The 100,840-nt window shown below is 43.1% G+C and carries 82 protein-coding genes and 1 riboswitch; of the genes, 65 read left to right on the top strand and 17 right to left on the bottom strand.

What is annotated here, in order from left to right; genetic code table 11:
* Positions 1-82 precede the first annotated feature (82 nt).
* From ehuD to D4T97_RS18745, 9 genes are all read left to right on the top strand, one after another.
* Positions 83-781 (top strand): ectoine/hydroxyectoine ABC transporter permease subunit EhuD, encoded by a 699-nt coding sequence (gene ehuD, locus D4T97_RS18785; protein ID WP_126052303.1) that lies wholly within the window; start codon positions 83-85, stop codon positions 779-781.
* Positions 781-1,614: an ectoine/hydroxyectoine ABC transporter ATP-binding protein EhuA gene (gene ehuA / locus D4T97_RS18780; protein ID WP_328588785.1), complete on the top strand. Its 834-nt coding sequence runs from the start codon at positions 781-783 to the stop codon at positions 1,612-1,614. Before ehuD ends, ehuA begins: the two co-directional genes overlap by 1 nt.
* 23 nt (positions 1,615-1,637) lie before the next feature.
* Complete coding sequence (locus D4T97_RS18775) at positions 1,638-2,831, top strand: M24 family metallopeptidase (protein WP_126052302.1); 1,194 nt, start codon at positions 1,638-1,640, stop codon at positions 2,829-2,831.
* Between the two features lie 447 nt (positions 2,832-3,278).
* Positions 3,279-4,472: a M24 family metallopeptidase gene (locus D4T97_RS18770; protein WP_126052301.1), complete on the top strand. Its 1,194-nt coding sequence runs from the start codon at positions 3,279-3,281 to the stop codon at positions 4,470-4,472.
* A gap of 11 nt (positions 4,473-4,483) precedes the next feature.
* Entirely contained in the window at positions 4,484-5,491 is a 1,008-nt protein-coding gene (locus D4T97_RS18765; protein ID WP_126052300.1) for a cyclodeaminase, read from the top strand.
* 22 nt (positions 5,492-5,513) lie between these two features.
* Positions 5,514-6,719: a M20 metallopeptidase family protein gene (locus tag D4T97_RS18760; protein ID WP_126052299.1), complete on the top strand. Its 1,206-nt coding sequence runs from the start codon at positions 5,514-5,516 to the stop codon at positions 6,717-6,719.
* A 36-nt stretch (positions 6,720-6,755) separates the two neighbouring features.
* The gene (locus D4T97_RS18755) at positions 6,756-8,216 is read left to right on the top strand and encodes an aldehyde dehydrogenase family protein (RefSeq protein WP_235872313.1); all 1,461 of its coding nucleotides are present in this window, start codon (positions 6,756-6,758) and stop codon (positions 8,214-8,216) included.
* A 29-nt stretch (positions 8,217-8,245) separates the two neighbouring features.
* Complete coding sequence (locus D4T97_RS18750) at positions 8,246-9,796, top strand: BCCT family transporter (RefSeq protein WP_126052298.1); 1,551 nt, start codon at positions 8,246-8,248, stop codon at positions 9,794-9,796.
* 36 nt (positions 9,797-9,832) lie between these two features.
* Positions 9,833-11,170 (top strand): aminotransferase family protein, encoded by a 1,338-nt coding sequence (locus D4T97_RS18745; RefSeq protein ID WP_126052297.1) that lies wholly within the window; start codon positions 9,833-9,835, stop codon positions 11,168-11,170.
* Positions 11,171-11,464: 294 nt separating this feature from the next.
* Here the strand turns inward: D4T97_RS18745 and D4T97_RS18740 are convergent, their stop codons facing one another.
* The 4 genes from D4T97_RS18740 to D4T97_RS18725 all read right to left on the bottom strand — a co-directional run bounded on the left by D4T97_RS18740 (position 11,465) and on the right by D4T97_RS18725 (position 15,694).
* Entirely contained in the window at positions 11,465-11,977 is a 513-nt protein-coding gene (locus tag D4T97_RS18740; protein ID WP_126052296.1) for a DUF3231 family protein, read from the bottom strand.
* A gap of 250 nt (positions 11,978-12,227) precedes the next feature.
* A complete protein-coding gene (locus tag D4T97_RS18735) occupies positions 12,228-12,617 on the bottom strand; it encodes a DUF2243 domain-containing protein (protein WP_235872311.1) in 390 nt (129 codons plus the stop codon).
* A gap of 340 nt (positions 12,618-12,957) precedes the next feature.
* Entirely contained in the window at positions 12,958-14,016 is a 1,059-nt protein-coding gene (locus D4T97_RS18730) for an ABC transporter substrate-binding protein (RefSeq protein ID WP_126052309.1), read from the bottom strand.
* A gap of 25 nt (positions 14,017-14,041) precedes the next feature.
* Positions 14,042-15,694, bottom strand: a complete 1,653-nt coding sequence (locus D4T97_RS18725; RefSeq protein ID WP_126052295.1) for an amidohydrolase — start codon at positions 15,692-15,694, stop codon at positions 14,042-14,044.
* Positions 15,695-15,846: 152 nt separating this feature from the next.
* On the opposite strand from D4T97_RS18725, the gene D4T97_RS18720 reads away from it, so the two are divergent.
* From D4T97_RS18720 to D4T97_RS18645, 16 genes are all read left to right on the top strand, one after another.
* Entirely contained in the window at positions 15,847-17,082 is a 1,236-nt protein-coding gene (locus tag D4T97_RS18720) for a MerR family transcriptional regulator (RefSeq protein ID WP_164525641.1), read from the top strand.
* Positions 17,083-17,266: 184 nt separating this feature from the next.
* Positions 17,267-18,445, top strand: coding sequence for an ROK family transcriptional regulator (locus tag D4T97_RS18715; RefSeq protein WP_126052293.1), 1,179 nt, complete (start codon positions 17,267-17,269; stop codon positions 18,443-18,445).
* Between the two features lie 234 nt (positions 18,446-18,679).
* The gene (locus D4T97_RS18710; protein ID WP_126052292.1) at positions 18,680-19,276 is read left to right on the top strand and encodes a chromate transporter; all 597 of its coding nucleotides are present in this window, start codon (positions 18,680-18,682) and stop codon (positions 19,274-19,276) included.
* A gap of 4 nt (positions 19,277-19,280) precedes the next feature.
* Positions 19,281-19,811, top strand: a complete 531-nt coding sequence (locus tag D4T97_RS18705; RefSeq protein WP_126052291.1) for a chromate transporter — start codon at positions 19,281-19,283, stop codon at positions 19,809-19,811.
* A gap of 81 nt (positions 19,812-19,892) precedes the next feature.
* Positions 19,893-21,923: a transporter substrate-binding domain-containing protein gene (locus D4T97_RS18700; protein ID WP_126052290.1), complete on the top strand. Its 2,031-nt coding sequence runs from the start codon at positions 19,893-19,895 to the stop codon at positions 21,921-21,923.
* Between the two features lies 1 nt (position 21,924).
* Complete coding sequence (locus D4T97_RS18695) at positions 21,925-23,304, top strand: sigma-54-dependent transcriptional regulator (RefSeq protein ID WP_126052289.1); 1,380 nt, start codon at positions 21,925-21,927, stop codon at positions 23,302-23,304.
* 129 nt (positions 23,305-23,433) lie between these two features.
* Entirely contained in the window at positions 23,434-24,420 is a 987-nt protein-coding gene (locus D4T97_RS18690; RefSeq protein ID WP_126052288.1) for a TAXI family TRAP transporter solute-binding subunit, read from the top strand.
* Between the two features lie 128 nt (positions 24,421-24,548).
* Positions 24,549-24,932 (top strand): DUF1850 domain-containing protein, encoded by a 384-nt coding sequence (locus tag D4T97_RS18685; protein WP_164525640.1) that lies wholly within the window; start codon positions 24,549-24,551, stop codon positions 24,930-24,932.
* 6 nt (positions 24,933-24,938) lie between these two features.
* On the top strand, positions 24,939-26,906 hold the full coding sequence (locus tag D4T97_RS18680; protein ID WP_126052286.1) for a TRAP transporter permease: 1,968 nt from the start codon (positions 24,939-24,941) through the stop codon (positions 26,904-26,906).
* A 452-nt stretch (positions 26,907-27,358) separates the two neighbouring features.
* Positions 27,359-28,372 (top strand): TAXI family TRAP transporter solute-binding subunit, encoded by a 1,014-nt coding sequence (locus tag D4T97_RS18675; protein ID WP_126052285.1) that lies wholly within the window; start codon positions 27,359-27,361, stop codon positions 28,370-28,372.
* A gap of 72 nt (positions 28,373-28,444) precedes the next feature.
* Positions 28,445-30,403, top strand: a complete 1,959-nt coding sequence (locus D4T97_RS18670) for a TRAP transporter permease (protein ID WP_126052284.1) — start codon at positions 28,445-28,447, stop codon at positions 30,401-30,403.
* 243 nt (positions 30,404-30,646) lie between these two features.
* Complete coding sequence (locus D4T97_RS18665; protein WP_164525639.1) at positions 30,647-32,701, top strand: sigma 54-interacting transcriptional regulator; 2,055 nt, start codon at positions 30,647-30,649, stop codon at positions 32,699-32,701.
* Positions 32,685-33,575 (top strand): 5-oxoprolinase subunit B family protein, encoded by an 891-nt coding sequence (locus D4T97_RS18660; protein ID WP_126052282.1) that lies wholly within the window; start codon positions 32,685-32,687, stop codon positions 33,573-33,575. The genes D4T97_RS18665 and D4T97_RS18660 overlap by 17 nt, the downstream gene beginning before the upstream one ends.
* Positions 33,572-34,543, top strand: a complete 972-nt coding sequence (locus D4T97_RS18655; protein WP_126052281.1) for a 5-oxoprolinase subunit C family protein — start codon at positions 33,572-33,574, stop codon at positions 34,541-34,543. The genes D4T97_RS18660 and D4T97_RS18655 overlap by 4 nt, the downstream gene beginning before the upstream one ends.
* A 460-nt stretch (positions 34,544-35,003) precedes the next feature.
* Positions 35,004-37,052, top strand: coding sequence for a hydantoinase/oxoprolinase family protein (locus tag D4T97_RS18650; protein ID WP_126052280.1), 2,049 nt, complete (start codon positions 35,004-35,006; stop codon positions 37,050-37,052).
* A gap of 45 nt (positions 37,053-37,097) precedes the next feature.
* Positions 37,098-39,056 carry a hydantoinase B/oxoprolinase family protein gene (locus tag D4T97_RS18645; RefSeq protein ID WP_126052279.1) on the top strand — a complete coding sequence of 653 codons (1,959 nt, stop codon included), beginning with the start codon at positions 37,098-37,100 and terminating at the stop codon, positions 39,054-39,056.
* Between the two features lie 440 nt (positions 39,057-39,496).
* Here the strand turns inward: D4T97_RS18645 and rraA are convergent, their stop codons facing one another.
* Positions 39,497-39,979 (bottom strand): ribonuclease E activity regulator RraA, encoded by a 483-nt coding sequence (rraA, locus tag D4T97_RS18640; RefSeq protein WP_126052278.1) that lies wholly within the window; start codon positions 39,977-39,979, stop codon positions 39,497-39,499.
* A gap of 148 nt (positions 39,980-40,127) precedes the next feature.
* Here rraA and D4T97_RS18635 point away from each other — a divergent pair, with 148 nt between their 5' ends.
* Entirely contained in the window at positions 40,128-41,540 is a 1,413-nt protein-coding gene (locus D4T97_RS18635; protein ID WP_126052277.1) for an amidase, read from the top strand.
* A 40-nt stretch (positions 41,541-41,580) separates the two neighbouring features.
* Here D4T97_RS18635 and D4T97_RS18630 read toward each other — a convergent pair whose 3' ends face one another.
* The 6 genes from D4T97_RS18630 to D4T97_RS18605 all read right to left on the bottom strand — a co-directional run bounded on the left by D4T97_RS18630 (position 41,581) and on the right by D4T97_RS18605 (position 51,119).
* Entirely contained in the window at positions 41,581-42,903 is a 1,323-nt protein-coding gene (locus D4T97_RS18630; protein WP_126052276.1) for an aminotransferase family protein, read from the bottom strand.
* Between the two features lie 219 nt (positions 42,904-43,122).
* Entirely contained in the window at positions 43,123-44,475 is a 1,353-nt protein-coding gene (locus tag D4T97_RS18625) for an APC family permease (RefSeq protein ID WP_126052275.1), read from the bottom strand.
* 348 nt (positions 44,476-44,823) lie between these two features.
* Complete coding sequence (locus D4T97_RS18620) at positions 44,824-46,443, bottom strand: amidohydrolase (protein ID WP_126052274.1); 1,620 nt, start codon at positions 46,441-46,443, stop codon at positions 44,824-44,826.
* A 305-nt stretch (positions 46,444-46,748) separates the two neighbouring features.
* Positions 46,749-48,188, bottom strand: a complete 1,440-nt coding sequence (locus D4T97_RS18615; protein ID WP_126052273.1) for a sodium:solute symporter family protein — start codon at positions 48,186-48,188, stop codon at positions 46,749-46,751.
* 16 nt (positions 48,189-48,204) lie between these two features.
* Positions 48,205-49,848, bottom strand: coding sequence for an amidohydrolase (locus tag D4T97_RS18610; protein ID WP_126052272.1), 1,644 nt, complete (start codon positions 49,846-49,848; stop codon positions 48,205-48,207).
* A 32-nt stretch (positions 49,849-49,880) separates the two neighbouring features.
* Complete coding sequence (locus tag D4T97_RS18605; protein WP_126052271.1) at positions 49,881-51,119, bottom strand: Zn-dependent hydrolase; 1,239 nt, start codon at positions 51,117-51,119, stop codon at positions 49,881-49,883.
* A gap of 312 nt (positions 51,120-51,431) precedes the next feature.
* Here D4T97_RS18605 and D4T97_RS18600 point away from each other — a divergent pair, with 312 nt between their 5' ends.
* Complete coding sequence (locus tag D4T97_RS18600) at positions 51,432-52,838, top strand: sigma-54 interaction domain-containing protein (RefSeq protein WP_126052270.1); 1,407 nt, start codon at positions 51,432-51,434, stop codon at positions 52,836-52,838.
* A gap of 339 nt (positions 52,839-53,177) precedes the next feature.
* Here D4T97_RS18600 and D4T97_RS18595 read toward each other — a convergent pair whose 3' ends face one another.
* The 3 genes from D4T97_RS18595 to D4T97_RS18585 all read right to left on the bottom strand — a co-directional run bounded on the left by D4T97_RS18595 (position 53,178) and on the right by D4T97_RS18585 (position 57,580).
* Complete coding sequence (locus D4T97_RS18595) at positions 53,178-54,008, bottom strand: MerR family transcriptional regulator (RefSeq protein WP_126052269.1); 831 nt, start codon at positions 54,006-54,008, stop codon at positions 53,178-53,180.
* 371 nt (positions 54,009-54,379) lie between these two features.
* Positions 54,380-55,366, bottom strand: coding sequence for a 3,4-dihydroxyphenylacetate 2,3-dioxygenase (gene hpaD / locus D4T97_RS18590; protein ID WP_126052268.1), 987 nt, complete (start codon positions 55,364-55,366; stop codon positions 54,380-54,382).
* Between the two features lie 1,038 nt (positions 55,367-56,404).
* Positions 56,405-57,580: an acyl-CoA dehydrogenase family protein gene (locus D4T97_RS18585; RefSeq protein WP_126052267.1), complete on the bottom strand. Its 1,176-nt coding sequence runs from the start codon at positions 57,578-57,580 to the stop codon at positions 56,405-56,407.
* Between the two features lie 217 nt (positions 57,581-57,797).
* Here D4T97_RS18585 and D4T97_RS18580 point away from each other — a divergent pair, with 217 nt between their 5' ends.
* The 5 genes from D4T97_RS18580 (at position 57,798) to D4T97_RS18560 (ending at position 61,765) form a co-directional block, all read left to right on the top strand.
* Positions 57,798-58,550 carry an amino acid ABC transporter ATP-binding protein gene (locus tag D4T97_RS18580; RefSeq protein WP_126052266.1) on the top strand — a complete coding sequence of 251 codons (753 nt, stop codon included), beginning with the start codon at positions 57,798-57,800 and terminating at the stop codon, positions 58,548-58,550.
* 14 nt (positions 58,551-58,564) lie between these two features.
* Complete coding sequence (locus D4T97_RS18575) at positions 58,565-59,410, top strand: transporter substrate-binding domain-containing protein (protein ID WP_126052265.1); 846 nt, start codon at positions 58,565-58,567, stop codon at positions 59,408-59,410.
* Between the two features lie 66 nt (positions 59,411-59,476).
* Positions 59,477-60,178, top strand: coding sequence for an amino acid ABC transporter permease (locus tag D4T97_RS18570; RefSeq protein ID WP_126052264.1), 702 nt, complete (start codon positions 59,477-59,479; stop codon positions 60,176-60,178).
* 18 nt (positions 60,179-60,196) lie between these two features.
* The gene (locus D4T97_RS18565) at positions 60,197-60,925 is read left to right on the top strand and encodes an amino acid ABC transporter permease (protein ID WP_232019301.1); all 729 of its coding nucleotides are present in this window, start codon (positions 60,197-60,199) and stop codon (positions 60,923-60,925) included.
* Between the two features lie 465 nt (positions 60,926-61,390).
* Positions 61,391-61,765, top strand: a complete 375-nt coding sequence (locus D4T97_RS18560) for a nuclear transport factor 2 family protein (RefSeq protein WP_126052263.1) — start codon at positions 61,391-61,393, stop codon at positions 61,763-61,765.
* 294 nt (positions 61,766-62,059) lie between these two features.
* Here D4T97_RS18560 and argJ read toward each other — a convergent pair whose 3' ends face one another.
* Positions 62,060-63,214 carry a bifunctional glutamate N-acetyltransferase/amino-acid acetyltransferase ArgJ gene (gene argJ / locus D4T97_RS18555; protein ID WP_126052262.1) on the bottom strand — a complete coding sequence of 385 codons (1,155 nt, stop codon included), beginning with the start codon at positions 63,212-63,214 and terminating at the stop codon, positions 62,060-62,062.
* 178 nt (positions 63,215-63,392) lie between these two features.
* On the opposite strand from argJ, the gene D4T97_RS18550 reads away from it, so the two are divergent.
* The 21 genes from D4T97_RS18550 to D4T97_RS18450 all read left to right on the top strand — a co-directional run bounded on the left by D4T97_RS18550 (position 63,393) and on the right by D4T97_RS18450 (position 85,176).
* Positions 63,393-63,848, top strand: a complete 456-nt coding sequence (locus D4T97_RS18550; protein WP_126052307.1) for an N-acetyltransferase — start codon at positions 63,393-63,395, stop codon at positions 63,846-63,848.
* A 665-nt stretch (positions 63,849-64,513) separates the two neighbouring features.
* Positions 64,514-65,971, top strand: coding sequence for an aldehyde dehydrogenase family protein (locus tag D4T97_RS18545; protein WP_126052261.1), 1,458 nt, complete (start codon positions 64,514-64,516; stop codon positions 65,969-65,971).
* Positions 65,972-66,215: 244 nt separating this feature from the next.
* Positions 66,216-67,598 (top strand): APC family permease, encoded by a 1,383-nt coding sequence (locus D4T97_RS18540; RefSeq protein ID WP_126052260.1) that lies wholly within the window; start codon positions 66,216-66,218, stop codon positions 67,596-67,598.
* A 134-nt stretch (positions 67,599-67,732) separates the two neighbouring features.
* The gene (locus D4T97_RS18535; protein WP_126052259.1) at positions 67,733-68,398 is read left to right on the top strand and encodes a GntR family transcriptional regulator; all 666 of its coding nucleotides are present in this window, start codon (positions 67,733-67,735) and stop codon (positions 68,396-68,398) included.
* A 17-nt stretch (positions 68,399-68,415) separates the two neighbouring features.
* Positions 68,416-69,633 carry an L-2-hydroxyglutarate oxidase gene (gene lhgO, locus D4T97_RS18530; protein ID WP_126052258.1) on the top strand — a complete coding sequence of 406 codons (1,218 nt, stop codon included), beginning with the start codon at positions 68,416-68,418 and terminating at the stop codon, positions 69,631-69,633.
* Between the two features lie 23 nt (positions 69,634-69,656).
* The gene (locus D4T97_RS18525) at positions 69,657-69,986 is read left to right on the top strand and encodes a DUF3870 domain-containing protein (protein ID WP_120073161.1); all 330 of its coding nucleotides are present in this window, start codon (positions 69,657-69,659) and stop codon (positions 69,984-69,986) included.
* 949 nt (positions 69,987-70,935) lie between these two features.
* Complete coding sequence (gene cpaB, locus D4T97_RS18520; RefSeq protein WP_126052257.1) at positions 70,936-71,712, top strand: Flp pilus assembly protein CpaB; 777 nt, start codon at positions 70,936-70,938, stop codon at positions 71,710-71,712.
* A gap of 90 nt (positions 71,713-71,802) precedes the next feature.
* Positions 71,803-72,942, top strand: coding sequence for an AAA family ATPase (locus D4T97_RS18515; protein WP_126052256.1), 1,140 nt, complete (start codon positions 71,803-71,805; stop codon positions 72,940-72,942).
* A gap of 69 nt (positions 72,943-73,011) precedes the next feature.
* The gene (locus tag D4T97_RS18510; protein ID WP_408021628.1) at positions 73,012-74,391 is read left to right on the top strand and encodes a CpaF family protein; all 1,380 of its coding nucleotides are present in this window, start codon (positions 73,012-73,014) and stop codon (positions 74,389-74,391) included.
* Positions 74,363-75,292 (top strand): type II secretion system F family protein, encoded by a 930-nt coding sequence (locus tag D4T97_RS18505; protein ID WP_235872309.1) that lies wholly within the window; start codon positions 74,363-74,365, stop codon positions 75,290-75,292. The genes D4T97_RS18510 and D4T97_RS18505 overlap by 29 nt, the downstream gene beginning before the upstream one ends.
* A gap of 3 nt (positions 75,293-75,295) precedes the next feature.
* Complete coding sequence (locus tag D4T97_RS18500; protein ID WP_126052255.1) at positions 75,296-76,234, top strand: type II secretion system F family protein; 939 nt, start codon at positions 75,296-75,298, stop codon at positions 76,232-76,234.
* A gap of 27 nt (positions 76,235-76,261) precedes the next feature.
* The gene (locus D4T97_RS18495) at positions 76,262-76,462 is read left to right on the top strand and encodes a hypothetical protein (protein WP_126052254.1); all 201 of its coding nucleotides are present in this window, start codon (positions 76,262-76,264) and stop codon (positions 76,460-76,462) included.
* A 27-nt stretch (positions 76,463-76,489) separates the two neighbouring features.
* Entirely contained in the window at positions 76,490-77,893 is a 1,404-nt protein-coding gene (locus tag D4T97_RS18490) for a VWA domain-containing protein (RefSeq protein ID WP_126052253.1), read from the top strand.
* 120 nt (positions 77,894-78,013) lie between these two features.
* Complete coding sequence (locus tag D4T97_RS18485; protein ID WP_126052252.1) at positions 78,014-79,411, top strand: pentapeptide repeat-containing protein; 1,398 nt, start codon at positions 78,014-78,016, stop codon at positions 79,409-79,411.
* Between the two features lie 90 nt (positions 79,412-79,501).
* On the top strand, positions 79,502-80,299 hold the full coding sequence (locus tag D4T97_RS18480) for a hypothetical protein (protein WP_126052251.1): 798 nt from the start codon (positions 79,502-79,504) through the stop codon (positions 80,297-80,299).
* Between the two features lie 266 nt (positions 80,300-80,565).
* Positions 80,566-81,279, top strand: a complete 714-nt coding sequence (locus D4T97_RS18475; protein WP_126052250.1) for a hypothetical protein — start codon at positions 80,566-80,568, stop codon at positions 81,277-81,279.
* A 14-nt stretch (positions 81,280-81,293) separates the two neighbouring features.
* Positions 81,294-81,683, top strand: coding sequence for a TadE family protein (locus D4T97_RS18470; RefSeq protein ID WP_206435591.1), 390 nt, complete (start codon positions 81,294-81,296; stop codon positions 81,681-81,683).
* On the top strand, positions 81,680-82,384 hold the full coding sequence (locus D4T97_RS18465; protein ID WP_126052248.1) for a Tad domain-containing protein: 705 nt from the start codon (positions 81,680-81,682) through the stop codon (positions 82,382-82,384). The genes D4T97_RS18470 and D4T97_RS18465 overlap by 4 nt, the downstream gene beginning before the upstream one ends.
* A 27-nt stretch (positions 82,385-82,411) precedes the next feature.
* Positions 82,412-82,606 (top strand): hypothetical protein, encoded by a 195-nt coding sequence (locus tag D4T97_RS18460; protein WP_126052247.1) that lies wholly within the window; start codon positions 82,412-82,414, stop codon positions 82,604-82,606.
* A 320-nt stretch (positions 82,607-82,926) separates the two neighbouring features.
* Positions 82,927-83,859, top strand: a complete 933-nt coding sequence (gene glaH, locus D4T97_RS18455) for a glutarate dioxygenase GlaH (protein WP_126052246.1) — start codon at positions 82,927-82,929, stop codon at positions 83,857-83,859.
* Positions 83,860-84,003: 144 nt separating this feature from the next.
* Complete coding sequence (locus tag D4T97_RS18450) at positions 84,004-85,176, top strand: M20 metallopeptidase family protein (RefSeq protein WP_126052245.1); 1,173 nt, start codon at positions 84,004-84,006, stop codon at positions 85,174-85,176.
* A gap of 200 nt (positions 85,177-85,376) precedes the next feature.
* Here the strand turns inward: D4T97_RS18450 and D4T97_RS18445 are convergent, their stop codons facing one another.
* On the bottom strand, positions 85,377-86,585 hold the full coding sequence (locus tag D4T97_RS18445; RefSeq protein ID WP_126052244.1) for an RtcB family protein: 1,209 nt from the start codon (positions 86,583-86,585) through the stop codon (positions 85,377-85,379).
* A 180-nt stretch (positions 86,586-86,765) separates the two neighbouring features.
* On the opposite strand from D4T97_RS18445, the gene D4T97_RS18440 reads away from it, so the two are divergent.
* Positions 86,766-87,872, top strand: coding sequence for a sensor histidine kinase (locus D4T97_RS18440; RefSeq protein WP_126052243.1), 1,107 nt, complete (start codon positions 86,766-86,768; stop codon positions 87,870-87,872).
* Positions 87,873-87,917: 45 nt separating this feature from the next.
* On the opposite strand, the gene D4T97_RS18435 is transcribed toward D4T97_RS18440, so the two are convergent.
* Positions 87,918-88,193, bottom strand: a complete 276-nt coding sequence (locus D4T97_RS18435; protein ID WP_164525638.1) for an amphi-Trp domain-containing protein — start codon at positions 88,191-88,193, stop codon at positions 87,918-87,920.
* Between the two features lie 117 nt (positions 88,194-88,310).
* Between D4T97_RS18435 and D4T97_RS18430 the strand changes: the two genes are divergently transcribed.
* The 11 genes from D4T97_RS18430 to D4T97_RS18380 all read left to right on the top strand — a co-directional run bounded on the left by D4T97_RS18430 (position 88,311) and on the right by D4T97_RS18380 (position 100,443).
* Positions 88,311-88,664, top strand: coding sequence for a DMT family transporter (locus D4T97_RS18430; RefSeq protein ID WP_126052241.1), 354 nt, complete (start codon positions 88,311-88,313; stop codon positions 88,662-88,664).
* Between the two features lies 1 nt (position 88,665).
* Positions 88,666-88,980, top strand: coding sequence for a DMT family transporter (locus D4T97_RS18425; protein ID WP_126052240.1), 315 nt, complete (start codon positions 88,666-88,668; stop codon positions 88,978-88,980).
* 24 nt (positions 88,981-89,004) lie between these two features.
* On the top strand, positions 89,005-89,679 hold the full coding sequence (locus tag D4T97_RS18420) for a DNA alkylation repair protein (protein WP_126052239.1): 675 nt from the start codon (positions 89,005-89,007) through the stop codon (positions 89,677-89,679).
* A gap of 22 nt (positions 89,680-89,701) precedes the next feature.
* A complete protein-coding gene (locus D4T97_RS18415) occupies positions 89,702-90,250 on the top strand; it encodes a cysteine hydrolase family protein (protein ID WP_126052238.1) in 549 nt (182 codons plus the stop codon).
* A gap of 18 nt (positions 90,251-90,268) precedes the next feature.
* Positions 90,269-91,735, top strand: a complete 1,467-nt coding sequence (locus D4T97_RS18410) for a nicotinate phosphoribosyltransferase (RefSeq protein ID WP_126052237.1) — start codon at positions 90,269-90,271, stop codon at positions 91,733-91,735.
* A 30-nt stretch (positions 91,736-91,765) separates the two neighbouring features.
* Positions 91,766-92,590, top strand: coding sequence for an ammonia-dependent NAD(+) synthetase (nadE, locus tag D4T97_RS18405; protein ID WP_126052236.1), 825 nt, complete (start codon positions 91,766-91,768; stop codon positions 92,588-92,590).
* A 106-nt stretch (positions 92,591-92,696) separates the two neighbouring features.
* Entirely contained in the window at positions 92,697-93,653 is a 957-nt protein-coding gene (locus tag D4T97_RS18400; RefSeq protein ID WP_126052235.1) for an AAA family ATPase, read from the top strand.
* Position 93,654: 1 nt separating this feature from the next.
* Complete coding sequence (locus tag D4T97_RS18395; RefSeq protein ID WP_126052234.1) at positions 93,655-94,863, top strand: DUF58 domain-containing protein; 1,209 nt, start codon at positions 93,655-93,657, stop codon at positions 94,861-94,863.
* On the top strand, positions 94,827-97,040 hold the full coding sequence (locus tag D4T97_RS18390; RefSeq protein WP_206435590.1) for a transglutaminase TgpA family protein: 2,214 nt from the start codon (positions 94,827-94,829) through the stop codon (positions 97,038-97,040). Before D4T97_RS18395 ends, D4T97_RS18390 begins: the two co-directional genes overlap by 37 nt.
* Before the next feature lie 110 nt (positions 97,041-97,150).
* The gene (gene guaA / locus D4T97_RS18385) at positions 97,151-98,707 is read left to right on the top strand and encodes a glutamine-hydrolyzing GMP synthase (RefSeq protein WP_126052304.1); all 1,557 of its coding nucleotides are present in this window, start codon (positions 97,151-97,153) and stop codon (positions 98,705-98,707) included.
* 42 nt (positions 98,708-98,749) lie between these two features.
* Positions 98,750-98,851: riboswitch (purine riboswitch) on the top strand.
* Positions 98,852-99,108: 257 nt separating this feature from the next.
* On the top strand, positions 99,109-100,443 hold the full coding sequence (locus tag D4T97_RS18380; RefSeq protein WP_164525637.1) for an NCS2 family permease: 1,335 nt from the start codon (positions 99,109-99,111) through the stop codon (positions 100,441-100,443).
* Positions 100,444-100,840 lie beyond the last annotated feature (397 nt).

The raw sequence follows: 100,840 nt of genomic DNA, 5'->3' as shown, positions 1-100,840 counted from the left end.
TCCTATACTTTGTCCTGGCGCTTCCGCTCATCTTCGGCGCGCGCTGGCTTGAGAAAAAGGCTGCGAAGGGGGTGGCGGCCAGATGACTTGGGATTGGAATTTTGCCATCGAGATTTTTCCGAGGATTTTCAAGGCGATGTGGATTACGCTCGGTGCCACGGTGTCCGCCTATCTTATCGCTTTGACCCTTGGCCTTGTGTTGACATTGCTTCGGCGAACCAGCTTCAAGCCGCTCAGGTGGCTGACGGTCGGCTTCATTGAGTTTGTGCGGAGCACGCCGCCGCTAGTGCAATTATTCTTCCTTTTTTATGCGTTGCCGCAGATTCCGTATATCGGCTTTACGCTTAGTCCGTTCATGACGGGCGCATTAGGCCTTGGTATCCATTACAGCACCTATGTGTCGGAAATCTATCGGTCGGGGATCGACTCGATACCAAAAAGCCAGTGGGAGGCAGCTACGGCGCTGAACTTCTCCAAGGTGCATACGTGGATGAAGGTCATTTTGCCGCAGGCGATCCCGCCTGTCATCCCGATGCTCGGGAACTATCTGATCGTGCTGTTCAAGGAGACGCCGTTGCTTTCAGCGATCCTCGTGGTGGAGATGCTGCAAACGGCCAAGATCATCGGCTCGGAAACATGGCGTTACCTGGAGCCGATTACCATCGTGGGGCTGCTCTTCCTGCTGCTGAGCTACCCGTCGTCGCTGCTTGTACAGTATGTGGAGAAAAAGGTTAATAGAAGCCGTGGAAGACAACAAACGAATAAAGGAGTGAGCGCGTGATGGCAGCGATGCAGGATGCAATCCGTGAAGAAGTTAGTGATATGCCGGAAGCCGCGCCTGACGGGCCGGTCGTCCGCTACCGGGACATCCGGAAATCGTTTGAGGATTTCGAAGTTTTAAAAGGACTGGACCTTGATGTAAAACAAGGGGAGAAGATCACGATTATCGGGCCGAGCGGCTCGGGGAAGACGACCATCATCAGGATGCTCATGACGCTGGAGGAGCCGACTTCAGGCATTATTGAAGTGGACGGCGAGCCGCTTTGGCATCAGGAGGTCAAGGGGGAGCTTGTCCCTGCCGGCGAGAAGCATCTACGGAAAGTGCGCGGCAAGATCGGAATGGTGTTTCAACAGTACAACCTGTTTCCGCATATGACTATATTAAAGAACGTCACGGAAGCTCCCGTCCATGTGCTGGGGATGCCGAAGAAAGAGGCAAAAGAAAAGGCGCTGGCGATGCTGGAAAAAGTCGGTCTCAAAGACCATGTGCACAAATATCCGATCCAGCTGTCCGGCGGACAGCAGCAGCGGGTGGCAATCGCCCGCGCGCTCGTCATGGAACCGAAGGTGATGCTCTTTGACGAAGTGACATCGGCGCTTGACCCCGAGTTGGTCGGGGAAGTGCTTGGCGTCATCAAGGATATCGCCTATACGACGAACATGACAATGATTTTGGTGACGCATGAGATGGACTTTGCCCGAGAAATTTCCGACCGGGTCGTCTTTATCGACAAAGGGAAGATCGTGGAGCAGGGTCCGCCGGAACAGGTGCTGGAAAATCCGAAAACCGAGAGGCTAAATTCATTTTTAAGGCGTTTTCGAAACGGTTATTAAAATAATAAGTGGTGAAGGAAGGGATGGGTTTGTTATCGTTTAACAAATTAGAGTATAAAGAAAGGCTTGAAAAGACAAAGCAAAGAATGGTGGCAGAAGGCTTAGATGTTTTGCTTGTGACGGATCCGGCAAACATGAGTTATCTTACCGGCTATAATGCTTGGTCCTTTTATGTTCATCAGCTCCTCGTTGTTATTATTGATGAGGAACAGCCTTTTTGGATTGGCAGAGGACAGGATGCAAGCGCAGCTAAACATACTACGTGGCTTGATGACACCCACATCATTCCATATGATGATGACTATGTTCAATCAACTGTGAAGCATCCAATGGATTTCGTCTGCGATATTTTGAAGGAAAAAAAGCAGGATAACCGAACAATCGGAGTGGAAATGGATGCATATTATTTTACAGCAAGAAACTATGCCCAGTTGACGAGCGGACTTCCGGACGCAACTTTTAAAGACGCAACGAATCTCGTGAACTGGGTCCGTATCATCAAATCGGACCAGGAAATTGAATATATTAAGCGAGCGGCTAAAATTGCGGAAAAAGCGATGGGTGCTGCTGTTGATTCGATTAATGAAGGTGTGCGTCAATGCGATGTCGTAGCGGCGATATCCCATGCTCAAATAAGCGGTACAGAAGATTTTGGAGGTGATTATCCTTCGATAGTTCCATTATTGCCGACAGGAGAAAGAACCTCGGCCTGCCATTTGACATGGACGGATGATGTTTTCAAAGACGGAGATCCGGTCATCATAGAATTGGCCGGCTGTTATAAACGCTATCACTCTCCATTGGCTCGAACGGTTGTAGTGGGGAAGCCGACTGACCAGATGCAATATATTGCCGCTGTAGTAATTGAAGGACTGAACGCTGCACTGGAAGTGGCAAGGCCTGGCGTAACATGCGAGGAAATTGAACTGGCATGGCGCAAATCTATAGAAAAAAGCGGAATTAAGAAGGAATCTAGGATTGGATATTCGATTGGACTTAACTATCCGCCGGATTGGGGAGAGCACACTGCGAGTCTCCGACCGAGCGACTACACTATTTTAAAACCGAATATGACGTTTCATCTGATACCCGGAATTTGGCTTGAAAATATCGGTATTGAGATCAGTGAATCATTCCGCGTCACGGAGGATGGATGCGAGGTGCTGGCAGACTTTCCAAGGGAACTCCTGATCCAACCGAATATTAGGCTGGCATAAACGGGAGATGGTGTCACAAGAAAATGAAAAGCAAGTGTTCATATGGAAAACATGTGACACTTGTTTTTTCATGGTTTGGAAACTATAAAATTCTATGTCAACTCGTTTACGATAAGACGCGACCGAAAGACTATCATCTTTCGACTCACCTTTAATTCACTCGTTTCAGTCCAGCACATGCGTCGATGGACAGGCGCTTTCGCTTTTCTAACTGTCTAGCTCCGGGCGGCAGGGGCTCGAGGTCGCTTCGAAAAAACAATGAAGGTAAAGAGCACCTTCACTATTTTTTCTCCAGCGCTTGTCGCCCCTAAGCAGCCGCCCTCCGCTTTTCTTTTCCAATGTGTATAAAAGTGTTTAATTATTTTCATACACATTTGACGATGTTTTTACAATTTTTATTTAATATAATGAATTAAAATTGTAAGCATTTGCAAAGGGGGCTTTTATATGTTGCCATTCAGCTATGAAGAATATCAGCACAGGCTGGAACAGACGAAGAAAAAAATGTTGGAGAAAGGTATCGAAGTACTGCTCATCACGAACCCAGCGAATATGAACTATCTATCCGGGTATAACGGCTGGTCATTTTATGTAGACCAACTGCTTGTAGTCATCATTGACGAAGAACAGCCGATCTGGATTGGCAGGCATATGGATGCCAACGGCGCAAGGGCTACGACTTGGCTGTTTGATGATCACATCATCCCTTATCCGGAATCATACGTGCATTCCGATAAACATCCGATGGAATTCGTGGCAAATATTTTACATGAAATTGGACAATCAAACCGCAGAATCGGCCTTGAAATGGAGTCTTACTATTTTTCGGCCCTTGCTTATGAAAAATTGAAGCAAAGCCTTCCGAATGCGGTGTTTATGGATGCGAGTTTGCTAGTTAACTATGTTCGACTGATCAAGTCGGACCAGGAGATTGAATATATCAGACGGGCTGCAAAAATTGTTGAAAAAGGCATGGATGCAGCAGTGCAGAATATCGCAGCAGGTATCCGCGAGTGCGATGTAGTCGGGGAAATCTATAAAAATCTGGTTTCTGGAACGCCGGAGTTTGGCGGTGATTATCCATCGATTGTCCCAATGCTACCATCCGGAGAAAATACTTCAACTCCGCATCTGACATGGACAGATAGACAGTACAAATATGGTGAAATGGTCATCATCGAACTGGCAGGCTGCCATCAGCGTTATCATTCCCCGCTGGCAAGAACAGTTTCAATCGGTCAACCAAGTGAAGAAGCCTATAACGTTTCACAAATTGTAGTTGAAGGGCTGAACACGGCACTTGAGGCGGTTAAACCGGGTGTTACCTGCGAAGAAGTTGAACTTGCCTGGGATAACGTCATTAAAAAATACGGCATCGAAAAGGAATCCCGCCTTGGTTATTCAATGGGATTGAACTATCCGCCGGATTGGGGCGAGCATACGGCAAGTATCCGACGTGGAGACTTGACTGTACTTGAGCCAAACATGACTTTTCATATGATTCCAGGTCTTTGGTTTGATGACTATGGAATCGAGATCAGCGAGTCGTTCCGGGTGACGGAAAACGGATGCGAGGTACTCGCCGATTATAGAAGAGAGTTAATCATAAAGGAAGATTTGGACTTAACTATTATTAGCTAGGTGGTGGGGAAATGCGTATTTTCACAGAATCAGAAATTAAACAAATGATCCAGTTGGAAGAAAAGATTCTACCTGTCATCGAAGATGCTTTTACGCAGTTGGCCGTAAAGGATGTCATTATGCCCCCGATTATGCGGGTGGATGTAAAAGAGAGTAATGGGGAAGTTGATGTTAAAACCGCGTACATGCCCGAAAAAGATATGTTTGCTCTAAAAGTTTCATCCGGCTTCTTTAATAATTACAAGCTTGGCTTACCAAGTGCCAACGGACTGATGATGCTGATCAGCACAGTAACGGGCGAACCTAAAGCATTGCTGCTGGACAACGGTTACTTGACGGAGGTCCGGACGGCCGCAGCAGGAGCGGTTGCCGCAAAGCATATGGCCAAAAAGGATGTCCAGACCGTTGGGATCATTGGAACAGGGGCGCAAGCGCGCTACCAGTTGAAGGCGCTGAATTTGGTCCGCGACTTTGAAAAAGTGTTGGTTTACGGGCGCTCTTCCGATAACGCCAAACAGCTGCAAGCCGATATGGAGGATATTCTGGATGCAGACATCCAAATTGCTGAAGACGCAGAAACGGTTGTCCGCAACAGTGACATTGTTGTAACGACAACCCCTGCAACTGAGCCTCTGATCAAAGCTGACTGGCTGCACCCTGGACTCCATATAACGGCGATGGGCTCGGATGCGGAGGAAAAGCAGGAGCTTGAGGCCGATGTTTTAAAGAAAGCTGACAGGTTCGTCTGTGATACGAAGGCACAATGTGCAAGGCTTGGCGAGCTTCACCACTCTATCGACCAGGGATTCATTTCAGAAGAAGCCTCCGTCATAGAATTGGGTGAGGTGACTTCAGGAAAAGTAGAAGGAAGGCTGAACGACCAGGAAATTACTGTATGCGATTTGACGGGGACCGGGGTACAGGATACAGCAATCGCCCTTCTGGCATTCAAGCTTTTAACAGAAAAAGAGGGAATCGGTTTACAGATTGATAATAAAAAGTCTCTTCACTTCACTTGAGTATCGGGACGGGGGTTAAGGAATGATTATAGATAAACAGACAATCATTGAAGAAGCCAGAGCGATTGGACATCAATTAAGCGAATGGCGACGTCATTTGCATCAATATCCGGAACTGAGTTTTCAAGAATATGAAACTGGCAAATTTGTCAGCAAAAAACTGGAGGAGTTTGGAAATATCTCCGTTCAGACAAATGTTGCCAAAACCGGTGTAGTCGGTACGCTTTCTTCGGGAAGCGGGCGGACCATCGCCATCCGGGCAGATATGGATGCCTTGCCGATATTAGAGCAGAATGAGCATTCTTACCGCTCGCAAAGGGACGGTGTAATGCATGCTTGCGGCCATGACGCACATACAACAATTTTACTCGGGATCGCCAAAATATTTTCCGATCGGTTTGCTGCCGGGAAATTGTCAGGAACGGTAAAATTTTTATTCCAGCCTGCCGAAGAAGATACCGATGATGAAGGTTTGTCAGGTGCCCCAAGGATGATCCAGGAAGGAATCCTTGATGATGTCGAAACAGTAATCGCTCTTCATGTCTGCCCTTGGCATCCTGTCGGCGTAATCCAAGTCAATGACGGCTACAGCATGGCCAATGTCGATGTTTTTCATGCGAAAGTCATCGGTTCAGGCGGACACGGCGGCTATCCTCATATGACAAAAGATCCGATATGGATGCTCGGCTCTGTTTTACAGGCGTTCTATGGCTTAGTTTCAAGAAGGATATCACCGCTTGATACAGCGGCGGCCAGCATTGGAAAAATCAACACCGGAACGGCCAGTAACATCATTCCGGAGGAAGTGTCCATCACAGGCACTCTTCGAACCTACTCTCCGGAAGCAAGAGAGCAGCTGATCCAGGAAGTTGAAAACGTTTTTAAAATTACAGAATCATTCGGCGGCAGCTATTCCTTCACGGTTGAAAGAGGGGAGCCCGCATTGAAAAATGACCCGGCTGTCAATGCATTACTGGTGCAGACTGCAAAGGACCTGTACCCGGAAATACAAGTGGAATGGGAACCTTTTGGAATGGGAGGAGAAGATTTCGGCTATATGACGCAAAAAGTACCAGGGGCCATGTTTTTCCTAGGCTGTTCACTTGAAGATGGAAAGAACCGGGACCTTCATACAAATATTTTTGATATTGACGAACGCTGCTTGGAAATGGGCGTATCAATATTGGCGGAAACGGCCGCCCGTTTACTTGCAGGAAAAGGTCTATAAGAAATTCAAGGTCATACAATCATCTGGAAAGGCGTGATGGACTTGTCTACAAAAGTAAGGGGAAGAGAAATGTACCTGGCTGGAAAGTGGGTAGGGAGCGACCGAACGACAGATGTTTTCAACCCCCAGGATAATTCGTTGATTACTACAGTTCCTGCAGCCACTGCAGAAGATATGCTGTTTGCGATAGAAGAAGCGAAAAAAGGGGCGAAAATTGCTGCGAACATGCCGGTTCATCTTAGAATGAGCATCATCAATAAAGCGGCAGATTACATCGAAGAAAGAAGTGAAGCCTACGCACTGACCATCTCGCAAGAAGGCAGCAAGACGATAAAGGAAGCAAGGAACGAGGTAAAGCGCTGTATTCAGACGCTGAGATTGAGCGCAGAGGAAGCGAGGCGGATCAATGGAGAAACAATCCCGTTCGACCAATCCGAAAATGGCGAAAACCGGGTCGGTTACTTTTACCGTTTCCCAATCGGAATCATCGGGGCAATTACTCCATTCAACGATCCGCTGAACCTGGTGGCCCATAAAATCGGTCCGGCCATTGCATCAGGGAATGCGATCATTGTCAAGCCGGCGACAGTGACGCCATTAAGCGCCCTACTGCTGGCAAAAGCGTTTGACCATGCGGGACTTCCTGAAAAAATATTGTCTGTCGTGACGGGGAGCGGCAGGGATGTCGGTGACGTCCTTGTAACTCATCCGAATGTCCGGATGATCTCTTTTACAGGGGGGCTTGAGACGGGAGAGAGCATTGCACGTAAAGCCGGATTGAAAAAGCTGAGCATGGAGCTTGGATCTAATTCTCCAGCAATTGTTTTAAAAGATGCCAATATTAAAGAAGCGGTTGATGCATGTGTATCTGGCGCTTATTCCGCAGCAGGGCAAAACTGTATTGGCGTCCAAAGAATCCTTATTGAAGAAGAGGTCTATGCTGACTTTAAATCTTCATTCCTGCAAAAGACGGCTTTATACAAATTTGGGGATAAAAGCTTGGATACAACGGATATGGGGCCTCTCATCAATGAGAAGGAAGCCATCAGGATTGAAACATGGGTGAATGAAGCGGTGGATATGGGGGCAGAGCTTTTAATCGGAGGAAAAAGGGACGGTGCGTTTTATTCTCCGACCGTGTTGGAGAACGTACCGGATAACTGCACAATTGCCCGTGAGGAAATTTTTGGGCCAGTTGTTTTGCTGTATCCCGTCGCCGATTTACAAGCTGCAATTGAAAGATCAAACGATGTCAACTTTGGGCTTCACGCAGGAATTTTTACGAAGGATATTGAAAAAGCATTTTCCGCCATTCATCAGCTGAATGTGGGCGGCATTATGATCAATGACAGCGGGGACTATCGGATAGACGGCATGCCGTTTGGCGGAGTCAAAGGCTCCGGATTGGGCCGGGAGGGCGTCAAATTCGCCATCCAGGATATGACCGAACCCAAGGTGGTCAGTTTCAAACTTCAGAATGTCGGAACCCAGCTATAGATAAAAATCAACTAAGTGGGGGGCAGCTTATGAAGAACAAAACGAACCTGAGTTTTATGAATAGTACCTTTTGGATTTCCGCCATCATTGTTTTGCTAGCCGTGCTTTGGGGTGCAGTGAACCCGGCAGGGCTGTCAAAAGCAGCTAATGCTGCCTATGGCTTTACCACAAATATGTTTGGATGGTTTTACCTATTTGCTGTTTTGTTTATTGTCGTCTTTCTTATCGGCCTTGCAATCAGCAAATATGGGAGCTTAAAGCTCGGGAAAGATGATGAAAAACCAAAGTATTCTTTCTATGCATGGATTGGCATGCTGTTCAGCACCGGATTCGGTGCAGGGCTTGTATTCTGGGGAGTAGCTGAACCGATGAGCCATTTTGTCAACAGTCCTTTGGTTTTGGAAGGAAAGACACCTGAAGCTGCAAGAGTTGCCATGCAGTATTCGTTTTTTAACTGGGGTATACATCAATGGTCCGTGTTCACGATTGTCGGTTTGGTGCTGGCATACTTCCAGTTCAGAAAAGGTGAAAAAGGGGAAATCAGTACAACATTGAATCCACTGATCGGAAAAACCGGAAAACGCGGTATTCGAAAGACTATTAATATACTTGCTGTCATTGCAACAGTGATGGGTGTGGCTACTTCACTAGGCATGGGAATTTTACAAATCAATGGCGGGCTTGACTATTTGTTCTCTATCCCGCAAAATACACCGGTCTTGCTGACCATTACAGGTATATTGCTTGTTATGTACCTTACTTCAGCCGTAACGGGACTGGACAGGGGAATTAAAATTTTAAGCATATTGAATTTAAGCATGGCGTTAGGATTGGTAGTCATTGTCCTGGCACTGGGACCAACCACTTTCATTCTTGAAAGTTTTACAGTTGGAATCGGTGACTATATCCAGAACTTTTTCGGAATGAGCCTGGCATTATCGCCTTATCAAGGAAGTACCTGGACGAAGGAATGGACGGTTGCCTACTGGGCGTGGGTCATTTCCTGGTCTCCTTTTGTAGGCGCATTCATCGCACGGATTTCCAAGGGAAGAACAATCCGGGAATTTATTTTCGGGGTTTTGATCGTCCCGCCGTTAATTGCAACGATGTGGATTGGGGTTTTTGGTGGTACGGCGCTTCATATGGACCTTTTCCAAGGCGGCAATATTTCGGATGCTGTTCAGGCAGACGTGACTAGCGCGTTGTTTGCCACATTCGGAAACTTCCCAATGAGCACATTGCTTTCTGTTATCTTTATTTTGCTTATTGTCACGTTTTTGGTCACTTCGGCAGACTCGGCCACCTTTATCTTAGGCATGATGACATCCAACGGTAATCCGAATCCGTCAACATTGGTAAAAGTGATCTGGGGAGTGCTCATGTCAGCAATTGTTGCAGTGTTAATCATTAGCAGCGGGTTACAAGGGCTGCAGACGGCTTCGCTCGTTACAGCACTCCCATTTACTGTCATATTGCTACTTATTACCTATTCGTTGATCAAAACGATCAAAGAGGATCACAGACCAAATATCAAATCTGAATCAGTGCCTGACTTTTTAAGAAAAAGAAAGGCTCAATAAATTAATTTAATTAATTCATACAGGAGGAATGCAAACATGGCTATGCAAATGAAAAATGATGCTCAAGTAAAATTCGAAGAACTGGCTGCACTTGATAAAAAACACTTTTTACATCCGTCAACTTCGATCAAACAGCATATGGAAAACGGACCTGGATTTATTTTTACAGAGGGTGAAGGGATTTACCTAAAAGATGTCAGAGGTAAAAAGCTGATTGACAGCTTATCTTCCCTTTGGAATGTAAATATCGGTCATGGCAGATCGGAACTGGGCCAAGCGGCGGCAGAGCAAATGTCAAAGCTTGCATTCAGTTCAACATTCGCTGGGAATAGTCACGAACCAGTCATCGAACTGGCACAGAAAGTGGCGGAATGGACACCTGGTGATTTGAACACGACATTCTTCACATCCGGCGGTTCAGAATCAAATGATACGGCTTTTAAAACGGTCCGCCATTACTGGAAAGTGAAAGGCCAACCGAATAAAACAAAAATCATTTCCCGCAGCCTTTCCTATCATGGAGTTGCGATGGGAGCGACAAGTGCTACAGGAATCGAGCCGTTCAGGGAGTTCACGACATCTTTGGCGCAAGGTTTCCTATATGTCGATTCGACCATTGAATCACTGAAGGCATTGATTGAAAAAGAGGGCGCAGAGAATATCGCTGCCTTCATTTCCGAGCCGATCCAAGGATCTGGGGGCGTCAATCTGCCGTCAGAGGGCTATTTCCAGGAAGTCCGCAAAATCTGTGACGAGAACGACATTCTGTTCATCGCCGACGAAGTCATCTGCGGATTTGGAAGAACGGGCAAGAACTTTGGGATGGATCTGTTTGGAGTCGTTCCGGACATCATCTGTATGGCAAAAGGGATTTCCAGCGGCTATGCACCAATTGGCGGAATGGTCATTTCCGATAAAATCAAAAATGAATTGATGGAAAACTACGAAGGCAACTTCTGGCATGGCTACACGTACAGCGGCCATCCGATGTGCTGTGCAGTTGCACTGAAAAACCTGGAAATCATCGAGAATGAGAACATGGTCGACAATGTCCGCAACATGGGCGAAGAGCTTCAAAAAGGTCTCAAATATCTTGAAGAGACGCATGTATACATGGGCAACCGCAGAGGAGTAGGCCTACTTGGTGCCATCGAATTCTTTAAAGATTTGGAGACGAAAGAAAGATATGCAGAACCTGTTTCCGCAAAAGTAGTGACCAAAGCGCTTGACCGCGGGCTCCTGGGCAGAAGCATCGTCTACGGAGGCCAGGATACACTGGCATTCGCGCCGCCATTCTGCATTACAAAAGAAGAAGTCGAAACAATGATTTCGATTATCGATGAATCCATCTCGGAAGTGAAAAAAGATCTGTAAGAAAGGGAAGATCCGCTGCCATTTTGGCGGCGGATCTTCTTTTTGAGGACAAGCATAGGCTATATCGGATAGCGTGGTGTTGGAGAGTTAATCCTCAAAGTGGACAGTAGCTCTCTAAGACCGACAGTAAGCGGAAAAAGCCAAAGCTCAATTTATGAAAACTCATAAACTAAAAATGGAGCTGATATTAAATAAAAAAGCGACGAAACCCATAACCAAAAATAGTGGAGAATAAAAATCAGGCGGGGGATATCAATTTGATATGCTCCGCTTTTTAGACAGCTCCGTCAGACCTTATTCTTGGTTTGTTGTATTTAAATGTAATGGTGGGGGAACTAACCAGCCTTTTTCTTTGTTTAGTTCCAGTACCTTAACACCAAGCGCAGCCTTGCTGATATGGAATTGGCCAAACATTGCACCTATATCTTCACGTATAGATTCTCCCATAATCGTGCTACAAGCCACTAGACCTTTTGCAACATTCATAGCTAGAGCTGCACTAATTTCTGGATCGTTAAAACGTGCTCCTACAGGAATATCTTCTAAATTAGCTACAGGTTTTTCTGGCGAGGATGGCGGAAGGGCTACACCATTGGCCTTTAATAAATCTTCGATTTGCTGATTTTCAGATTTTATAGCTTGAATACTTTCTTGCAATAACCTCTTCAAATCATCGTCACCTGCATGATTGATGAAGGTTTGATATGCTACCAAGCATCCATAGTTAGCAGTAAGGTAAGTCCAGGTTCCAAATACTTCTCCATAATGCATAGGTTCATCTTTTGGGTTTCCACTTAAAATTCCCATAATCGCACCCCTTATCATAATCATTATTTCTTCCTTGAGCAGAAGATGTTACTAAAGATTAAGGTGCGAATATTTACTCGAAATATACAAATGAAATTTTTATTATTTAAAAGCGAGGCTTCTTAAGTGTGTGAAAAGTAAAAAACTAGGATCCTTCTCTCATGTGGTATGCGATTCTTATAGCTGCATGAGATTAATTTAGAATAGTTGATAACAGATATACCAAGGAGTCTCAATGGAGTGATGAATTTTATATACCAAATTTTAACTCTTTGTTTCTAAGTTTTTTGAAAAGTAACCCAATGATAATTAATATAACACCTGAGATATCGAAGAGGATATCAAATAATAACTGATTCGGACCTGGTTTTACATGGTGAATTTGTAATATATGGTGATTTAAAATGCCTTCAATAAAATTAAATAATCCAGCACCAAGAAATATACCACTGAAAAAGGTAAACTTATTATTTTTTGAATCTGATGGATCGCTTTTCCATAATATTATTGCACCTATAAAAATAACGATTGTAACAAACAAATGAAACAATCCATCACTCACTATTTGATTGAAACGGTTCGTTTGCATATAAACACTGTGCCATTGTAATATTTGATGAAAAAAAATACCATCAACCATTCAAATTAGTCCGATACCAAACAAGAAAGCCCCTACAAATGTTGAACGCATAATAAAACTCCTTTGGTTATTAGTTATTTAACTTATTGACAAATATAAAAAGTTTTATAAGTAGGTTTCAGTGCAGGCAGCTATTACCCTACAGCGAATAAAGGAAGACCATTGGACATACATAGAGCACGAAGTTCTGTTCATATTCGGGACGACGGAATTGCCCATAACCTCTTCAAAGTAGCGGGCATTAGCTAATTACTTTGATTTGAGGCCCACAAATGCAAAGTAAGGCGGGGCATATCACATTGATATGCCCCGCCTTATTTATAGAGGGATATTGTCAATATCACTGTTTCACTTCTGTCCAAATCCGGTCATACAAGACAGTCGCCTCGCCAACATCTCTTGCATATTCGGAGCGCTCGAAGAAGTCCTTAGGGATGCTCATCTCCTCTTGAATCTCTTCGGAAAGAAGCTTGACGGCCTCTTGATTTGGATTGCCGTACGGATATGCTTCAGAAATTTCCTTGCTTATTTCAGGCCTCAAAACAAAGTCGATGAATTTTTCCGCGTTTTCTTTATGCGGTGCCCCTTTAGGAATCACAAAATTATCTTGCCATAAAAAGGATGCTTCCTCAGGGAAAATAATCTCGATGTTCGGGTTTTCGCGTTTTGCCAATGCTGCTTCCGCGCTGTACATAATGCCTGCTTTTGCTTCACCAGTGATCAGCAGGCCTTTCGGATTGTCGCCGTCAAAAGCTTTAATGTTAGGCTTTAACTCTTTCAATAAATCTCCGGCTTCTTCTATTTCTTTCTCGTCGGTACTATTAATCGGATAACCTTTAATAGCCAGCATTGCGCCGACCGAGGCACGGTTATCTTCCGGCATGACGAGGCTGTTTTTAAACTCGGGATCGAACAAGTCCTCATAGCCTTTGACGTCTTTTTTGACGTGCTCCTTATTCACTGCAATCACAACCGAACCCCATAAATAAGGAACGGTATACTCATCCTCCGGATCTGCAAATGTTCCTGTAAAATCAGGGTTCAAATTTTTCAAGTTTGGGATATTTTCTTTATTGATTTTTTCAAGCATATCCTCTTTTACTAACATTTCGATAAAAAACAGTGTCGGAACAGCAATGTCATATCCAAGATTTCCGCCACTTAGCTTAGCATACATCTCTTCGTTGGAGGAAAAGGTGGTGTAATTCACTTTGATTCCTGTTTCCTCTTCAAATTTTTGTATTACCGACTCTGGCAGGTACTCAGACCAGTTAAAAACATTCAGTACTTTCTCATCCGATTTTCCTCCCGAGCCGGAAGAGCCGCTGGATCCGCACGCTGATAATAATAATGAAGCAATCATTATTATTGATAAAAGAAAGATCATTGGTTTGCGCATTTTAAAAGTATCTCCTTTCGTTGCATCATGAAGTAACGGCAATAAAATCTTTATCACGATAAGTTTCTTTTCCTTCAAATAAAGTCAGCTGGACCTTGGTCTGACTAATTTCTCCTTCAGGTATTTCAAATAAATTTCGGTCCAAAACGATTAGATCCGCCTTTTTTCCTTGTTCAATGGAACCTGTCAGCTGCTCAAGTTTTAATGAATAAGCGCCGTTTATTGTAAAACTTTCAATCATGTTGGCGAGCGTGGTTCTTTCCGCCGGGTTATTGATCAAATGCTCGTCGGATTTCCCAATTTCAGTTCGAGTTACACCCAACTGAATGCCGTTTAATGGATGAAAGTTCATTGTGACTGGATAGTCGCTCGCGGAGGCAGCAATAATTCCTGCATCAATCAGGCTTTGCATCGGATATTGCCTTGCTGCTCTTTCTTTGCCAAGATAAGGCTCTTCGATGTCGAAATAATAGCTTGGCTCCTTCATGAACCAGTATGGATTAGGGACCGAAACCACGTTCAACTTCTTCATTCTGTCAATGTCTTCCGGATTGACCAGTTGGAGATGGGTAATCGCATGGCGGGAATCAAACGGCTCATCCTGCGATTCCGCATATTCGAGTCCATCCAATGAAATCCTTGTGGATGCATCCCCGATGGAATGGATATGGATCGTAAATCTTTCTTTATGCAATCTAGCTGCAGCTTCCTTGTAAATCTCCGGATCCCAGACCAGCTCCCCGCGGGAATCTATATGTTCATATGGTTCTTCGAGATAGGCGGTGGCGCCTTCTACGACTCCGTCTATAAAAAATTTCGCTGAATTCGTTTGAAAATAACTACCTCTGCTATGTTTCTCTCTTTCTGCCACTAATTCCTCCACTTGCTCGAGACCTTTTTCAGGATCGACATATAGGGAGTTTCTATACCTGATTGTCAGTTTGCCTTCCTTCTCCAATTCGCTGTAAGCCTTAATAACATTTCCGTTTTTCATAAAAGGCTCATGGGCAGATGTGATTCCGCATGCCGCAGCCATTTTTTGATAGGCTAAAATTCCTTTTTTATATTGTTCGACTGTGTAATCGGGAATTTCGATGAGGTTCATTGCACTTTCCCTTAACGTACCGGAAGGTTCTCCCGTAGAAGGATCACGCTCAATCACTCCGCCTTTCGGGTTGACGGTTTCTGCCGTAATCTCCGCTAGTTCCAACGCTTTTGAATTGACCCAGGCGGAATGGTGGTCTTCTGAATATAAGCAAACAGGAACATTTGGCGCAATCTCATCAAGCACTTCTTTTCTCGGACCGATTCCTGTTCCGATGGCATTTCCCCAGCCAACTCCGATAATGATTTCGGCATCGGGCTTATTATCCATATATTTTTTTACCGCGTCTGCCGCCTCTTGCTGGCTTTCACAATTATTCAAATCAACAGTAAAAAGTGCTTCCACACCGCCCATACTTGCATGAGTATGGCTGTCAAAAAATCCGGGGAGCACCATTTTCCCTTGAAGGTCTACGATTTCCGTTTCGTTATTTTCAAATTGTTTAGCATCCTTATTCGATCCGACGAATAGTATTTTGCCGGCGGCAACTGCGACGGCTTCAGCCTGGCTCCTATCTTTATCAACTGTATAGATATTGCCATTATAAAAGATCAGATCAGCATAAACGGCCATCCAAACCCCTCCAAATCAATATTTAAGCGCTTACAAAGATATTAATTCATCGGGTATACACCGCGTCAATGTGCACTTTTAATAGATTTTGATTAAAACGTTGAGCATACCCCATGTTTGGGGTATAAATGAATTATAGGGGGTTTATTGAGATGAAAATTGGGGAATTCGCAAAAAAATTTGATGTAACGATAGATACAGTCCGTCATTATATCGAAATGGGCCTATTGATTCCAACAAAGGAAAGGTCCCACTATCACTTCGATTCAACCTGTACAGATGATATGGGATTGATTGTCAAGTTAAAGCAGCTGCAATTCACCTTGCAGGAAATTCATAAAGTCATATCTTTAAAGCGGATAACCCATTTTGTCGATATTCAAGAAATAGACTACTATTTGAAAGTATTGCTGGAAAAGAAACAGGATCTCCTCAGGGAAAAAGAAAAAATAAACCAATCCCTTCATTTGCTGGATAAGAAAATTGAGTCGATCCATCTGATGAGCGTGACAACCGCGGAATCCGGTGTCCCATTACTATTTTTATCGCTGTTCCACTGTCCGCATTGCCAGGAAGCACTTCATACAACAGACGCTTTCATTAAGGGACAATACGTATTAAAGGGCTCTTTGCGCTGCAGGTGCGGATACGAAGCCGTTATCAAAGATGGCATCATTGTCACCCCGAATGTAAGTGCTTCCCCACAAAATGAGCATTATATATACGATCAGCAAATGATCGAAGAAATTACTCCCAGTTTCATCAGTCTGTTGGAAAAAGGGAATCAATGGGTCTATAAACGGATGCTGGAGAACGACTTTTCCAATAAAGTCATTTTGGAAACGAATGTGGAGACCTATGTTTTTCCGCCCAAGCTTTTATATTCCCTGTCCCCGAATGCACTTTATGTGTTTTGCGGAAATACCGTGGGAATGCTGAGGAAGTTAAAAAGGAAGATTGAACACTTTAATCCAAAATTAAATGTTCTTTATATCGTAAACAGCCAATTGGATCTTCCTTTTAAACATGAAATGATCGATGTCGTGATTGATGTTTTATCTTTCAATGACTTTTCGTTGTTTAATAACAGCCATCCACTTGAAAAATTGTCCCCGTACTTTAAGCGGGATACAAAAATTTTTGGCTACAATGTATTTTACGACGCGAACTCTCGATCTCATAAAAAGCTCCGCGAGCTATATCCAAACGGGCATGCGGAAAACCTGCAATCTTGTTTTCTTAAAAACAATCTCTCTAGCGGCGGATTTACGTTAATCGAAAGCGAAGATATAGGATACACGGAAAACCCGGGGGAATATATCGATTATCATGAAAAAAATGAAAAGCTTCATTGTGTTGCCTATGCAGCCGAAATGAAAAGCAGATAAGCTCCTTCCTTAAAAAGGAGTTTTTTTTCTGGAAAAACCCGGCTAGTTACAATCCCTCTTATAACATACTTAACACCAGACAAGTCCCCGTAGTAAAAAATACTTGAAGATTCGCCCATACTCCGATACATTATAGATAAGACTTAATTCCAAAAAGGAATAAAGGTATTCAGGAGGAGACATATTGCTAAAAGAATTCCTGACCGACGATTCAAGGAAAAATTCACTTTTAAAAGAGACATACAGACAGATCCATAAGCGCAGTTCCATATCTAAAGCGGAATTGATCGAGCTATTGCAGGCCAAACCGACAACCATGACGAGGACGATCGATGAACTTTTGGAAAACGGATGGATAAAAGAAGGAGGAATCGGCCCTTCAAGCGGCGGACGCCCGCCCATATTATATGAGACAGTCAAAGAGTCTGCGTGGATCGTCGGTATTGATATATCTCGGACTGCCGTTAGAGCAGTATTGACAACAGTAGACTTTTCCATTCAGGACCTTTATTTCATTCAGATGACAGACAAACAGACGCCTGACGTTGTTTTTAACGATATCAGTGCTGTGATTGATGCTTGGCTTTCGAAGTATGATATTCCCTTTGAGCGTCTGCTCGGCATCGGCGTCGGGGCAGTTGGGCCAATCCAAAGGGAAGAAGGAAAACTGATTAATCCGGAATCATTTCTTTCTCCCGGATGGGAAAATATCAATATCCGGGAAAGGCTTGCCCGATTCCCTGTTCAGATTTTAGTCGATAATGGAGCAAACAGCGCGACGGTAGCGGAGTTTGTCCAACATGATGAAGCATACCGCAATATTCTGTATTGCGTACATGGGCACGGAATACGGGGCGGAGTCATGAATGGTGGAAATGTGTTTTATTCAGGACAAGGGGATACAAGTGCATTGGGGCATGTCATTGTCCAGGCAAACGGAAAGGTCTGCATCTGCGGGAGGGAAGGATGTTTGACCGCCTATGCTTCTTTCCCTGCAATGTTGGAAGAATACAAGAGGGTTAGCGGGAAAAAAGACGCCTCATTTGAGCATTTTTTGCAATTGCTGATAGAGGATGATCCGCAGGCTGTCCGAGTTGCGGAAAAAGGCGCCTTTTATTTCGGAGTAGGATTGGCAAACATGATCAATTCACTTCGTCCGGAGCTCGTTGTGGTTCATGGCAGCCTCGTCTATGAAACCTCATTCTTTTTTGAAAAAGCCGTATACAGCGCTAAAGCGCATATGTATATGCCGGATGCATATTCCCCTGAATTTAAAATGGGATCTTTAAAAGAAGAAGCGATTGCCCTAGGCGCAGCCATGCAAGTATACCAGTCGTATTTTAACGGAAACTTTATAAATTGAACTAAATATTATACACACTTGGGAGGGCACCGTTGATTTCCGTTCCAGGCGGACAAACAGCAAACACGGGCAACATCGAGGTCTCATCATGCCCGTGTCGGCGGACAAACGGCAAAAGCGGGTAACATGAAGGGGGCATGATCTTGGCCGGACTGCGTCAATGTAAATTATTAATTCAACCTATATATTTAGCCGACTCGTAATAGGCAATAAGCAGAAAGGAGCACCAAAAAAATGAAAGATAAAAATGCTTATCTGCTCCTGCAGCTTTTTTGGACCTTCATGAAAATCAGTCCGGTCACGTTCGGTGGCGGTTTTGTCATGATGCCATTAATGAAAAAAGAAGTAGTTGAAAAGAAAAAGTGGATCAAAGATGAGGAAATCGTTGATTCTTTTGCGCTCGCACAATCGGCTCCTGGTTCGGTGGCTGTCAATTCGGCAGCTTTTGTCGGGTACCGGATTGCGGGAGTGAAGGGTGCGCTTGCGGCGACAGTCGGCATGATGATTCCTACTTTTTTTATTGTTATCATTTTAAGTCTTTTATTTCTTACTGTGAGAAATAATCACTTTGTCGAAGCCGCCTTTAAAGGGATCAGGCCGGCGGTGGTCGCTCTCATTGTTTATGCTGCATTGACCACCGTCCGTTCCTCCATAACTGACAAATCCACTTTAACGGTAATGATATCGGCAGTGATACTGCTGATTTTCTTTCATATGCATCCCATCCTTTTGATTGCTGCAGGGATATTGAGCGGAATCGCTATTACAAAAATAAAGGCATCAAAAGCGGATTCAAGATTGGCGAGAACACAGGCCGAAGAAGGAAGGTAAAACAATGCTTCTTGATATATTTCTTACGTTTATGCTGATTGGTTTTGTTTCTTTTGGTGGGGGCTATGCCATCATCCCTATGATTCAATTGGAGGTCACTCGTCATGGATGGATGACGTCGCAGGAGTTAATCGATGTCATTGCGGTGGCCGGGATGTCGCCGGGCCCGATTGCTACGAATACGGCCGTGTTCATAGGCTTCCATACGGCAGGATTGCCAGGTGCCGTTATAGCTGCTGTGGCAATTACTTTACCGTCCGTTTTAATCGTATTTGTCATCGCTGCTTTTTTCTATAAAATGAATGAAGTTCCCGCGATCCACTCGGCCTTTTACGGGCTTCGCCCCATCGTTACCGCCTTGATCATTTTTGCTGCCTATTCATTTGCACTCTCAAACGGTCTTTTTTCCTTTTCTAAAGAAGCTCTCATTGGAGGACTTTTGTTTTTGTTCTGTTTATTTTCCTTAATGAAATTCAAATGGCACCCGGCCTTAATCATTCTGATTGCCGGCGTGTTAGGGATTGTCTTATATTGACAGATTCTGTATTGCACCTTCCTTATTAGTGAGCTAATCTAGAAACACAGCCTGGATTGCTTTCGCTGGAGGTGTATTTTTTTGTTTAAAAAGATAGTCATTATCTGCCTATTGCTTTTATTTTCAAGCGTCCCGAGGACGGCCCATGGTGAACCTGACGATAATCCATCAGAAGGTTCAGGGTCTTATTTGCCGGATAATCGAGTGTTAAAAGTCGGTTTTGATCCCCAATCGCCGCCTTATCAATTTATACGCGATGACCGCTATGTCGGGTTTAATATCGATTTAATAGAAAAAGTTGCGGAAGATCAGAATTTTTATGTGAAATATGTTCCGCTTTCCATCAATCAAAGCATTGAAGCCCTTAGGGAAGGGGAAATCGATATCATCCTTGGAGTCCCGTTCAGAGCTGAATACAGTGAGGTAGTGGACTTTACTGATCGGTATTTGACTTCTTCAGTGGGGGTTCTGGTCCCTGCGGACAGTCCTATCAAGGAGTTGACAGACCTTCAGGGAAAGAGAGTTGCCATTCAATATGACACGATGGAATACGAGTTTTTGAAAAATATCCGAAATATTCATTACCATTCAGCTCATAATGCCAAAACAGGTCTTGAGGTAGTGTATAAAGGCCGTGCAGATGCTTATGTCGGGAACCAGATTACAGCAAAATATTTATTGAATGAAAAGGGCCTTGATTCAGAGTATCGTTTTTTAGACAGCCATTTATTGCCGCTTGAATATTCTTTTGCGGTCCAAAAAGGAAATTATCTATTGATGCATCATTTGAATGTCGGAATCCGCCATTTGAAGCTGACGGACAGCTATTCCGGAATATACAACAAGTGGTTCGAGAATTTTGAATCCCCTCTAAGCGAGAAATTGAAAAAGATCCGGGAAGCCCTCATATTTATTGTCATCCTAGCGCTTATCATTTTCCTTCTTGGCTTTCGCTGGAACCGTACTCTCCAGAGGGAAGTCAACCGCAAAACGAAAGACTTGCAGACAATGAATCTATCGTTGAAGGAGCAGGTTCAAAAAACAAAAAACAGCGACCAGTTTAAAGAACAGATTTTAGAGTCCAGTGCAAGAGGGGTTGTTACTTGCGATCATAACGGCATAATTACAACAATCAATCGTGTAGCCTTGGATATGATGGGTGAAAAGCGGAAGCCTGAAGGGATAAAAGCAAGTAATTTTCCTTTCTTATGGAACATGCTAGAAGGAAATATTGATGAGACAATTAAATCGGGGAAGAAGATTATCGGAAAGGAGCAGGAATTGACCCTTCCGCAGAGAGGAACCTGCTTTATCCGCTATGATATCCAGCCGTTATATAACTTTGAGAAAAAAACAACAGGCGCTTTGCTAATGTTTGAAGATATAACGACGGAAAAAACAATTAAAGACCAATTGCAGGAGCAGGAAAAAAGTCAGGCCTTGATCCAGCTTGTTGCAGGACTGGCTCATGAAATCAGAAATCCGCTCACATCCATCAAGACGTTTGTCCAGCTGATTCCCATCAAAATGGATAACGAGAGGTTTCGATCTGAGATCTCCACGCTCGTTCCAAAAGAGATTGAAAGATTAAACCAACTTGTGGAAGGTCTGATCAACTATGCAAAGCCCGGCAGCAAAGAGGCAAAGCCGATCAACCTGGAAAAGCTCATTCAATCGACAATCATTTTATTCAAACAGGAAGCCGAAAATAAAAATATCAATATCGATTGGGAATTGGAATCGGAATTATGGATTGAAGCGGATGAAAGTCAAATAAGCCAAGTCTTGATCAATATTTTTCTTAACGCTATTGAGTCAATGGATAACAAAAGAAAAAATATGAATGAGCAGACTGCTTTGACTTTTTCCATACGGGCGTACCAGGCCGGGAATGAAGTGGTTGTAGCCCTTTCAGATGAAGGGGAAGGGATGACGGAGGAAGAGACGAGGAAAATTTTTGAGCCTTTCTATACATCGAAAACGTCAGGCACCGGACTTGGGCTCTCCCTTTCCAAACAGTATATAATGGAGAATAAAGGATCCTTGATGGTAGAAAGTAAGCCGGGTTCCGGAAGTGTATTTGAGCTGAGGTTTCCCAAAAAGGAGAATTAACATGAAGGTTTTGATCATTGATGATGAACAAGCTATTTGTTCTTCCTTGAAATTTGCCCTTGAAGATGAATTTGATGTACAAACAACAACAGATCCCTACAAGGGACTGGCATGTTTGAAGGAACAGGAATTTGATCTCTGCCTGCTTGATTTAAAAATTGGAGCAGTCAATGGCCTTGATATATTGGAAGAAATCAAAGTCATCCAGCCGTCAACCATTGTAGTGATGATGACAGCATATGGTTCCATTTCATCATCGGTAGAAGCGATCAAGAAGGGTGCGTATTCCTATCTGACAAAGCCCCTCCATATGGAGGAATTGTTTTCGACGATGCGGCAGGCTTTGAAATTTCAGCAATTAAATAAAAAGGTGGAGTATTTAAGCCAGGAACTGGAAAAGCGTTATGCCTACGAAGGAATCATTGGAAACAGCCCTGCTATGAAACATGTATTCGAGTTGATAGATAAAGTAAAAGATATTGATTCGAACATACTTGTCACCGGTGAAAGCGGGACAGGCAAGGAACTTGTCGTTAGGGCAATCCATTACTCTGGAAAAAGGAGGAGAGAGCATATTGAAGTGGTCAATTGCTCCGCCATTCCTGAAAACCTCCTTGAAAGTGAACTGTTCGGCCATGAGAAGGGAGCTTTTACAGGGGCCATGTTTAAAAGAGAGGGGAAGTTCCAGTTGGCCCAAAATGGAACGATATTTCTTGATGAAATAGGTGAAATGCCTTTATCCCTCCAAGCCAAACTTCTTCGTGTCATCCAGCAGCGGGAAGTGACACCGCTCGGGGCACAAAAGCCTGTCAAGCTTGACGTGCGAATTATCGCGGCGACGAACAGGGATCTGAAAAAAGCGGTGGAGGAAGGGATTTTCAGAGAAGATTTATACTATCGTCTGAATGTATTAGAAATTACATTACCCCCGCTAAGGGAAAGGCGGCAAGATTTGCCGCTATTAATCAATCACTTTATCGACGAATTCAATAAAGAGCTCAATAAAAGGATCATAGGCTTTTCTGAAGAAGCGTTAAAGTGGCTGTTAAACTATGATTACCCCGGAAATATCCGCGAATTGGCCAATATCGTAGAGTCTGCGATGATTGTGGAAAGAGTAGACCAGCACGGTTTGATGGACCTGCCAAGAAGGTACACAGAAAAGCCAGCACAGCAAGGTGCATCCGTTGATACGATTGAAGCGGCTGCAGAAGTACTGGCAGGTGTTCCCTTAAAGGAAATTGAGGAAAAGGTGATTTTGGCCACACTGAAAAAAAATGGAAACCATCGGAAAAAAACAGCGGAAATGCTTGGTATTAGCGAGCGTGGATTACGGGAAAAACTAAAAAATTATAAAGAAAGCGGCAAAACCTTCCTGTAAGCGGAAAAGTTTGCCGCTTTTACATTTGTACGACATTGGAAGCGCTTGAAACGACAGGGTTTTACAGTTGGCACGGATATTGCAATAAGTGTTATCAGGAGCGAAATTACAATTGGAGGGTCAAAAAAGATGAAAAAATTATCGATATTATTTTTTGCACTAATACTTTTATTAGCAGCATGTGGAGGCGGAGAAAAAGCCTCAGACAGCAAGAGCGACGGGGAAGTGTCATTTGATGATCTGTTCGTGACTATCGCCACAGGTGGAACTTCAGGAGTTTATTATCCATTAGGAGGAGCGCTTGCGACGATTTTGGAAGATAAATTGGGAATCGATGCTTCTGTTCAAGCAACACAGGCATCTGTAGAAAACGTGAATCTTATTTTAAGTGACCGTGCTGAATTGGCTTTGATCACTGGAGATACGGGATTCCAGGCGTACGAAGGCTCCGGTCCCTTTGAAAAAGAAGGAGCGAAAGAAGATTTAAGAGCACTTGCTTCATTCTACCCTAACTACTTGCAAATCATCGCAACAAAAGAGTCCGGCATCAAATCGTTTGCAGATCTGAAAGGGAAAAAAGTGGCCGTTGGTGCTCCGAATTCAGGAACAGAGCTGGCTGCACAAGTTCTTTTGGAAGGACATGGCATGAGTTATAAAGATATCACACCTGACTACCTATCCTTTGCAGAGGCGGCAGAGCAAATGAAAAACGGCATCATTGATGCGGCTATTTTAAGCAGTGGTATTCCGAACTCAGCAATTATGGACTTGGAGACAACACATGGTGTCAACTTCCTTCCAATCGAGGATGATGCTATGAAATATTTGACAGAGAAATATTCTTATCTTAAAGAAGCAACAATTCCTGCAGGTTCATACAGCAACAAAGAGGATGTCGCTGCAATCTCCATTACTAACGCATTGATAGTAAGCAAAGATTTGTCAGATGATGAAGTTTACGCAATCACTAAAGCGATTTTTGAAAATCTCGATACTTTGAAAAATGCTCACAGCGCCGCTGAAGATATTGATGTGAACCATGCTCCTGATGGGCTTGGCATTCCGCTGCACCCGGGAGCTGAAAAGTATTTTAAAGAAGAAGGCGTATTAAAATAAACGACCTAGCACAGCAAAGAAGGAGTTGGCTCCAGCTCCTTCTACTTAAAAAAAGTTTATGGATCTTCGTAATTACATGCTTAATACTAATAGCCGCTTTTGCTTATTATAAACAGCAATCACTCGAATTGGTCTTGCGGGATCAAGAGGATGGAACTGAGTATATAAGAGAAAAAGTTGATCCGGGTGATGAAATCATCGTGCACTGGAGACATTCAGTTGAAAGAACGATATGGGAAGAAAAGCTGAAGGTTGAAAAAGACCAAACCTTCACTTTGACCGAAACCCGCTTTCAATCATTTGGGGCAGGGGTTCCGAATGAGAAGGAAGGGAACGTTTCAATTAAAGATGGATATGTAGTCATGGATAATTTGAATGAAACAAAGCCGGCTTACTATTGGTTTCATTCCCAGCTGGCTGAATTGACGGTTTATAAAAATGGAAAAGAACTTCTGCTGCCTGATGACATTCCTCATCATCATAAAGTGGAGATGATTATAGAGAAGGGGTGACAAAAAATGAAAAAAGAAACAGTTGCACAGGAAACAGCCGAGTTGGAGCAAGGTCATGTGGAGATTTTGGAAAAGTATGATGCAGAGTCACGGTTCCGGATTTTTAAGAACAAATACATGACATTACTTATTTCCATCATTGCTGTAGCGTTTTCTTTATATCATTTATATACGTCTGTTTTCGGGGCTCCTGCCACGATCAAGCACCGGGCTATTCACGTTGCACTTGTACTTGTTTTAATATTCTTACTGTATCCTGCCAGCAAAAAGATGAGCAGAAGCAGGCTGAATTGGTTTGATGCGGTTCTGGCTGTTCTGTCCATAGCTACGGCAGTATATATTTTCGTAGATTATTTGGGAATTATCAACCGTGGCGGAATTCCGAACAGCATGGATATTGCCTTTGGGGTCCTCCTGGTTATTCTTGTGTTGGAAGCCGCAAGAAGGGTTACCGGCTGGGCGCTGCCGACATTGGCTATTTTATTTTTCTTATACGCGCTATATGGCCGCAGTTTCTCCGGTATCTTCCGGCACCGGGGCTATGAGTGGGATATGGTCGTCAACCAGTTATATGTGACGACAGAAGGTATTTTTGGAACTGCTGTCGGGGTTTCAGCAACTTATATATTCCTGTTCATCCTTTTTGGTGCAGTATTGGGAAGATCCGGAATGGGTCAGTTTTTCAATGACTTTGCCCTTGCGGTTGCGGGTCATACAAAAGGCGGACCTGCAAAAGTTGCTGTTATGGCCAGCGGATTGTTGGGGAGCATCAATGGATCTGCCATTGCGAACGTTGTTACAACGGGTGCTTTTACAATTCCGTTGATGAAAAAAATCGGTTATAAAAGAGATTTCGCAGGTGCCGTTGAAGCGACTGCTTCGGTAGGTGGACAAATCCTTCCGCCTGTCATGGGCGCCGCCGCTTTTATCATGGCAGAAATGCTGAGCATTCCGTATTCTCAGGTGGCATTGGCCGCTATTTTGCCTGCCGGATTATATTACTTGGGAATCATTACTCAAATCCATCTTAGAGCTTCAAAAGATGGATTGGAAGGAATCAAAAGGTCTGAATTGCCAAAGGTTTCAGAGGTTATGAAGGAAAGAGGGCATTTATTCTTACCGCTTCTTTTCCTCATTTACATGCTTTTCTTCAGCGGTAAAACAATTATCTTTGCTGCATTCTGGACGATCATTGTAACAGTTCTTGCAGCACAGATTAGAAAAACGACTAGAATGTCCTTTAAAGATATTATGGGAGCATTGGAAGATGGTGCCCGGTCTGCTTTATCTGTTGCCGTTGCGTGTGCCGCGGTTGGAATTATTGTTGGTGTAGCTACGTTGACAGGTTTCGGCTTGAAACTGGCCAGCGGAATTGTTGCCGTTGGCGGTGACAGCCTGTTCTTGACTCTAGTGTTTACAATGATCGCTTGTATCATTTTGGGAATGGGGCTTCCTAGTATTCCGACATATATTATCACAGCGACAATGGCTGCACCTGCACTTGTTCAACAGGGTGTACCGCCATTCGTTGCCCACATGTTTGTATTCTATTTCGGTTTGTTCGCAAACCTTACACCCCCGGTAGCGCTAGCTGCCTTTGCCGCCGCGGGTATATCCGGAGGAAGTCCGATGCGGACCGGGTTTGTGTCAATGAAACTGGCAATCGCCGGTTTTATCGTACCATTTACATTTGTATATAATCATTCACTGCTAATGATTAATACAACATTTATCGAAGGTGCGATTGTTACTGTCACATCCATAACCGGTGTTATTATGCTGGGAGTTGCTGCTGAGGGTTATTTATTTACAAAGATGAACTGGCTATTAAGAATAATGGCGCTTGCCGGCTCCATCTTGATGATTACCCCCAACATGACGCAGGATGTGATCGGGATTGCGCTTGTAGTCATTGTCTTTGCTATTCAAATGATCAGGGTTAAAAAACAGAACGCTATGTCTTTAGCTTCGTAGAATTATACTGCAGGCGATTTGAAAGAGTGGATCTTTTGATCGCCTGTTTTATATTAAAAATGAATCGTTTACCTTCATAATTACAAGTGCTTGCGGTTTCCTATTTTCCAGTTTTGAATGGCAGGGGGTTTTTGGCTGATCAAGTCAAATACCTCCGATGAGCAGAATGTCCTGGTACTCCGGCCCTCACAGGAGCTGTGGATTTACGGATGCCTGCACTTGCCATTCTCAAAACAGGCGACTTCCGCTATTATATCTAAAACTAAACTACTAAAAAACTTTGTATATTCCAACTTTCTGAATATTTTATTGAAGAATATATATAATTTTGATATAATGATAGTTGCTAGCACCTGCCTCATTACAGAATTTTTTTCAGGTTTTGTACATAAGCTTTATGAAAGCGGTATCAATTCTAGAAACAATAAAAAAATATAGAAAGGGGAAAATGGATGTTTACTAAAAAAAGAATTTCGTTTTTTGCAATTTTAATTATGATAGCTGGCCTACTTGCTGCGTGCGGCGGTGGCGGTGGCGGCGGCAAGAAGAAGGTAGCGATTGGACCGCCGGCAAGTGAAACCAACTCCGTTTCGAAATTGATTTTGGAAGCCTATGGCGTTGAAGATGGAGATTTTGAGGCATATCAGGAAGGTTTTGGGGATGCGGCTGACGGGGTTCAGGATGGAAATATTCAAGTGTCCATCGGAATACTAGGTTTGCCGGCCGGAAGCATTGAAAGTTTACAAGCTTCTGCAGGCGATGTAAAAATGCTGGAGCTTTCGGATGACGCAATCAAATATATTGAGGAAAACAGTGGGTATAAACGTTACACGATTCCTAAAGATACGTATGATTTCCTTGATTCTGATATTGAAACTGTAACTGCATACGCTGTTTTAATGGGCAATACAGACACGATTGATGAAGAGCTTGGATATGAGCTTGCCAAGATCATGGTTGAAAATGCAAGCGAAAATACTCACGACCAGGCCAAGCAGATGACGCTTGAAAATGCATTGAATGGAGCTGAAGGGCTTCCAATTCACCCAGGTGCGAAAAAATATTATGAAGAACAGGGATTGACTGTGGACAATCCTGTGGCTGAGCTGAAAGCAGACAAGAAAGACAGAAAGAGCGAGATGATCCTAGGTACAGGAAGCCAGGGAGGAACTTATTATCCGCTTGGTGGAGAAATGGCAAATATTTGGAACAAGCACATTGACGGTGTCAATGTGACGAATACTGAAACAGGCGCCTCCATTGAGAATCTATCAAGCATTCGCGATGGTAATATGGACCTGGGCATGACCGTCCATGTGCCGGCGCTGGCTGCCGTTGACGGCAAAGGGGACTTTGAAGGTGCTAAGGTGGAAAATGCTGCTTTCATCGGACATATTTATCCTGAAGTCATCCAGATCATCACACGTGAAAAAGCAGGAATCAAGAGTTTGGATGATCTGAAATAAAAATGATGAAGAAAGGGATGATTGAATATTGTCATCCCTTTTTCACTTTTTAACTCGAAACGAGGTGTTTATATGAAAGAGAAAGAACATTTGGATGCTCAGGAAATATTGGAGAAATACGACAGGGAAAATCAGTTTAGGACCTCCATTGGAAGATGGGCGTGGGTAGTAACTTTTTTAGGGGTCTCTTTAACGATATTTCACCTGTACACGGGTTATTTTGGAACATTGCCTTCCCAAAAGCAGGGAGCTATCCATTTGGGAACAGCCCTTGGAATCATATATTTACTATTTCCTGCAAAAAAAGGAGCGCATAGGATACAAAAGAAAATCCCCTGGTATGATGTGCTTTTGGCATTCACCGCGATGTATGTCACATACCATAAAATCTTCTTCTTTGATTCGATTTTGAAAAGCAGAATTACGGGCTACAGTACGATGGATATCATCATTGCAATCATCGGGATCCTGCTGGTATTGGAGGCGACGCGCAGAACCGTAGGAGTTCCGATTGTCATCGTCGCGAGCGTAACAATTTTATATGCGATATTCGGAAAACATATCCCGACAACAATATTGTCGCATCCGGGCTTTACAGTGGATCGGATTGCGCCCAATTTGTGGTATCAGGAAAGCGGTGTCTTCGGTACGCCGATTCAAATTTCCGCTAAATTCATTTTTCTCTTTTTATTTTTTGGTGTTATGCTCGTACACACGAAAATCGGACAGTTCTTCAATGATCTGGCTTTTTCCCTGACTGGCCGGTTTACAGGGGGAACAGCAAAGACAGCAGTCGTTGCCAGTGCTTTGCAAGGAATGGTTTCCGGCAGTTCCGTTGGAAACACGGTTGCTTCCGGATCGTTCACGATTCCAATGATGAAAAAATCAGGTTTCACTCCGGAGTTTGCGGGGGCAACAGAAGCTTCGGCTTCAACAGGTGGCCAGATTATGCCGCCGATCATGGGAGCAGCTGCTTTTATCATGATGGAATATCTTGGTGTCCCATATTCTACAATCATGCTAGCAGCCATGATTCCTGCTGTCTTATATTTTTCCGGCATTTTCATTGGAACTCACTTTGAAGCGAAGAGATTAAAGATTTTTGGCTTGCCAAAGTCACAGCTTCCTGTATTTAAAGAATTAATGCTCCGGAACGGCTTTATGCTTTTGCCGGTTGTTGTAATGATCGGTACGATTCTATCGGGTTTCACTCCGCAGCGCGCGGCACTCTTGGGAATTATAGCAGTTTTCATAGTTAGTATGATTAGGAAAGATACGAGACTTTCTATTCGGAAAATATTCGAAGTGCTGGAACAAGGGGCGAGAGTGGCCCTTCCGGTCATTGCGGCAGTGGCTACGGCCGGAATTATTGCCGGCGTCGTCAGCATGACAGGTCTAGGAGCGAAATTTGCATCTGGAATTATCGCTTTATCAAGCGGATACCTGATTTTGGCACTTTTCTTCACAATGGTTGCCTGTATCATTCTTGGAATGGGGCTGCCGACTACTGCAAACTACGTGGTTACCGCAACAGTTGCTGCACCGGCTCTTATCAACGAGTTTGGTCTGGCACCGATAGCAGTCCATATGTTTGTGTTTTACTTCGGAATTGTAGCGGACATCACTCCGCCGGTCTGTTTGGCGGCTTATGCCGGAGCGGGGATAGCCAGAGCGAATCCGTTTAAGACGGGAGTTATTGCGGTGAAGCTTGCAATTGCAGCTTTCATTGTTCCATATATATTCATTTACAATCCGATATTAGTTTTAGTAGATGTAACTCCTTTGGCGCTCATTTCCGCGATTGCTACTTCTTTAATAGGAATGGCAGGGGTCAGCAGCGCAGTAGTAGGATTCTATGCAAGAAGCTCATACATGTGGGAGAGAATTGCCTTATTTGCTGGCGGAATCATGATGATCTTTCCGGAAACAATCAGCGACTTTGTAGGAGCGGCCATTTTGCTTGGAATCTGGTTTGTCCAGAAACAGCGAAAAGATGACAGCGGCCATATAAAAACGCAAGTAACCATGTAATTGTAGTAAAAAATCCCTTGATTCACATTTGGGTGGATCAAGGGATTTTTTTACAATGCATTTTGCATTATTGCAAAATGGTTTTCGATAATGCAAAATAATAGATACCCATCATATGATTGCGTTTGCAGAAAACGCTGTCGATTCGTGGAAAAAAGAATGTTTAATTATGTTGGCATGCATCTTGCAATAATGAAAGATATAAAGCATGCCGTCACTTTGAGAAGAATCGGAGGAACATACATGCACTGGGATTGGAAAGGTGTACTGCAGCCTATCGGGCTATTCGTTAATTCTGATATGACGGTGAAAAATGTTTTTGCACTTCTGAAAGAAAACGAGTCTGAGGTCGGCTTCGTATTAGAAGATGAAGAAATAATCGGATACGTGACGACTACATCTTTATTGGACCAGTTGATGGAGGAAGGAGATCCTAACAGACGTATCCAGCCGGAGAAAGACTTTTTGTTTGTTCGGGAAGAGGATGCAGCCAAACATATTCATAATTGTTCCTTGGTCATCGGAGCTGACATATTCCAACAGCCGACAGGCTACGTGTTCATGGACAGGCTGGACCAATACTTGAGCGAGGTTCAATTAAAAAGCTTCAATGATGCACTGAATAGTGCTGAAATGGGCATCGTTACAATGAATCCATCTTTTCAAGTTATTTTCATGAATGAAAAAGCGGAACAGATCCTGGGGATGAAAAAATCAATCATTCAAGGGCGTGATTACCGGCGGTTAATTCGAATGGACACATCGTTCGATGAGGTTCTAAGGGGACAAAAATGGTTCGGTATTGAAAATACTTTTAACTTTAAAGTCATTTCCGGGCAATTTTCTCCTATTTATGAAAACGGTAAAATAACCGGGATTATCCATAACTTCTATTTGAAAGATCAATTGGAAGAGGCTGTGCATGAAATTGATTTCGTCCGTGAAATGAATGAAGATCTTCAGGCAATTTATTCATTATCTAATGAACAAATCCTGGTTACCGATCACAACGGAACAATTACAAGAGTCGCAGGAGCATACTTCAACAATTTTTGGGGAGACATCGAACATGATGAATTAATCGGGATGAATGCAGCAGATTTGGAAAGCAGCGGTATTTTCCAGCCAAACATCATTGCAGCCTGCATGAAAAAGAACAGCAGGGTCATGTTGACCCAAAAGGGTAAAAATGGGACTGTTCTTTCAACTGCAACTCCTGTTATGGAAGATGGGAAAATCAAGAGGATCATCGTCCTTTCTAAAGACGTATCTACTGATGATAAATCATTTGCAAGGGCTGAAGATGCAACTGAGTTCCATAATGAGACAGTAATTTACCGATCCGCCGAAATGAGCATGCTCATGGACGAGGTGAAGTCTGTTGCACCACTGGATTCTACTGTTCTAGTCACAGGAGAGTCCGGAGTAGGGAAAGAAGTGGTTGCCAGGAGTATCCATCAATTAAGCAGCCGATCTTCTGGCTCATTTGTAGCAATTAATTGCGGAGCTATCCCTGAACATTTAATTGAAAGCGAATTATTCGGGCATGAAAAGGGGGCTTTCACCGGGGCAGATTCCAAAAGAGTTGGACTTTTCGAGCAGGGCCATGAAGGAACCGTATTTTTAGATGAAGTTTCTGAACTGCCCTTTGCAATGCAAGTGAAGCTGCTCCGTGTATTACAGGAAAGAGAAGTGATACGAGTCGGCTCTACCGTTCCGATAAAAATCAATGTCAGGGTCATTGCAGCAACGAATAAAAACTTGCGGCAAATGGTTCAAAAAAACCAATTCCGGGAAGATTTGTTTTATCGATTACATGTAGTCCCAATCCAAATACCGGCTTTGCGCAATAGAAAAGATGATATTTCACCCCTTGCCGTCAGTTTTTTAGAAGAACTGAACGACCGCAACGGCTATGAAAAGAAGATATCCACTAATGCGTTAAATTTGCTGGAAAGCTATCAGTGGCCAGGTAATATTAGAGAGCTGAGAAATGTAATCGAAAGATTGATAGTCATTTCAAGAGAAGATGAAATTTCGGAAAAAGATGTTTATCGAGTTTTATGGGAAACAGATTCGAAAGAACAGGGCTTTTTAACGATCAAAGGGATTATACCTTTGAAAAAGGCAGTCGAGGAGACGGAAAAGCAGCTGATCGAGCTTGCGGTAGAAAAATACGGCACCGCAACGGATGCTGCCAAAGCACTAGAAACAAGCATTTCGACCGTTAGCAGGCGGATGAAAAGATTTAATGATGAACGGATGCCGGGAGGTGCAAGCCATGATCTTCTTCTCTGAGACTAAGTTCGATTTTTGTGGAGATGAGTATATTTTTGCCGAAATTTCCCGGGAAATGAAGATTGAAAGTACATTAAAAGCCTTGTCCATTACGAACGAATTAAGCAAGCGCAACATTCCGGGCATCATTGAGATCTATCCGAATAATGCATCCTATCTTGTTAGATATGATCCAAATGTTATATCCCCACATCATTTATTGGATTATTTGCGTGATGTAGACAGGATGAAAAATACAGAAGAAAGCTTGAATGTAGATGCTAGAATTATCGAAATTCCTGTTTTGTATGATGACGAGGAAACAAGGAAAATATCTCTTCAATATTCCCGCCATCATGGAGAAAGCGAAGAATCAAATTTTGATTATGTCATGAAGCTTCGCGGCTTTAAAAGCAGGGAAGAAGTCATCCGGCGCCACTCTGGCCCACTTTATTTAGTGACAGCAATCGGCTTCAAACCGGGAACAGCTTGGTGCTTCCCCCTGAGAGGTACAAAGAGCGAAATGGTGGAAGTTCCAAAGTATAGAAGTCCAAGAGAATATACTCCGGAAAGAGCAGTTGGGCTCGGGGGTGTGTTTACCGTTGTATATCCTTCCGAATCACCAGGAAGCTATCAATTGATCGGGAGGTCTGCTGTTCCTGTATATGACGTTTATCAAAGGCTTGCTCCATTCAAAGAAAGCTTTGTTCTAGCAAGACCTGGCGACTTGTGGAAATATAGACCGGTTTCAAAAGCGGAATATCAAAATATTCGTGAAGAGGTTCTTAATGGGACATACGAATATAAAATAAAACCCGTCTCCTTTTCGGCCACGAAATATGATGAGCTGGGAGCGGAATATATTGAACAACTAAAAGAGGAGTTTGACCGATGATAGAGCTTATACAACCGGGAATTCGCACAACGATACAGGACATGGGGAGAACGGGATTTTACCACCAAGGGGTTCCACCGGCAGGGGCGGCAGATAAATTTTCCTTCATGTTCGGGAACATGCTACTCGGCAACCCTCGACATGTCGCGGCCCTTGAGATGATGGTCAAAGGAGCAACGGTTGAGTTCCGGAAAAAAACGACTGCTGTCGTCACAGGAGCGCAAGCAAAAGTCTTTTTAAACGGTATAGAGCAGCCGATGTGGACAGTTTTTGAGGTCCAAAAAGGCGATTTGCTTAAGGTTGGCAATATCAAAAAGGGACTGTTCAGCTACCTGTGTGTATCAGGAGGGTTTGATGTTCCGGACGTGCTGGGAAGCAAGTCGACTTGCCTGGCCAGTGTCTTTCCCGGAATTACCGGAAGACTGCTGCTTGCCGGAGATGAGATTCCGCTTTCCGAGCCGTTGCCAGGGGCAGTTCAGCACGTAGGAAAAGAATTGATTCGCGAGGCCATCCCAACGTTTGGTAAAACGGAGACAGCGCATGTTGTACTTGGAATCACATGTGATCTGATCCGTGATGAAGGACTAGTTTCATTTTTGAACAGCCATTGGACAATCCAGCCTCAATCAAATCGAACGGCCTGCAGAATGAAAGGCGGCCATATCAGCTACTCAGACAAAGAGCCGCCGTTAGGCTCGGGAGGGACGCCAGGAAATATCGTCGATATTCCCTATCCGATCGGTGCCGTCATCGTACCGAATGAGGAAGAAGTGATCGTTTTACTGAATGATGGCACAGGTGGAGGCGGCTTTGTAACGATTGGAACAATTATTTGGTCAGATGTAAGCAAACTGTCTCAAATGAGACCAATGTCGAAAGTACGATTTCAGGCAATTACAGTGGACCAGGCTATTTCAATCAGACGAGAGAAAGAAAGGCTGATAGAAAAAGTGGCAGCTAGTATATAGAAAAGCGGAGAGTGCCCGTTTAGCGACGTACAAACTGGAGTACTCCGCAATGAGATAAAGGAAACACGGCGACGAAGGAGCCGATGTTGACTTATCGTAGTGAAGGAGTGCGAAGTTTGCTAGTCGCTGGGCGCTGAAGCTGGACAATATAGAAAAGCGGAGAGTGCCTGCCTATCGGCGACAAGCATAAGACAAGCGCTGACGAAGGCGTAGTTTGCCTTCAGATGCGATTGGCTTATGACCTCGAGCCGATGGCACTCGGAGCTGGACAATATAGAAAAGCGCAAGCGCCTGTTTAGCGCTAGTCGCTGGACAAAGAAAATGCACTTCAAAGAAATATACCCAATATTCACTTATTCAAACCTTTCAAAAATCCTTTAAGGTGGTGATGCGTTCGTAAGGGAAAAGTACACCTTGTTATTACACCATGATTAAAAATGATTAATACGGAGGCGAAAGTATGAGTAAATTGACAAAAACAGGCTACCATGTTGCAGTTGACGTTGGTGGAACATTCACAGATGTGTTTGTTTTTGATGAGAATACAGGTGAAATGTATGTAACGAAGACTTCTTCCACGCCATCAAACCCGGAAAAAGGGATTATAAACGGTATTTTAAAAGCTGAATTGACTGGCGATAAAATAAAAATGTTCTCTCACGGAACAACAGTTGGTACAAATGCATTGATTGAACGCAAACTCCCAAAAGCAGCCCTTGTCACAACGAAAGGATTCCGTGATGTTCCGGAAATCCGCCGCGGCACAAAGCTTGATTTATGGGACGCATATAACGATGTGGCAGAGCCATACATCAAACGGAGAGACCGTTTTGAGCTGGATGAGCGTGTCGGGTTTGACGGAGAAATGCTTAAAGAAGTCAATGAAGACGAAATCCGCGAGCTCGCCAGAATTTTAAAAAGGCGCGAAGTGGAAGCAGTTGCCATCTGTTTTATGAACGCCTATGTAAATGCAGAAAATGAGAAAAAGACAAAAGAGATTTTGCAGGCAGAACTTCCTGATGCATATATTTGTACATCTTCCGATACGCTTCCTGAGATTTTCGAACACGAGCGTATGAGTACAACGATTGTAAACGCTGTACTCGGACCGACAATCAGCAAGTATATCAATACTCTTGAAGAGAATATGAAAGATCTTGGATATGATGGCGATATCATCGTTCTCCACTCTGGGGGCGGGGTCATGACATCACAGACAGTTCCTAAATATGCAGCTCGTCTTGCCAGCTCAGGTATTGCTGCCGGTGCTATCGCGAGCAAGCATATCGCCAATATGTGCGGATTCAAAAATGCGATCGGCCTCGACATGGGCGGTACAAGTACGGACATTTCATTAATGTACGACAACGAGCTGCGGATTACGAAAGACTGGTATATCGAGTACGGGTATCCAATCGGCTTCCCAAGTATTGAGATTTTAACAATCGGTGCCGGGGGAGGAAGCATTTCATGGATTGATGACGGAGGTTCACTGCGCAACGGGCCTCACAGCGCAGGGGCAGATCCGGGACCAGCATGCTATGACCAAGGCGGAATGGAGCCGACAAATACGGACGCCAACCTTGTATTAGGACGTTTGAATACAAAGCTGATTGACGGCCAAATGGAATTGGATAAAGACCTATCTGTAAAAGCGATTGAGGAACGAGTGGCAAAGCCATTGGGATACAATATCTATGGTGCTGCAAACGCAATGATCCAAGTTGCAAATGCAAATATGTGTGATGCGCTTAACTTGATTTCTGTACGCCGCGGTTATGACCCACGTGACTTTGCATTGGTTGCATTCGGCGGCGCAGGTGCACTTCACGGTGCTGATCTAGCAAGAGAAATGGAAATTCCGACTGTCATTGTCCCTGCACATCCTGGTGTTGCTGCAGCGATGGGTTGTCTGCTTGTTGACGTCCGTCACGACATTACAAAAACATACTTTGCAGATGTAGCTGATGTGACAAAAGAGGAACTTGAAGCCGAATTCATTGAAATGGAAAAAGAAGCGACAGAATTGTTAGCAGAAGAAGGTATTGAAGAAGAGCAAATGCACCTTATCCGCTATATTGATATGCGTTACGTAGGACAGTGGAGAACATTGTCTGTCACAATCGACCGTCCAATCATGTCGCTGGATGAAGCGATTGAAAGATTCCATCTTGAGCATGAGCGTGAGTTCGCATTTGCCGACAGGGAAAAAGGAATTGAGATCTACGGTATGCGCGTAGAAGCAATCGGTGCAGTCAACAAGCCGGTTTTTGCCAAAGAAGAACCGCAAGGCAACTTGGAGGATGCTATAAAAGAAACACGCCGTGTGTACTTTGAAGAAGCGGGTGGATTGGTTGATTCAACAATCTACGACCGTACGAAAATTCCTGTACTATCCGAATTCAGCGGACCGGCTATCATCGAACAGCTCGACTCGACAATCGTTATTCCGCCTGACTACTCCGTTAAAATTGATGAATATCGCAATATCATCATGAACCGTAAATAAGAGGTAAGGATTGTTTTTATAAAGCTGCGAAAAAGGGGAGATATGATGTTTAATGTGGATACAAAACTCGATCCGGTTACATTTGAAGTTTTAAAAAATGGATTTGTGAACCTAGTTGACCAAATGTCTGAGCAAGTACTCCGTACATGCTACTCATTTGTTATCTATAACCGTGACTTCAGCTCGGCACTCTGTGATGCCAAAGGAAATACGATCATGCAGGGTACACAGGATATTTCCGTTCACGTCGGAACACTTCATTTGACAGCGAAAGCAGTCATCGAAGATTTCGGTGACGATATTCACCCTGGAGATGTATTTATTGTCAATGACCCATACCGTGGAGGAACTCATTTTAACGACACGCGGATTATCCGCCCAGTATTTTATAATGGGCAATTGATTTCCTTTATGCAGGTAAACGGCCACTGGGCTGACATGGGAGGATCTACTCCTGGTTCCTTTGATGTAAACGCTAAAAGCCACTATGGGGAAGGAATGAGGATTCCTCCGCTTCGCATCTGGAGCAAAGGGGTGTATCTGGAAGATGTGGCGAACTTGCTTGTCTCTAATATGCGTGTTCCAGAAGAAAGATTAGGAGACTTGCGTTCCCAGGCGGAAGCAACAAAAACCGGTGAAAGACAATTGATTGCTTTTATCGAAAAGTATGGTCTTGATACAGTATTGACTGCGTTTGAAGAAGTCCAAAACTACGTGGAACGTCTTACGCGCGCAAGAGTGAAAGAACTTCCTGACGGCGTATGGGAAACGACAGACTACATTGACATGGATCCTGAACTTGGAGATGGGTTGATTCCGATCAATGTGAAAATGACGATTAAAGATGATGAGATTTTCTATGATCTGTCCGGCTCTCATAAATATATCGGCTGCTTCCTTAACTCGGCTTTCGGTTCGTCCTTGTCCGCGGCTTATGCAGGAACAAAAACGTTCTTCCCGGACATTCCGTTGAACTCAGGTTTCTATCGGGCCGTCCATGTAGAACTTCCGGAAGATTCGGTTGTAAACGCTCCATGGCCAGTGGCGGTGACAGGTTTCTGTTCAGGTGCCTATGAAAAAATCATGAACGCCTGCTTTGAACTATGGTCAAACGTCATGCCAGAACGCGCTTTGGCTTGCTCTTTCAACTTGGAGTACCTTCTCATTGGGGGGGACGACAAGCGGGAAGGTTACGACAGCTACTTCATGTGGTACGACTGGATGGCGGGCGGACATGGGGGCCGCAGTACAAAAGACGGAGCCAACGCTACTTCTCCAGTATTTGGAGTTGGTCTCAGCATCCAGCCTTGTGAAGGGCAGGAGCGGTTGTCGCCAGTTGTTACAACAAAGCATGAAATCGTAACTGACTCCGGCGGTCCTGGCCAATTCCGCGGCGGATGTGGAGTTGAGAAGGGCGGAATCCTTACAGAAGCTCATGATGCAGTCATGTCTTACTGCTGTGACAGATCCCGCTCGGTAACATGGGGAATTTTCGGAGGACTCCCTTCGACACCACACGGTGTTGAACTGCAAAAAAGCGGACAAGAATCAGAATTCCTTGGAACTATTTTCTCCAATGTGAAAGTCGGCAAAGGCGACTACTTCACACGTCCATCTGCGGGCGGCGGTGGACTTGGCGATCCGCTTGAAAGGGATCCAAAAGCTGTCTTGGAAGACGTTATTGATGAGTATGTATCAATCGAACGTGCTGAAAAGGACTATGGAGTTGTCATCAAAGAGATTGACCGCGAAATCGATCTTTTTGAAATTGACGAAGAAGCAACTGAGAATGCGCGTGAGTTGATCCGTTTGAACCGTCAAAAATGGATTGAGGAAGATCCTGAAACTGTCATGGAGAAATTCCGTAACGGAGAAGTGGACCTTTTAGACTTGATCCGTCGCTACGGAATTATCATCGATCAACAAACAGGCGAATACCTGCCAAAAACAACAGCACAAAACAGGGAAGCGATGAAAAAACGTTCCTTGGCTTACTGGAAATAAGGTAAGCAAAAACGTTGCAAACAGCGACAAACAAAAGCTGAGAAGCCGTCCGGAGGGGCGGCTTCTTTTTGGGTTTTGGAGCTTGGGCTTTTATGGGGAGCACATGTTGACCGGCTATTGAGTCCGTAGTTTTTCAGTTATCGCCAACCTTTATAAAGGAGGGATTTGGAATCAAAATTTTGGTTCGTAGTGACCGTATTTGAGGTTCCATTCCCTTCATAGTGACCGTAAACGCAATTCCCTCGCTTTTATGGGCGCCATGACTCCTTCATGGTGACTGTTAATGCAGTTTCGTCGCCTTTATGGTCACCATGGACACTTTATAGTAACCATAAATCTTAAATTAACCTTAAACATATAATCGTGACTGTGTAGTATTTTTGGGAATCAAACCGTCTTCATGACTCCAACTCCACATTCATGCTGTAACTTCACCATGCTTATACGAGTCTTTGTTCCGAAACAATCACTCCGTCTTCATCCGCGTATACATAATTTCCCGGCTTCCAGGTAACTCCACCAAAATCAAGAGCACCGTCCCGTTTGCCTTTTCCATCTTTTTTGCTCTTCATTGGATGTGTCCCTATTGCAAAAATGCCCACATCAATTTCCGCAAGGTCAGCTGAATCCCTGACGCATCCATTTATGATAACGCCAGTAAGTCCTCTTGAAGCAGCGATGCCCGCCAAGCGGTCCCCCATTAAAGCGCAGTTCCTTGAGCCTTCACCGTCTAAGACAACGACGGAACCGGCAGGCACTGACTCCAAAGTTTTTAAAAAGAGTACGTTATCGTCCAATACCTTCACGGTTTCTATTTTTCCGGAAAAGCGGGATTTTTTTCCAAAGGAGCGAAAATCGATTGTGCACACCTGTACGTTTTCCGAATGATCATCACATAAATCAGCTGTCTTAAAATTGGTCATTTCTATACCTCCTAATCTACTGAGATCTTCTGTATACTTCTCTACTTTAATGTATAACTCCTTTAAATGAAGGGCTTTAAACGATACAATAGTTTTAAACACATAAAATGTAATCGTATTCAATCGTGGTTTTAAGGAGAGTGAGCTAATGGTTAGAGAGCAGGAACTGTTAAACTTAGATATCACAAGTCTCCACACCGAGTATAAAAAAAGGTCCATTTCACCGGTGGAAGTTGTTGAATGGGTATTTAAAAGAATTGATAAATATGCGCACCTGAACGCTTATATAACGGTTTGCCATCAAGAAGGCATGCGTCAGGCAGAGCAGGCTGAAAAGCTTTTTAGAGAGGGGAATGAGCATCACGGTCTGCTTTTGGGTATACCCCTCGGGCTAAAGGATCTGATTCAAACTAAAGGGATTAGAACGACTTCAGGGTCCGGTGTTTATAATAATTTTATCCCAAAAGAAGATGCCACGGTTGTAAAGATATTAAAGGAAAGTGGTTCCGTCATTGTTGGAAAGCAAAACACTCACGAGCTTGCCTACGGTACCACCGGAGACGATTCATATTTCGGGCCTATGCGGAACCCCTATCAACCTGAGAAAATAGCAGGAGGTTCAAGCGGCGGTTCCGCCTCAGCCACGGCTGTCCAGCTATGTTGGGGTTCTTTGGGGACGGATACAAGCGGATCGATCCGTATTCCTTCTGCACTATGCGGGATTGTGGGAATGAAGCCGACATATGGAAAAATCAGCACAGAGGGCATACAACAACTAAGCAAATCAATGGATCATGTAGGACCAATTACACGAACTGTGATGGATAATGCTATCATATTTGATGCGCTTTGCGGTAATTTGGAATCTGCCAAATCAATATCTCGAAGCTTAAGAGAGTCACCGAAGTCTAACCTGAGGAATAAAAAAATAGGTATCCCAGCATCTTATTTCTACGACGAAGTAGATGCAGAAGTGAAGGAAAAGGTGCTCAGTCTGGCAGAGGATTTGGAAAATCTCGGGGCAACTATTATTGACGTTAATCTGGATATTCCTGAAATGAAGGAAGCAATGGAAATAAGCAGTGCGATCGACCGGAGTGAGGCTTACTTGGTACATCGTGAAATTGTTCATGATCCTGGAAGTTTACTGGGAGAAGTAACAAGAAAACGAATCTTGCAAGGTTCAGAGTACCGCGCTTATGAATTCGTGATTGCGCAAAATCTTAAGGAGAAAATAACCACTGAATACCGTCGTGCATTCGAAAAGGTTGATGCATTGTTGACACCGACTGTCCCTATATTACCCACTAAAATAGGTGAGGAAAATATCTCAATCAAGGGAAACACCCAAAGTGTCCGCAGTGCACTCATGCGATTCACCTTTCTTGCAAACTACATTGGAATTCCCAGCATCACTTTGCCATGTGGAATGTCTAAAAGCGGGCTGCCAATTAGTGCCCAATTGATGGGAGGATGGGGGAAAGAAGCAGTTTTGTACCAAATGGCACTTCATTTAGAGAGTGCGTGTAATGTTAAAAAAAATCTTATTGCTTTTACATAAAAAAACCGCAGAAGTCGAAACTTCTGCGGTTTGATTCTTATTAAAGTGATTTTTGAACTTCCAAAATCGCTTCTTTAAGGATGCTTACAAATTCGTTTACATTATCTTCAGTCATGCAAAGTGGTGGTGAGTAAACGATTGTGTCTTTCTCCCAGTAAACAACGTTACGTAAAATCAATCCGCGCTCTCTTGCTGCCAATACAACTTTAGCAGAAATCTTTTCAGCGAAGCGCTCGCCAGTTTCTTGGTCTTTGACAAGTTCAACCGCACCAAGCAAACCAAGGTGACGGACTTCGCCAACAATGTCAGTTTCTTTTTGAAGCTCAGTTAATTTTTCTGCAAGTAGGTCACCCATTACTTTGGAATTCTCAACCATGTTTTCATTTTCCATGATTTCGATGTTTTTCAAACCTACTGCACAAGCTGTTGGATGTCCGCTGTAAGTAAATCCATGCATCAATACGCCGCTGGAAAGCTCGATCAACTCTTTGTGAAGTTTCTCGCGCAATACAACTGCACCTAATTGTACATATCCGCTGGAAATACCTTTTGCAAGAAGCAATACGTCAGGAACGATGTCATAGTGTTCACAAGCGAACATTTTTCCTGTACGGCCGAATCCGTTAATTACTTCGTCAGCAATGAACAAAATGTCATGCTCGTCACAGATTTTACGGATTTCTTGGAGGTACCCTTCTTTAGGTAGGTTAACTCCGCCCGCTCCTTGAATAGGCTCAGTCAAGAATGCAGCGATAGTGTCCGCGCCTTCTTCTTCGATCAACTTTCTGAAAGCGTCTGGAGAATCAGGGTCTACGTGAACAAATCCTGGTGCTAAAGAAGTTGTGAAGTCATGGAAAGACTCAATTCCAGTAGCACTTGTAGATCCGGAAGCTACCCCGTGATAAGCTCTTTTACGAGCAACAATTTTAGTTTTTTCTGGTTTGCCTTTTACTTTCCAGTAGTGGCGTACAAGTTTGTAGGCAGAATCGTTTGATTCGGAACCACCGGAAGTGAAGAATACACCGTTAAGATCGCCAGGTGTCATTTCAGCAATTTTAGCAGCGAGACGAATGGCAGGTTCGTTACTGAAACCAGTAAAGCTGGAAACGTATGCACATTTTTCAAGCTGTTCTTTTGCTACTTCAGCAAGTTCTTTTCTACCATATCCAATATTTACGTTCCATAGGGAAGCCATACCTTCAAGGTATTTTTTACCGTTAAGATCATAGACATGGACGCCTTCAGCCTTATCAAAAATAATAGCCGGTCCGTTTGCCTGTTGGTCTTGTAAGGAAGATGTTGGGTGAATGTAGTACTTCTTGTCCAATTCAACCAATTCTTGTCTCAATGCTTCATTGCTCATTAGAATCGCTCCTTTGTTGAATAAAATAGCACTATGAAATGCTCTGCACAATTATATATTATATCCCTTTGCTTTTGTAAAAGAAAGGGGAGTGCACTCTTTTTTTGTAGAATATCTTTAAATTCCCTAAAAATATCTTAAAAAACGCTATTTTTTGAATAAGAATGCTAAAATCATCCTGATAGATAACGAAAACTTCCATTATCGTAAAATTTCAATCTAAGCGGTTTCTTCTGCTGTTTCGGCCCCACCCAATTTGAGTTCGGGAGGACGCTTTTTAAATCCTTTGGTCAAGAAGAGTAAATAGACGAGACCAAGGGCAAACCAAATGCTTCCTAATACTTTTGAGTGGATGTCCAAATTAAGGAGCAGCCAAAAATCAAGCAGAGCGCCAATTCCTGGCAATATCAAGTATAGTATGGTTCCTTTAACGGAACGTTCTTTCTTGCGGATGAAATAATAGGCGATGACTGCTATATTAACGCTGATAAAAGCGATGAATGCTCCAAAGTTAATGAATGAAGCAACAAGCGTCAGGCTTAAAACCAATGAAAGAAGTGACAGCGCACTGATTAACAAAATGTTATTGATCGGCGTTTGGTATTTATGATGAAGCTTCCCAAAGAACCTCGGAAGCTGGCCGTCCCGGCCCATCGCAAACAATACGCGAGATGCACTTGCCTGTGATGACATTGCTGAACCGAAAACAGTGACGAAATAAACGGCCAGGAACATGGATGCCAATGTTTTTCCGCCCACAGATGTAATGATTTCGTGAGATGCGGCATCAGCGTTTGTGAACGTTGTATAGTCAGGCCATACATTATGGGCAAAATACGAAACGGACATGAAAATAGCTCCGCCTACAAGAGTGATGATAATAACAGCCCTTGGGATCGTCTTTTTCGGGTTGATCGTTTCCTCTGCGAAGGCTGTGGCGGAATCAAAACCAAGAAACGAAAAGCAGAGCAGAGCCGCGCCCGCAACAATATAAGAGAAAGATTGTTCAGGGTTGTAGAAAGGCTCAAAATTGAAAATTGTACCGGTACCGGCGCCACCCAAAATATCTTTTGCAGACAAGCCGATAAAAATGAGTATGAATAATAAAGAGAAAATACTGATAAAAGCGTTGGCCATCGTAGCCAGTCTGATACCCTTTACATTGACAAAAGTAACCAATAGCAACATTCCGAGCACCCAAACGTAACTTGGGATGGAAGGGAAGGCCGCTGAGAAAAATATCCCAAACAGCAAATAGTTAACCATAGGAATAAAGAGATAATCCATTAATACGGCCCATCCTACCATAAATCCTACATATGGATTGATGGACTTCTGCGTATATGCATAGGCGGAGCCGGCAGAAGGGACTACCTTTGCCATTTGTCCATAACTGTACGCTGTAAAAAGCATGACGATCAGCGCCAGTAAATAAGATCCTGAAACCATCCCGTGTGACAATTCGGCAGCAATTCCATAAGTGCTGAATACGGTTGCAAGAGCCATAAAAGAAAATCCGAAAAGGACAACCGGTATCAGGGTGAGTGAACGTTGCATTTTTTCTTGTTGCATGTATATCATCCTCCTTTTTCAAAAAATAGAGTTGGGCTATGAACGATTTCCTTATTAGTCAAAAGTGGGAAGCCTCGCCTTTTCGGAGGCTTCCGTTCGAGGGTAAGAAAGTATAAGGTCGGACTAAGTTTTCTTTTAGAAAAATATGCGTTGTGTCTAGCTCCGACGGACAGGATGTCCTAGTGCCACCGACGCCACAGGACGTGGCGCTAGGAGGCGGCCAGGCGCTATCGGCTCGAGGTCACAAGTCAAATTGCTGTGGTGGCTGAGGAACTGCCTCCTCGCAATTCGCCTTGTGCTTGTCGCCAATAGGCGGGCGCCTTACGCTTTTCTTAGAAATAATCCCTATTAAACTATTTCAACGGTTTTTTCATAAACAATTTGTCCGTCAACGATTGTAAACTCGACATTAGTGTCTAAGATTTCCTTCTCTGGAACTTCAAATAAGTTTCTATCAAGTATGACGATGTCAGCCAGCTTTCCTTTTTCAAGTGTTCCGATTTCATTTTCGCGGAAGACGCTGTAGGCAGAACCATATGTGTATGCTTTCAGTGCCTGTGCAAGTGAGATTTTCTCCTGTTCATTCCATGTATCTTCCAATGTATAGTCTTTTCGAGTGACGGCGTGATAAAGTCCAAGCATTGGATTTAATGGGATGATTGGATAATCACTGCTGTATGGCATGACAATTCCTTCATTGAATAATGTGGCATTTACATACAGATATGGAAACTTTTCTTCTGCTACCCGTTCGGTATGGCTTTCCCTCGGCATCAGAGCCATATGATAAGGCTGTACGGAAGGCATGACACCCAATTCTTTGAATCTAGGAATATCGTCTGTTGAGATGACCTCAATGTGTTCAAGCGTGTGACGGGAGTCGCGTCTGCCATTTTCTTTCTGGGCATTTTCATACAGGTCAAGTCCAAGCCTTACCGCTCCGTCGCCAATCGTATGGAACTTGATTTGATAACCTTCCTTATCAGCAGCTGTAACCCACTCCTGAAGCTGCTCCTCAGAAAAGCCAATTTCCCCGCGCGTTTCCGGCTTATCTTTATATGGATCGAGCATATATGCTGTATAGCCTGTAACAACTCCATCGATGAACTGTTTTAGGCCGGCCATTTTTAATTTTGGAGAAGAGAAATTCTCCTTAAAATCTTTCGCCGCTTCCAAATCTCCGTTTAGTGGCGGATAAAGGTGAATTCTTGTTGTCAATTGATCATTTTCATCAAATTCTTTGAAAACTGAATACCCTTCCAATCCTTCGTGAGCACGGCTTAAATATAAGTCATTCACCGAAGTGACACCATATTTTGCTGCTTCATCAAGAAACAGCTGAGCCATTTTCATTTTTTGTTCTTCTGAAAAATTGTAGGCATGCTTTCCAACAAGAGACATGGCGGACTCTATGAGAATACCTGTCGGTTCACCGTTGTCATCTTTATAAATGATGCCATAATCCGGATTGGCCGTTTCTTTCGTAATACCCGCAATTTCAATCGCTTTCGAATTTACCCAGCCGTAATGACCCTCTGCCTGAATGAGAAACACAGGCCGGTCAGGAATATAACGGTCGAGGAGATAACGATCAGGGAAATCCTTATCTCCCCAGGCTGTGGAATCCCAGCCAACCCCGATAATCCAAGGGGCATGAGTATGCGCATCTGCATACGCTTTCACTTTTTCAGCTGCATCTTCTGCTGAAACGGTTTCACTCAACGGAACGGAATAATGGTTAAACAGGCTGCCGGCCATGATATGGATGTGAGAATCAAAAAATCCTGGCATGACAAGCTTATCTCCTGCGTCAACAACGCGTGTCACATCACTGATATAATTTTCCAATGCATCAGGCGTGTCGACATCAATAATTTGATTATCTTTAATAGCAACGGAGAGCTTTTCAGGCTGTTCATTTAACCCGGTAAAAACAGCGTTGCCATGTATAATGATATCCGCTTTCATTTTTGTGCCTCCTGTTGTAAGTAGTGCTTCCAATTGTATTGATATATATACTTGCAATAATTGTGCCAAGTGCGTTAATTGCCAAAAAACAAAGAAAGGGTGTCAAAACCCTTTCTTTGTTGAGTGAATTCTATGCAGTTTGAGAGATGAATATTCAATTTTGCATAAAGTTGAACCGAGATGAATTGAACCTATGCGCTTTTGATGCGAATTTGAATCTAAGGCGGACTGATAAACCAGCCTTTTGAGCCAGTTGAATTAAATCCAATTTACCCTATTTTGCAAAGACTCAGCGGTTTGAATGCTTAGGAAGCCTTCTCTGTAAAGTTATTCAAATCATTGGGTTTAGTCATCAGTGAAACAATTATGACTAGCAGGAATGACACCGGGAATCCGACATAAATAGGGTGGATGCCAAACGGATGGCCCAACAGCTGCCAGCCAACAGCGATGATTAAGCCAACCCACATAGCGATTACACCGCCGGCTTTTGTTGATCCCTTCCAGAAAAGTCCGAAGATAACAGGTGCTAATAGGGATGATACCAACATAGCTGTTCCTGTGACCCATAGATTAACCAATTGTGGAATATAAAGAGCTAATAATAAGGAAAATACCGAAACTAGAAAGACTGATAATCTACTAAAGCTCAATAATTTTTTATCTTCCTGTTCTTTAAGGCGCGGTTTAATGATATCGTTCACAATTGATGATGCACCCGCCATCAGGAATGAGTCAGCTGTGGAGATGACAGTCGCCATTAAAGCAACAACCATAACGACGATCATAGGGAAGTTGAACACATGCCCAATAATCGCATAATAGCTTAAGGTAGGATCGATTTCTCCCATCGATAAACCGAATCTGCCGGCAACTCCAATCGTGATAACGAAAAAACCAGTTAAAAAGGCTAAAACAATTGAGATCCAATAACCGCGTGTAGCTGTTTTTAAGTCTTTAGCGGCCCAGTAACGCTGCCAAAGATCCTGTCTTACAAATTGATAGGCTCCAATAGTCAGAAGATAAACAAAAACATCGACAGCTGAGATGTTGAAAAAGCTGAGATTTGCCCCTTCGTTCATAGCAATGGCATTTTCAGAGATTCTGCCCCAGCCGCCGGAAGCAACAATTGCAACTACGAACAAAACAAATATACCGACTGTTTGTATTGTTCCATGAAAGGCATCTTGCCAAATAACAGATTTCATTCCGCCGAAATATGTTTTAAGCGTCAATAGAACCCAGCTGATTAATATACCTGTTGTCATATTTATGCCAATAGTTAAATGCAAGATAGTGGCAATGGCAACAAACTGCATACCTGTAATAGCACTGTAGGCAATCAAAATACTAATGACCGTTGGAAAACGAGCACCTTCTCCAAAACGAAGAGTTGTAAAGTCCGCAATTGTGACCATGTCATATTTTTCGCCATATAGTCTAATGCGCTTGACGAAGAAAAACATCATGATGATACCTGCGAAAAAGATACTGAAATTTAACCATTGTTGCCCCATTCCGAAGCTATAGCCATTTCCCATAAAGCCGAGTAAAGTTGATCCTCCTACAGCCGTCCCGACAAATGTCAGAATTAAAGGGAAAATAGAAACGGATCGCCCTGCGACGTTATAATCGTCGTACGTTTTTATGCTTCGGCGGTTGATATAAAAGGAGACTCCAAATAAAAATAGGAAATAAACAATGACGATGCTGCCTAAAATTGTTTGTTCTTGTGCACTATACATGCTGTTTCCTCCTCGCTCACACTGAGAGTAGTTGAGAGTTTTGATTTATTTTTTCATTTGTTTTCTTATAGACTATTTGTCCTTCAACGATTGTTTGAAGAACTTCAATATCTTTGATGTATTCAGGATCGATAGTGAATGGATCTCGATCCACAACGATGAGATCTGCATACTTTCCAATCGAAAGTGAGCCAATCTTGTCTTCATCAAATCCTGAGACTGCAGCATCGATTGTGTATGCCTTGATGGCATCTTCGACCGAAATGGATTCTTTTGTACCCAGCTGCTGGCCACCGACCGTTTTTCGGGTGACCGCGGTATAAATTCCAAATAACGGATTCCCGTCACATACCGGCAAATCAGAATTTCCTGGAGCGATAATGCCATGCTTTTTAAAAGAAGCGTGTGGGAAGACCCGCTCGGCCCGTTCTTTCCCTAGGTTTGCTAAATAGCTATCACCGATAGAATATATAAATCCAATAGATGAACCTGCAATAATACCGTGATCTGACAATTGTTTCAGCTGTTTTTCGGAAGGTAAAGCACAGTGTTCGATCCTGTGGCGCATTTTTTTATTTTCTTCTTCTGAATTCGTTTTCAAGATGGCTTCAAGGGCCATTTCAATCGCTCGTTCTCCGATTCCGTGAATAGAGACGCGCATTCCATTTTGGGTAGCTTCGGAAACGAGGGCATCCAGTTTCTCTTGCTTCATGTATAAAATGCCCCGGTTATCCTTTTCATTTTCGTATGGTTCACTGACAGCTGCCGTTCGACCGCCAACACTTCCATCCAGCATATATTTTAAACCTTGGATGTTGAGGCGATCATTTCCGAAATGGCTTTCAATTCCAAGCTCCAATGCTTCCTCTTGGACGCCTGTCCATCCCATCTGATCGATTGCCCATAGCCACAGGCGGACTTTCATCCGAAAATCGTTCTCCTTTTGAAGCTGTTGGTAAACGGTCATTTCTTTTTTCGTCACGGCCATATCGTGGATGGTTGTGATTCCCCATTTGAAAAATTGTTGTTGGGCTTGCATCATAGCCTTTTTCAACTGTTCAGTAGTTAATGATGGAACGGCAAATTCCATCATAGCGTTTTCTTGAATAAGGCCGCTGGGCTTACCTGTAGTTGGATCAATGTGGAAGTGTCCACCTTCGGGGTCCTGCGGACTTTCCGGAAGATTGCTTTTTGTAAAGGCCATACGATTAACAACTGCATTGTGTACGCAAGTCCTTTTCAAAAATACAGGGTGATCCGGTGCTGCTTCACTTAGCTCATCAATTGTCGGGAAACGCTTATCTTTTAATTTGCTGTCATCCCAGCCCATGCCGGTAATCCACTGTCCTTTTGGAGTCACTTTTGCTTTCTCTCTGACCGCATTGAGAATGCTTTCAATATCCGGTGTGACTTCCGCTCTTAAGTCCAGTTGAAATAGATTGGCAGCAAAGTGCAAAGGGTGTGCATGGCTTTCGATAAGTCCTGGAAATACTGTTTTTCCTTCCATGTCGATCAATTTCGTCCCGGGGCCTTTTAATTGATCGGCTTCTTCATCAAAACCAATAATCTTACCGTTTTTAATTGCAATCTTAGATGCTTTTGGCTGTTCCTCATCTATTGTATAAATGTTAGCGTTTAAAAGGATCAGATCCGCGAACATATACAATCGCCTCCTCGTGGTGCGTACTAAATTTATGCATTGGCCAATTTGTATACAGTATTTAACAATACGTTTGCGCCTTTTTCAATTGCTTCTTCGCTTGTAAACTCTTCTTGGCAATGGCTTTTGCCATCAACACTTGGAACAAAAATCATTGCGGTAGGTGTTATCTCATTCATATATTTCGAGTCATGCCCAGCGCCGCTTATCATTTTTTTGCTGGTATAACCCAGTTCATCGGAAGTCTCTGAAATCACATCAATTAGTTCTTCCGAGAAACGGCTTGCAGAAGTTTCCCAAATCTTGTTGATTTCTATTGAAACTTTTTCCGCGGCTGCTGTAATACTCATTTTTTCAATGATCGTCTGGCATAATTGCTCCTTTACGGAATCATCGGAATGCCTTACATCTACTGAAAATATCACTTCTCCCGGAACACAATTGATGGAGTTTGGCTTAATCGCCAACCGGCCAATCGTGACAGTTGCTTCTTCGTTTTGGCTAACGACCGTGTCTTGTAATAGTTGAATAATTTTGGATGTTACATATAGCGCATCTTTTCTCATACTCATCGGTGTAGGTCCAGCATGGTCTGATTGACCGGTGATTTTTACTTCCAGCCAGTCCATTCCCTGAATGCCGGTCACCACACCGATATCCAATCCTTTATGCTCCAAGACGGGTCCTTGCTCAATGTGAAGTTCAAGGTAGCAATGACTGTTTTGGATGCGGTTTCCTTCCGAACCATGGTAACCAATCCTTTTTAATTCGTTAAGGAATGTTTTTCCTTCCCTGTCGGTACGAGAGTAAACAAACTCTTTGTCAAAATGCCCCGCGAGCCCCCCGGCACCTAAAATCGGCGGTTCAAACCTTGACCCTTCTTCATTTGTGAAGTTAATAAGTACAATTGGTCTGTCTGTAGTAACACCGCTTTCATTCAGTGCAGTCAATACTTCCAGTCCGGCTAAAACGCCTAGTATACCATCGTAACGTCCGCCCTCAGGCTGGGTGTCGAGATGGGATCCAATTAAAACCGGGGCAGCATCAGGGTTCTTTCCTTCTTTTCTGCCGTAAATATTTCCGAAATCATCGATGCTAACTTGTAGCCCAATATTTTCTAACCATTGAATATACAAATCCCGCATTTCCTTATCCTCATCAGTAAGCGCAAGGCGGCAAATCCCTCCTCGGGAAAGTTTGCCTATATTGGCACTCTCGTTAATCGTTTTCATGAGGCGGCTAGTATTAATCATAAGGCCTTGTTCAAGCATAGCGTGACCCTCCCCCAACTAGTAAGTTCTTATGAAGAACTGCAGTTTTTAACTTTCGTTCTTACGGATTTTATATAGTAGCAATTTATGTGCCAAGTTTTTTCGACTATTTTCACTCGAATATGCGATTTTTGTCCTTTTTTAGCGTGCCTAGTAGTACAAAACATAGCAAAATCGACTCAAATTGGGGAGGTTTGAATTGAAAACGATTCAAAAATACTTAGAAATAGGTGAAAATTTATATTTTGAATCGTAATTAACTCAGATTTCGTGGTATTCTAACAATATAGGTAAAACGAAAGGGGGATTCGATTGGAAAAAATACGAGAAATTTTGGACCATCCATACTTTACTAGAATTCTCAATGCGCTTTCAGATGGTATTCTGATTTCCGATGGAGAAGGGAAAGTTATATGGCTTAATAAAGCCTGTGCAAATTTTTCAAACAGGCCGAAGTCATTTTTTATTGGAAAGGATGTTTACTTACTAGAAGAGCTAGGTGTGTTCAGGCCGTCTGTCACGAAGATGGTTATTGAAAAGCAAGCATCTGTCAGCACAGTACAAACAACAACAGGCAAAGACAGCAGGTTTATCGTTACCGGACATCCGATCAAGGACGAAGAAGGGAAGATAGATTGTATTATCGCGCTAACCAAGGATATTACGGAAATAGTACAAACAACGACAGAGTTGGAAGAAACCCAGTCGCTATTGAAGAGATATAGCCAGGAAATCATGCGCATAAACTATGAGAAACAAATAGATTCGTATTATTTTTCCGGTCAAAGCCCGGCATACCTTTCGTTGCTGCAAACTATTGACAAAATAGCCCTTGCCGACTCGACTGTTCTATTGAGTGGGGAAACAGGCGTCGGCAAAAATGTTTTTGCTCAGCGAATCCACGGATTAAGTGAACGGGGGAGCGGTCCATTTGTAGAAATTAACTGCGGAGCCATACCGGAAACCTTGATTGAATCCGAATTATTCGGTTATGCAAAAGGGGCTTTTACCGGTGCAAATAAAGCAGGAAAAGCCGGGATGATTAAGATGGCTGACGGCGGTACATTATTTCTTGACGAAATTGGGGAGCTGCCTATTCACCTTCAGGCAAAGTTATTGCAATTTTTACAACAGAAGAAGTTTCTTCCAATCGGATCTACAGAGCACCAAACGGCAAATGTAAGAGTCATCGCAGCAACAAATTTGGATTTAATGGAAGAAGTGAAAAAAGGAAACTTCCGTTCAGACTTGTATTACAGGCTGAATGTCCTTCCTATCAGCATACCTTCACTCCGTGAAAGGGAAGAAGACATTGTTGGTTTGATTCAGTTTAACTTGGAAAAATATAATCAGAAGCACAAAAGGCGTTGTCGTCTTTCGTCCGATGCATTGGACTGCCTGCAAAATTATGAATGGCCGGGAAATATAAGGGAGCTTGAGAACTTAATTGAAAGGCTTGTCATTATTGCTCATGAAGATGATATTCAAGTGCAGGATTTGCCGCCCCAAATGCGGGAACGTGAGGATATGGTATTCGACTTGGCGAGCTTTAATAACGGTGAATCACTGACAGAGATTTTGGATTCCGTTGAAAAAAATATCATAACTAAAGCGTATGCCCAGTTTAAAACGACTAGGAAAACAGCCGAGGAACTAGGAATTACCCAATCATTGCTGATGAGGCGGTTGAAAAAATACAATTTAACAAATGAAAAATGAAGGAGAGGCCCCGGGAGCCTCTCTTTTTAATATGGTTTAGCGTATTATAAAACTCTACAACAGTGGATAGTTTTTCCCTGTCTAGCTCTGACGGTCAGGAGGGCCTAGTGCCACCGATACACAGGAAGTGCTAGTGCAAGCGAAGCGACAGGGTGTCGCGCCTTGAGTCTGCCGAAGCCACAGGACAAGGATAGCTTCGGCAGCGTTACATCGCACGAGGGAAAAGCGTCAGCTTTTTCGAGGACGTGGCGCCTTGAGGCTGCCAGCGCTTGTCGTCCCCTAAACCGCCGTCTTCCATATTTCAGTTCGTACATCGCTAAACGAGCGTTTTCGCTTTTTTTATTGTTCAATCCGTACTTGGATTTCAGCCAGAAATTCGTCCTTGTTATTGGAGATGAATTGGTCGATGATTGTACGGATGATAAAGTCGCCTTTGATGGTATAGTTTTTTTCTTCGATGAAATCGCGGAGAATCTGAAAATAAGGAGGCGCATCATGATGACCTCCGCGGAAGAAAATACAGGCATATGTTCCTTCCGGTAGTGTGGAAAAGTCTATTTCTTCTATTAGCTTACTTTTTTCCACCTCTTCCAAAATTAGAAAGATGGAGCTGTACTCCAAAAAACTTTCGCGCTGAAAGTTGTTCTCCGAAATCGTCAGCCCGACTTTTCCAATGAAAATGGATGCCATATGGTGGTACTGTTGTTTCAATTTCCGTAACGAAAGTTCTAGTTCGAAAAAAGAAGAAATAGTTTCTTTAAGCTGGATGATTCTTCTCTCGGGCATGTACTTAATAAAAGGAACGGAAATATCTGTTATCCTTTTTGCTTCTTCGAACTCGTGGATCCTGGTCTCCAATTTCTTTTTCGCCATCTCCAGCTCTTCAATCTTATCCTCCGTGATTTTCTTATGTTCCTCAAGTGTATTAATCAGCTCGTTAATATCGCGGTTGGAAGTTTGCTTTTTAATATCCGCCAAAGGAACACCTAGAACTTTTAAGTAATGGATGATATCCAACAGTTTGAATTGTTCGAAGGAATAATAGCGGTAGCCGTTTTTTGGATTCACTTCTATTGGTTTGAATAAATCTATTTCATCATAGTAGCGCAGTGTTTTGACAGGAATGTTATGAAGTTTGGACATTTGCCCGATTGAAAATTTATTTTTCATTGTATTCACCAACTATATTTTAACAGAACAAAAGCGGAAGTGCCTTTTCATTCGCGTGCAGAGAGGGAAAAAGGACGAAATTGGATTTTTAGGGAAGGATAAATGCTGGCTGCGTCAATGCGCCATAATCCTCGAAGTTTACTATTTGACTCAAAAGCAAATCCTGTTTTTCCTTCGTCCAATGTTATGCAGCCGAAGCTACCTTTTACTATGGATTTGTTAGGCTTAGAACGGAACATCCTTCGCTTCCGCATATAACATCTCTATGTCGGAGCTGAGCTCAGAATTGAATGATAATAAGATAGACATGTAAAAATTCCCATCCACCAAAAAAGAAGCACATCAGACTGCTCTGATGCGCTCCTTGTATATTATACTTTTTGCTTCTTTTGGAACTGGACGATTGGAAGAAGTTCACCTGTATGGATGTCTTCAACAGGAACAGCTTCTTCGACCCAGCTTTTAGGAGGCATGGCGCCCCAGAATGTTGCACGCTGAGGGTCAGCGAGATCCCACTTGATCGGCTCCCAGTCAGGATCGTTTGTAAAATAGTCACCGGTGTATAATTCCATGCGGTTTCCGTCCGGATCCCGCAAGTACACGAAGAACGCGTTGGAAGTCCCGTGTCTTCCAGGGGAGCGCTCGATGTTGGCATAGTATCCGAGGGACGCAAGGTGGTCACAGGCATCAAGGATGGACTTTGCATCATCCATCCAGAAACCTGTATGGTGGAAACGCGGTCCTGTTTCACTGATAAGTGCTAAGTCATGCACACTTGGCTTTCTGTGCATCCAGGCAGCCCACATACTTTCTTCATCCTCGTCCACTTTTACCGTGTATTCGGAAGTTCTAAAGCCTAGGTTGTCACTGTACCATGCATACAAATCATCAATATTTGTAATAAGGCAGTTGGCGTGGTCAATCCTTTTAATTTTTACATTGCCTTGCAAATGATATTTTTGAAGCATTCTGTCCGCTTTTTCCATTTCATAGAAAAATTCTACAGGAATTCCGCCAGGATCCTGGATCCTTAAAGCGCGGCCTTGGCCTTTTTCTTCACCAGCTTCAACCCAGCGTTTACTGACTCCGAGATTAGTGAACAATTCATCCAGCGCATCAAGGTCGCTGTCAGCGCTTACACGATAGGCGATATGCTTCAAGCTTGCCTGCTCGCCTTTCGTCAACACGAGGCAATGGTGGTTGGCATCTTCCAAGGCTCTTAAATATATATGATTGTCGTCCGACTCTGTTTCAATGAAACCTAACCCTTCGCAGTAAAAGTGGCGGGCGCGATCTAAATCTGTAACCGTTACTTCTGCGTGGTGCAAGCGTACAATATCAAACTTTTTCTCTGACATTTAACTCAACCTCCGATCATTTGCTTTCAGTATAAAGTCTCCAGTAGATGGAGAGTCAACGGTGTCTTTTTAATAAAAATACAAAACTATTTGTATTCAAATGAAAAGTTGGACCTCCAGCTCCGAAGGATAGGACGTGCTAGTGCCGTCGGTGCCAGGAANCGAAGGATAGGACGTGCTAGTGCCGTCGGTGCCAGGAAGTGGCGGTCTGAGGCGGCCTTCGTCGCCGTGTTTCCTTTATCTCGTCGGAGTCACTCCAGTCTGTACGTCGCTAACCGTTGCCCTCCGCTTTTCTTAATAATCAGAAAGGAAAACGGTTAATTTTAAAAAATATATTGACAGACTTTTATAGAAGCGGTAATATTGAACACAAGACGTACAAAATTTACTTTCCGGATTAATTACCTTTTTTCGGCTCAGGTAAAATAGTGCGCAACCTTATCACATCGTTAAATAAGAAGACTGCCGAATCTGTCAGCCAGCGGGTTTAACCGCGGGACAAACGCAGAACAAACCAGTCGCTCATCCAGCCTCTTCTATATTGAAGGGTCGATGACGACTGGTTTTTTTTACGCCGGTTTTCTGATTCAACGGACAAATGATTCTTAGGAGGAAAAGAAACATGTGTCTCGCTAAATCAGGCTGTAAATTATGCGGCAACTGCAAAGGCTCTAAAGCGGCAAAAAACGAAAAGAAAAAATAAGGAGCCAAACACGAAGAGAGTAGGGGGACCCCTGCTCTCTTCGTGTTTGTATGGAGGACTGAAAGCGGAATTGAATGCTCGAAGCGTCCCAGTATCGAAGTCAGTAATGCCTAGGTAGCCAATGCCCGTGAAAGTGTCTAATCGCTAAACTCGATCTGTCCAGGCAGCCAGTGACCGGAAAACAGTACGCAGCCGAGACCGAAAATCGAACGTGACCACTGGCTCCTGTAAAAAAACTAACAAAAAATCAGGTGTCATAGAGGCTGGATGAATAAAGATAAACAAGTCAACGAAAGAAAACTCTTAGAAAGTCTTTTATCCGAGTGGCCCATAATTTACTTTACGTTTTCCGCCTTTTTCTTTTCTTGTTCTATAGCAGCCAATGCCAATTTTTGAATCGTCATATCGTCCATCGGAGGGTTATGCAAGCCGGCCCGAACATCACGGTAGTAACGCTGCAATGGATTGGAACGCTGGAGGCTTTTTGCCCCAGCTACTCGCATCGCTTTATCAACGATGGAAAGCGCAGAATTGGTAACAGTATGTTTGACTGCTCCGAGTTCGTTGGCAATCAACGGTCTCCGGTTCACGTCATCATATGCTTCAGCAACATTGTAAAGGAAATGTCTCGCTCTCATCAATTCAAGTTCAATCTCACCCAACAAACGCTGCACATTCGGCAACTCGCTGATTGTCCCTTTGATGCTGTTAGGTGAATGCTCATTGGCAAATTGGATCGCATAGTCTCTTGCGGCTTGTGCAATCCCTAAGTAACATGCTGAAATATGCAATACCCAGCCATTGATCTTATTCCCTCGCGGTCCGTCATTGATCTCGACGAGCATGGATTCATCCGCTATTACATTGTCGAGAATCAAATCATGGCTTTCTGTCCCTCTCATGGAAATGACGTCCCATGTTTCTTCAATGGACAGTCCCACTGTATCCTTATGCAAAAGGAAAAATCCGATTGCTTCTTTTTCTTCAATCCATGCAGAGGTTAGAAAATAGGTCAACGCTGGAGACATTGTTGTAAAATTTTTCCGTCCATTAATCACCCAGCGACCATCTTTTTTTACTGCTGTTGTACCTGGACGTCCGCCCCTTGTCGGACTTCCCGTCTGTGCCTCGCTTACAGCCCGGTTGACGAGTGCTCCATCCAAAACTTCTTTGGCAAAAAAATTTAATCGGTCTTCCGACCAGAGTTTTTTCTCGTAAAGTTCGCCTGTAGTGCCCATATGCCAGCCGATCGAAAGCCCTGTAGCCGCGTCAAAACTGGCTATGGTCTCCTGAAAAAGCACCATGTCATATACTCTTAATCCTTCTCCGCCATATTCCTTCGGCAAAGTTAAGCTGGTATAACCCATCCGGACAAGCTCTTGAATATTTTCCATTGGAAATTTGGCTTGTTCGTCAGTTTCGGCTGATCTGCTTCTAAATTTCGCTTCTTTCTTATATAACTTCTCCAGCCATTGTTTTTGGACATCATTTTTTATAAATAAGTCTTTCATTTCTTCACCTCTGATATTGTATATGCATAAGATGCTTAAAATTAACAATTCCTATTAGTTTTATTGGTTTTAATCATATCGAACTTGATTTTGAGCGTCAAGAGATACTCATATTATACAATAAGAAATTAACAAACGCTCAAAACCAACTTTACAACTATGAATAGTTATGTTAATCTTTGGGTGAATTGTAAAACAAACAAAAGCAGGGATCAATGTGATTAAGTTAAAAAATATCAATAAACAATTTCATAAAAATCATGTATTAAAAGGAATTGATCTCGATGTGGAAAAGGGGGATGTCCTAGTTATAGTCGGACCGAGCGGATCAGGTAAAACCACATTGCTCAGATGCATCAATTATTTGGAACGTCCTGACGATGGTTCCATTACGATTGATGGCTTCACTGTCCAAGGTAAGCACCCATCAAAGCGTGATGTACTAGCCTTGAGAAGAAAAACAGCGATGGTTTTCCAGCATTACAATCTTTTTAAAAACAAAACGGTATTGGAAAACGTCATGGAAGGCCTCGTAGTGGCTCAAAAGATTCCCAAAAAAGAAGCGAAGGAAATTAGTATTTCTTTATTAGAAAAAGTAGGGTTGGCGGAAAAAGTGAATGAATATCCTTCGCAGCTTTCAGGAGGACAGCAGCAGCGCGTTGGAATTGCCCGGGCGTTGGCATTGAATCCGTCCGTCATTTTATTTGATGAGCCGACTTCTGCGCTTGATCCCGAGATGGTTGGCGAAGTGTTGGCCATCATCAAACAGATTGCCAATGAAGGAATTACAATGGTAGTCGTCACTCATGAAATTGACTTTGCGCGCGAAGTGGCAAACCGCGTTGTTTTTATGGACGGGGGGCATATCATCGAGCAGGGTTCACCAGAAGAAGTATTGGTACATCCGCAGCATGAGCGGACGAAGAGATTTTTAAAAAGACTGGTCAAAGAACCGGATTTTGCGATTTAGGGAGGAAATGGGGAATGAAGAAAATATGGGCAGGAGCAGTGGCATTGGTAGGACTTATATTAATTACTTCGGGCTGCTCCCAAAGTTCGGGAAAAGAAGATGATGGTAAACAAGTGGTCAAAGTGGCAATTAGCGACGAAGTCAACCCGCCATTTTTATATGCGGATGAGAATAATGAACCAATTGGTTATGACATGGATTATATGAAGGAAGTTGAAAAAAAGCTGCCTGATTATAAGTTCGAATACATTTGGGGTGAGGAAGAATCCAACCTGGTCGGTGTGGACACAGGGAAGTATGACCTTGCCATCAACTGGTTCTTCAAAAATCCGGAAAGACAGGAGAAATTTCTTTATCCGGAACATGAATTTGGTTACTCTTTAACTTCTCTCGTAACGAAAAAGGATCGAGACGATATTAAAACATTAGATGACATGGTTGGGAAAAAATTTCCACCGGTTTCTCCAAGCGGTGGACTTCGCGCCATTTTGAATGCATACAATGAAAAGCATTCAGATAATCCTCTAACATTGGAAAGCATGGAATCGCCGTCAAATGCGGAAAATTTGAAAATGGTGGACAAAGGTAAAGCCGATGCCATGTTCATTAATGTAACGACATTCAATGAAATCCAAAAGGAATTGGACCTCGATTTGAAGGTCGGAGGAATCGTTTCAAAAGAGCCGATTTGGACAGTTTACAATAAAGATAACGCTGAGCTTGCGAAAGAGATTGATAATGTAACTGCCGAACTGATTGAAGACGGCACATTATCAAAGCTTGCTGAAAAATGGTTTGGGGTAGACTTCTTCCAAGATCTAGAATATATCAATGAAGAAGGCTTTAATTTTGAGAAATAATCCGACTTTCCGTATTGGGCTGCTCTGCGGTTCAATGCGGATTTTCATTATGGTGGTGAATTGAATATGAGTTCCGGGCTTGCGGGCTGGGTTGATTTATTTATTAAAGTGCTTGAAAAGCTTCCACTCACTCTTCTGATGCTGGGGCTGTCATTATTTTTTTCTATCATACTAGGAGTGTTTGTTGCGATTATCCGGATTCAGAAGCAGCCTGTCCTTTATCAAATAGCGACTTTTTATTTATCTTTTACCCGTTGTACGCCGCTCCTTGTCCAGCTGTTCCTCGTATACTTCGGCTTGCCGCAGCTGTTATTGATTTTTCACATAGACATAAATAGCTGGGACCGCCTTGTATTTCTCGTTATTGCCTTTTCATTTCATACGGCGGCTTATTTATCGGAGGTATTCAGGTCTGCATATCTTGCTGTGGGCAGAGATCAGCTGGAGGCAGCGTACAGTGTCGGGATGAGTTATCCGCAGGCATTAATCAGGATCATATTGCCGCAGGCGTTTGTTGTTTCTTTGCCGAATCTGGGCAACAACATTATCGAACTGTTAAAAGATACGTCCTTGGCTTTCACAATCGGCATCATTGACATTATGGGCCAGGTCAGAATCATCCTCGGGAATAATCACGGAATGGGCATGTTCCAAATCTATGTCGTGATTTCCTTAGTATATTGGGGCACCTGTATTTTGATAGAAAGCGTCATCGGCTATTTGGAAAAAATATTTAAAAAGGGCCGTGTCAGCTTATCAAGACAATAAAAGAGGGGAGGGACGACATTGCTTTTGTCTATCATCAATCTGGAATTTGCACTTGAGCAATTTCCGGAAGTTTTAAAAGGTGTACCTGCTACGCTGGCCATTGCAGTGGTTGCCATGATCTTCGGCTTGATTTTCGGTCTATTGATCGCCCTTTGCAGAATTTATAAAATGCCGGTATTAAACCGTTTTTTTATCCTGTATATTTCCTTTATCAGGGGAACCCCTTTGCTCGTGCAGCTGTATGTTTTTTTCTATGGTGTGCCTGTCCTATTGGAATTTTTAAACGAGCAAATGGGAACAAATTTCGATGCTTCCAATATTTCACCTTTGATTTACGCCTTCGTCGCCTACACCTTGAATACATCGGCGTACCAGGCGGAGATTTTTCGTTCTTCCATCAATGCCATCAACGCAGGACAGATGGAGGCGGCACATGCAGTCGGTATGACTACGGCTCAAGGGATGTGGAGAATCATATTGCCGCAGGCATTTGTCGTGGCCCTTCCCAATTTGGGGAATACATTTATCGGGCTCATTAAGGCCACTTCTCTGGCGTTTGCTGTGAAAGTGGTCGAAATCATGGCGATCGCCAAAATCATTGCCAACGACGGATATAGGTTCTTGGAAATGTATTTGGTAGCCTCTCTTATTTATTGGGTAATCTCCTGGGTGTTTGAAGTTCTGTTTGCAGCGGCTGAAAAGAAAATGAGGCGTTATGAAGAGCGGATTGAAGGAGAGGCGGCATAATTAAATAAAAAGAGAGTCCAAATAAAATCGTAAACTTACAAATGAATCATAATGAAGTCATTCAAAGAGGAACGGGTACAACGTTTGATCCTTGTAGAACAATACAATGCGCGAATCATATTAAAAAGTTGAAGAGGTGATACAGTAACTGTATCACCTTTTCTTCAGTCAATGGGTAGGTAGCGATTAATAAAAGTAAAAGTTTATAAAAGGGCCGATTAATGGAGGAGGTTTCCTCAAGGGTAATTGACTGCTTATGTTAATGATAGGAAGACGTTTGTGTTCCCAGTGAAAAAACTATATGGCAACTTAATTTAATTACAAATACCATTTAAGATAGTGATATAAACAAATGGGATAAAATGTTAACTAACAATTAGTTTTGCACAAAATAGAAGCTTGCAGCAAAAAAAGCCAGTTAGATTATTGATATAACAAAACCCTTAATAGAAAGGATGTATTGAAATGAAGAATTCTCTAAAAGAGAATGCGGTGTCATTTTTGCAAATGATTGCGTCGGGTGAAGTGCGCGAAGCATACCGTAGCTACATAGGTCCAGATTTCCGCCATCATAACCCTTTTTTTCGTGGAGATGCTGACTCTCTTATGCTCGCAATGGAAGAGAACGCCAACAAAAATCCTCACAAAATTCTCGTTGTAAAACGTGTCATCGAAGAGGGTAATATCGTTGTGGTTCACTCACATGTAAAGCAAAAGCAAGATGACCTCGGGGGAACTGTAGTCCATATCTTCCGCTTCCATAAAGACCTTATCGTCGAATTCTGGGATGTGGGTCAGCCCATACCGGAGAACTCTCCCAATGAGAATGGTGTGTTCTGATGTAGGGATATTGTCGTTATTCTAACGGGGGCTTTTTTCAATAACGACTTTCAACGATTGTGCGTGTTAATTCAATAAGAATTAATTGATTTTGAATTCGAGAATAATCATATGAGATTTTGCTGCGGTAAAATTTCACTGTTGGAGGAGTAATTGAGGTCCTTCTATTGCAAATAAGGATAGGTTGAGCCTGTTGTATTACGCTCACCTATCCATTTTAAAATAAAAAATTTCACACTAGAGAAAATAATTGCGCGAACGTTCTTTCCGTCGCTATTTCCGACTGTCCCATTATCAGGTGGTATATTCTCCATTTATCTTCACGTAATCGTAAGACAAATCGCATCCCCAGCCGGTTGCTTTTCCTTGCCCGTCTCCAAGTGAGATGGAAATGATAATCTCGTTGCCTTCTAAGTACTTTGTAAGTTCATCCAGATCCGATTCCGCAGGCTCACCTTCATTAAATACGGTAATATCGCCGAATGATACGCAAACTTTCTCAGGTTTGATTGGATAGTCGGCATTGCCGATTGTTGAGATAATTCTGCCCCAGTTGGGATCAGCTCCAAAAATTGCTGTTTTTACCAAAGGTGAGTTAATGATCGATTTCATCATCAATTTTGCTTCGTCATTATTTTGGGCGCCATCCACTTGCACTTCGACAAGCTTTGTTGCTCCTTCGCCGTCTTTTGCGAGATCTTTGGCCAGGCTGATTAGCATATCAGTCAATGCTTCCTCGAATTTCTCAAGATCAACCGGGCCTGCCAAGCCGTTGGCCATTGCAGCAACTGTATCGCTCGTGCTCGTGTCACTGTCGACGGACACCATATTAAAGGAAACATCCACTGCTCTCTTCAGGATGGCTTTCAACGCTGCGGGCTCAATCTCTGCGTCAGTCATGATATAGCTAAGCATCGTAGCCATGTTTGGCTCAATCATACCGGAACCTTTGGCGATAGCGCATAGTTTGATGCCATTAATCTCCGTTGAGCGGAACTTGGCAAATGTATCGGTTGTCATTATGGCTTCCGCTGAATCCTTTAACCCGTCTTTTTTCAATTCATTTTTCAATCCAGGGATGCCTTTCACAATTTTTTGAACCGGAAGAGGCACTCCAATTACTCCGGTTGAAGAAGGAAGGATATCCGCCGATTCGATGCCCAGCTCTTTTGCCACCACTTCAACGATCGTCTGCACATCTTCGATACCCTGCTGTCCTGTGGCGACATTCGCATTTTTGCTGTTCACGACAAATGCTTGGAGAAACCCATTTTTAATATGTTCTTTCCCAACTGTTACAGGCGCTCCACAAAATTGATTTTTTGTGAACATGGCAGCAGCGGCTGCGCGAGTTTCGGAATATATAACAGTAAAATCAGGTGTATTGTCTTTTATCCCAACGTTTTTAGCGCACGACAGAAAGCCTTTCGGAAGCAATATTTGTTCCATTCTAAATTCCCCCATCTTTTTAAAAGTTCATTATTAAATATTATACAGCGGTCTTTGTAAAAAGAAAGGGATGATTGAATAAATATTAAATAAAATGAATAATTATTTAAAATTATATTGACTTTCCATCTCCAGCAAGTAAGATTAACAGTATATATTGAATCAAAAGGTGATGAAAATGATTGAAGTCCGCAAGGCGGTTCTCAAGGACATAGATGAAGTTTACCAGCTTGTTAATCAGTATGCCGATGAGGAACTGCTGTTGCCAAGAACACGGGAATCTCTAGTCATTAATATACAGTCCATATTCGTAGCGGAGGAAAAAGGTGAAGTGCTCGGGGTGGCATGCCTTGCGGTCCTTGGACAGGACATGGCGGAAATTCGATCTCTTGCAGTTAATGAAAAAGCACAGGGGCGGGGAATCGGAAAAATATTGGTGTCAAAGATTATTGAAGAAACAAAGAGGTTGGGAATATCAAAATTGATTTCATTGACTTATCAAGTTGAGTTTTTTGAGAAATGCGGGTTTCAAATCATACAAAAAGAAGAGATGCCGCAAAAGGTCTGGACGGATTGCATCCATTGTCCAAAATTTCCAGCATGTGATGAAGTCGCGATGGCTATTAGCTTTTAGCGGACGAGAGAAAAATTTGTCGAATTCCTGAAAAAATTAGATTGACAGTGTCTTTGCATTGTTGCTATAGTTATTACGTCATAGATAATTCATGACTGAATAATGCTATTTAAGAAAGACTGTCAAATCTAACCAGACTTTGTTGATGAAGCAAAGCATAACGTTGATTTAGAGCCAGTTTACTTACTAAATGACCGTGCAGTTACCAGCGCCAAAAAAGGACATTTATAGGTAATGCTGGCTTTTTTATGCTATGCAACTCTTCATGGGAAGAGGAGAATGGTCAAGTGACAGGGATTATTCATCAGAGGCAAAGTGAAAAATAAAGGTTTGGACAATATACCGAGGATTTATTTCTATTCTGCAAACGGTTCATTTTTAACGAATAGAGGGATTCAAAAGTGTCCGGATGCCTTTTGCTGATGAGAACGAATATGAGACGAATAGTGACGTACGCGGTCTAGGGCCGAGGTGTGCCATCTACTTTGTTATGTAAAAAAGTGAATGAACCTCCGATTGATTGTGCAACAATCAATGAACAGGTTCAGGTCTTTATTCGAATGTCTTGCGCTTCCTGTCTCCTTTGAGAGCGATGAAGAAACGACAAAGGATTAGCTATCTTAGAACGAGTCATAAAAGAAAAAAACAATGATTATCCAGGGAGAGTGAACGTTGTGGCAAATTATTTGAACTTTATCGGGGGAGAATGGGTAAGTGCTTCTTCTGGAGAAACGCATGAGCATTTCAATCCGGCAAAACCGTCTGAGAGCATCGGATTCACTACTGTATCAACTGTAGGAGATGTAGAAAAAGCAGTTGAAGCGGCAAAGTCTGCAGCAGCGGGCTGGAAAGCAATGTCTTCTGTAAATCGCGGTGAAATCCTACGCAAAGCAGCTGATATTTTAGAAGAGCGTGCTGACGATATCGCAAAAACAGCCACTCAGGAAATGGGTAAGCGTTTCATTGAAACAAAGGGTGAAGCACTCAGAGGTGCATCCATCCTGAGGTACTACGCTCAAGAGGGTATGCGCAAAAAAGGTGAAGTTCTTCCTTCAGCAGCTAACGGTACGACTTTACTTGCAGTCCGTGTTCCTGTCGGAGTTGTTGCAGCCATCACTCCTTGGAACTTCCCAATTGCAATTCCAATCTGGAAAATTGCACCGGCTCTTGTATTTGGTAACCCGGTTGTATGGAAGCCAGGCCAAGAAACAGGCATCACTGCTGCAAAAGTAACAAAAGTATTTGAAGATGCGGGACTTCCAGCAGGTGTTCTTAACCTCGTGCTTGGAAGAGGTTCTGTCGTTGGTGATGTTCTTACTACTCACAAAGATGTGGCAGCTGTCACATTTACAGGATCCAACGCAGTAGGCCAAAACATCGCAAAGCTTGCAACTGAGCATGGAAAGAAATTCCAGCTCGAACTTGGTGGTAAAAATCCTGCTGTCGTACTTGAAGATGCAAACCTCGACTTGGCTGCGCGCCTCGTTGTTGAAGGGGCCATGAAACAAACTGGTCAGCGTTGTACAGCAACAAGCCGTGCTTATGTTGAAGCGAGCATTTATGATGAATTTGTAGAAAAAGTAATCGAAAATGCAAAACAAATTACAATCGGCGACGGTTTACAAGATGGAATTACAATGGGGCCAGTTGCATCCAAAAAGCAATTTGATACAGTTACCGGCTATATCCAAAAAGGTAAAGATGAAGGCGCTGAGCTTTTATACGGAGGCAGCACGTTGGATATCGACGGAGGTTATTACATTGAACCTACGATTTTTGGAAATGCTACCCATGAAATGACCATCGTTAATGAAGAAATTTTTGGTCCGGTTGTGGCGCTTATGAAAGTGGCAGATTATAATGAAGCCCTTGAAAAAGCGAATAATACGATTTATGGACTAAGCGCTGCCGTATTCACGGACAGCCTCGAAAAAGCATTCCACTTCATGGAAAACAGCGAAGTTGGAATGGTACAGATCAATGGTGAAACAGGCGGTGCTGAACCGCAGGCTCCATTCGGAGGAACAAAAGCTTCCGGGCAAGGACCGAAGGAACAGGGACAGTCAGCTGCTGAGTTCTTCACGACAAATAAAACGGTTACGATTAATCCATTCACGAAGTAATAAAACAACTATCTGCTGAAAGTGAAAGTCTTTCAGCAGACCCCTTTTAATAGAAAAGCGGAAGTCGCATGCGTAGGGCACAAATTCAGAAGCGATTGGCCTCATCTTTTTTCTGAGTAAAATTTGTCGTTTATTGTCGCTTGAATAGCCTCAAACTCAATAATGAGAAGTGTGAAAGCGCCCGCATGAAAGTGCGACAGCAGCTGGACTTTAAAAGGAAAGTACATTTTAAAGGAGTACAAGTATGCAAAAGGATAGAAATGTCGAAAAGGTATTATCACGTTGGGACGTCCTGTTTTTAGCCTTTGGCGCCATGATTGGATGGGGCTGGGTCGTACTGTCCGGAGAGTGGATTATAGGAGCCGGTACGATCGGAGCGATGATTGCATTTGTCGCTGGAGGAATATTAGTTATATATGTTGGATTGACTTATGCTGAATTGGCATCTTCCATGCCTACAACTGGTGGAGCACTTATATATGTTTTAAGAGGTGTCGGTCCAAAATCTGCTTTTGTTGCTGCATGGATGCTCGCCCTTGGTTATATTTCAGTTGTAGCTTTTGAAGCCGTAGCTCTTCCTACAGTTATTGAATATATCTTCCCTAATTATAAAGTAGGTTATATGTATACAATCAATGATTATGAAGTATACGCTTCATGGGTATTGGTTGGTGTTGGGGCCTCTATTTTTGTAACAATTATTAACTATTTAGGCGTAAAATCTGCAGCCTTCTTGCAAATGGTTTTAACTATTATCATTGCTCTTATCGGTTTACTGCTTATTTTTGGTGGGATTTTCAATGGAGAAACAGCTAATGCTGATCCATTGTTTGTCGGTGGTATTGGAGGTATCATGGTTGTCGCAATTATGACACCTTTCATGTTCGTTGGATTTGACGTTATTCCGCAAACTGCAGAAGAAATGAATGTTCCAGCTAAAGCTATTGGAAGAATTTTGATTTTATCTGTTATTTTGGCTGTTATTTGGTATGTTGCTGTCATACTGGCAGTTGCTTTGGGACTGGATAAGGAATCTATGGTTGCTTCAACACTTCCGACTGCCGATGCCATGGCTGCTGTTTTTGGAAGTGACATTTGGGGAATTGTCCTGATTCTTGGAGGTATTGCCGGGATCTTGACGAGCTGGAATGCTTTCATCATTGGAGGAAGCCGGATTTTGTTCGCTATGGCCGATAAAAAGATGATTCCTGCTTGGTTCGGTAAATTAGATTCTAAGCACGGTACACCTACAAACTCTGTTCTGTTTATTGGTGGATTGGCAACAGTAGCCCCGTTACTTGGACGTCCTATGCTTGTATGGCTTGTAGACGCTGGTGGACTTGCCATCGTTATCGCTTATCTTTTAGCGGCTGTGGCTTTTGTACAGTTGCGTAAACATGAGCCTGACATGGAACGACCATTCCGAGCTGGAAAATCAAGTATTGTTGGATGGCTTGCGATTATCTTTAGTATTTTCTTCGTAATTCTTTATCTGCCTGGAATGCCTGCATCACTAGTTTGGCCTTACGAATGGTTTATCTTTGCAGGCTGGGTGGTTCTTGGCCTTCTGCTAATGTTCGCCATGAGGAAAAACTTCCCTAAAGAGAAAATGAAGTTTGACAAATAATAATAGCTAATTTTAAGTGAATTGAATCCAATCTAACAAAGATTGGATTCAATTTTTTTGTTTTGTTCACTTGAAAGCTATTTTTATGTATGATAAACTCTAAATTGTATCCAAAATGAATTGGGGTGGATATTTTGCCAGAGAAAATGGCTCAGCATAAGTCGACAGTTGTTAAAAATGTCGCTAAGCGTCTGAGAGAAGTCATTTTGGACGGTACTTTGAAAAAGGGTGACCGGTTGATTCAAGAAGAGTGGGCAGAGAAGCTGGATGTCAGCAGAATGCCGATTCGCGAAGCACTTACACAACTGCAAATGGAAGGGCTCGTTGAAATCGTCCCCCACAAGGGCGCAGTTGTTACACCCATTACGAAGGAGAATATAGAGGAGATTTACTATATTCGGTCCATGCTTGAAGGCCTGGCGGTAGAAAAGTCGCTCCCTTTTTTAACAGAAGGGGATAAACAGTATTTGCACGATATTTTAGTGCAAATGGAAACACTTGATTTGACGGATGAGACCAATGGTGAATATATCCGTTTGAATGCAGCGTTTCACCAGACTCTAATGGGCGGCTGTCCATGGCCAAGGCTGCGTAAAATGGTTGAAACTCTCGGAATTTCCCCCATAGCGCCCAATCTGTTGATTGATTATTATCAGGAGACACAGCGGGAACACAGGCTCATCTATGAGGCTGCATTAAGAGGAGACCCGGCTGAACTGCGGGCTGCAGTGGAGTATCATATTTTGCGTACAAAAAATAATTTAATAGATTGTATGGAAAGCATAAAAAAACACGCTTAAAATGGAGGCATAAAATTATGTATGATTTCGCAATTGTAGGCGGCGGTATTGTAGGTCTTTCAACAGGTATGGCCATTTACGACAGATTCCCGAATGCAAAAGTCGTCGTCATTGAAAAGGAAGGTTCTGTAGCTGAACACCAAACCGGACATAATAGTGGTGTTATCCATTCTGGAATCTACTACAAACCTGGTAGTTTCAAAGCACGCTTTGCAAGACAAGGAAGCCAAACTATGAGAGAGTTCGCTGAAAAGTATGACATCGCTCATGATATTTGCGGTAAAGTTATTGTTGCGACAAAGCAGGAAGAGCTTCCTCTCTTAGATAATCTTTATGAAAGAGGTCTGCAAAACGAACTCGCCATTACAAAAATTGACAAAGATGAATTGAAAGAAATTGAGCCGCATGTTGCTGGTCTTGCAGCGATTCGTGTTCCAATGGCTGGGATTATCAACTATAAGCAAGTGAGTGAAAAAATCGCAGAGATCATCCAAGAGCACGGCGGTGATATTCTTTTAAACACAAAAGTTGAGAAAATCAATGAAGGTTCCGACACAGTTGTCATCGAAACATCCAACGGAACAGTCAAAGCCAACATGGTCATCAACTGTGCTGGACTCCACAGTGACCGCGTAGCTGCAGCTGCAGGCTATAAAACAGATATGAAAATTCTGCCGTTCCGAGGAGAATATTATAAATTAGTACCTGAAAAACGTCACTTGGTCAAACACTTGATTTATCCAGTTCCTAATCCGAAATTCCCGTTCCTTGGCGTTCACTTTACGCGTATGATAAGCGGAGAAGTTGATGCAGGTCCAAACGCTGTGTTAGCATTTAAACGTGAAGGTTACAAAAAGCTTGACTTCAGTGCGAAAGATTTAGCAGAAAGCCTTGCATTCCCAGGCTTATGGAAAATGGCTGGCAAGTTCGCAAAAGAAGGGCTAGATGAATATATTCGTTCATTCAGCAAAGCTCAATTTACGAAAAGCCTTCAAGCGCTGATCCCTGAAATTCAGGAGGACGACTTAATTCCGGCTCCTGCAGGTGTTCGTGCCCAAGCGCTCAAAGATGACGGATCTATGGTTGATGACTTCAATATCATCATGGGTGACAGATCCATTCACGTATGTAACGCACCATCACCAGCTGCCACTGCATCCATTGAAATAGGAAAAGAAGTGGTTAGACGAATTCCTGAACAAGCACATCTGAAAGAAGCAGCTGTAACATTATAATTTTGGAAAGAGGAGATTGATCCATGGAGTTCAACGCCAAGACAATGTTTATAGCCGGTCATGCACGCCTGCCGCAAGGAATGGCCGCGAAGAGCGTGTATGAAACCTTGACGATTACAGCTGAAGTAGATGTGAAATACGGAGTAATTCTTAAAGCCTCTGCCACACTTGCAACGGAGCACGGCAGTGATTTCATAGGTCGCCTATTAAGGGGTACAAGCTTGAAGGACGGCATCGATGAACAGATTGAAGCCATTCAAACGTACTACCGCGGTAAAGCGACCAACGCACTCATTGCTGCAATGAAGGACCTTGATCTCCACTACAAACAAATCAAGGCGGCTGAAAAATAATATTTGATTGGTAAAATAGAACGGCTAGGAACCCTTCGGTGTTAACAACACCGAAGGGTTTTTTGTCGTTAACTATGATAAATTCAATAGCGTTGAAAGCTTGTTAATCAGAATATGCTACTACGTACAGCTCCGACGGACAGGAAGCCCTAGTGCGGCCAGTGCGATAGGACGGGGGCGCATTGAGGCGCCAAGTTGCCGTGTTGTCTGGCTGCGACGAACAGGATGACGCAATTTGAGCTTGCCGAGTGCCTTCTGCTTGAAGTCATAAGCCAATCTTCTGAAGGCAATCAACACCTTCGCCAGTATTCATCTTGCTTGTCGCCGATAAGCAGATACTCTCGAACTTCCTTTTCATTTTCATTGGATTCACTCTTGGCTAGCTCCGATGCCTAGCCCCTCGAGGTTATAAGCCTCCTAGAAAGTCGACTCGAATGTGCTCCTATGCCAATGCTTTTTCGAGGAAATCTTGTTCAGTTCGTCGCAAATCTCCACGAACCATACTCGGAGAAGTTTTACGTGATGTGGTTGATATCAGTAGTGTCCTCCTCGGGAATCGTCAAATTTGCAGCGATGAGCAAGACGTTTCCGCATATCGGCTCAATCTCTACGTCGATAAACAGCCGGTTGAACACTTTGTCTTACGTCTAACCTCCTACTTTGGCAGTTTTCCGAAATGAAAAGAGTAAAAATAAACCCTTATTACCACAATTGTTTCAGAGGTTATACAATTTCCTGAAACTGTAAAAAGTATGTAAATTTTGTAATGGGATTGAATTTGAAAAAATGACTATCGACTTATATATTTGTTTTTCGACAGGTATTTTTGCTTACAATGCCTAATTACTAACGATTTAGGCCTCGTTGACCATCTATTTGAAAGATGGTATTAACAATATAATGCTTGTTAAGCCTTACATATATTGCCAGGAAGAAGCGAGGTAAAAAGATGCTTGAATCGAAAAGAAAAGCCATCATATTTTTTTCTATAGCATTACTGCTTGCATTGACAGCCGGTATGCTCATCTTAAAGAAAGTCCAAGCTTTGAATACCAATTTGGGTACAATGGTCCAGGTGGCGGTTGCTAGTCAGGAGGTACCTTCAAGGAAAGTCATTTTGCCAGAAGATGTGGCTATGGAAGAGATTCCGCAAAAATACGTTAAATCTTATCATGTGACAGACGTGGAAGATTTAAAAAATAAAGTTTCCATCGTTCCTTTATCCAAAGGAGATGTCATCACTCAGAATATGTTGAAGCAGGCATCATCGGTAGTGGAGGAAAATAACCGTTTGATTTCGCTCATGCGGTCAGACAGAATCACTTATGATGAACAACTGGAAGCATTAGACCGCGTTGATATCATTGTGTCGCATCGCTTTGATTCAAAGGAAGAAACGGACTACTTCATGAGGGATGTAAAAGTTGCGCAGGCCTTAAAAAAAGGAAAGGACTTTAAGGGAGTCCTGCTGGAAGTCCCGGCCGAGAAAGCTCCGGAATTGATCCATATGCAAAATTATGCAGACAGTGTGCGCGTTGTTAAGGCAAATGTCGGGCAGTGGGAAGAGCCGGAAGAACAGAAAGGGCAGGAAATGTCTAAACAAGAACGAGCTCCCGAAGCACCTGCCAAGGAAGTGAAAGAAAAGCAAGCGGCAAAGGATGCAGAAAAAGCTAAAAAAGCAAAAGAGGAAGAAAAAAAGGCGGAAAGCAAAGAAGAAAAGAAATAGAGCCTATCCATTGATGGCAGAAGTGCGACACATCAGTAGACAGCTGCCATGGACAGATGACCGGTTTTATAGTTGGAGGTAGCCAAGAAAATGAGCAAAGAGTTATTTATTATCGGAGATGAGGATTCTTTTTATCAAATGATAAAAGAGAGACTGGAAGATTCATATGAAATCAGTTTAGTAGATCCTAACCAGATGCAATCCAAATTCCAAGAAACAGATATCGGGATGGCAGTCGTCATGAGAAATGAATCAGTCTCCGCACTTGATATTATAGCTTTTTTATTGGGACAGAATCCTAACATGGGTATTTTGTATATTCACGATAGCCAAGATTTTCACTTGCTGCGTGATGTTTCCCGCATGGGGGCATTTGACTATTTGGTTCTCCCGGATGAAGTACAGATGCTGCAGGACCGAATAGCGGAAATGCAATCGCGGGAAGCGAGCGTGTCAGAAAGTGCCGCCGCGAGCGGATTCAGAAGAGGTACAGGCCAGGTTTTCGCTTTTTACAGCGGAAAAGGTGGATCGGGTAAAACTTTTCTAAGTACGGCTTTTGCCCAAACGCTTAAACTCGAATCCACAGCCCAAGTGATTCATATAGATTTGAACTTCCAATTCGGCGGTGCGGAAACGTTCCTTGGAATGGACAGCGAAAGATCCATGATTGATTTAAAGCCGGTAATTAAAGAAATTAACGAAAATCATATAAGGAATATCGCGGAAACCCAACCATCATCCAAGCTGGAGCTGCTGATCAGTCCGCGTGATGCAGAACTGGCTGAAAGTGTTGACGGTGAATTTGTTACCCGTCTGCTCCGTGCCTGTCGCAGAAGCTACGATTTCATCATCGTTGACCTGCCGGCAGCTATCGATGAAACAACCTATGCGGCACTTGCAGAAGCTGATCGTATTTATTACACGATCACACTGGATACACCCTCCATCCGTGTTTTAAAAAGTGTAGAAGACCTTTTTCGAAGACTTGGGATTGTAACGGAAGATAGGCTGGAATTTGTGATCAACGAAAAAGGAAGAGAGAATGAGTTGACCAAAAAGGATCTGGAGAGATTCGTTCAGTATCCAGTCGCCGCCGAAGTCAGAAGAGATCTCAAAGGAGTTCAGACTGCGATTAACAAAGGTCTGCCGATTCGGACCCAGCCGAAAGAGAAGAAGATGATTCCTGCAGCAAAGGATATCCATAAATGGGTTCATTCCATGCTTAAATAATTACAATATTTTTATTTTTAATATTTTTATCAAAAAAATGACGTTAGACATGAACAGGAGGTGCCGCCATTGTCGCTCTTTCGAAAAAAATTTGACCCGATCAATATTGAAGAGCCTGTTGAGGATCACCTTCATATTCCAAAAGCCAATCCGATTATTGACGAATTAGTTGAACATTATAAAATGCGCCTGCTGGCGGAAACGAACTTAGAGCATTTGATCAGCCTGAACGAGGGTGAAAGACGCTTGACCATCGAACGGTTGATCAACCAGTTCATGGCCGAAGAAAAAGTGATCATCCCAAGGCACGATAAAGAACTTTTATTGTCGCGCATTATTGATGAAAGTGTAGGGTTCGGGCCCTTGGAGTCGCTGTTGAACGACGAGGATATTACCGAGATTCTTGTTAATGGGCCGAATGAGGTTTTTATAGAGAAAAAGGGACGGCTTGAAAGGGCGAATATCACATTTAAGGATGAAGCTCATATCCGCCATATCATTGACAGGGTCATTGCCCCCCTTGGCCGGCGCCTGGACGAAAGCTCTCCGATGGTCGATGCCCGCCTGCCCGATGGCAGCCGTGTAAATGCGGTCATTCCACCTATCAGCTTGAACGGCACTCTCATATCTATCAGGAAGTTCCGAAAAACACCATTTGAAATGGAAGACCTGATATCATTTCAATCTATGAATGAAGATATGTCCCGATTCGTTGAAGCTCTTGTGGAAGTAAAAACGAATGTACTCATTTCCGGAGGTACAGGCAGCGGGAAAACAACACTACTGAATGCAGTGGCAAAATCTATTCCCGCCTATGAGCGTGTCATAACAATAGAGGATTCGGCAGAACTTCGTCTGAACCGGGCAAGTGTAGTCGGAATGGAAGCACGCCCGGCAAACGTTGAAGGTAAAGGGGAAGTTTCCATAAGACAATTGGTCCGAAACGCCCTAAGGATGAGGCCCGATCGGATCATTGTTGGTGAGGTACGGGGAGCCGAAGCTTTCGATATGCTGCAGGCAATGAATACAGGACATGAAGGTTCATTGACGACAGTGCATGCAAATACACCAGCGGATGCCATTCGTCGGGTGGAGGGCATGGTAATCATGGCAGGGATGGATTTGCCGACACATATCGTAAGGGAATATATCGTCGGAGCGTTAGATTATATCATCCAGGCGGAAAGATTAACCGACGGTTCAAGGAAGATTGTGAATATCGCGGAAGTCTATGTTGATGAGAAAAATCAAATCAAAGTGCAGGATATTTTCCGTTTCAAAAAGACCGGGATTGGCTCAAATGGAAAAGTGGATGGATTTTTTACAGCAACCGGAGTTATTCCGAAATGCCTGGAACAAATGAAAATTCAAGGCATTCATCTCGATACGTTGATGTTTGAAGCTAAAGGAGGGTCTGCAAGTGAATTTGAGCATTCCAATATTATATAGCTTGTCTGTATTGCTCCTTCTTTTGGCTGGTTATTATTACCTCGGCTACCGCTCCCAAAAGAAGGAGTGGGAGAAAAAGGTGCGCCACTGGTTTCCTGAAGAGCAGAGAAAGAGCTTTATCAGTGTATGGGGGGACCGCTATGACCAATCCAAAAATGCAGAGACGCTTCGCGCAAAGCTATTAAATGCCAACCTGAAGATACTTCCTTCGGAATATCTGGGGATTCACATTCTAGGTTTTCTTGTTTTTATAGTGTTATTTGTAAATATTTTCAAAATGCCCCCAGTCATTAGTACATTAATAGCTATCGGACTGTTGATCGCTTCGCATTACTCCTTGTTTTATCTTAGAAAAAACAAGTATGAGGAAAGGTTCAATGAACAGCTTGGCGAGGTGTGCAGAATGCTTGGGAATGCTGCTCGTTCGGGTATGACAATCAGCCAGGGGGTCGACCTGGTGGCAAGGGAGATTCCCGAACCCGCAGGGACGGAGTTCAAGCGGATATCCCATGAGTTGAAGCTTGGTGTGTCAATGGAAAGTGCATTGAAGTCCACTCAAAAGAAGAACAAATCAAGGGACTTTCAACTATTCATTGCCACTTTGCTGATTCAAAAGAAAACAGGAGGCAATTTGGCGCTGACACTGGAAACGATGGCTAACACATTGGAGGAAAGAAAAGTACTTAATCAGGTAATCAAAACAATGACATCTGAGCAAAAGTATATTTCCTACATTGTTCCAATTTTACCGGTTTTCCTTTTGCTCGTGATGAACAACATTATCGAGGGGTTTATCGACCCATTATGGACTGCTCCGGGTCTGGTCATTTTGACCTTGTTCCTGCTGGGAATCGCACTTTCTTTTTTCCTGATCCGCAAAATAACAAATATTAGGGTGTAGCACATGGATGCAATGATTATTTTATGCGTGATCCTCTTCTGGTTCACAATTGTATTGATGCTTAGCCATCAAGCAGCTTATATGAAACAGAAGAGATTACTGCTTGACCATGTTTCGGAAGTCACTTATACAGATGCATTCGGCAAGAAAAAAATAAAAAAAAGCAAGCGGGCATCCATTATACAAAAAACATTGAAATATGCGGATGAATTTTCTGATCTGGGGGAAAGGATCAATTTCTTCAGTGAAAACGAAGATGTTGCCGTTTGGCTGAAAAAATCCGGAAATGTTTTTCAATTATCAGTTGCCCAATTTCAGGGCTTAAAAATATTCCTTATGGTAGCCGGTTTTTTTGCTAGTGTGCTAGGTTTCATCATTGGTTTGCCATTTTCGCAATATGGACTTATTTTTCTGCCCCTGGCCGGTTATTTTACGCCGATTATCATTGTGCGGGCTCAAGCCAAACAAAGGCAGGAAAATCTCAGGCTGGATTTGCCGGATTTTCTGGATACAATCAGCACAAGTCTTCAGGCAGGTGTAAGTCTAAATCAGGCGCTTAAGGAGGTGATCCGCTTTTTCGACGGGCCATTAAGAGAGGAATTTTCACGTTTTCTTTATGAAATCGATCTTGGCGTCCCTCGTGAAACTGCTTATCGAAATTTATTGGACAGAAATGATAATCGGGAATTTCAGAGTCTTATTAAAGGATTGATCCAAGGTGAAAGGCTGGGTGTTCCGATAGCGACCACATTTAAGATTCAAGCCGATGCGCTCCGTCAAATTCGGGAGGAGCAAATCAAAGAACTTGCCGCAAAAGCGTCTCCGAAAGTCACGCTGGTTACCACATTTGTTGTGGCACCGGTCTCTATTTTGATGATAGCAGGGCTGATGGTCTTGAATTTGATTTTCGGTGAAAACAGCATTTTTAACATATTAAATTGATGATAGGGAGAGATACAATTGAAAAAGATGAATGAATTATACGTGAAAAGCATGAACAAAATGAATGGCCTTGTTAAAAACGAAAGAGGTTCACAGACACTGGAGTGGATTGGTATCGCTGCGGTTGTTGTTATTGCAGTCGGCTTGATATCAACGGCATTTTCCGGCGGGAACTTCGGTGAAAGTGTCTTAAAGAAATTTACTGACTGGATCGAAAAGATTGGGTAATCACACAGCCAAAGGGAGGTAAAGCATTTGAGAAAATATTTAGCCATCCTGTTCCTTACCTTCCTTGTTCTTGCCGGCTGCAATGCGAAACAAGATGCCGGTCCAGATAAGACAGCGAAGGAAACACCTCCAACGGAGAAAGTGAAAAGCCCTGATTCCGATAGCCAACAAGGGCAAAACGAAGACCAGCTGCAACATGAAGGGCAGACGGAAGATATTTTCTCTGATATGGAGGAAATCCCTCAAACATCTGCCGATCTAATCAACCAACCGACGGGGAAATTCGGCGGACGGGATCTGGACACGGATGAGGAAAAACAGAAAATCACCGAAGAAATTAAAGAGTTGCCGCCATTGCCTGAAAATGCGACAGAGGAAGATTTCGACAAGTATTTTCGCTACGTATATTCAAAGGTGTCGGGAGATTTTCCCAATCCGGAGGATCTGATCAGCAAATGGGAGTTTGCCATGTCGGGAAACCCTGACCTTCCTGATCAAAAGTATCAATTCAAAGAAAACTATAATATAGAAGTCATGCTCGATTCGAGCGGTAGCATGGCAAATGTCATTGGCGGTAAAACAATGATGGATCTTGCTAAAGGGGCCATCACTGATTTCCTTTCAAATGTTCCGGAAGATGCCAACGTCTCATTGCGCGTTTACGGGCATAAAGGAACCGGGTCGCAGGAGGACAAGGAAATGTCCTGCTCAAGTATTGAGCAGTTGTATGGGTATGAGAAATATGACGAAGCAAAATTTAAAGAAGCTTTGAAAACTCTTAAACCAAGTGGCTGGACGCCGATTGCGGGTGCTGTGGAACAGGCCAAAGAAGCGATGGAAAAATTTGATCCGGAAACGACGACAAATTTGATTTATATCGTCAGCGATGGAATCGAAACATGCGGAGGCGATCCGGTAAAAGTCGCCAAGTCTTTAAAGGATTCCGGCATTTCCCCCATTATTAATATTATTGGATTTAACGTGGATTCAAACGCCCAAAAGCAATTAAAAGAGATGGCGAGAATCTCAGATGGCACTTATACAACTGTAAATAATGGCAAGGAACTGCAGGCGGAATTTAAAAGGGCGGACGAAGTGCTGGAAAGATGGACACAGTGGAAAAAAGATATGATCAGCGATGCAGATCATCAGCGTGTAGAGCAAAGCTTCGATATCATGGATTTTTACAGCAATTGGGGAGACACGGCAAGACAGCAATTTGCCAATCTCAATGCTTTTTTCTCTGTTATGAAGGATGAAGGAATCATTGATATCCATCAGAAAGATGAGTTGAGAAACAGAGCCAAGGAAGTTGATGCGCTCGCTCATCAGGCGAAAAATGAAGTAAGGGAAGAACTCGACCAGCTGAATTTAGAAAGAGCTGAGGAAATTAAGAAACAGATTAAAGAAAAATATGAAACTAATACTTAAAAGCAATAGCGCAAGCGCCTGTTCATCGACGTACGGACTGAGCCGAAATGTGGAAGGCGGCAGTTTAGGGGCTACAAGCGTTGGAAGAAAAAACGGGAGTGATAAAGTGAGGAATCAAGTATGCGAAACCCGAAAATGGTAAATAGGATCGCGGCCCTGTTCGCGCTGTTTATCATCCTGTTTCAAACTTTTGCTTTTCCTGTGGCGGCAGCCCAGCCGTGGTCGGGCAAGTCTTGGAAAGGTGAGTCCTGGGAAGGAGACTCTTGGAAGGGAGATTCCTGGGAGGGTGATACTTGGGAAGGTGATACATGGACCAGCGATCCTTGGGAAGGAAAGACGTGGAACGGCAGTTCCTGGGAAGGTGATTCCTGGAACCAAAATCCCGGCCAGGGTGGAAACGGCTGGAATGGTTCTGACTTTAAGGGCAGGCACTTCAATGGATCGAATTTTAATGGTTCAGATTTTAATGGAACGGACTTCAAAGGTTCAGATTTCAATGGATCGGATTTCAACGGCTCGGATTTCAACGGCTCGGATTTCAACGGCTCGGATTTTAACGGGTCTGACTTCAACGGAAACCCGTGGAATAATCCTGGTTATAATGGCAATTCATGGAATGCGCCAGGATATAACGGAAATCCATGGAATGCCCCCGGCTATAATGGCAATCCGTGGAATAATCCCAATTATAACGGAAATCCATGGAACACCCCTGGGTACTATGGTAATCAATGGAATATTCCAGGCTATAATGGACTTGGACCCGGCGGTGGTGGAGGAGCCGGTGATTCTTCCGGAAGCGATAACAGTAGTACCGGCCCTTCCCTCATGGATGTGACCGAATTTATTTTGGACGACTATATTGGCGGGAAAATAAATATGATAGACGCCTACAATGGTGGAAGTACTAGTTTTGGTCCGACCGGCAGTTATCTGACAGGGTTGATGCTGAACGGCGTCAAGATGGGCTTGGGAGAAAGGACCCCATGGTATGTAAATGCTGCATCTGATGCCACTGATATATATGATAAGGGAAAAGGCGTCTATGATGCGGGTAAAACAATCCGGGATATCCGGAGGTTGGAGAGTCTAGGCGAGACAGTAACGAGAGGGGCATCTACTGCTTCAGCGGTAGGAACAATTTCGAAGCTTTCCGCAGTTGGAGCTGGAATCAGCGCCGGATTTTCTGCCTATGATACTGTGGTAAATACGATGAACGCGGTCGATGTATGGAAAAGTGACGCAAGTAAATCCGATAAGGTTGCGGCTACTGCCGATGCCACTGGAAGTTTAGGTGAAACCCTGTTTAATGTCGGGGCTGTGGCCTCGGCAATTCCGGGTGGACAAGCAGTCGGCGCCGGCTTAATGATTGCCGGGGGAGTTGTTTGGGGAGCTTCAAAAATAACCAAATTCTTTGCAGACGGTACAGCCTCGAAGGTTTGGAATAAGACAAAAGACGTTGCGAGCAATGTATGGAACAAGACATCAGGATTTTTTAAAGGCCTGTTTGGTAAGTAAAACTTGTAAGCAATAGCCTGGCATTCTGTTTAGCACCTTCGCAGGTGTCAGGCGCTTACATGTTTTCTTTTTAAGAAAGTTGGGATGCAGATGGATAACAACAAATTGATGAAGGAAGCAGGCCGCTATAAAAAGTGGTTTGAAGCCTACTCCTTGAATCCTTTTGGTTATATTATAAACGGACGAAGCTACCACTACGCTGTTTATCATGGAAAAAAACCGAGTGACTTTAAAGGGTATGCAATAATATCCCTTGATAATGGACCGAAGTCTGAGTACAGGGAGGCTATATTTCCGCTGACATTGTTTTCCGCCGCATCAGCCAATATTTTTAATATTGCGGGTCCGCGAAGCAAGGCTTTGCCCGAGTATTTTAAAGATGTTATTGACACGGTGGAAGAACACTTTTCTAGCGATAAAGCCATGCTGGATGGAAACCGGCTATTTAAAGAAGTGATGGACCTGCAAATCCGCTTTAACCGCCTATACCACGAATATGAGGATTACTATGACAATAAAATTTTGGTGAAAAGAATCATCACCGAAAAGGACATAGAATATACACTTAATATTTTATCTGAGTTGGATCTGCTTCAATTCAGGCAGGGACTTCTGTTGGAGGAAATGGATGAAGTTTTCCCGGATTTCTTTTCAAATCTTAGTAAGGAAAAAGCTGCACTATCAAATCAAAGTCAAGAGTTTATAAGAGGGATGCAGTCTAATAAAGGCATCTTGAAAAAACGCTTGGACGCGTTTGACTATGAGCGGGATATCATGCAGCTTCCCGAAGAGGAACAGATTGAAAGAAAGAAAGAAAGTACAAGAAAAAACGCTGAGAAATTAATACAAGACAGGGAAAGACGGCTGAGAGGCCCGGCGGCTAAATGAGAATTGAAGGAAGTATAAAATTACACCAAATTATCTCTTCGAACAAAGATACGTCATGTCTAGCTCCGACGGACAGGAAGTCCTAGTGCCACCGAAGCCACAGGATGTGGCGTCCTGAGGCGGCCAGGCACCATCGGCTCGAGGTCACAAGCCAAATTGCTGTGGTGGCTGAAAAGCTGCCTCCTCGCAATTCGTCTTGTGCTTGTCGCCGATAGGCAGGCGCCTTGCGCTTTCTTTAGTCAATCCCCTAAATAAGGAGTTTAACCATGGATAAGCCGATTTCGTTCGCTTTTTCAGTTTTTGTCAGAAAATATGAGAGATATTTGTTGATTGCATTTTTAGTGCAGATTCCGCTGCTGATTTTGCATTCCTTTTTAACCAATTATATTTATGCAGTGACGCCGTCGGGAGGCTCTCTCCTTTCGGTTGCTGATATATATTATGCCTTTGTTACTATGGTTCTGTTGATTTACGCTATGGTTCCTTTTATCAAATTCACGGCAAATGAATTTGAAGGTCACGAAAATCCGCTGAAAAACGCTTTTTATACATTTGCAGTACAGGGCTTTAATATTTTTGCTTTTTCCGTTTTAATCTCTTTATTAACTGTCATTGGCTTCATGTTTTTAATTATTCCCGGGTTGGTCATTCTGGCAGCATTCATTTCCGCACCGATTATTGCAGTCATTGATGAGAAGTCAGTATGGAAAAGTATGAAGGAAAGCTTTCAGATTTTTAAAAAGCACTCTTGGAAAATCATTCTGTTTATTTCGCTGCTCAGTTTACTTGAGTTAATCATCGGAATCGCTTTGAACTTCCTGCTATTTTCGATAACGGAGTCTTACGCCGCCATTGTCATCTCCCAGATCTTTTTGAACACAATATTTTTCCCCGTGTTTGCCGTTGTTTTAACGAGCTTGGTCATCAAGTGGCGCGAAGGTTTGAATTCACTTGAAATGAAAGATGAAGCGGTCGTTTAAATGGGGGGAATTGCATGTTGAATTGGAGAAAAAAATTAAAGAATGAACAAGGCTCCGTGACCATTGAGTTTTTGGGGATTATGCCTTTCATGCTGCTGGTCGCTGTTATCATGTGGCAGCTTGTCGTAACAGTACATGGTGCTGTACTTATTCAATCAGCGGCAAATGAAGCCGGGAAAATCTATTCCATTACGAAAGACAAGAGTGAAGCGTCTGCAGCGGCCCAGAATATTATTTCGACTGGCAGCGGTTATCTAACTTTTCAAAGTGCGCCCATTACCGGTGACAAGAATTATACGGCAAAAGTCAATGCCCAAATCCGGTTTGTTTTTCTCCCTAAGAAGTATTTCGGATCACCTTCCTACTCATTTTCTTCCACGGCAAAGGGCAGGGTCATTGAATGAAAAGCATACTTAACAATGAAAGAGGGAATGCTGCCCTGTTCATGATTGGCCTTTTAGCGGTGATGATGATCATGTTCGTTTTCGTCCTGAATTTATCTAAAGTGCTGGCGGTGAAGGAGCAGGCAAACACAACGGCACAGCAGGCAAGTCTCGCCGCCACTTCAGTTTTATACGAGGAAATTTGGGATTCGATTGAAGAATACGAGAATGATTTGATAAAGAAACTGCTGGAGGGCCTGGATCCCGAAGCGGGAATAAATATCCTTGATTTGTACCCGAAAACGATTGAGGAAAGAGTGGACGAGGAGACCGTACGGATTCAATCAGCCAATCCAGAAGAAAGCCATAATGAAGCGAGGAGAAAAGCGATCAACCAGGTTGTATCAGAGGAAATCCAGAGTGAGCCATGGGGATATATGCTGAGGGACCAATTGGACAGAGATTTGCGCTTTCAAATCATTCCGGATATGAAAGATGCGGCACGGGAGACAATTAACGAAAATGGCGGAAATAAGAGTGAAGCGGAAATGCGCATTTTCCATCATGACAGAGTTTACGTAAGAGCATCGAATGATGTGGAGTCCACTTCTTATGGTAAGTTTTTAAAAGGGATCAAGAAGAAGTTATTTCAAGAATCGGCCGGTCCCAAAATTGATTTTGTAAAGTTCCTGCCAATAAAAGAGACGCATTCTTTAGATTAAAGTGATACGGAAGCGGGTAGATAAAAAATGGCAAAGGAAAAAAAATGGCGCAGAATTTATCTTTTTTTAATGATTTTTGTTTACGGTATTTTTACTCCTGTAACAGTTTTAGAGTGGCTGTTTGGGGACGGAAGATTCCCTTTGACAGCGTTAGTGGCATGTTTAGCGATGCCGGCAATCAGAAAAAACCACCTGCTTAAAATTGAACAAGAGAATTTATGACAATTTTGTTGACATATTTTATTTAGGGTGGTAATCTTAAATCAAGCAATAATAATAAAGCATATTCACCTTTTGAAAAATGCCTTTTCAAAATCGTGAATAGTATAGATTTTATGGATTCAGGAACAATAAAATATGCAAACTGCAATATTCACTGTGACTCTACAACCATAGAGCGGTGAAGTGAATATAAGCCAGTTGTCAGATATAAGACCTTTCTAATTAGAATAGGTTTAGTCGACAGCTGGCTTTTTATGTTTTCTGAACTCCATCCATGGTTTAAAAATTAAATATTAATTATTAAACAGGAGGAATCTCTAATGGGCGTTACACAAGAATTGAAATACCTTAAAACTGGCAAGGCTTATGAAGTAAAGGAACATCCACAGTCTAAACGTTTGTATCATATCGAAATCAACAAAGAAGCAATTGCTAAATTCTTGGCAGCTGTTGAAGAAAAGGGCATCACTGTACAAACATTGGAATACACACCATATCAGCGTCAAATCATTTCTTCTCTTCTTCAAGATTTCGTTGGCGAAGACCTTGGCGATGTTCTAAGAAGCATTGTTCATGACCGTGAGACTGGTGGTTTCACAGTTGGTCTTGAAGGTGTAACAGAAGATACCGATGAGTATGTCATCTTCGGAACAGCGATCTCTCACTTGGTTGGTATGCCAAACTTTGATGCGATGACTGGTAAATACTATGCGCGCTTCACAGTTAAGCATACTGATAACAGTGACTCTTTCCTTCGTCAAGCATACCGTCTATTCACAATGCATACTGACGGAACATTCGTTGACGAGCCAACTGACTGGTTGCTCATGATGAAAATGGTTGAAGAAAATGCAGTGGGCGGTGAATCAAGACTTCTTCACTTGGATGACTGGAAAGAGCTTGATAAATTCGCTAATGATCCTCTTGGAGGATACAAATTCAAATATATTGCACCACCAAGCAAAAACGTATCTCAAGAAGTAGACCGTGCAACGTTCTTCAAAGTAAACGACAAACCTTGCATCTGCTTCATCGACCAATTCGCTTATCCTGAAACAATCGAGCAAGCGAAATACTTGGAAAACCTTTCTGCATCAATGGAAGCAGACGAAAGCGTCCTTGAGTTGGAACTTCCAGTTGGTGACCTTGTTGTACTTAACAACATGTTCTGGTTGCATGGACGTGCGGCTTTCGAAGTAAATCCTGACTTGAACCGTGAACTAATGCGCCAACGCGGCCGTTTCGTTCAATAATAATTTTTTACAGTAAGTCATTTGTTTACTCAATTGTTAATAACCTCTACCTTCATTTTGCGCACCCGGTAACGGGTGCGGTTTTTTTTGCCTTTTTAGTGGAAAAGGAATGGTAATGGTAAATGATGGAGGGAGTATGACAACATGGAGGAATTTAATAATTGGAAATGGGACGATGCATTGAATGAGCAGTTATTTAACATTAGAAAACATCTTCATCAATATCCGGAATTGTCCTTCAAGGAGTATGAGACAAGCCGCTATATTCAGGATTGTTTAAAAAAGTGGGGCATTCCGTTCAAGGTTATTTGTGATACGGGGGTTGTTGTTGATATTACCGGAGAAGCCGGGGATGGTCCAAACATATCTCTTAGAGCAGATATTGATGCCTTGCCTGTCACAGAAGAGAGCGGGGTTGAATTTTCATCAAAAAACAAGGGTATCATGCATGCCTGTGGACATGACGGGCATACAACGATACTGCTTGGAGCAGTGTATCATATTTGGAAATTCAAATCATTTTTAAAAGGAATGGTCAGGTGCATTTTTCAACCTGGGGAAGAAGCGCTGGGTGCCGCAGAGAAAATGATCAAAGCGGGAGTCCTCTTGCAGCCGGAGATAAATAATATGGTTGCTTTGCATTTGTGGCCTAAGTTGCCCTTGGGAACTGTAGGAATTAAAACAGGAGAAATCACGGCAGCTTCGGACGATTTCAAAATTGAAGTAAAAGGAAAGAGCGGCCACGCAGCAAGACCCCACGAAGGAACCGACGCCATCTCTATTGCTTCGGAAATCATCGATTCCCTAGAGTATTTTACTTCCAAGTGGAAAGATCCGGTGGATCCGCTGGTCATTCATGTAGGACAAATGCATGGCGGTACAGCAAAGAATGTAATTGCAGATCAGGTGATTTTAGAAGGGACGATACGTTCCATTTCAAAGGATACAAGAGATAGACTTGGGGTTGAGTTTCCAGCATTTGTCGAAAATATAGCAAAGGATTTTGGCGGAAAAGCGATAGTGGATTATCGTCGGGGGTTGCCGGCAATAATAAATGATCCAATCACTACTGATAAGGTGGACAAAGCTGCCAAAGCAGTCCTCGGAGAAAATCAAGTAAAGGAACTGAACAGTGTCTCAATGGGATCCGATGATTTTGGCTTTTTTGCAGAAAAAGTGCCGAGCTGCTATTTCCGCTTGGGTGTCCTTGAGGAAAATGAGGAATCCTTTGACCTGCATCATCCCAAATTTAAGTTTAATGAAGAAGTTATTCCTATTGGGGCGAAAATATTGACACAATATGTATTCGATCGATGAAAAAGTTCCGGTTCCCATTAGGGGAGATTGGGTCTACGGGGCTTAACTAAAATTTATAAGGATATTATTCGAAAACGAAGAGTAGAGTCAAGGCGGAAGGCCTAAGTTATTTCACTTAAATATAAAAATGCTCTACCGATAAAGGATGACGCAAACAAAAAGGCAGAAGCTCACGAGCTCCTGCCTTTTCGTATGTATAGTCAATCCTTATACGGATCAAATTCATTTGCACCCGCCATACTAACGCCAATCGGTTTGAGAACATGTAAAATATCAATGGTATCCTTATGGGCTTCGAGAACGGATTCAAGCTTTCGGTAAACGAATGGGCTTTCGTCTGTTCCGCCGCCGCGCAAAACGACACCGTATTGCTGGACAGCATCGTTCATCTGCTTCTGGGAAATTTTACCGCCGGAACGCGTGCGCTTTTTCCAATTCATTCTCCCGGCAGCTTCTGTACGGCTCATGATTCGTCCGGCCCCATGAACTGTGCTGTAAAAAGCTTTCTTATTTTCGTCAGAATTTTTACCTTCCACAATGACGGAGATGTCGCCCATGCTTCCGCCGATGAATCCCTGCTGGCCTGGGGCCGAGGGGGTCGCGCCCTTTCTTACGACCATATAATCTTTTCCGGAGTGGGTTTCTTTCCAGGCATAGTTATGATGATTATGAACTTCATATGTTGCCTCAGCACCCAAGATGTCCAGCACTTGATCCATGACATAATCCCTTCCTGCATAGGCGTAGCGTCCGGCGAGCGTCATGGCACGCATATACATATCTCCCAATTCGGTGTCCAAGTCAATCAATGTCGGCGGCTGTTCCATGCTTTCTCCGGGTGCCTTGTCAGAAAAGCCCCGTCCATTTGCCAAATTGAGAAAGCCGCTTGCCGTTCTATGCCCAAACCCACGGCTCCCGAAATGATTGGCCGCCCATATATCTCCCGTTTTCTCTTCCACGAACAGGTCGACAAAGTGATTTCCGGCGCCAACTGTTCCAAGCTGATCTCTGGCAAGCTTTTTTAATTTATCGTGTTCCTGCTGGCCAATATCCATCAATACGTTCCAGTCTGGATCGTCATAAAGCTCGTGATCTACCTTTTCATTGTTTTTCCGTCCGATACCGAAGGAGATCCTATTTGCGATTTCATCCATGATGGAAGGAATCTTATCTTTAACCTGCTCATACTTTAAATTTGTGCGGACTGCCTTGTTTCCGCAGGCAATATCGTATCCGACCCCTGACGGAGATACCTGGCCGTCGTATACAACAACACCTCCCACAGGCTGGCTGTATCCGTAGTGGCCGTCGGCACAGAGGACTCCACCAGCAACCTGTCCGGTTTTTAAACAGTTATGAAATTGTCTTATGGTATTGTCATCATGGGTTCCAAAAATTGTTTTAATCATTGCTTACCTCCGATATTTCAACCCAATTTTGGGTAAAAACTAGATAGTCAATAGTTCCTATTGTTAAAAAATTGTGAATGCACGTTCTTTTTACCTAGATTAAAAACATTTTCTGTTAAAATACCTTCCTTCTTCTGCTAGAATGAGAGAAAGAAAGATTTCCAAAAGGAAGGGATTTGAATGGTTGCGAACGAGTATAGAAACAAGGAAGATGAAATAAACTCTGCCCCGGGGGATAACAATTTTGCTATTGATCTTACAGACCAAACAGGTGACCTTGTCGGTTTATTCGACGTCGCTCACAGAGAAATTCTTTATCTTAGTTCCTCGTTTCCTACGTACTTAGGCTTAAGTGTTGAGGCAGTTCACAAAAACCCTTCAATCATTAGAAAAAAACTTTACCCTGAAGATGCGGATAAGCTGTTTCAAATGTTTGTTTCTGCATCTATGTTCCCTTCCGAATTTGAGTATAGAGTCAAGGGAGAAAAAGACAGATGGTTCAGGACAACAATAATTCCTATCATTAATTCGGATGGGATTGTAACCAAGAAAATTAGCTTCACCCGTGATGTCTCTTACTGGAAAAAAAGAGAATTATTTGAATTAAACTCAATCCAGATGGACCTGCTTGGGGAGATTGCGGCGGCATTCGCACACGAAATCAGAAACCCATTGACAACGATTAAAGGTTTCCTACAGTTGATGAGCCAGGACAAAGCAAATCCGTATGAACAAATCATCCTTCAGGAAACGGAAAAAATCGAATCCATCATAAGTGAATTTTTAATGCTTGCCCAGCCTTATCCAAAGTTCGATTTTGCAATGGTAGATATAAATGAAATTGTAAATGATATCTTTGATACAATTAGCCAGGAAGCAGCACAAAATAAGATTGAAATTTTCATAACATTGGGAATGACTATTCCCCCGGTCTTCGGTTCGCCTGTCCAGATTAGACAAGCTCTCTTGAATTTGGTAAAAAACGCAGTTCAATCTATGCCGTCTTCAGGCGGGAAAATATATATTTCAGTGGCTTCCGTAGCTGGATTCGTCTCAATTAAAATAAAAGATGGAGGCAAAGGAATTTCCCCTGAGAAATTGGATCGCCTCGGTATCCCGAATTATTCGAACAAAGAAAATGGGGCAGGGCTAGGAATTATGATCAGCCGCCAAATTATAAGAAATCATCAGGGCAGCATTCGATTTACCAGCGAAATCGGAAAAGGGACAACTGTCGAGGTTTTATTGCCATCAGCAGACGTATCGGCAAACTATGATGAGCTTTAGCGGTATTTAACGAACAATTACGATTGAGCAATGCAGGGCATTGTCTCAATCGATGATTAATTTCTGGCTTTCGTCCTCTTCCTTCCACATCAGCTCAAATTCAAACTCGTACTTCCCGTTTCTTTCCTTAAGCTCAATTTCCACTTTCACATTTTCAGTCGGCTCGACCTTATGGGATTGCTCCCCTTGATGAAGGGAAAACGATCCTTCCTCCTTCAATTTCAAGGCAATCGTCTCCAGCATCGCGGCTGCTTTTTCTCGTGGCATCCTTTCCTTATGGCTGACAATGATGTTTGTTTGACCTTTTCTATGTTCGGACATCAACAACCCCTCCATTTCAGCATTCTATCTATATTATACACATAGGCGTTAACATAACACAGGAACAGCTTCTATGATAATATATTAATTGGAAGCAAATGATGAAAGGGGAATAAGATGGCCTGGACGTATGTTCTTTTTGCGGCTATTGTTGAGGTGTTCTGGGTAATTGGTCTAAGGTATTCTGAAACTCTATGGGAGTGGCTTGGTACCATCGTTGCAATTATATTCAGCTTCTTTTTTATTATCAAAGCATGTGAAAAATTGCCTGCAGGTACAGTGTACGCAGTTTTTACAGGTTCCGGCGCGGCGGCGATTGTTCTTATAGATTTTTTGTTTTTTGGAGCAGATTTTTCGTTTTCCAAGGTGCTATTTATCGCGCTCATTATCATTGGCGTGGTTGGGATCAAAATAACAACTGATGGTCTGCCGGAAGAAAACGCGAAGGCATCATCGATAGGGGGCCGATGAGATGGCGTGGGTTTATCTTATCGTTGCAAGTCTTGGTGAAATATTCGGTGTTATGACGATAAATATTTATAATCAAAAAAAGTCTTTCACATGGCTATTCATCATGGTTATCACATTCGGATTCGGCTTTTATTTCCTGTCATTAGCCATGAGGGAGATCCAGCTTGGAACGGCTTATGCTATTTGGACAGGATTAGGTGCTGCAGGAGCGGTGTTAATGGGAATCTTGTTTTTTAAAGAATCTGCGGGCTGGAAGCGTATGCTTTTTTTGACTTGTATTATTGCTGGAGCGGTAGGGCTGAAAGTCTTGGACTAAGGAAGGAGGGACATAACGATAACAATGGATGAGAGACAGTTATTAATTTCATTCATAGGGCAGATGGAGGAAAACCGCGATGCTGAAAAAGCTGCTGCCATGAAAAAATATATGAAAGACTTGTTCCCTTTTCTTGGTATTAAGGCTCCGGAGCGCAAAAGTCTTTCAAAGGATTTTATAATAGAACTTAATGCAGTTGATGACTACGAATCGTATGTTAAAGAACTATGGGAATTGCCCGAAAGGGAATATCAATACGTAGCAATTGACTTTCTTGTAAAAAAGAAAAAGAACCTTGATGAAAGCCATATTGATTTTATCAAATATTTAATCGTAACAAAGTCATGGTGGGACACTGTCGATGCGATTGCAAGCCATTTGGCAGGTACAATTTTTTCAAAGCATCCGGAGTTGATTGAAAAACGGGGAGAAGAGTGGCTCAATTCGGAAAATATTTGGCTGAAGAGAACGATGATTCTCTTTCAACTAAAATATAAGGAACGGACCAACGATGAGTTACTGTTTTCCATTATTGAGCGGACAAAGCATATCGATGAATTTTTCATCCAGAAAGCGATTGGCTGGGTCTTAAGGGAATATTCAAAAACAAGCCCCGACGCGGTAACTCAATTCATAGAATCGAATGAGTTATCGAGCTTGGCAAAAAGAGAAGGCTTAAAGCATATTCAAAAACCATAAAAATTTCCTTGGAGGTTTTAATATGAAAAAAGCATTGTTAAATGTCGACTATACATATGATTTTGTTGCTGAAGACGGGAAACTCACCTGCGGAAAGCCAGGACAGGAGATTGAGCAGGCGATTGTCCGATTGACGAAACAATTTTTTGAAGATGGCGACTTTGTTGTTTTTGCTGTTGATAAGCATATTGAGGGTGACACGCTGCACCCGGAAACAAAGCTATTTCCCCCACATAACATAGAAGGGACATCCGGCCGCGATTTTTATGGATCACTGAAAGATTTATATGAACAACATAAAGACGATATGAATGTGCATTATATGGATAAAACAAGGTACAGTGCATTTGCTGGAACAGACCTGGAAATTAAGCTCAGGGAACGGGGCATTGAGGAAGTGCATATATGCGGCGTGTGTACGGACATTTGTATTTTGCACACGGCAGTGGATGCCTATAATAAAGGATTTCAAATCGTCATACATAAAGACACAGTGGCAAGCTTTAATGAAGCCGGACATGACTGGGCGTTGATGCATTTTACAAATACGCTCGGTGCCAAGGTCGTGTAAAGAAGGAGTGGACAACAAATGAAATATCAACATCCAGATGACAGCTTGATGCTGCATACTGACTTATATCAAATTAACATGGCCAAAACGTATTGGCAGGATGGAATACATGACCGAAAAGCGGTCTTTGACCTGTACTTCAGGAAGATGCCTTTTAAAAATGGATATGCTATATTTGCGGGCCTGGAACGAGCTATTCGCTATTTGAGCGAGCTTCGTTTTACCGACAATGATATTAAGTATTTACGCGAGGAGCTTGAATACGACAATGGATTCATCGATTATCTGGCAAACATGCGTTTTTCCGGAACGGTCCGTGCCATGCGTGAAGGCGAGATTGTTTTCGGCAACGAACCAATTATGCAAATTGAAGCTCCGCTTGCTGAAGCACAGCTGATAGAAACGGCACTTTTAAATATCGTCAATTACCAGACTTTGATAGCAACGAAGGCTTCCCGAATCAGAGAGGTTGTCGGAGATGGGGCAGCACTTGAATTTGGAACAAGGCGAGCGCAGGAAATGGACGCGGCTTTATGGGGAACGCGCGCTGCATATATCGGGGGCTTTGATGGAACAAGTAACGTCAGGGCAGGCAAGTTGTTCGGCATGCCTGTAGCCGGAACACATGCGCATGCACTTGTCCAAGCTTACAAAGATGACTATACGTCGTTCAAAAAATATGCAGAAAGCCATTATGATTGTGTTTTCCTTGTAGATACATATGACACGCTGCGTTCAGGTGTACCTGCCGCAATCAAAGTGGCGAAAGAAATGGGCGACCGGATCAATTTTGCGGGAATCAGGCTCGACAGCGGGGACATGGCCTTTTTATCCAAAGAAGCAAGAAAGATGCTGGATGACGCAGGCTTCCATGATACGAAAATAGTGGCATCAAGTGATTTGGATGAGTACACAATTTTTCATTTGAAAGCACAGGGGGCGAAGATTGATTCCTGGGGTGTCGGGACGAAGCTGATTACTGCTTACGACCAGCCTGCACTTGGGGCAGTATATAAAATTGTCGCCATTCAGGATGAGCATGGAGAATGGCAGGATACAATCAAAATTTCAGGAAATGCAGAAAAAGTCACAACTCCTGGCCGGAAAAAGGTTTACAGGATTATTAATCGGTTAAATCATAAATCAGAGGGTGATTACATCACATTATGGGATGAAAATCCCCAGGATGAAAAAAGACTGAAGATGTTCCATCCTGTCCATACGTTTATAAGCAAGTTCGTTACAAATTTTGAAGCGAAAAACTTGCTGCATGAAATATTCGTTGACGGAGAATTGGTTTATAAACTACCAGAGCTTGATGAGATTAAATCATATGCCGCCGAAAGTCTGGGAGTATTGTGGGATGAATATCGGCGCATACTCAATCCAGAGGAATACCCTGTAGACCTGAGCCAGAAGTGCTGGGATAACAAAATGAGAAATATAGAAGCAGTAAAAGAGAAAACAGACGAGTTGAAAAGGTAGCATACAGGCTTAAGAAGGAGGCACCCCACCGTGGATATACAACGGAAGATCATTGAAGAATTGAAAGTGAAGCCCAAGATTGATCCGAAAGAAGAAATCCGTATCAGTGTGGATTTTTTAAAAGAGTACATGGAAGTGAATGCTATTTTTAACGGTTATGTGCTCGGTATTTCTGGGGGGCAGGACTCCACACTTGTAGGAAAGCTCGCTCAGATAGCTGTGGATGAATTGAATGCAACAAACGAAACACAAAAATATAAATTCATCGCTGTCAAACTTCCGTACGGAATTCAAAGCGATTCAAAAGATGTTGACGATGCCCTTGAGTTTATCCAGCCTTCCGTCACATACGACGTGAATATCAAACCGGCGGTTGATGCAAGTGTAGCTTCATTGGAAAAGGCCGGAGTCAAAGTTTCCGATTTCACAAAAGGGAATGAAAAGGCCCGTGAAAGGATGAAGGCTCAATACAGTATTGCCGCTATGAATGGGTGTGTCGTATTGGGGACGGACCATGCCGCCGAAGCTTTAACTGGATTTTTTACGAAATATGGCGATGGAGCATCTGACGTCGTGCCGATTTTCCGGCTGAATAAAAGGCAGGGAAGAGCCCTATTGGAAGAACTTGGCTGCCCTGAGCATTTATACACGAAAATCCCAACCGCTGATTTGGAAGATGACCGCCCGATGCTCGCAGATGAAGTGGCACTTGGGGTTTCTTATGATGACATTGATGATTATTTGGAAGGAAAACAAGTTTCTGATACAGCAAAGAACACCATCGAAGCTTTATTCCGGAAATCGGAGCATAAGCGGCATTTGCCAATCAACGTGTTTGACGACTTCTGGAAATGACTATTAAGTGAACGGGGATGTCCCTGTTCACTTTCTCTTGGTGTATTTTTGTGTGAAAATTTGTGAAAGTCTTTGAGTTTGATAGAACATAAGGCAGGTGAATGATATGACAGTCGAGATAACCCAGCAGCAAATCAAGAAAATTATCCAAAACATTGAAAAGGTAATGATTGGAAAAACAGAAGTGGTCAGACTTTGTCTCGTTGCTTTGCTTGCAGAGGGCCATGTGCTATTGGAAGACGTTCCCGGGGTAGGAAAGACGATGATGGTCAAAGCCCTATCAAGGTCAATGAATGCTGAGTTCAAGAGGATTCAATTCACCCCCGATCTACTGCCTTCAGATGTAGTCGGTGTTTCTATCTACAACCCGAAAGAAATGGAATTTACTTTCCGTCCGGGTCCCATCATGGGGAATATCATTTTGGCAGATGAGATTAACCGGACATCGCCAAAGACTCAGTCTGCCTTGCTGGAAGCAATGGAAGAGCATAGCGTAACGATTGATGGTGTCACATTGAATATGGAGAAACCTTTTTTTGTGATGGCTACTCAAAACCCGATTGAATATGAAGGAACGTATCCGCTTCCTGAAGCGCAGTTGGACCGCTTTTTATTGAAGCTTGAGATGGGTTATCCAAGTCCAGAGGAAGAAGTGGAAATGCTGACAAGAAGCCAAAAAACTCCTCCGATCGAGGACTTGCAGCCGGTGATTTCCCTGGATGATTTAAAAAACTTGCAACGCCAGGTGAAGGATATTTTCGTTGAAGAGACAGTTAAGCAGTACATCGTCGAACTTGCAAGCAAAACAAGGTCCCATCCACAGGTACAGCTTGGAGTAAGCCCCCGGGCATCGATAGCTTTATTAAAAGCATCTCAGGCTCTGGCGTTTTTATCGGGGCGTGACTTTGTTTTGCCTGATGATGTCCAATATATGGCACCTTATGTGTTTTGCCACCGCTTGATATTAAACTCGGAAGCGAAGTACCGAGGCGCTACAGCAGAAAAAATCATAGAAACGATGCTTACAAGGATTCGCGTTCCGGTGAAGAGGGCTGTGAAATAAAATGGCCGCGTTTTTGCGTAAATTAAGCAAGGTGAAGCCGGCTGTTTCTCTAGTTATTCTGTTTATTCTGCTGGCTTTTGTATTTACTTATGCTATGTTTCAAGGCGGATTTGTCAGCTGGTTTTTGTTTTTCAGCTTTTTGCCGTTTGCGTTGTATTCAATACTTCTCTTTTTTTACCCCATGAAATTTCAAACCGAAAGGATCCTTCCATCAAGAGTATACAGTGCAGGCGACTCGATTGACGTAACTCTAATATTAACAAGAAAGCTTCCGTTTCCTCTCCTTTTTCTACTCATCGAAGATGGCATGTCAGGCTCACTCAATCAACATGATATCAAGCGGATGTATTTTCCTGGTTTTAAAAGAAGGTTGAAGGCGACGTACACGATCAGAAATGCTTCTCGCGGAGAGCATTTTTTTACAGGTGTAAGGATTAAAACGGGAGATGCACTGGGGCTTTTGGAAAAAGAAAAACAGTTTCCCTGCAAACAAAGCATTCTTGTCTACCCCTCTTATGATGAAATGTTCTATAAATCGTTCCGTAGTATGCTTGAGCAGGGCGGAATCTTGTCAGGAACAAAATTGCAAAATGATGCTTCGATTGTTGCGGGAATCCGGGAATACATCCCGGGGGACCGCTTTTCCTGGATTGATTGGAAAGCATCTGCCAGGTCCAATGAAATGATGACAAAGGAATTTGAAATGAGGGAGTCCGGTGATCTACTGATTATATTGGACCTTATGCCTGCGGAACAATTTGAGCTTCTAGTTGAATTTGCAGCATCGGCAGCCAGGACTGTCTTAAGGAATGGCGGTGAAACTGGACTTTTTCTTCCCGGAAAAGAAAAAGTGTTTATCCCTTCCAGCGGCGGAGAAAGACAGGAAAGGACTATATTTTATCATCTGGCTAAGGTAAAACCGGACAGTTCCTTATCATTGGAAAAACATTTTGTAGAACCAGCTTTGGCGGGGCAGCCGACTGTTTTTGCTGCCATCACCTCCAGGATATCGAAACCCTTGATAGACGGGGCCGGAAAACTGATTGGGCAAAAAGGCTTGATGGTCATTTATGTTGTGAAGGGCAAGAAAGAAAAATTAACGCCGGAAGAAACGGCTATGGCGGCCACTGCAAGCGGAAATGGTGTGATTGTCCATATAGTAGATGGGGAAAATTGGAAAAGTGCATTTGTGGGGGTGAAGCAGGCGTGAATAGCAGCCGCGGCTTCGCATTTATTTTATATACTCTGGGTTTCGTTCTTCTCTGGGAGTGGCTTTTGCCGCTAGAGCAAATTACACAGACGAGCGAAGTACATTATTTTATCATTTTTGTCGTCGTGTCATTGTGTCTGAATTTTTTTCAGGCTCCTTGGTTTGTCACATGGCCGGTAAAAGGAGCTTTTATTCTATATGCTCTTTTTTCCATATTTGCGGGTGGGCTTGGCCCGTTTCCATGGTTTGTCCATTTTTTCAATGAAATTAGAGCTAATGCTATCTTGGTCTTATCTAGAGACTGGCTTGACCTTACACCCCTGTTCAGAAGTCTGCTCTTTTTTCTACTGCTTTGGCAAATTACGTATTTGTTGAGGTATTGGCTGACGATCAAAAGAAAAATATTTGTCTTTTATTTAATGACCATCTTTTATATCACATTGCTTGATACATTTACGGAATATAAAGCGGACCGTGCGATTGTCCGGATTGTCATCATTGGATTCACTCTCCTGGGCCTCTTGTTTTTTAAAAGAATGCTGGAAAAGGAGCGTATGTCCGGGCAATACCAATTGATGCTGCGGTGGATGGTTCCTTTGGCTGCGATGGTCAGTTTCGGGGTGGTCATTGGCTATCTGTCACCTAAAGCTGCTCCAGTCTGGCCTGACCCTGTGCCATTTATGGAATCGAAAGCGGAAAATATGAGAGGGACAGGGGTCTCCAAAATTGGATATGGGATTGATGATTCGCAGTTAGGCGGACCTTTCATCAATGATGATAGGGTTGTTTTTACTGTAACGACCCCTGCCAGACAATATTGGAAAATAGAAACGAAGGATTTATACACTGGAAAAGGCTGGGTGACTTCCAACCAAAGAGTGGCACCGACGGCAATTCAGTATGGCGATAAAAATCCTATTGATCTTTCACCAAGCAATCATCCTGTAAGGGAAGCGCGGTTTGAATTTGACATCGTGTACCCGCATGTAGTTAGGCCATATGGCTTTCTTTCTATAGAGAAAGATGAGGATAAAACCGGATTTCTTCGATATGATTTAAATCTGGATAAAATCAGCCCTTTTACCATTGATGGAAATGAAGCGCGGCTTAATAAGTACACCATCTATTACAGACCGGCCTCATACAGCATGAAAGAACTGAGGGGAATAAACGACCTGCCTAAGGAAGAGGACTATTCCGGACTGAAAAAACAGTATACCCAGCTGCCTGAAACTTTGCCTGAGCGTGTCCATGACTTGGCAAGGGAGCTGACGGACGAATACGATAGTTGGTATGATAAGGCGCGAGCTATCGAAAAACACTTTCAAACCGGTGAATTTTCATATGATCAAACCCGTGTGGCTATTCCTGCTAAAGACGAAGATTACGTGGATCAATTCCTCTTTGATACAAAAAGAGGATATTGCGATAACTTTTCCACGTCAATGGTAGTCATGCTGCGGTCATTGGATATTCCCGCAAGATGGGTAAAGGGTTATGCTCCGGGAAAGTACAAAGGATCAGCCGGGGATGACTACAGGGTTTATGAGGTAACAAACAATGAAGCCCATTCATGGGTTGAAGTTCTTTTCCCGACAATGGGGTGGGTCCCGTTTGAACCGACGAAAGGGTTTAATAACCCCACCACCATCATAAATGATGAGCAAACAGGATCAACTTCCGTTTCGGCTTCCAATGAGGAATCAACGGAATCTATTGAAAGCCAGCCGGATGAAAAAGGATCGGAAGCAGAAGAAACCAATAAAGATGTAATAGTAAAAGAATTAAAAGTGGCCAAGTTCTTTTATAAATACTGGGGTGCCATAGGTCTTGCGATCATCGTAATCAGTTTGACAGCTGTCGGACTGTTGCTAAGCAGAGACCGCTGGGTGCCGCGCTATTTGATATGGAAATTCAAAAAAAGGCAGGAAGAATCAGCTTTTGCCGAAGCATATGAAACATTACTGAAACGATTTGACAGCTTCGGATTAAAGCGAAAGCCCGGACAGACATTGCGAAGCTATGCAGCATACATTGATAGACACTTTGATTCGGAAGAAATGAGCCAATTGACAGAGCGATATGAAAAACTTGTCTACGGCGGAGGCAAAGCATCCGCCGAGTGGGAATATAGTAGGGAATTATGGGAAAATTTAATTAAGAAAACAAGGAATTGACCATGAGTAAAAAAATGGATAAGATGAAAAAGTATGATAGGATGTACGGCACAGCACGTTCGCAAAGTTATCCAGAGTACAAATTTCCAAAAAAAGATGGAGGGTCCGGAATGCTAGAGAAAACTGAATTGCACAATCAAGAAATGATCGTCGTTCTCGACTTCGGCAGTCATTTTAACCAGCAGATTGCAAGACGAATACGAGAGCTCGGAGTTTACAGTGAACTGCACCCGCACACGATTACTGCGGAAGAAATCAAAGAGCTTAATCCGAAAGGGATTATTCTATCCGGCGGCCCTGCACATATTCATGCGGACGATGCTCTCACAATTGATAAAAACATCTTTTCCCTTGACGTTCCAATTTTGGGCATTTGCTACGGAATGCAGTTGATTGCAGCCCAATTCGATGGACGCGTGGCAAGAAAAGGAGAAAGGACGTACGAACAGGCATCCTTAACAATCAAAGACGGAGGTCCTGAGTTGTTCAAAGGCCTGTCTGCAAAAATGGACGTGTTAATGAGTTACGGTGATGTCATCGAAGAAATCCCTGCAGGGTTTGTTGTCGATGCGGAAACTGAATCTGTTCCGGTGGCAGCGATCAGCAATACGGACCGGAAAATGTATGGAGTTCAGTTTCATCCGGAAGCTGCGCAGACCGAACACGGTAGCGAACTTCTGAAAAACTTCCTGTTCGGATTATGCCATTGTACAGGAAGCTGGACAATGGAACATTTCATTGAAGCAGAAGTGAAAAAGATCCAAGAAACAGTCGGCGACAAGAAAGTTCTTTGTGCATTGAGCGGCGGGGTTGATTCCTCTGTGGTTGCAGTCTTGGTGCATCGGGCTATCGGTGATCAGCTTACTTGCATCTTTGTGGACCACGGCTTGCTCCGTAAAGGAGAAGCTGAAAGTGTCATGGAGACATTTACTAATAGGTTCAATATGAACGTTATCAAGGTGGATGCACAGGAAAGATTTTTGTCCAAGCTCAAAGGGGTTTCTGATCCGGAACAAAAGAGAAAAATTATCGGTAACGAGTTTATCTATGTGTTTGATGATGAATCATCCAAGCTCGATGGCATCGAATTCCTTGCACAGGGAACAATTTACCCGGATATTATTGAAAGTGGTACTGCTACAGCGCAAACAATCAAATCCCATCATAATGTCGGCGGACTGCCGGAAGATATGGAATTTGAATTGATCGAGCCGCTGAATACATTGTTCAAAGACGAAGTCCGAGAACTCGGAACAGCGCTCGGCATGCCGGATGATATCGTTTGGCGTCAGCCGTTCCCAGGACCGGGTCTCGGGGTGAGGGTACTCGGTGAAGTAACGGAAGAGAAGCTGAAAATAGTTCGTGAATCCGACTTTATTTTACGAGAAGAAATTAAAAATGCCGGCCTTGATAGGGATATATGGCAATATTTCACCGTCTTGCCCGGGATCAGAAGTGTTGGAAAAAAAGATGAAGCTCGAACGTACGACCATATGATCGGGATTAGAGCCGTTCATTCGACCGACGGAATGACTTCCGATTGGGCGCGGATTCCTTGGGAAGTTCTGGAGAAAATCTCTTCAAGAATTGTTACTGAGGTGGACCACGTCAATCGGGTCGTATATGATATTACAACTAAGCCGCCATCCACAATTGAGTGGGAATAATAAAGTATTGACTCGCCGTTATAATGCTGATAAAGTGAACAAGTGCGAATTTGTCGATTTAATCGTATAATTGCGGGGATATGGCCCGCGAGTTTCTACCAGGCTGCCGTAAATAGCTTGACTACGAGATGACAGGGAAACAAAGGCGGGTTCATGTATCTTAGGGTAATGCCGGCGGCTTGTCGCTGAGCATGCACCGCGACGCCTTTGTATTTTTACTTTATCGTTATTATTCCCTCATTAACTTATCTCAAGTCAACGCCTTAAGCTATTACAGCTTAAGGCGTTTTTTATTTTTTAGAAAAGGTGGGGCGGAAATAGGAGCATCTATGATGGTTATTGGGGAAATATTTTATAATGGTAGAGATTTATAGAAGATCTTAATGTTGGAGGCAAAAGTTTTGAAAAACTATTTTAAGTTTGATGAATTGGGTACGAATTACCGCCGGGAAATCATTGGCGGATTAACGACGTTTTTATCTATGGCTTATATCCTGATTTTAAATCCTATTACATTGGCGTTGGATACGGTAAAAGATTTACCTGATGCTTTGCGCATGGATCATGGTTCCGTGTTCGTTGCGACAGCTTTGGCAGCAGCCCTCGGTACACTATTGATGGGAGTGATCGCAAGATATCCGATTGCCTTGGCACCGGGGATGGGCCTGAATGCCTTCTTTGCCTATACGGTCATTCTTACAATGGGTATCCCCTGGCAAACAGCGTTGACTGGGGTGTTGTTCTCTGGCCTCATATTTATTTGCTTGACCTTGACCGGAATACGGGAAATGCTTATTAACTCAATACCTGCCGAGTTGAAAATTGCAGTAGGTGCAGGTATCGGCTTATTTATCACTTTTGTCGGATTCCAAAACGCAGGCATTATTGTTAATAATGATGCTGTCTTGGTAGGTTTGGGAAATTTAAGAGACGGAAATGTACTTCTTGCTATCGTTGGTATTGTTATAACTGTTATTTTGATGACGCGTGGAATCAAAGGTGGTATTTTCTTCGGTATTTTAATCACAGGTGTTATCGGTATGATTGTAGGCGTTGTTCCGAAGCCTGATGGCATTATTGGTGCGGTGCCAAGTATCGCTCCGACTTTCGGTGCTGCTTTGGAACCGATTTTCAATTCGCCGGGAGATTTGTTTACTTTGCAGTTGCTTGTTGTCGTACTGACATTTTTATTTGTAGACTTTTTTGATACTGCAGGGACGCTTGTTGCGGTTGCGCAGCAGGCTGGTTTAATGAAAGATAACAAACTTCCACGTGCGGGCAAAGCACTTTTGGCGGATTCATCGGCAACTGTAGTCGGTGCCATTCTGGGAACATCAACTACTACATCATATATTGAATCAACCGCAGGGGTCGCTGCTGGGGCTCGGACTGGGTTTGCTAATATCGTAACAGCGTTATTATTCTTGTTGTCGCTATTCTTCTATCCACTACTGGGAGTCATTACAGCATCAGTTACCGCACCAGCATTGATCATTGTCGGTGTATTGATGGTATCAGGAATCGGTGGAATTGACTGGAAGAAGTTTGAGATTGCCGTTCCGGCATTCTTTATAATCATTGCTATGCCGTTGACCTACTCAATCGCAACAGGTATAGGAATCGGATTTATCTTTTACCCGATTACAATGATTGTAAAAGGAAGAGCGAAAGAGATTCATCCTATTATGTATTTCTTTTTCCTTGTGTTTGTACTATATTTCATATTCATTTTTTAATCAGTTTTTTGGAGGGTCTTTATATAATGAAGATCCTCTTTTTTTTATGTGAGAAAAACTAAAAATGGGTGTTGACCTGTGTAGGAAAAGCTGATAGTATTTAAATACGCTTTGAGGCGGATGAGAAAACACGATTCAACTTCAAAAAAGTTGTTGACTTTAAATTCTCAGGGTGTTATATTATAAAAGTTGCTCCGAACAAGGACGTGTAAATAACTTCAAAAAAAGTTGTTGACAGACTCCGGGTGACGAGTTACAATAGAAAAGTTGCTCCGGTAAAGTGAGTTAAAAACTTTTGAAAAAAGTTGTTGACGCACTTCGGGCGACGATGTATAATAGAAAAGCTGCTCGAGAGAGCAACTGCAAGTTTGATCTTTGAAAACTGAACGAAACGAAA

This window comes from Siminovitchia acidinfaciens (assembly GCF_003605385.1).
GTDB lineage: Bacteria > Bacillota > Bacilli > Bacillales > Bacillaceae_C > Siminovitchia > Siminovitchia acidinfaciens.
Note: the sequence above shows the minus strand (reverse complement) of the source record. Positions and strands in the feature narration are given on the sequence as shown.

Excerpts from the sequence above, each read along its gene's own strand:
- D4T97_RS18410 (WP_126052237.1), top strand. The coding sequence starts at position 90,269 with ATGAAATATCAACATCCAGATGACAGCTTGATGCTGCATACTGACTTA.
- D4T97_RS18760 (WP_126052299.1), top strand. The coding sequence starts at position 5,514 with ATGATTATAGATAAACAGACAATCATTGAAGAAGCCAGAGCGATTGGA.
- D4T97_RS18650 (WP_126052280.1), top strand. The coding sequence starts at position 35,004 with ATGAGTAAATTGACAAAAACAGGCTACCATGTTGCAGTTGACGTTGGT.
- ehuA (WP_328588785.1), top strand. The coding sequence starts at position 781 with ATGGCAGCGATGCAGGATGCAATCCGTGAAGAAGTTAGTGATATGCCG.
- hpaD (WP_126052268.1), bottom strand. The coding sequence starts at position 55,366 with ATGTCAGAGAAAAAGTTTGATATTGTACGCTTGCACCACGCAGAAGTA.
- D4T97_RS18740 (WP_126052296.1), bottom strand. The coding sequence starts at position 11,977 with ATGGGAATTTTAAGTGGAAACCCAAAAGATGAACCTATGCATTATGGA.
- D4T97_RS18665 (WP_164525639.1), top strand. The coding sequence starts at position 30,647 with ATGCACTGGGATTGGAAAGGTGTACTGCAGCCTATCGGGCTATTCGTT.
- D4T97_RS18400 (WP_126052235.1), top strand. The coding sequence starts at position 92,697 with ATGACAGTCGAGATAACCCAGCAGCAAATCAAGAAAATTATCCAAAAC.
- D4T97_RS18395 (WP_126052234.1), top strand. The coding sequence starts at position 93,655 with ATGGCCGCGTTTTTGCGTAAATTAAGCAAGGTGAAGCCGGCTGTTTCT.
- D4T97_RS18560 (WP_126052263.1), top strand. The coding sequence starts at position 61,391 with ATGAAGAATTCTCTAAAAGAGAATGCGGTGTCATTTTTGCAAATGATT.
- D4T97_RS18570 (WP_126052264.1), top strand. The coding sequence starts at position 59,477 with ATGAGTTCCGGGCTTGCGGGCTGGGTTGATTTATTTATTAAAGTGCTT.
- D4T97_RS18425 (WP_126052240.1), top strand. The coding sequence starts at position 88,666 with ATGGCGTGGGTTTATCTTATCGTTGCAAGTCTTGGTGAAATATTCGGT.
- D4T97_RS18615 (WP_126052273.1), bottom strand. The coding sequence starts at position 48,188 with ATGTATAGTGCACAAGAACAAACAATTTTAGGCAGCATCGTCATTGTT.
- D4T97_RS18575 (WP_126052265.1), top strand. The coding sequence starts at position 58,565 with ATGAAGAAAATATGGGCAGGAGCAGTGGCATTGGTAGGACTTATATTA.
- D4T97_RS18550 (WP_126052307.1), top strand. The coding sequence starts at position 63,393 with ATGATTGAAGTCCGCAAGGCGGTTCTCAAGGACATAGATGAAGTTTAC.
- cpaB (WP_126052257.1), top strand. The coding sequence starts at position 70,936 with ATGCTTGAATCGAAAAGAAAAGCCATCATATTTTTTTCTATAGCATTA.
- D4T97_RS18655 (WP_126052281.1), top strand. The coding sequence starts at position 33,572 with ATGATAGAGCTTATACAACCGGGAATTCGCACAACGATACAGGACATG.
- D4T97_RS18730 (WP_126052309.1), bottom strand. The coding sequence starts at position 14,016 with ATGCGCAAACCAATGATCTTTCTTTTATCAATAATAATGATTGCTTCA.
- D4T97_RS18480 (WP_126052251.1), top strand. The coding sequence starts at position 79,502 with ATGGATAACAACAAATTGATGAAGGAAGCAGGCCGCTATAAAAAGTGG.
- D4T97_RS18695 (WP_126052289.1), top strand. The coding sequence starts at position 21,925 with ATGAAGGTTTTGATCATTGATGATGAACAAGCTATTTGTTCTTCCTTG.
- D4T97_RS18465 (WP_126052248.1), top strand. The coding sequence starts at position 81,680 with ATGAAAAGCATACTTAACAATGAAAGAGGGAATGCTGCCCTGTTCATG.
- D4T97_RS18415 (WP_126052238.1), top strand. The coding sequence starts at position 89,702 with ATGAAAAAAGCATTGTTAAATGTCGACTATACATATGATTTTGTTGCT.
- D4T97_RS18435 (WP_164525638.1), bottom strand. The coding sequence starts at position 88,193 with ATGTCCGAACATAGAAAAGGTCAAACAAACATCATTGTCAGCCATAAG.
- D4T97_RS18620 (WP_126052274.1), bottom strand. The coding sequence starts at position 46,443 with ATGAAAGCGGATATCATTATACATGGCAACGCTGTTTTTACCGGGTTA.
- D4T97_RS18460 (WP_126052247.1), top strand. The coding sequence starts at position 82,412 with ATGGCAAAGGAAAAAAAATGGCGCAGAATTTATCTTTTTTTAATGATT.
- D4T97_RS18690 (WP_126052288.1), top strand. The coding sequence starts at position 23,434 with ATGAAAAAATTATCGATATTATTTTTTGCACTAATACTTTTATTAGCA.
- D4T97_RS18735 (WP_235872311.1), bottom strand. The coding sequence starts at position 12,617 with ATGGTTGATGGTATTTTTTTTCATCAAATATTACAATGGCACAGTGTT.
- D4T97_RS18635 (WP_126052277.1), top strand. The coding sequence starts at position 40,128 with ATGGTTAGAGAGCAGGAACTGTTAAACTTAGATATCACAAGTCTCCAC.
- D4T97_RS18500 (WP_126052255.1), top strand. The coding sequence starts at position 75,296 with ATGGATGCAATGATTATTTTATGCGTGATCCTCTTCTGGTTCACAATT.
- D4T97_RS18775 (WP_126052302.1), top strand. The coding sequence starts at position 1,638 with ATGGGTTTGTTATCGTTTAACAAATTAGAGTATAAAGAAAGGCTTGAA.
- D4T97_RS18470 (WP_206435591.1), top strand. The coding sequence starts at position 81,294 with ATGTTGAATTGGAGAAAAAAATTAAAGAATGAACAAGGCTCCGTGACC.
- guaA (WP_126052304.1), top strand. The coding sequence starts at position 97,151 with ATGCTAGAGAAAACTGAATTGCACAATCAAGAAATGATCGTCGTTCTC.
- D4T97_RS18495 (WP_126052254.1), top strand. The coding sequence starts at position 76,262 with ATGAATGAATTATACGTGAAAAGCATGAACAAAATGAATGGCCTTGTT.
- D4T97_RS18525 (WP_120073161.1), top strand. The coding sequence starts at position 69,657 with ATGGAGTTCAACGCCAAGACAATGTTTATAGCCGGTCATGCACGCCTG.
- D4T97_RS18745 (WP_126052297.1), top strand. The coding sequence starts at position 9,833 with ATGGCTATGCAAATGAAAAATGATGCTCAAGTAAAATTCGAAGAACTG.
- D4T97_RS18630 (WP_126052276.1), bottom strand. The coding sequence starts at position 42,903 with ATGAGCAATGAAGCATTGAGACAAGAATTGGTTGAATTGGACAAGAAG.
- rraA (WP_126052278.1), bottom strand. The coding sequence starts at position 39,979 with ATGACCAATTTTAAGACAGCTGATTTATGTGATGATCATTCGGAAAAC.
- D4T97_RS18670 (WP_126052284.1), top strand. The coding sequence starts at position 28,445 with ATGAAAGAGAAAGAACATTTGGATGCTCAGGAAATATTGGAGAAATAC.
- D4T97_RS18750 (WP_126052298.1), top strand. The coding sequence starts at position 8,246 with ATGAAGAACAAAACGAACCTGAGTTTTATGAATAGTACCTTTTGGATT.
- D4T97_RS18515 (WP_126052256.1), top strand. The coding sequence starts at position 71,803 with ATGAGCAAAGAGTTATTTATTATCGGAGATGAGGATTCTTTTTATCAA.
- D4T97_RS18440 (WP_126052243.1), top strand. The coding sequence starts at position 86,766 with ATGGTTGCGAACGAGTATAGAAACAAGGAAGATGAAATAAACTCTGCC.
- D4T97_RS18675 (WP_126052285.1), top strand. The coding sequence starts at position 27,359 with ATGTTTACTAAAAAAAGAATTTCGTTTTTTGCAATTTTAATTATGATA.
- D4T97_RS18755 (WP_235872313.1), top strand. The coding sequence starts at position 6,756 with ATGGACTTGTCTACAAAAGTAAGGGGAAGAGAAATGTACCTGGCTGGA.
- D4T97_RS18595 (WP_126052269.1), bottom strand. The coding sequence starts at position 54,008 with ATGAAAAATAAATTTTCAATCGGGCAAATGTCCAAACTTCATAACATT.
- argJ (WP_126052262.1), bottom strand. The coding sequence starts at position 63,214 with ATGGAACAAATATTGCTTCCGAAAGGCTTTCTGTCGTGCGCTAAAAAC.
- D4T97_RS18610 (WP_126052272.1), bottom strand. The coding sequence starts at position 49,848 with ATGTTCGCGGATCTGATCCTTTTAAACGCTAACATTTATACAATAGAT.
- D4T97_RS18720 (WP_164525641.1), top strand. The coding sequence starts at position 15,847 with ATGAAAATTGGGGAATTCGCAAAAAAATTTGATGTAACGATAGATACA.
- D4T97_RS18430 (WP_126052241.1), top strand. The coding sequence starts at position 88,311 with ATGGCCTGGACGTATGTTCTTTTTGCGGCTATTGTTGAGGTGTTCTGG.
- D4T97_RS18420 (WP_126052239.1), top strand. The coding sequence starts at position 89,005 with ATGGATGAGAGACAGTTATTAATTTCATTCATAGGGCAGATGGAGGAA.
- D4T97_RS18605 (WP_126052271.1), bottom strand. The coding sequence starts at position 51,119 with ATGCTTGAACAAGGCCTTATGATTAATACTAGCCGCCTCATGAAAACG.
- glaH (WP_126052246.1), top strand. The coding sequence starts at position 82,927 with ATGGGCGTTACACAAGAATTGAAATACCTTAAAACTGGCAAGGCTTAT.
- ehuD (WP_126052303.1), top strand. The coding sequence starts at position 83 with ATGACTTGGGATTGGAATTTTGCCATCGAGATTTTTCCGAGGATTTTC.
- D4T97_RS18625 (WP_126052275.1), bottom strand. The coding sequence starts at position 44,475 with ATGCAACAAGAAAAAATGCAACGTTCACTCACCCTGATACCGGTTGTC.
- D4T97_RS18725 (WP_126052295.1), bottom strand. The coding sequence starts at position 15,694 with ATGGCCGTTTATGCTGATCTGATCTTTTATAATGGCAATATCTATACA.
- D4T97_RS18660 (WP_126052282.1), top strand. The coding sequence starts at position 32,685 with ATGATCTTCTTCTCTGAGACTAAGTTCGATTTTTGTGGAGATGAGTAT.
- lhgO (WP_126052258.1), top strand. The coding sequence starts at position 68,416 with ATGTATGATTTCGCAATTGTAGGCGGCGGTATTGTAGGTCTTTCAACA.
- D4T97_RS18680 (WP_126052286.1), top strand. The coding sequence starts at position 24,939 with ATGAAAAAAGAAACAGTTGCACAGGAAACAGCCGAGTTGGAGCAAGGT.
- D4T97_RS18540 (WP_126052260.1), top strand. The coding sequence starts at position 66,216 with ATGCAAAAGGATAGAAATGTCGAAAAGGTATTATCACGTTGGGACGTC.
- D4T97_RS18705 (WP_126052291.1), top strand. The coding sequence starts at position 19,281 with ATGCTTCTTGATATATTTCTTACGTTTATGCTGATTGGTTTTGTTTCT.
- D4T97_RS18710 (WP_126052292.1), top strand. The coding sequence starts at position 18,680 with ATGAAAGATAAAAATGCTTATCTGCTCCTGCAGCTTTTTTGGACCTTC.
- D4T97_RS18450 (WP_126052245.1), top strand. The coding sequence starts at position 84,004 with ATGGAGGAATTTAATAATTGGAAATGGGACGATGCATTGAATGAGCAG.
- D4T97_RS18770 (WP_126052301.1), top strand. The coding sequence starts at position 3,279 with ATGTTGCCATTCAGCTATGAAGAATATCAGCACAGGCTGGAACAGACG.
- D4T97_RS18475 (WP_126052250.1), top strand. The coding sequence starts at position 80,566 with ATGGATAAGCCGATTTCGTTCGCTTTTTCAGTTTTTGTCAGAAAATAT.
- D4T97_RS18485 (WP_126052252.1), top strand. The coding sequence starts at position 78,014 with ATGCGAAACCCGAAAATGGTAAATAGGATCGCGGCCCTGTTCGCGCTG.
- D4T97_RS18645 (WP_126052279.1), top strand. The coding sequence starts at position 37,098 with ATGTTTAATGTGGATACAAAACTCGATCCGGTTACATTTGAAGTTTTA.
- D4T97_RS18765 (WP_126052300.1), top strand. The coding sequence starts at position 4,484 with ATGCGTATTTTCACAGAATCAGAAATTAAACAAATGATCCAGTTGGAA.
- D4T97_RS18585 (WP_126052267.1), bottom strand. The coding sequence starts at position 57,580 with ATGAAAGACTTATTTATAAAAAATGATGTCCAAAAACAATGGCTGGAG.
- D4T97_RS18445 (WP_126052244.1), bottom strand. The coding sequence starts at position 86,585 with ATGATTAAAACAATTTTTGGAACCCATGATGACAATACCATAAGACAA.